The 115,343-nt window shown below is 61.5% G+C and carries 110 protein-coding genes, 1 tRNA gene and 1 other RNA gene (2 of these 112 running past the window's edge); 47 read left to right on the forward strand and 65 right to left on the reverse strand.

Annotation, left to right across the window (positions count from 1 at the left end; genetic code table 11):
- The 3 genes from ET418_RS08030 to ET418_RS08040 all read left to right on the forward strand — a co-directional run.
- On the forward strand, positions 1-702 hold the 3' portion of the coding sequence (locus ET418_RS08030) for an EAL domain-containing response regulator (protein WP_149307080.1). Its footprint begins 1,416 nt before the window's first position; 702 of the gene's 2,118 nt are visible here — the last part of the coding sequence; its start codon lies beyond the left edge, outside the window; it ends in the stop codon at positions 700-702.
- Between the two features lie 3 nt (positions 703-705).
- Positions 706-3,567, forward strand: coding sequence for an excinuclease ABC subunit UvrA (gene uvrA / locus ET418_RS08035; RefSeq protein ID WP_149307081.1), 2,862 nt, complete (start codon positions 706-708; stop codon positions 3,565-3,567).
- Positions 3,568-3,758: 191 nt separating this feature from the next.
- On the forward strand, positions 3,759-4,691 hold the full coding sequence (locus tag ET418_RS08040) for an ROK family protein (protein ID WP_246152987.1): 933 nt from the start codon (positions 3,759-3,761) through the stop codon (positions 4,689-4,691).
- Between the two features lie 77 nt (positions 4,692-4,768).
- Here ET418_RS08040 and ET418_RS08045 read toward each other — a convergent pair whose 3' ends face one another.
- Both ET418_RS08045 and ET418_RS08050 read right to left on the reverse strand, forming a co-directional pair.
- Positions 4,769-5,599 (reverse strand): flagellar motor protein MotB, encoded by an 831-nt coding sequence (locus tag ET418_RS08045; RefSeq protein ID WP_149307082.1) that lies wholly within the window; start codon positions 5,597-5,599, stop codon positions 4,769-4,771.
- A 75-nt stretch (positions 5,600-5,674) separates the two neighbouring features.
- Entirely contained in the window at positions 5,675-6,250 is a 576-nt protein-coding gene (locus ET418_RS08050; protein ID WP_149307083.1) for a TetR/AcrR family transcriptional regulator, read from the reverse strand.
- 220 nt (positions 6,251-6,470) lie between these two features.
- Here ET418_RS08050 and msrA point away from each other — a divergent pair, with 220 nt between their 5' ends.
- The 5 genes from msrA to ET418_RS08075 are packed head-to-tail and all read left to right on the forward strand — an operon-like array spanning position 6,471 to position 10,326.
- A complete protein-coding gene (gene msrA, locus ET418_RS08055) occupies positions 6,471-7,046 on the forward strand; it encodes a peptide-methionine (S)-S-oxide reductase MsrA (RefSeq protein ID WP_246153005.1) in 576 nt (191 codons plus the stop codon).
- Between the two features lie 37 nt (positions 7,047-7,083).
- Positions 7,084-7,632 carry a peptide-methionine (R)-S-oxide reductase MsrB gene (gene msrB, locus ET418_RS08060; RefSeq protein WP_218043381.1) on the forward strand — a complete coding sequence of 183 codons (549 nt, stop codon included), beginning with the start codon at positions 7,084-7,086 and terminating at the stop codon, positions 7,630-7,632.
- Positions 7,629-9,188 (forward strand): mercuric reductase, encoded by a 1,560-nt coding sequence (locus ET418_RS08065; RefSeq protein WP_246152988.1) that lies wholly within the window; start codon positions 7,629-7,631, stop codon positions 9,186-9,188. The genes msrB and ET418_RS08065 overlap by 4 nt, the downstream gene beginning before the upstream one ends.
- Positions 9,185-9,610 (forward strand): thioesterase family protein, encoded by a 426-nt coding sequence (locus tag ET418_RS08070; protein WP_149307086.1) that lies wholly within the window; start codon positions 9,185-9,187, stop codon positions 9,608-9,610. The genes ET418_RS08065 and ET418_RS08070 overlap by 4 nt, the downstream gene beginning before the upstream one ends.
- Before the next feature lie 14 nt (positions 9,611-9,624).
- Positions 9,625-10,326, forward strand: a complete 702-nt coding sequence (locus ET418_RS08075) for a TVP38/TMEM64 family protein (protein ID WP_149307087.1) — start codon at positions 9,625-9,627, stop codon at positions 10,324-10,326.
- Positions 10,327-10,382: 56 nt separating this feature from the next.
- Here the strand turns inward: ET418_RS08075 and ET418_RS08080 are convergent, their stop codons facing one another.
- Positions 10,383-11,111: a hypothetical protein gene (locus tag ET418_RS08080; protein ID WP_149307088.1), complete on the reverse strand. Its 729-nt coding sequence runs from the start codon at positions 11,109-11,111 to the stop codon at positions 10,383-10,385.
- Positions 11,112-11,396: 285 nt separating this feature from the next.
- Here ET418_RS08080 and ET418_RS08085 point away from each other — a divergent pair, with 285 nt between their 5' ends.
- The gene (locus ET418_RS08085) at positions 11,397-11,831 is read left to right on the forward strand and encodes a universal stress protein (protein WP_149307089.1); all 435 of its coding nucleotides are present in this window, start codon (positions 11,397-11,399) and stop codon (positions 11,829-11,831) included.
- A gap of 24 nt (positions 11,832-11,855) precedes the next feature.
- On the opposite strand, the gene ET418_RS08090 is transcribed toward ET418_RS08085, so the two are convergent.
- From ET418_RS08090 to ET418_RS08120, 7 genes are all read right to left on the reverse strand, one after another.
- Complete coding sequence (locus ET418_RS08090; protein ID WP_149307090.1) at positions 11,856-12,194, reverse strand: PilZ domain-containing protein; 339 nt, start codon at positions 12,192-12,194, stop codon at positions 11,856-11,858.
- Positions 12,195-12,460: 266 nt separating this feature from the next.
- Complete coding sequence (locus ET418_RS08095; RefSeq protein WP_149307091.1) at positions 12,461-13,480, reverse strand: alpha/beta fold hydrolase; 1,020 nt, start codon at positions 13,478-13,480, stop codon at positions 12,461-12,463.
- A gap of 99 nt (positions 13,481-13,579) precedes the next feature.
- A complete protein-coding gene (gene pcnB, locus ET418_RS08100) occupies positions 13,580-14,974 on the reverse strand; it encodes a polynucleotide adenylyltransferase PcnB (protein WP_246152989.1) in 1,395 nt (464 codons plus the stop codon).
- Positions 14,975-15,188: 214 nt separating this feature from the next.
- Positions 15,189-16,439 carry a TAXI family TRAP transporter solute-binding subunit gene (locus ET418_RS08105; protein WP_246152990.1) on the reverse strand — a complete coding sequence of 417 codons (1,251 nt, stop codon included), beginning with the start codon at positions 16,437-16,439 and terminating at the stop codon, positions 15,189-15,191.
- 141 nt (positions 16,440-16,580) lie between these two features.
- Entirely contained in the window at positions 16,581-18,410 is a 1,830-nt protein-coding gene (gene glmS, locus ET418_RS08110) for a glutamine--fructose-6-phosphate transaminase (isomerizing) (RefSeq protein WP_149307093.1), read from the reverse strand.
- A gap of 18 nt (positions 18,411-18,428) precedes the next feature.
- Complete coding sequence (locus ET418_RS08115; protein ID WP_149307094.1) at positions 18,429-18,917, reverse strand: response regulator; 489 nt, start codon at positions 18,915-18,917, stop codon at positions 18,429-18,431.
- 1 nt (position 18,918) lies between these two features.
- Positions 18,919-21,141 carry a sensor histidine kinase gene (locus ET418_RS08120; RefSeq protein ID WP_149307095.1) on the reverse strand — a complete coding sequence of 741 codons (2,223 nt, stop codon included), beginning with the start codon at positions 21,139-21,141 and terminating at the stop codon, positions 18,919-18,921.
- A gap of 167 nt (positions 21,142-21,308) precedes the next feature.
- Between ET418_RS08120 and ET418_RS08125 the strand changes: the two genes are divergently transcribed.
- The gene (locus tag ET418_RS08125) at positions 21,309-22,373 is read left to right on the forward strand and encodes a hypothetical protein (protein WP_149307096.1); all 1,065 of its coding nucleotides are present in this window, start codon (positions 21,309-21,311) and stop codon (positions 22,371-22,373) included.
- Positions 22,374-22,433: 60 nt separating this feature from the next.
- Complete coding sequence (locus ET418_RS08130; RefSeq protein WP_149307097.1) at positions 22,434-22,892, forward strand: hypothetical protein; 459 nt, start codon at positions 22,434-22,436, stop codon at positions 22,890-22,892.
- Positions 22,893-23,043: 151 nt separating this feature from the next.
- Here the strand turns inward: ET418_RS08130 and ET418_RS08135 are convergent, their stop codons facing one another.
- Both ET418_RS08135 and ET418_RS08140 read right to left on the reverse strand, forming a co-directional pair.
- The gene (locus ET418_RS08135; protein ID WP_149307098.1) at positions 23,044-23,232 is read right to left on the reverse strand and encodes a GSU3473 family protein; all 189 of its coding nucleotides are present in this window, start codon (positions 23,230-23,232) and stop codon (positions 23,044-23,046) included.
- A 114-nt stretch (positions 23,233-23,346) separates the two neighbouring features.
- Complete coding sequence (locus ET418_RS08140) at positions 23,347-23,859, reverse strand: nitroreductase family protein (protein WP_246153007.1); 513 nt, start codon at positions 23,857-23,859, stop codon at positions 23,347-23,349.
- Here ET418_RS08140 and ET418_RS18435 point away from each other — a divergent pair.
- The gene (locus ET418_RS18435) at positions 23,756-24,007 is read left to right on the forward strand and encodes a hypothetical protein (protein ID WP_246153008.1); all 252 of its coding nucleotides are present in this window, start codon (positions 23,756-23,758) and stop codon (positions 24,005-24,007) included. The genes ET418_RS08140 and ET418_RS18435 overlap by 104 nt on opposite strands.
- Positions 24,008-24,051: 44 nt before the next feature.
- Here the strand turns inward: ET418_RS18435 and ET418_RS08145 are convergent, their stop codons facing one another.
- The 11 genes from ET418_RS08145 to ET418_RS08195 all read right to left on the reverse strand — a co-directional run bounded on the left by ET418_RS08145 (position 24,052) and on the right by ET418_RS08195 (position 33,862).
- Positions 24,052-25,251, reverse strand: a complete 1,200-nt coding sequence (locus ET418_RS08145; protein WP_149307099.1) for a DUF3443 family protein — start codon at positions 25,249-25,251, stop codon at positions 24,052-24,054.
- The gene (locus ET418_RS08150; RefSeq protein ID WP_149307100.1) at positions 25,238-25,711 is read right to left on the reverse strand and encodes a DUF2844 domain-containing protein; all 474 of its coding nucleotides are present in this window, start codon (positions 25,709-25,711) and stop codon (positions 25,238-25,240) included. The genes ET418_RS08145 and ET418_RS08150 overlap by 14 nt, the downstream gene beginning before the upstream one ends.
- 180 nt (positions 25,712-25,891) lie before the next feature.
- Positions 25,892-26,629, reverse strand: coding sequence for a tetratricopeptide repeat protein (locus tag ET418_RS08155; RefSeq protein ID WP_149307101.1), 738 nt, complete (start codon positions 26,627-26,629; stop codon positions 25,892-25,894).
- A gap of 41 nt (positions 26,630-26,670) precedes the next feature.
- Positions 26,671-28,152, reverse strand: coding sequence for a lytic transglycosylase domain-containing protein (locus ET418_RS08160; RefSeq protein WP_275937948.1), 1,482 nt, complete (start codon positions 28,150-28,152; stop codon positions 26,671-26,673).
- A 103-nt stretch (positions 28,153-28,255) separates the two neighbouring features.
- Positions 28,256-29,158: a YihY/virulence factor BrkB family protein gene (locus tag ET418_RS08165; RefSeq protein ID WP_188055421.1), complete on the reverse strand. Its 903-nt coding sequence runs from the start codon at positions 29,156-29,158 to the stop codon at positions 28,256-28,258.
- Between the two features lie 63 nt (positions 29,159-29,221).
- The gene (locus ET418_RS08170; protein WP_149307104.1) at positions 29,222-29,536 is read right to left on the reverse strand and encodes a YtxH domain-containing protein; all 315 of its coding nucleotides are present in this window, start codon (positions 29,534-29,536) and stop codon (positions 29,222-29,224) included.
- A 2-nt stretch (positions 29,537-29,538) separates the two neighbouring features.
- On the reverse strand, positions 29,539-29,934 hold the full coding sequence (locus ET418_RS08175; protein ID WP_149307105.1) for a DUF948 domain-containing protein: 396 nt from the start codon (positions 29,932-29,934) through the stop codon (positions 29,539-29,541).
- A gap of 78 nt (positions 29,935-30,012) precedes the next feature.
- Positions 30,013-30,972, reverse strand: coding sequence for a GSU2086 family protein (locus ET418_RS08180; RefSeq protein WP_149307106.1), 960 nt, complete (start codon positions 30,970-30,972; stop codon positions 30,013-30,015).
- 59 nt (positions 30,973-31,031) lie between these two features.
- Positions 31,032-31,601, reverse strand: coding sequence for a D-sedoheptulose 7-phosphate isomerase (gene gmhA, locus ET418_RS08185; protein WP_149307107.1), 570 nt, complete (start codon positions 31,599-31,601; stop codon positions 31,032-31,034).
- Positions 31,602-31,656: 55 nt separating this feature from the next.
- Positions 31,657-32,691, reverse strand: coding sequence for a glycosyltransferase family 2 protein (locus ET418_RS08190; protein WP_149307108.1), 1,035 nt, complete (start codon positions 32,689-32,691; stop codon positions 31,657-31,659).
- Between the two features lie 127 nt (positions 32,692-32,818).
- Positions 32,819-33,862, reverse strand: a complete 1,044-nt coding sequence (locus ET418_RS08195) for a rod shape-determining protein (protein WP_149307109.1) — start codon at positions 33,860-33,862, stop codon at positions 32,819-32,821.
- Between the two features lie 336 nt (positions 33,863-34,198).
- Between ET418_RS08195 and ileS the strand changes: the two genes are divergently transcribed.
- From ileS to ET418_RS08210, 3 genes are all read left to right on the forward strand, one after another.
- On the forward strand, positions 34,199-36,973 hold the full coding sequence (gene ileS, locus ET418_RS08200) for an isoleucine--tRNA ligase (protein ID WP_149307110.1): 2,775 nt from the start codon (positions 34,199-34,201) through the stop codon (positions 36,971-36,973).
- A gap of 2 nt (positions 36,974-36,975) precedes the next feature.
- A complete protein-coding gene (gene lspA, locus ET418_RS08205) occupies positions 36,976-37,464 on the forward strand; it encodes a signal peptidase II (RefSeq protein WP_149307111.1) in 489 nt (162 codons plus the stop codon).
- 220 nt (positions 37,465-37,684) lie between these two features.
- On the forward strand, positions 37,685-38,482 hold the full coding sequence (locus tag ET418_RS08210; protein ID WP_149307112.1) for a sulfite exporter TauE/SafE family protein: 798 nt from the start codon (positions 37,685-37,687) through the stop codon (positions 38,480-38,482).
- Between the two features lie 177 nt (positions 38,483-38,659).
- Here ET418_RS08210 and ET418_RS08215 read toward each other — a convergent pair whose 3' ends face one another.
- From ET418_RS08215 to ET418_RS08255, 9 genes are all read right to left on the reverse strand, one after another.
- A complete protein-coding gene (locus ET418_RS08215) occupies positions 38,660-39,064 on the reverse strand; it encodes a hypothetical protein (protein ID WP_149307113.1) in 405 nt (134 codons plus the stop codon).
- Positions 39,065-39,260: 196 nt separating this feature from the next.
- A complete protein-coding gene (locus ET418_RS08220; RefSeq protein WP_149307114.1) occupies positions 39,261-40,439 on the reverse strand; it encodes a vWA domain-containing protein in 1,179 nt (392 codons plus the stop codon).
- A 71-nt stretch (positions 40,440-40,510) separates the two neighbouring features.
- The gene (locus ET418_RS08225) at positions 40,511-41,770 is read right to left on the reverse strand and encodes an amidohydrolase family protein (protein WP_149307115.1); all 1,260 of its coding nucleotides are present in this window, start codon (positions 41,768-41,770) and stop codon (positions 40,511-40,513) included.
- 321 nt (positions 41,771-42,091) lie between these two features.
- A complete protein-coding gene (gene panD, locus ET418_RS08230) occupies positions 42,092-42,487 on the reverse strand; it encodes an aspartate 1-decarboxylase (protein WP_149307116.1) in 396 nt (131 codons plus the stop codon).
- A 2-nt stretch (positions 42,488-42,489) separates the two neighbouring features.
- Positions 42,490-43,341 carry a pantoate--beta-alanine ligase gene (gene panC, locus ET418_RS08235; RefSeq protein ID WP_149307117.1) on the reverse strand — a complete coding sequence of 284 codons (852 nt, stop codon included), beginning with the start codon at positions 43,339-43,341 and terminating at the stop codon, positions 42,490-42,492.
- Between the two features lie 52 nt (positions 43,342-43,393).
- The gene (panB, locus tag ET418_RS08240) at positions 43,394-44,194 is read right to left on the reverse strand and encodes a 3-methyl-2-oxobutanoate hydroxymethyltransferase (RefSeq protein ID WP_149307118.1); all 801 of its coding nucleotides are present in this window, start codon (positions 44,192-44,194) and stop codon (positions 43,394-43,396) included.
- Positions 44,195-44,489: 295 nt separating this feature from the next.
- Positions 44,490-46,478, reverse strand: coding sequence for a methyl-accepting chemotaxis protein (locus ET418_RS08245; RefSeq protein ID WP_149307119.1), 1,989 nt, complete (start codon positions 46,476-46,478; stop codon positions 44,490-44,492).
- 12 nt (positions 46,479-46,490) lie between these two features.
- Positions 46,491-46,868, reverse strand: a complete 378-nt coding sequence (locus ET418_RS08250) for a PilZ domain-containing protein (protein ID WP_149307120.1) — start codon at positions 46,866-46,868, stop codon at positions 46,491-46,493.
- A gap of 92 nt (positions 46,869-46,960) precedes the next feature.
- Positions 46,961-48,241 carry a class II fructose-bisphosphate aldolase gene (locus ET418_RS08255; RefSeq protein ID WP_149307121.1) on the reverse strand — a complete coding sequence of 427 codons (1,281 nt, stop codon included), beginning with the start codon at positions 48,239-48,241 and terminating at the stop codon, positions 46,961-46,963.
- A 202-nt stretch (positions 48,242-48,443) separates the two neighbouring features.
- Between ET418_RS08255 and mnmH the strand changes: the two genes are divergently transcribed.
- Positions 48,444-49,475 (forward strand): tRNA 2-selenouridine(34) synthase MnmH, encoded by a 1,032-nt coding sequence (mnmH, locus tag ET418_RS08260; RefSeq protein WP_149307122.1) that lies wholly within the window; start codon positions 48,444-48,446, stop codon positions 49,473-49,475.
- Between the two features lie 173 nt (positions 49,476-49,648).
- On the opposite strand, the gene gluQRS is transcribed toward mnmH, so the two are convergent.
- Entirely contained in the window at positions 49,649-50,590 is a 942-nt protein-coding gene (gene gluQRS / locus ET418_RS08265) for a tRNA glutamyl-Q(34) synthetase GluQRS (protein WP_149307123.1), read from the reverse strand.
- A 299-nt stretch (positions 50,591-50,889) separates the two neighbouring features.
- Between gluQRS and ET418_RS08270 the strand changes: the two genes are divergently transcribed.
- Together ET418_RS08270 and ET418_RS08275 are read left to right on the forward strand one after the other, a co-directional pair.
- Positions 50,890-51,900, forward strand: coding sequence for a GlxA family transcriptional regulator (locus tag ET418_RS08270; RefSeq protein WP_246152991.1), 1,011 nt, complete (start codon positions 50,890-50,892; stop codon positions 51,898-51,900).
- An 18-nt stretch (positions 51,901-51,918) separates the two neighbouring features.
- On the forward strand, positions 51,919-52,719 hold the full coding sequence (locus tag ET418_RS08275; RefSeq protein WP_188055423.1) for a DJ-1/PfpI family protein: 801 nt from the start codon (positions 51,919-51,921) through the stop codon (positions 52,717-52,719).
- Between the two features lie 127 nt (positions 52,720-52,846).
- On the opposite strand, the gene ET418_RS08280 is transcribed toward ET418_RS08275, so the two are convergent.
- The 17 genes from ET418_RS08280 to ET418_RS08360 form a co-directional block, all read right to left on the reverse strand.
- Entirely contained in the window at positions 52,847-53,605 is a 759-nt protein-coding gene (locus ET418_RS08280; RefSeq protein WP_188055426.1) for a substrate-binding domain-containing protein, read from the reverse strand.
- A gap of 47 nt (positions 53,606-53,652) precedes the next feature.
- Positions 53,653-53,952: a c(7)-type cytochrome triheme domain-containing protein gene (locus tag ET418_RS08285; protein WP_149307126.1), complete on the reverse strand. Its 300-nt coding sequence runs from the start codon at positions 53,950-53,952 to the stop codon at positions 53,653-53,655.
- 88 nt (positions 53,953-54,040) lie between these two features.
- Positions 54,041-55,261, reverse strand: coding sequence for an alpha-hydroxy-acid oxidizing protein (locus ET418_RS08290; protein ID WP_149307127.1), 1,221 nt, complete (start codon positions 55,259-55,261; stop codon positions 54,041-54,043).
- A 219-nt stretch (positions 55,262-55,480) separates the two neighbouring features.
- Entirely contained in the window at positions 55,481-56,251 is a 771-nt protein-coding gene (locus ET418_RS08295; protein ID WP_149307128.1) for a LytR/AlgR family response regulator transcription factor, read from the reverse strand.
- A complete protein-coding gene (locus tag ET418_RS08300; protein ID WP_246152993.1) occupies positions 56,248-57,963 on the reverse strand; it encodes a sensor histidine kinase in 1,716 nt (571 codons plus the stop codon). The genes ET418_RS08295 and ET418_RS08300 overlap by 4 nt, the downstream gene beginning before the upstream one ends.
- 231 nt (positions 57,964-58,194) lie before the next feature.
- Positions 58,195-58,824 carry a molybdenum cofactor guanylyltransferase gene (mobA, locus tag ET418_RS08305; RefSeq protein WP_149307129.1) on the reverse strand — a complete coding sequence of 210 codons (630 nt, stop codon included), beginning with the start codon at positions 58,822-58,824 and terminating at the stop codon, positions 58,195-58,197.
- A gap of 229 nt (positions 58,825-59,053) precedes the next feature.
- Positions 59,054-60,736, reverse strand: a complete 1,683-nt coding sequence (locus ET418_RS08310; RefSeq protein ID WP_149307130.1) for an FG-GAP repeat domain-containing protein — start codon at positions 60,734-60,736, stop codon at positions 59,054-59,056.
- A 211-nt stretch (positions 60,737-60,947) separates the two neighbouring features.
- Positions 60,948-62,210: a hypothetical protein gene (locus ET418_RS08315; protein WP_149307131.1), complete on the reverse strand. Its 1,263-nt coding sequence runs from the start codon at positions 62,208-62,210 to the stop codon at positions 60,948-60,950.
- Between the two features lie 79 nt (positions 62,211-62,289).
- On the reverse strand, positions 62,290-62,490 hold the full coding sequence (locus ET418_RS08320; RefSeq protein ID WP_149307132.1) for a cytochrome c3 family protein: 201 nt from the start codon (positions 62,488-62,490) through the stop codon (positions 62,290-62,292).
- A gap of 168 nt (positions 62,491-62,658) precedes the next feature.
- Entirely contained in the window at positions 62,659-63,156 is a 498-nt protein-coding gene (locus ET418_RS08325) for a MogA/MoaB family molybdenum cofactor biosynthesis protein (RefSeq protein ID WP_149307133.1), read from the reverse strand.
- A complete protein-coding gene (gene moaC / locus ET418_RS08330) occupies positions 63,153-63,635 on the reverse strand; it encodes a cyclic pyranopterin monophosphate synthase MoaC (protein ID WP_149307134.1) in 483 nt (160 codons plus the stop codon). Before moaC ends, ET418_RS08325 begins: the two co-directional genes overlap by 4 nt.
- Positions 63,636-63,664: 29 nt before the next feature.
- Positions 63,665-64,294 carry a LysE family translocator gene (locus tag ET418_RS08335; protein ID WP_149307135.1) on the reverse strand — a complete coding sequence of 210 codons (630 nt, stop codon included), beginning with the start codon at positions 64,292-64,294 and terminating at the stop codon, positions 63,665-63,667.
- A gap of 181 nt (positions 64,295-64,475) precedes the next feature.
- Positions 64,476-65,732: a uracil-xanthine permease family protein gene (locus ET418_RS08340; RefSeq protein ID WP_149307136.1), complete on the reverse strand. Its 1,257-nt coding sequence runs from the start codon at positions 65,730-65,732 to the stop codon at positions 64,476-64,478.
- 46 nt (positions 65,733-65,778) lie between these two features.
- Entirely contained in the window at positions 65,779-66,408 is a 630-nt protein-coding gene (gene upp / locus ET418_RS08345; RefSeq protein ID WP_149307137.1) for a uracil phosphoribosyltransferase, read from the reverse strand.
- Between the two features lie 52 nt (positions 66,409-66,460).
- Positions 66,461-66,775 (reverse strand): pyrimidine/purine nucleoside phosphorylase, encoded by a 315-nt coding sequence (ppnP, locus tag ET418_RS08350; protein ID WP_149307138.1) that lies wholly within the window; start codon positions 66,773-66,775, stop codon positions 66,461-66,463.
- Positions 66,776-66,907: 132 nt separating this feature from the next.
- Entirely contained in the window at positions 66,908-67,300 is a 393-nt protein-coding gene (locus tag ET418_RS08355; protein ID WP_149307139.1) for a hypothetical protein, read from the reverse strand.
- A 159-nt stretch (positions 67,301-67,459) separates the two neighbouring features.
- Positions 67,460-70,132: a CBS domain-containing protein gene (locus ET418_RS08360; RefSeq protein ID WP_149307140.1), complete on the reverse strand. Its 2,673-nt coding sequence runs from the start codon at positions 70,130-70,132 to the stop codon at positions 67,460-67,462.
- 266 nt (positions 70,133-70,398) lie between these two features.
- Here ET418_RS08360 and queF point away from each other — a divergent pair, with 266 nt between their 5' ends.
- Both queF and ET418_RS08370 read left to right on the forward strand, forming a co-directional pair.
- Positions 70,399-70,827, forward strand: coding sequence for a preQ(1) synthase (gene queF, locus ET418_RS08365; RefSeq protein ID WP_149307141.1), 429 nt, complete (start codon positions 70,399-70,401; stop codon positions 70,825-70,827).
- A gap of 178 nt (positions 70,828-71,005) precedes the next feature.
- Positions 71,006-71,569, forward strand: a complete 564-nt coding sequence (locus tag ET418_RS08370) for an elongation factor P (protein WP_149307142.1) — start codon at positions 71,006-71,008, stop codon at positions 71,567-71,569.
- Positions 71,570-71,590: 21 nt separating this feature from the next.
- On the opposite strand, the gene ET418_RS08375 is transcribed toward ET418_RS08370, so the two are convergent.
- A complete protein-coding gene (locus ET418_RS08375; protein WP_149307143.1) occupies positions 71,591-72,487 on the reverse strand; it encodes a triphosphoribosyl-dephospho-CoA synthase in 897 nt (298 codons plus the stop codon).
- 329 nt (positions 72,488-72,816) lie between these two features.
- Here ET418_RS08375 and ET418_RS08380 point away from each other — a divergent pair.
- The 23 genes from ET418_RS08380 (at position 72,817) to ET418_RS08490 (ending at position 95,341) form a co-directional block, all read left to right on the forward strand.
- A tRNA-Ile gene (locus ET418_RS08380) sits at positions 72,817-72,893 on the forward strand.
- Between the two features lie 115 nt (positions 72,894-73,008).
- Complete coding sequence (locus ET418_RS08385; RefSeq protein WP_149307144.1) at positions 73,009-74,127, forward strand: Nif3-like dinuclear metal center hexameric protein; 1,119 nt, start codon at positions 73,009-73,011, stop codon at positions 74,125-74,127.
- A 42-nt stretch (positions 74,128-74,169) separates the two neighbouring features.
- Positions 74,170-74,889, forward strand: coding sequence for a zinc ribbon domain-containing protein (locus ET418_RS08390; protein WP_149307145.1), 720 nt, complete (start codon positions 74,170-74,172; stop codon positions 74,887-74,889).
- Between the two features lie 76 nt (positions 74,890-74,965).
- Positions 74,966-75,330: RNase P RNA component class A (gene rnpB / locus ET418_RS08395), an RNA gene on the forward strand.
- Between the two features lie 22 nt (positions 75,331-75,352).
- Entirely contained in the window at positions 75,353-75,898 is a 546-nt protein-coding gene (locus ET418_RS08400; RefSeq protein WP_149307146.1) for a hypothetical protein, read from the forward strand.
- 27 nt (positions 75,899-75,925) lie between these two features.
- The gene (locus ET418_RS08405; RefSeq protein ID WP_149307147.1) at positions 75,926-76,270 is read left to right on the forward strand and encodes a hypothetical protein; all 345 of its coding nucleotides are present in this window, start codon (positions 75,926-75,928) and stop codon (positions 76,268-76,270) included.
- Between the two features lie 156 nt (positions 76,271-76,426).
- Complete coding sequence (gene mraZ, locus ET418_RS08410; RefSeq protein ID WP_149307148.1) at positions 76,427-76,924, forward strand: division/cell wall cluster transcriptional repressor MraZ; 498 nt, start codon at positions 76,427-76,429, stop codon at positions 76,922-76,924.
- Position 76,925: 1 nt separating this feature from the next.
- Positions 76,926-77,879: a 16S rRNA (cytosine(1402)-N(4))-methyltransferase RsmH gene (gene rsmH, locus ET418_RS08415; RefSeq protein ID WP_149307149.1), complete on the forward strand. Its 954-nt coding sequence runs from the start codon at positions 76,926-76,928 to the stop codon at positions 77,877-77,879.
- A 101-nt stretch (positions 77,880-77,980) separates the two neighbouring features.
- Positions 77,981-78,322, forward strand: coding sequence for a cell division protein FtsL (gene ftsL / locus ET418_RS08420; protein WP_149307150.1), 342 nt, complete (start codon positions 77,981-77,983; stop codon positions 78,320-78,322).
- Positions 78,319-80,292 (forward strand): penicillin-binding protein, encoded by a 1,974-nt coding sequence (locus ET418_RS08425; protein ID WP_149307151.1) that lies wholly within the window; start codon positions 78,319-78,321, stop codon positions 80,290-80,292. Before ftsL ends, ET418_RS08425 begins: the two co-directional genes overlap by 4 nt.
- 52 nt (positions 80,293-80,344) lie before the next feature.
- Entirely contained in the window at positions 80,345-81,874 is a 1,530-nt protein-coding gene (locus ET418_RS08430) for a UDP-N-acetylmuramoyl-L-alanyl-D-glutamate--2,6-diaminopimelate ligase (RefSeq protein WP_149307152.1), read from the forward strand.
- Complete coding sequence (locus ET418_RS08435; protein WP_149307153.1) at positions 81,875-83,269, forward strand: UDP-N-acetylmuramoyl-tripeptide--D-alanyl-D-alanine ligase; 1,395 nt, start codon at positions 81,875-81,877, stop codon at positions 83,267-83,269.
- A 3-nt stretch (positions 83,270-83,272) separates the two neighbouring features.
- A complete protein-coding gene (gene mraY, locus ET418_RS08440) occupies positions 83,273-84,349 on the forward strand; it encodes a phospho-N-acetylmuramoyl-pentapeptide-transferase (protein ID WP_149307154.1) in 1,077 nt (358 codons plus the stop codon).
- Positions 84,350-84,425: 76 nt separating this feature from the next.
- Positions 84,426-85,766: a UDP-N-acetylmuramoyl-L-alanine--D-glutamate ligase gene (gene murD, locus ET418_RS08445; protein ID WP_149307155.1), complete on the forward strand. Its 1,341-nt coding sequence runs from the start codon at positions 84,426-84,428 to the stop codon at positions 85,764-85,766.
- Positions 85,767-85,769: 3 nt separating this feature from the next.
- A complete protein-coding gene (ftsW, locus tag ET418_RS08450) occupies positions 85,770-86,894 on the forward strand; it encodes a putative lipid II flippase FtsW (protein WP_149307156.1) in 1,125 nt (374 codons plus the stop codon).
- A complete protein-coding gene (gene murG / locus ET418_RS08455) occupies positions 86,891-88,006 on the forward strand; it encodes an undecaprenyldiphospho-muramoylpentapeptide beta-N-acetylglucosaminyltransferase (RefSeq protein ID WP_149307157.1) in 1,116 nt (371 codons plus the stop codon). Before ftsW ends, murG begins: the two co-directional genes overlap by 4 nt.
- Before the next feature lie 107 nt (positions 88,007-88,113).
- Positions 88,114-89,490 carry a UDP-N-acetylmuramate--L-alanine ligase gene (gene murC / locus ET418_RS08460; RefSeq protein WP_149307158.1) on the forward strand — a complete coding sequence of 459 codons (1,377 nt, stop codon included), beginning with the start codon at positions 88,114-88,116 and terminating at the stop codon, positions 89,488-89,490.
- 1 nt (position 89,491) lies between these two features.
- Positions 89,492-90,382, forward strand: a complete 891-nt coding sequence (gene murB / locus ET418_RS08465) for a UDP-N-acetylmuramate dehydrogenase (protein WP_149307159.1) — start codon at positions 89,492-89,494, stop codon at positions 90,380-90,382.
- A complete protein-coding gene (locus ET418_RS08470; protein ID WP_149307160.1) occupies positions 90,379-91,302 on the forward strand; it encodes a D-alanine--D-alanine ligase in 924 nt (307 codons plus the stop codon). Before murB ends, ET418_RS08470 begins: the two co-directional genes overlap by 4 nt.
- A gap of 2 nt (positions 91,303-91,304) precedes the next feature.
- A complete protein-coding gene (locus ET418_RS08475; protein WP_149307161.1) occupies positions 91,305-92,129 on the forward strand; it encodes a cell division protein FtsQ/DivIB in 825 nt (274 codons plus the stop codon).
- A 33-nt stretch (positions 92,130-92,162) separates the two neighbouring features.
- Positions 92,163-93,401: a cell division protein FtsA gene (ftsA, locus tag ET418_RS08480; protein ID WP_149307162.1), complete on the forward strand. Its 1,239-nt coding sequence runs from the start codon at positions 92,163-92,165 to the stop codon at positions 93,399-93,401.
- Positions 93,402-93,710: 309 nt separating this feature from the next.
- On the forward strand, positions 93,711-94,880 hold the full coding sequence (gene ftsZ / locus ET418_RS08485) for a cell division protein FtsZ (RefSeq protein WP_149307163.1): 1,170 nt from the start codon (positions 93,711-93,713) through the stop codon (positions 94,878-94,880).
- A 131-nt stretch (positions 94,881-95,011) separates the two neighbouring features.
- Positions 95,012-95,341 carry a cytochrome c3 family protein gene (locus ET418_RS08490; RefSeq protein WP_420819516.1) on the forward strand — a complete coding sequence of 110 codons (330 nt, stop codon included), beginning with the start codon at positions 95,012-95,014 and terminating at the stop codon, positions 95,339-95,341.
- 6 nt (positions 95,342-95,347) lie between these two features.
- On the opposite strand, the gene ET418_RS08495 is transcribed toward ET418_RS08490, so the two are convergent.
- The 4 genes from ET418_RS08495 to ET418_RS08510 form a co-directional block, all read right to left on the reverse strand.
- Complete coding sequence (locus tag ET418_RS08495; RefSeq protein ID WP_149307164.1) at positions 95,348-95,527, reverse strand: hypothetical protein; 180 nt, start codon at positions 95,525-95,527, stop codon at positions 95,348-95,350.
- Complete coding sequence (locus tag ET418_RS08500) at positions 95,524-97,218, reverse strand: radical SAM protein (RefSeq protein WP_149307165.1); 1,695 nt, start codon at positions 97,216-97,218, stop codon at positions 95,524-95,526. The genes ET418_RS08495 and ET418_RS08500 overlap by 4 nt, the downstream gene beginning before the upstream one ends.
- A gap of 233 nt (positions 97,219-97,451) precedes the next feature.
- On the reverse strand, positions 97,452-100,049 hold the full coding sequence (locus ET418_RS08505; protein ID WP_149307166.1) for a molybdopterin-dependent oxidoreductase: 2,598 nt from the start codon (positions 100,047-100,049) through the stop codon (positions 97,452-97,454).
- A gap of 181 nt (positions 100,050-100,230) precedes the next feature.
- Positions 100,231-102,252 carry an FAD-dependent oxidoreductase gene (locus ET418_RS08510; protein ID WP_149307167.1) on the reverse strand — a complete coding sequence of 674 codons (2,022 nt, stop codon included), beginning with the start codon at positions 102,250-102,252 and terminating at the stop codon, positions 100,231-100,233.
- Positions 102,253-102,484: 232 nt separating this feature from the next.
- Between ET418_RS08510 and ET418_RS08515 the strand changes: the two genes are divergently transcribed.
- The 3 genes from ET418_RS08515 (at position 102,485) to ET418_RS08525 (ending at position 105,201) form a co-directional block, all read left to right on the forward strand.
- On the forward strand, positions 102,485-103,615 hold the full coding sequence (locus ET418_RS08515) for an aminopeptidase (RefSeq protein WP_149307168.1): 1,131 nt from the start codon (positions 102,485-102,487) through the stop codon (positions 103,613-103,615).
- Between the two features lie 146 nt (positions 103,616-103,761).
- On the forward strand, positions 103,762-104,595 hold the full coding sequence (locus ET418_RS08520; RefSeq protein ID WP_149307169.1) for a 1,4-dihydroxy-6-naphtoate synthase: 834 nt from the start codon (positions 103,762-103,764) through the stop codon (positions 104,593-104,595).
- Positions 104,596-104,670: 75 nt separating this feature from the next.
- Positions 104,671-105,201: a DUF4337 domain-containing protein gene (locus ET418_RS08525; RefSeq protein ID WP_149307170.1), complete on the forward strand. Its 531-nt coding sequence runs from the start codon at positions 104,671-104,673 to the stop codon at positions 105,199-105,201.
- A 60-nt stretch (positions 105,202-105,261) separates the two neighbouring features.
- Here ET418_RS08525 and ET418_RS08530 read toward each other — a convergent pair whose 3' ends face one another.
- The 9 genes from ET418_RS08530 to nuoH all read right to left on the reverse strand — a co-directional run bounded on the left by ET418_RS08530 (position 105,262) and on the right by nuoH (position 114,221).
- Positions 105,262-106,059 (reverse strand): M48 family metallopeptidase, encoded by a 798-nt coding sequence (locus tag ET418_RS08530; protein ID WP_149307171.1) that lies wholly within the window; start codon positions 106,057-106,059, stop codon positions 105,262-105,264.
- A gap of 13 nt (positions 106,060-106,072) precedes the next feature.
- The gene (locus ET418_RS08535; protein WP_149307172.1) at positions 106,073-107,476 is read right to left on the reverse strand and encodes an NADH-quinone oxidoreductase subunit N; all 1,404 of its coding nucleotides are present in this window, start codon (positions 107,474-107,476) and stop codon (positions 106,073-106,075) included.
- The gene (locus ET418_RS08540) at positions 107,473-108,963 is read right to left on the reverse strand and encodes a complex I subunit 4 family protein (RefSeq protein ID WP_149307266.1); all 1,491 of its coding nucleotides are present in this window, start codon (positions 108,961-108,963) and stop codon (positions 107,473-107,475) included. Before ET418_RS08540 ends, ET418_RS08535 begins: the two co-directional genes overlap by 4 nt.
- The gene (nuoL, locus tag ET418_RS08545; RefSeq protein ID WP_149307173.1) at positions 108,963-110,945 is read right to left on the reverse strand and encodes an NADH-quinone oxidoreductase subunit L; all 1,983 of its coding nucleotides are present in this window, start codon (positions 110,943-110,945) and stop codon (positions 108,963-108,965) included. Before nuoL ends, ET418_RS08540 begins: the two co-directional genes overlap by 1 nt.
- A gap of 12 nt (positions 110,946-110,957) precedes the next feature.
- Positions 110,958-111,266: an NADH-quinone oxidoreductase subunit NuoK gene (gene nuoK, locus ET418_RS08550; protein ID WP_149307174.1), complete on the reverse strand. Its 309-nt coding sequence runs from the start codon at positions 111,264-111,266 to the stop codon at positions 110,958-110,960.
- A complete protein-coding gene (locus ET418_RS08555; protein ID WP_149307175.1) occupies positions 111,263-111,820 on the reverse strand; it encodes an NADH-quinone oxidoreductase subunit J family protein in 558 nt (185 codons plus the stop codon). Before ET418_RS08555 ends, nuoK begins: the two co-directional genes overlap by 4 nt.
- A gap of 168 nt (positions 111,821-111,988) precedes the next feature.
- A complete protein-coding gene (nuoI, locus tag ET418_RS08560; RefSeq protein WP_149307176.1) occupies positions 111,989-112,519 on the reverse strand; it encodes an NADH-quinone oxidoreductase subunit NuoI in 531 nt (176 codons plus the stop codon).
- A 213-nt stretch (positions 112,520-112,732) separates the two neighbouring features.
- Positions 112,733-113,155 carry an ankyrin repeat domain-containing protein gene (locus ET418_RS08565; protein WP_149307177.1) on the reverse strand — a complete coding sequence of 141 codons (423 nt, stop codon included), beginning with the start codon at positions 113,153-113,155 and terminating at the stop codon, positions 112,733-112,735.
- Between the two features lie 52 nt (positions 113,156-113,207).
- A complete protein-coding gene (gene nuoH / locus ET418_RS08570) occupies positions 113,208-114,221 on the reverse strand; it encodes an NADH-quinone oxidoreductase subunit NuoH (protein ID WP_149307178.1) in 1,014 nt (337 codons plus the stop codon).
- A gap of 303 nt (positions 114,222-114,524) precedes the next feature.
- Between nuoH and yihA the strand changes: the two genes are divergently transcribed.
- Complete coding sequence (gene yihA, locus ET418_RS08575; RefSeq protein WP_149307179.1) at positions 114,525-115,124, forward strand: ribosome biogenesis GTP-binding protein YihA/YsxC; 600 nt, start codon at positions 114,525-114,527, stop codon at positions 115,122-115,124.
- Here the strand turns inward: yihA and ET418_RS08580 are convergent.
- On the reverse strand, positions 115,114-115,343 hold the 3' portion of the coding sequence (locus tag ET418_RS08580; RefSeq protein ID WP_149307180.1) for an acylphosphatase. Its footprint extends 46 nt past the window's final position; 230 of the gene's 276 nt are visible here — the last part of the coding sequence; the start codon falls outside the window, past its right edge — the gene reads right to left on this strand; its stop codon occupies positions 115,114-115,116. The two genes, yihA and ET418_RS08580, sit on opposite strands and share 11 nt — an antisense overlap.

Consider the following 115,343-nt stretch of genomic DNA (forward strand, 5'->3'; position numbering starts at 1 on the left):
GTGGATACCCGCACCGGGGAGATCACGGGACTGGAGGCGCTCCTGCGCTGGAGGCACCCCGACATGGGGGTGATCGTCCCGGACAAGTTCATCTATCTGGCTGAGGAAACCGGCCTGATCATCCCCATCGGTGAATGGGTCCTGCGAACCGCCTGTTTCCAGGCAAAGGCATGGCAACAGCAGGGCTTCCCGCCGATGCGCATGGCGGTCAACCTGTCGGCCAAGCAGTTCGCCCAGAAGGACCTGAGCGGGACCATCGCCGCCATCCTGTTGGAAAGCGGGCTCGACCCTGACTGGCTGGAACTGGAGATCACCGAAAGCACCATCATGAAGGACCCGGACAGCAACACCCGCATGCTGCAGAAGCTCAAGGACATGGGCATCAGCCTGGCCATCGACGATTTCGGCACCGGCTACTCGTCCCTCTCCTATTTGAAACACTTCCCCATCAACCGGCTCAAGATCGACCGCATGTTCGTGCGGGACATCGCCATCAACCCGGACGACGCCGCCATCGTGGAGATCATCATCTCCATGGCCCACACCCTCAAGCTCAGCGTCACTGCGGAGGGGGTGGAAACACGCCCCCTGATGGAGTTCCTCGCCTCCCGCAACTGCGTCGAGATGCAGGGCTACCTGTTCTCCCGGCCGGTCACGGCCGAAGAAATCACCACTATCCTCGAAAACGGACTGAAATACTGACCCATGGCACACTCCAGCATAATCGTCAAAGGCGCCTGCGAGCACAACCTCAAGTGTATCGATGTTGAAATCCCGCGGGACCAGTTAGTCGTCATCACCGGCATCTCCGGCTCGGGCAAATCCACCCTGGCCTTCGACACCATCTACGCCGAGGGGCAACGCCGCTACGTGGAGTCCCTCTCGGCCTACGCCCGCCAGTTTCTGGAACAGATGGAAAAACCGGACGTGGAGTCCATCGAAGGGCTCTCCCCGGCCATCTCCATCGAGCAGAAGACCACGAGCAAGAACCCCCGCTCCACCGTGGGAACGGTCACGGAGATCTACGACTACCTGCGCCTGCTGTTCGCCCGGGTCGGCCATCCCCATTGCACCTCCTGCGGCAAGGAGATCACCTCCCAGACCGTCTCCCAGATGGTGGACCAGATCATGGCGCTGCCCGCCGGCGCCAAGTTGACCCTGCTGGCCCCCATGATCCGGGGACGCAAGGGGGAGTACAAGAAGGAACTCAACCAGTTGCGCAAGGAGGGCTTCACCCGGGTCGTCATCGACGGGACCCTGCGGGAGTTGGCCGACGAGATCGAACTGGACAAGAAGAAGAAACACGACATCGACATCGTCATCGACCGCATCGTGGTCAAGGAGGGGGTCCAGCGCCGCCTGGCCGACTCCCTGGAGACCGCCCTGCACCATGCCGAAGGGGTGGTGAAGGTGGAGACCGTCCTGCCGGCTACGGATGTACCGGACGAGGACGGCGGCAAAAAGCCTCCCAAGCCGGTCACCCACATCTTCTCCGAAAAGCTGGCCTGCGTGGATTGCGGCATATCCTACCAAGAGGTCACGCCGCGGCTCTTTTCCTTCAACAACCCCCACGGCGCCTGCCCGGACTGCACCGGCCTGGGCACCCGCATGTACTTCGACGCCGAACTGGTGATCCCCAACCCGGAATTGTCCCTGCGGGAAGGGGCCATCGCCCCTTGGGAAAAACGGCTTTCGGGCTGGTTCCACCTGATCCTGGAGGCGCTGGCCAAGGCCTACAAATTCGACATCCGCACCCCCTTCAAGGATCTGCCCGAGCAGGTTCGGGACGTGATCCTGAGCGGTTCCGGGGGCAAGAAGATCGAGTTTTGGTGGGAAGAGGACGGCGGACGGCGCCATACCTACCAGAAGGAGTTCGAGGGGGTGCTGAACAATCTGGAGCGACGCTGGCGCGAGACCGAATCGGACGCATCCCGGGAAGAGATGGAAAAGTACATGAACGTCATGCCGTGCCCCACCTGCCAGGGGGCGCGCCTGCGCCCCGAGGCGCTGCACGTGCTGGTGGGGGGGCGCACCATCCGCGACGTCACCGCCTTCTCCATCCGGGACTGCCTGGCCTTCTTCGAGGGATTGGCGCTCACCGACAAGGAGAAGGAGATCGCCCGGCGCATCCTCAAGGAGATTCGCGAGCGCCTGTCGTTCCTGGTGAACGTAGGGCTGGACTACCTCTCCCTGGACCGCACCTCCGGCACCCTCTCCGGCGGCGAAGGGCAGCGCATCCGCCTGGCCACCCAGATCGGCTCGTCCCTGGTGGGGGTGCTCTACATCCTGGACGAGCCCTCCATCGGCCTGCACCAGCGGGACAACGCACGCCTGCTGGACACCCTCAAGCATCTGCGCGACCTGGGCAACACCGTCCTGGTGGTGGAGCACGATGAAGAGACCATCCTGGAGGCCGACCATCTGATCGACATGGGGCCGGGGGCCGGGGTCCACGGCGGCGAGGTGGTGGCCCAGGGCACACCGGCCGAGGTCATGAAGGACCCGAAATCCCTCACCGGCAGATACCTGTCCGGTGAGTTGTCCATCCCGGTGCCGAAGAAGCGCCGCAAGGGCGCCAAGCACTTAAAGATCATCGGCGCCTCCGAGAACAACCTGAAAAACGTGGATGTGGAGATTCCCCTGGGCATCATGACCTGCGTGACCGGCGTCTCGGGCTCGGGAAAATCGACCCTGGTGATCGACACCCTGTACAAGGTGCTGAGCCAGCGGCTCTACCGCAGCCGGGAGAAGGCCGGCGCCGTGAAGGACATCCGCGGTCTGGAACACCTGGACAAGGTCATCAACATCGACCAGTCGCCCATCGGCCGCACCCCGCGCAGTAACCCGGCCACCTATACCGGCGTGTTCGGCGATATCCGCGACCTGTTCTCCAACCTGCCCGAATCCAAGCTGCGCGGCTACAAGCCGGGGCGCTACTCCTTCAACGTCAAGGGGGGGCGCTGCGAGGCCTGCTCAGGGGACGGCATCATCAAGATCGAGATGCACTTCCTGCCGGACGTGTACGTGGAGTGCGAGGTATGCAAAGGGGCGCGCTACAACCGGGAGACCCTGGAGGTGCTCTACAAGGGCAAATCCATCGCCGAGGTGCTGGACATGACCGTTTCCCAGACCTTGGAGTTCATGGGGGCCATCCCGCGCATCAAGAATAAGCTTAAAACCTTGGAAGAAGTAGGTCTGGGCTACATCAAGCTGGGGCAGTCGGCCACCACCCTCTCGGGGGGCGAGGCCCAGCGGGTCAAGCTGGCCAAGGAGCTTTCCCGCCGCGCCACCGGCCGCACCATCTATATCCTGGACGAGCCGACCACCGGTCTGCACTTCGAGGATATCCGCAAGCTCTTGGAGGTGATCCAACGCCTGGTGGATACCGGCAACACCATCGTCATCATCGAGCACAACCTGGACGTGATCAAGACCGCCGACCACATCATCGACCTGGGCCCCGAGGGAGGCGACCGGGGTGGCGAGATCATCGCCAGCGGCACCCCGGAACAGGTGGCCAAGGTGACCAAGTCCTACACCGGCCAGTACCTGCGCAAGATGCTGTAGCAGGTTGTTGAAAAACAGCCATCTCGCCGCTGTCCTCGAAAGCTCCTTTGTGCGGCGTAGCGCTGCTACGCCTCCGCGGGGCTTTCTGCGGGTGCGACGATCTGACTATTTTTGAACAACCTGAATTTTTCAATGCTAACCGTTGCGGCGTCGCTCACCGTTTATCTTGTACATAGTTGGCGTCAACATCCATGACAAATAACCACACCATGATGACCTCTGCCTCTGAACAGACGCCCTTCCGTATCGGCATCGACCTGGGAGGCACCAAGACCGAGGCGCTGCTCCTTGCCCCCGACGGTACGGTCCTGTTCCGGGAGCGCCGGGCCACGCCCCTTGACCGGGGCTATCCCGCCGTAGTGGCAACCGTGACTACGGCCATCCGGGAAGCCATGGCCTTTGTTCCGGCCGGTGCGCCCTGCACCGTGGGGATCGGCATCCCCGGCTCCAGCGACGAGCGGACCGGGCTGGTGCGCAACGCCAACTCCACCTGTCTCATCGACAGGCCCTTGCAGGGGGACCTGGAACGGCAACTGGACCGGGCCGTGGCCCTGTGCAACGATGCCGACTGTTTCACCCTGGCCGAGTGCCGTCAGGGAGCGGGGCAAGGATACGGGCTGGTATTCGGGGTGATCATGGGGACCGGCTGCGGGGGCGGGATCTGCATCGACGGACAGGTACGCCAGGGGCCGCACCGCATCGCCGGGGAATGGGGGCACCTGTCGGTGGACCCGGCCGGGGCGGCGTGCTACTGCGGCAACCGGGGGTGCGTGGAGACGAAGATCAGCGGCTCGGGGGTCGAGGCGGCCTTTGCACGGGAGTACGGCGAGCGCCTGTCCATGGAGCGGATCGTGGCCGGCGCCCGTGAGGGGGAGCTCCATTGCCGCGCGGCCTTTGACCGTTTCTTGGACGACTTCGGCCGTTGCCTGGGGGGACTGATCTCAATCCTCGACCCGGACGCCGTGGTTCTGGGGGGCGGCCTGTCCAACATCGTCGAACTCTACACCACCGGCATCGAACGGGTGCGACGCTACGCCTTCCACGACGACCTGGCCACCCCGATTCTGAAGAACCGCCTGGGCGACTCGGCCGGCGTCTTCGGTGCAGCCTGGATCGGGGTATAAAGCTTAGCCGGAAAGGTCTTTCGTAATCGCGGATAAATGGGATGAATGTTGTAAAAGACGCGCAAGTTACAAAAGAATCAGATGCCGTTACCTGTAGCCGCCCTGTCCACCTGCGGTTTTCCACTACTTACCGGTTCACCCGCCTCGCCCCCGGACGACAGCATCACGATATCGACTCGCCGGTTTTTGGCCCGGCCTTCCGCAGCCCCATTGTCGGCCACGGAACGGTATTCGCCGTACCCCGCCGCCGACATCGCGGCCGGATCGAAGCCGTAGGAATCGACCAACTTCTGGAGAACATTGGTGGCGCGCATCGTTGAAAGCTCCCAATTGGAACGGAACTGGCCGGTGTGGATCGGTACGTTATCCGTATGTCCCTCGATCCGATAGGGGTTGGCGTAATGGGACAGGGATTGGGCGATCACGCTGAAAAGCTCCTCAGATCCCGCCTTGATCCGGGCGCTGCCCGAATCGAAGAACCCCGCCTCCTTGAGACTTACCACCAGCCCCCGGCGGGTGATATCGATGCTCACCTTTCCCCTATTGCCGCTCTTCGTCAGGTAGGCATCCAGGGATGCCTTGATCGTCCCGAAATCCTTCTCCATCGCATAGGCGCGCTGCTTCCCCTGGGCTTGGCGCTGCTGCACCGGCAAGCTTTGGGGTTTGATGCTCGGAACGATGCTGATATTCCCGGAATCGATCACCACCGGCTTTGCCCCGAGGGACGCTTTGGAGTACCCGAAGGACTCCCGCAGCGACTCCGCCACCTCTTCAACCTTCTTCTTATCGGCCAGGGACATGGCGTACAGGACCACGAAGACCGCTAAGAGCAGCGTCAGCAGATCGCCGTATGAAACCAGCCAGCGTTCATGATTCGGGTGCTTTTCCGGTTCCCGCTTCAATGCCATGACAAAAATTCCTCGCAGCGTGATTAGGAGTGAACGTTCACTCCTAATCACGGTAAAAAAATAAGTACTCTATTACTACTGCCGGATCGCATCCCAACAGGTGGTGACCACCGTTTCGATAAGTTGGTCGTCCAAAGGAACAAAGCCCAGGAGATGCTCCCGTGCAACGGTGAATAACGGCCCGAACAGCAGGGAAAAGAGCATCATCAGGGGAAGATTCTTTACAACCTGCTGTGCCGTTCCGTCCTGAAAGAGGACCATAAAGACATCGCGATACTCTGTACGCTCCAAAAGTCGTTCCCTGCGGAATGCGCCACCGTAGGGCGAGATGTGGAACTGTTCGAAATAATGGAATTCCGCCGGATTGTGTATGAAGTAGGAGAGCACTCCGACTCCGAGATGGAGGAAGCGCTCCCTGACGGGACGTTCGGACCGGTACCCCTCCAGGATATGAGCCATGAGCCGTTCTTCGATCTCCAGGTAAATCTCGTTGATCAGGACATCCTTGTTCGCAAAATAGCGGTAGATGGTCCCGGCCCCCACATTGGCCCTGGCTGCGATCGCGGCTATGGGGGCGTCATGGAAACCAAACTCGGCGATGAGTTCCATCGTCGCACGCACTATCTCGTCACGCTTTTCCGATTTTGCCATGGGCTGCCTTTTTACGGAATGAATGCTCCGTTTTCAGTTAATTACAATTAACCGACACTGTCAAGGCGTTTTTATCTGCCGACAAAATATACCGTGTCCACGAAACAGGATAAAAGAGGTATAATTACACTTAAGAAATCAGCGACCGAATCCGGAGAAAGGATCTGCACAGATGAAACGACCATTACAATTGGCACTGATCGGGCTCGTGCTGGCCTTCATGCTCATCCCGGCCTCTGGTGTGGCGGCAAGTTCAGCCCCGGCCCAGGAGAAGGCCACCTTTGCCGGCGGCTGTTTCTGGTGCATGGAACACCCCTTCGACGAACTGCCCGGGGTGATCTCGGTGACCTCCGGCTATACGGGCGGCCAGACCAGAAACCCGACCTACGCAGAGGTCTCCGCCGGCGGCACCGGCCATGCCGAATCGGTGCAGATCGTCTACGACCCGTCCCGGATCGGCTACGACAGGCTGCTCACGGTCTACTGGCACAATATCGACCCCACCGTGAAGGACCGCCAGTTCTGCGACAGCGGACACCAGTACCGTAGTGCCATCTTCTACCACAACGAGCAGCAGCGCCGGCTGGCCCAACAATCGAAAGAGGCCTTGGCACGGAGCAAGCCCTTCCGGGAGGCGATCGTGACCGAGATCACCCCGGCCGGTCCCTTCTATCCGGCGGAGGGGTACCACCAGCACTACTACAAAAAGAATCCGATCCGTTACAAATTCTATCGCACCAGTTGCGGCCGCGACAAACGGCTCAAAGAGTTGTGGGGCGGCTCGGCGGGACATTGAGTATGCGACCGCTACCCCACAGCACGGGAGGTAATCCATGAAACGGCATCACATCCTTCTGGCCGCCATCGCCATCTTTTCGATGGTCGGCGCATGCAGCAACGGCGGCGGCACGCCGGCGGCCACGACAACCGCGGCCGGGACCTCCCGGGTCCGCCTCTACTCAGTGGCCCAGAAAGGCTATATCATGAGCGACAAGGTCATCAAGAGCGAGGCCGAGTGGCGCAGGCTCCTCACCCCGGAGCAGTACCACGTCACCCGGGAACAGGGGACCGAGCGGGCCTACACCGGCATCACCTGGAACAACCACGAGAAGGGGATTTACCGCTGTATCTGCTGCGGCAACGACCTCTACAGCTCGGACACCAAGTATGAATCCGGCACCGGCTGGCCCAGCTTCTGGGAACCGGTCGCTCCGGAAAACGTGACCCTGCGGCCGGACAACGGCCTCTTCACGAAACGCACCGAGGTGGTATGCAGCCGCTGTGGGGCGCACCTGGGGCATGTCTTCGACGACGGCCCCCAGCCGACCGGGCTGCGCTACTGCATGAACTCGGCAGCCATGCAGTTTGTCAAAACGCCGTGAGCGGGACGCCGGCCATAGCGCCCGACACCCCGGAGAACCGGGAACTGCGGGATAATGTTCACCCCAGCGACTGGATCAACCCCCAGCCGGGGGGATGCTACAACCTGGTGGTGATCGGCGCCGGGACCGCAGGCTTGGTCTGCGCCGCCGGGGCGGCCGGTCTGGGCGCCAGGGTGGCCTTGGTGGAGCGGCACCTCATGGGGGGCGATTGCCTCAACTACGGCTGCGTCCCGTCCAAGGGGCTTATCCGCGCGGCGCGGGCTCTGTTCGACGCGCGCAACGGGGCTCGGTTCGGTGTCAGGGGGGGTGAGGTGGTCGGCTTCGACTTCGGTGCAGCCATGGAGCGGATGCGGCGACTGCGCAGTTCCTTGAGCCGACACGATTCGGCCCGACGGTTCCGCGACGAGTTGGGGGTTGACGTCTTCATGGGCGAGGCCCGCTTCGTCGCCCGCGACCGGGTGGCGGTGGGGGACCAGGAACTGCCCTTCAGGAAAGCCGCCATCTGCACCGGCGGGCGGGCGGCCGCGCCGCCGATCCCGGGGCTGGCCGAGGCCGGGTATCTGACCAACGAAACCGTGTTCTCCCTGACCGAACTGCCGCCGCGCCTGGCGGTGATCGGCGCCGGCCCCATCGGCTGCGAGCTGGCCCAGACCTTCTCCCGCTTCGGCAGCCGGGTGACCTTGATCGAAACGGCCCCCCGGATCATGGGACGCGAGGACCGGGATGCGGCCGAAGTCCTGCAGAACGTCCTGATGCGCGGGGGGATTGACCTGCTGACGGGAACAACGGTCCTGGCCGTGGAACGGCGGGGCAGCGATAAGGTACTGCGCCTGGAACGGGACGGCGCGGAAACCGAGGTTGCGGCGGATGCGATCCTGGTAGGAGTCGGTCGCGCCCCTAACGTGGAGGGGCTGGGGCTGGAGGCGGCTGGCGTGGCCCACGGACCGGGAGGTGTGGTGATCAGCGACACCTTGCAAACCTCCAATCCTCGCATCTATGCCGCCGGCGACTGCTGTTTCCCCTTCAAGTTCACCCACACCGCCGATGCCCTGGCCCGCATCCTGATCGCCAACGCCCTCTTCATGGGGCGACAGAAAACATCCAGCCTGGTCGTCCCGTGGTGCACCTACACCGACCCTGAGATCGCCCACGTGGGGTTGTATGAACGGGACGCGCGGGAGCGAGGCATCCCGGTCTCTACCCTGACCGTGCCCCTGACAGAGGTGGACCGGGCCGTGCTGGACGGCGATACGGAGGGTTTCGCCCGGGTCCACCTGCGCACCGGCACGGACAGGATCATCGGCGCCACCATCGTAGCCCGTCACGCCGGGGAGATGATCAATGAATTTTCCCTGGCCATCACAAGCGGCCTCGGCCTGGGGGCCATCGCCCGGACCATCCATCCCTACCCGACCCAGGCCGAGGCGATCAAAAAGCTGGCCGACGCCCATAACCGCACCCGCCTGACGCCGTTCCTCAAGAGGGTGCTCGGCGCCTGGCTGCGCTGGCAGCGGGGCGGCAGTTGCTACGCTATCAAAAGAGGTGAGAAACCATGAAAACAACACTTACGGCGGGACTGGAACATACCTTCAGCTATCGCGTGCCGCGGGAGAAGACCGTCCCTTTCCTGTACCCCGAGTCGGACCTGTTCCGTGAAATGCCCGAGGTCTTTGCCACCGGCTTCATGGTCGGCTTCATGGAATGGGCCTGCATGGAGGCCCTGCGTCCCTATCTGGACGAAGGAGAGCGGACCCTGGGCACCATGATCAACATCACCCACCAGGCGGCCACTCCTCCCGGCATGGAGGTGACGGCGCGGGTCCGCTGCATCGAGGTGGACGGGAAACGCACGGTGTGGGAGATCGAGGCCCGGGACGAGGCGGATGTCATCGGCACGGGGACCCATGAGCGCGTAACCGTCAATCTGGACAAATTCAGCGCCCGGGTGGCGGCAAAAGGCAAGGCAACAAAGGGCTGAAGGAGTACGCGGCCATGCGGTGGAAAAAGCTCCTGATCGCCCTGGCCGGAGGGCTCGGGGTGGGCCTGTTCCTCTGGTTCGACTTGGGACGCTTCCTGACCCTGGAGGCCCTCAAGGCCAACCGCCAGAGCCTGATGGCATACCATGCCTCCCATAGGGCCCTCATGGTAGCAGGCTTCATGGCGGTCTACATCATCCAGACCGCCCTCTCCCTCCCCGGCGCAGCCGTCCTTTCCCTGGCTGCCGGCGCCATCTTCGGCTCGATCATGGGAACAGTCTACGCAAATAGTGCCGCCACCATAGGCGCCACCCTGGCCTTCCTGGTGACCCGCTATCTGCTGCGCGATGCGATCCAGAACCGGTTCGGCACAAGACTGGAAACCATGAACCGGGAGTTGGAGACCCGCGGCTTCAACTACCTGCTCTTTCTGCGGCTGGTGCCGCTGTTTCCCTTTTTCCTGATCAACCTGGCGGCTGGCCTGACCCGTCTGCCGCTGCGCACCTTTGTGCTCGGCACCATGATCGGCATCATCCCCGGCGGCTTCGTCTATGTCAATGCCGGGGCCAGCCTGGCCGGCATCACCTCGCTCTCCGGCATCGCCTCACCGCGGGTGCTGGGCTCGTTCGCCCTCCTGGGCCTGTTCGCGCTCCTGCCGGTGCTGTACAACCGACTGAAGGCGGGTAGAACCCCTCCGAGTCCTCCCCCTGAAAGCTAACCATGTTATTTTTATTGCGTTTTTATTTCCGGCGTCTTACCAGCGGCGGCACGTCATCACTTCCGGTCGGCATTCTCGATGACCACACCGGAGAACCCCTCAAGAGGCTGCCGGGGGTTCCCAAGAACGGCACTCACCGGCTCCTTGGACGAGTCCTGCTGCCAGCCGGGTACGACCGGGGTTGCCTTCACGGGGGTAACAAACTCCTTGCTGTGAATTTCATTCCCCGCGGCGTCGACAACGACGACACGGTACCGGAGCGCTGTGGCGCCCGGTTCGAGGGCAGGCAGGGATGCACCATAGGTAAACTGGCTTCCCTGCACCTTTGCCATCGGCACCCAGGCGTCGCCACCCTTATCCCCCCCTGCGCGGAAGCGGCACCGAACTGACTGTACCCCGTCTAGGCTGACCACGACCTTAACGGTGGTCCGCTTGCCCGGCACCACGTAGCTGTATGGTTCATGGCTGATATTGACGCTGTCCGCTGTTTCCGGGGCCGTTGCCTCGTTCTGGGCCACAGGCAACGCAGGGATGGGCGGGGCGGGAGTGCCTGCCGGTTCCGACACCTTACGGGGCGCTGTATGGGTTCGCTTCTTTTCCGCGTGTTTCCTGGTTTCCGCTTTCTTCGGTTTCTTCTTCTCCACCTTCTTAAGCTCGCTCAGGGGGATCTCGTAGACGTTGCCCCCGGCAGCGGAAGCTGCCGCCGACAGATCGAGAACCGACTGAACCAGCATGGATGCCACCACGAGGGGGACGGCAATCCGCCACCTTGAAAACATACTCATACGCCACCTCTTTCTGCTTTACTGCAAAACGCTGCCAGAATAGCTCAAACAGCGGTAATTCTAAAAACAAAAAATTCTAAAAAATACCGTCCGCGCCCAAACGGCCATCGGTTCTCCGAACAAACTGCAAACGACGAACGACAGCCGCGGTTGCTCTTGACAATAATTATCACGAGAAGCATGCTGCGTTTTGTTGCCATCCCTGCACCGGCAGCCCCAGGACTCGTTCATGGCGGCGGGCGGGCGCTTCCACCTGCATGGTTCACGCAAGAAAAGGAGACCATCATGCACAAAAAGATCCTGCTCGCTTATGACGGCACCGAGGAGGGCCGGGTGGCGCTCCTCGAATGCGCAGACATTGCCCACCTGCTCCGTGCGGAAACCCACCTGCTGGCGGTCATGCGCATGCCGTCGGGCGTCTTCCTCGCCGAGGGTTTTGTGCCGGAGACGGTTATGGAGCAGGAACAGCGGCACATCCAGAGCACCATCGACGATGGGGTCGCCCTGTTACGCGAGGGAGGGGGTAGCGCTTACGGCCATTTGGCTTACGGGGAGCCGGTTGAAGAGATCTGCCGCCTGGCGGCCGAACTGGAGGTGGACCTGATCGTGCTGGGGCACCGGAAGCAGACATCCTTTGCCTCCCGTTGGTGGAAAGGGTCGGTAGGCATATCGCTTCTGGAACGGGCTCCGTGCAGTATCCTGGTGGCGGTCGGCGACTAGTGTGCCGTATGGTTTGGCGGCGGGCTACTCGTTTTCCGCCAAAAGGGTGCGCAACTGGTCCTGCTGATGGGGGTCGAAGACATACATACCCATGGATATGCTGCCGTCAGGATTGTAGGAGGAATAGATACACCGGCAGCTAACCCGCAGGCGCGAGGCGTGAAAGACAACCTCGACGGTTTCGGTCTTTCGGGGGATTGTCAGGGGGACGGGGGTCGGGGGGATGGCGAGCTTCATACCCTGACAACTGATATCCATCAACTGTGATGTAATCTCGAACCTGTCGGGCAATACGAGCAGGACCGTGGACAAGGAGTCAGGTAACTGGTCGGAGCGGTGGCGGGGGACAAGTCGGCTTTCCATAGTGTATCCGCGGCTTCCCTTACGGCAAGAGTAGCTGCCGGTTCCCATCGGCAGGTGACAATGCAAGCATGGGGCAACAATGGGATGTCGGCTCGCACGATATTTCAAGTGGTTATCGCACAGCCGGGCTCATTCGGCAATACTAAAATGTTCTTCCCGCCCATTATACCCATGAAATAGTCTTATTTTCCCGATCAGATCGGTCAGGGCATCAACCTCAAATCGGATCAGAGCCGAAGCTGCGAACTACCGGCTACCACCGATAATCAGTTGTTTGCTCTCCCGAGCTCATCGAGCAAGGCCTTATGAAACATTGCCGGGGCTTCGATCTGCGGCGCATGCCCGAAACCGGGGAACTCTATTAAACGGCCATGGGGAATCGTCTTGATGACCTCCTTGCCCAGCAGCTTGTAGCGGCCGACCTTTGCCTTAACCTCGGGTGGGGCGATGTCACTGCCGATGGCGGTGGTGTCGGCATCGCCGAGCATCAGGGTGGTAGGCACCTTCAACAGGGGAAACTCATACACCACCGGCTGGGTAAAAATCATGTCGTAGATGAGCGCCGAATTCCAGGCGACCGCTTTGTGCCCCGGCCCCTGGTTGAGCCCCGCCAGCATATCCACCCAGCGATTGTAGTCCGCTTTCCAGCGCCCGCCGTAATAGACCGACTTCTCGTACTGGCGCACCCCCTCGGCCGAAAGTTTCAGCTCCCGCTCATACCACTGGTCCACGGTCCGGCTCGGCACGCCCAATGCTTTCCAGTCTTCCAGCCCGATGGGGTTGACCATGACCAGCTTCTCCACAGCCTCCGGGTACATCAAGGCAAAGCGGGTCGCCAGCATCCCCCCGGTTGAATGCCCAACCAGTATGGAACGAGACACTCCCAACTGCTTCAGCAGGGCCCTGGTGTTGGCGGCAAGCTGCTGGAAGCTGTACTGGTAATACGCCGGCTTGGTCGAGGTGCAGAAGCCGATCTGGTCGGGAGCGACGACCCGGTAACCCGCATCGGCCAGGACAGAGATAGTGACCTCCCATGTCGCGCCGCAAAAATTCTTCCCGTGCATCAACACAACCGTGTGCCCGTTGGGCCTGCTTGTGGGCTTCACATCCATGTACCCCATCTGGAGGTCGCGCCCCTGGGAGGCAAACCGGAAATGCTCGACTGCGTAGGGATAGGGAAAACCTTCAAGCTCAACGCCATATCCAATGGCACTGCCTTCTGCGCAGGCCGTACCGGCAGCGGCGAGCAACAGAGCTGCCAGGGACAGGCAAATTAAATATCGCATGATAACTCCTTTGTAACATTCGTGATGATAACCGGACTGCGGGAAAAGAGCCGAAACAATTGACCTTTTATTGAGGTTTTGGCTTCGACTCCGCCCCAATTATACCCCTTCCGTCCTGCTTTTCACCTGTGGATTCCGCCGGCGGCGTCTTTTTCTCTTCCGTTGCGGCGCCCCGGCCTCTTCGGTGACTCCGGAAGGAAGCGGCACCGGCGCCTGCTGCCGTGCCTGAGCCGCCCACCAGTCGAGCTGTTTGACGACATCCTTGTTGTCGCCGCAGGTCGCCCGGCAATATTCGACGATGTCATTGAAATCGGGACGGGCGATGAAAGACTCCGGTCGGCGGCCGGGAATCTTTTTCAGGCGCATCTGCTGGCTGATGATGTCACGGAGCGCGAGCCCGACGCGGTTCGAGATCATAATGATCGGGCAGGTTTCACCCATGAACTCCGCAACTGCGGCGTTAACGCTCTGCTGCCAGGGCGCACCCTGTTGGCGGAAATGCGCCGTCTTCCCATCAATGTACTCACCGAAAAGAAGTGCCAGGAGGAGCGGCGGGGAGACCTTGTCCCCCTGCTGGATACGGGAATCGACGTAGCTGAGCATTTCCCCGAACCGGGCGTGGGGAAAGCCTTCGCTTTCGGCGCCGAGCCAGCTCGAAAAATCCGGAAAAAGCGCTGCAAAGAGCCCGGTCTGGCGGAGAAGTCCGTAGCACGTTGCCCCCTCTCCCGAGAGGAAAAGCTTGAGCATCTCTTCGTAGAGGCGCGGCGCCGCCGCCCTGACAATGGTATCGGTGGCGGCGACCAGCGCCTTCAGGGTATTTTCCTCGATGGTAAAGGCAAGTTGGGCGGCAAACCGCACCGCCCGCAGCATCCGTACCGGATCTTCCTGGAAGCGGCCGGCGGGATCGCCGATGGTGCGGATGATGCCGGCGTTGAGGTCGGCGAGGCCTCCCGTGTAGTCAATGATCGAGAAATCGGCGATATTGTAGGAAAGCGCGTTAATGGTGAAGTCACGGCGGAGGGCATCCTCTTCGGGGGTGCCGTAGACGTTGTCCCGCAGGATCATGCCATCATCGTCCTTCAGCATCTGCGGGGGCCGTTGCCGGTGGTCCGACCCGCTTGCTTCTTTCGGCTCGGGCTCCGGCTCGTTCGCCGCCAGTGACCGAAAGGTCGCCACCTCGATAATCTCATCCTGGAAGTGGATGTGCGCAAGCCGAAAACGTCGCCCGACAAGACGACAATTGCGGAACATCCGCTTCACCTCGCCAGGGGTGGCGTTGGTTACCACGTCGAAATCCTTCGGTTCCCGGCCGAGCAGGAGGTCGCGCACACAGCCACCTACGAGATAGCCGAGAAAGCCGTTTTCTTTCAGGCGGTAGAGGGTGCGCAAGGCGTTCGGGCTCATGAGTTTGCGGGAGATCCCGTGTTCCTGCCGGGCCATGATCACCGAGCAGCTCTCTTCCTTTTTCATCCTGTTACCATCACACTTCTTCATTTGTCGTCATGCCTTCGAGACGTTTTTAATCGTAGTCTTCAGAAGATTGGCCATGATGTCGTCACACGATTTCTCCGTATAACGGCTTGGGCATGGCCAGCGGCGGTATTATGCCAACTGGTCTAAGCGAGTATTATGCACCCGATGTTTAAGCCTTCTTTGGCTGCTGCTCTTTTCCCCGGAAACTGGTCCAGCTTTTGGGGGGAACGTCAATCTATGCCGTGGCTTTACTATACTGATGACGCACAAAATCAATATGGTCGCGAAGTACGTAAAATTGTTCGGTGTAGGCCAAGGGTATTTTCATCTTGTTGACATTTGCCTCGATAATGTCGAACTTTTTTAACAATTCTTCTCGCTCATCAGGCGAAGGCTGCGCGAGCATGTCGCGTTCGAGATTTATCAAAATGCCGTACCAGCGGTTAATCCGCGACCTGATACGCCAATTGTAAAGTGCCGGCACAAGTTTCAGCCCTGGAATCAGTAACACAACGATCGGCACGACCACCACGAGCAAACGGTCCACGAGGCTTGCGAGCCAGAACGGGAGATAGCGGTAGAAAAAGCTTTTCCCAGAGGTGTAGTAACGTCGTGCGTCAGCGCTTATACGGTATTCGTGCTCTAATGGCGCAGGAAATTCACCCGCGTGCTGTAACAGCTTGGCGCCACCATGGACCTCACGTGCCGTTTCGATCAAGAGGTCGGAGAGTGCCGGATGCAAGCTTTCCCGTGCGACAAGCTCTACGGTGGGGGCGATAAGGGAAACATCCTGCGGCGGAACATTCTTGCCGAAATCAAACGCCCCCATGGGTAAATTGACCTTATAGAGATAGGGATAGCGGCGAGCATAAGCGTCGGCTTGGACAAAATTGAGGAGCCCGATACCGGTAGCCGACAAAAGTTTTCGTATAACCGGTGGAGTGGCAGAATCTCCCATCAGGAATGCGGCGTCGATCTTCCCGCTGATCAGAGCTTGCGCCGCCTCTTCCCCCCCTACATTGATAAGCACCGTCGAGCCGGTAGGCTCGATACCGTTAGCCTTAAGCAAGATCATTGCGAGGGCATGAGTTCCACTCCCCTCAGGCCCGATTGCAATCCGCTTCCCATCAAACTCGGAGAGTAACGTCACCGGTGCATTACTGTGGTAAAAAAGAAAGAGTGGTTCATGGAACAGGCTTCCCAGCGAAACCAGCTTGTCAAGCTCCATCCCGCCGGATAAACCGCCCTGCACAAAACCGACATCAACGGGAATCGTGGGGTCGTTTAGTTTTTTGAGATTATCAAACGACCCTTCTGTCGGTAGAATTTTCAGCGTAACGCCTTTTCGCGCCAGTATCTTTTGATATTTTTCAGCTGTAATTCGGAAAGTGCTACCTTTGGAGCCGCTGGCAATAGTAATGGTTGTGGGAGGTGCTGGACGAATTAACCAATATGCCGCCACGATCGCGATGACCGTGAGCAACATCAGTGGTCCGACAGACACCACAAGATCGCGTAAGGATATCCCTGACAACCGGGAAAGAGGGCGAAAAGATGCAATCTTACTAACATAATTGTGTTTCATACATTATTCATTTCGAACATCTTTCATCAGAATATTCCGCCCCTACTCCACGGTAACGGATTTGGCCAGGTTCCTTGGCTGATCCACGTCGGTCCCCTTCAACACGGCGATGTGATACGCCAAAAGCTGCAACGGCACGGAGAGCAGGAACGGGTCCAGGTCCTCGTCGATGCGGGGGATCTCGATGGTATCCTCGGCGCGTCCTTTGACCTCTTGATCGCCTTCGCTGCACAGGGCGATCACCCGGCCGTTGCGGGCGATGACCTCCTCCATGTTGGACAGGGTCTTTTCGAAGGCGCTGTTCTCCGGGACGAGCATGACCACCGGCATCTCCTCGTCGATCAGGGCGATGGGCCCATGCTTCATCTCGCCGGCCGGATAGCCTTCGGCGTGGATGTAGGAGATCTCCTTGAGCTTGAGCGCCCCCTCCAGGGCGATGGGGAAGTTCTTCCCCCGCCCCAGGTAGAGGAAATCCCGGGCGTTCATGTACTTGCGGGCGATGCGCTCGGTATCGGCGTTGAGCTTGAGGGCTTCTTCCAGCAGGGCCGGGACCTTTTTGAGGGAGGCGATCATACTCTGGCCGGCTGGGACGTCGATGGCGCGGACGGCCCGCCCCAGGCGGATGGTGAACAGGTACAGGGCCGTGAGTTGGGTGACGAAGGCCTTGGTGGAGGCCACCCCGATCTCGGGACCGGCGTGGGTGTAGATCACACCGGCGGCTTCCCGGGCGATGGAGGAATCCAGCACATTGCAGATGGCCATGTTCATGGCGCCGCGGGATTTGGCCTCGCGCAGGGCCGCCAGGGTGTCGGCGGTCTCCCCCGACTGGGAAATGACCATCACCAGGGTAGTCCCGTCGATGACCGGGTTGCGGTACCGGAATTCCGAGGCGATGTCGATCTCCACCGGGATGCGGCAATACCCCTCGATGTAGAATTTGCCCACCAGGGCGGCGTGCCAGGAGGTGCCGCAGGCCACGATAACGATCCGCCTCACGGCCGCCAGCTGTTGGTCGCTGAACTTCAGGTCTTCCAGGTACACATCCCCTTCATTCTCCAAGAGACGGCCGGCGATGGTGTCGCGCACGGCCCGGGGCTGTTCGTGAATCTCCTTGAGCATGAAGTGCCGGTATCCGCCTTTTTCGGCCATGAGCGGCGACCAGTCGATGTGCCGCGCCTTCTTGTCCAGCGGAGCGCCGGCGATGGTGGAGAAGGCGACCGTGCCGGCACGGAACACGACCATTTCCCCATCCTCCATGAAGACCATCTCCCGGGTATGGGCCAGGATGGCGGGGATGTCCGAGGCAACGAAGAATTCCCCCTCGCCCAGGCCGACCACCATGGGGGAGCCCAGCTTGGCGGCGATCAGGGTGCCCGGTTCGCGCTCGTTGAGGATGCACACGGCATAGGCGCCCCGCAGTTCGGCCAGGGCCTGTTGGACCGCCTGCACGAAGTCGGAGGTTCCCTTGAGTTTTTCCTCCACCAGATGGGAGATGACCTCGGTATCGGTCTCGCTCTTGAAGATATGGCCGGACTGCTTGAGCGCTTCCCTGAGCGACAGGTAGTTTTCGATGATGCCGTTGTGCACCACGATGACCGGGCCGGCCTTGTGGGGGTGGGCGTTGATTTCCGAGGGGCGGCCGTGGGTCGCCCAGCGGGTGTGGCCGATGCCGATCACCCCGGAGAGCGGCTGCTCGCGCAGCAGTCTTTCCAGGTTGACCAGTTTGCCTTCGCTACGCCGGATGCCCGATCCGCCGCCCGCCAGGGTGGCGATGCCGGCCGAATCGTAGCCGCGATATTCCAGTTTTTTGAGCCCTTCCAGTATGACCGGCGTTGCCTCTTGCCCACCGATATAGCCAACAATTCCGCACATAGCAGATTCCTCCGAAAATTAAGTTAGTTGTTCTATTCTGCCCTCTACCCCGTCCAGATCCGGCACCTGCACCACCAGCAGGAACAGTCCCAGCCTGTTCAGCATCTCGGCGAACTTCTGGTAATCCACCGGCTTGGTGACGTAGCAACTGCATCCCAGGGCGTAGCAGGTACGGACCTCCCGGGGGTCGTCGGTGGTGGTCAGCATGATTACCGGCATATTCTTCAACTCCGGGTCGGACTTGATCTGCCGGAGCACCTCCACGCCGTCCACCTTGGGCATGCGGATATCCAGGAGCATCATATACGCCAGTCCCTTTTCGCACCGGGGCGCATCGCCGTCGGACGCGCCGTAGAAAAAGTCCAGGGCCTCCTGGCCGTTGCGAAACCGGATGATCGGATTTCTGAGGCCCGCCTCCTGCAGATTGTCCTGAATCAGTTCGGCGTGGCCGTCATCGTCCTCGGCAATCAGGATGGTGACCTCTTTCTTGAACCTGTCATCGATCATCTCATGCTCCTGTGGTCACATGTCCATCAGATTCGGGTGCGCACGGCAGGACGACATAGAAGCGGCTGCCCACATCCGGCTCGGACTCCACCCAGATGGAGCCCCCCAGGCGATCGACGATGCGGCGCGCCATGGTCAGGCCCAATCCCTCCCCCGGGGTTTCCCCCGGATTGAGGCGATGGAAGATCTCCCAGATCTTGTCCTGCTGGTCGCGGGGGATGCCGATACCGTTATCCTCCACGCAGTAGCGCACCCCCTCGGCAAACTTCTCGCTTACGATATTCACCACCAGCGGGCGATTCGCGGCGCGGTATTTTAAGGCGTTATCCAGCAGATTGCTGAATATCTGGGTAACCTGGACGCTGTCCCCGATACAGGGGTGCAGAAGCGGGGCGACCTCGACCCGCGCCCCCGCGGATTCGATCTGGTAGGTTACGGAAGCAATAATATTTGACATCACAAGGTGCATGTCAAGGGTTTCAAAGCAAATCGCCGTCCTCCCCAGGCGGGAGAGCCGCAGCAGGCCGTTCAACAGGCTGTCCATCTTCTCGATGCTGCGGGTGATGAACCCAAGGGATTTGGGGATGGTTTCCCGGAGTAGCGGCTCGATGCGGGCCTGCTGGGCCCCGTCCAGGGCCAGCCCGGCCATGAACTCGTCCAGCTCGGCGCAACTCTTGGCCAGCTTGCGGCTGAATCCCTGCACATTGACCAGAGGCGAGCGCAGATCGTGGGATGCTACATAGACGATCCCCTCCAACTCCTTGTTCTTTTTCTGCAACTCCACCATCAGGTGGTCGCGCTGGCGTTCGGTCGTTTTCCGCTCGGCAATCTCCTTCTGCAACTCCTCGTTGGCCCGGGTCAACTCCCCGGTGCGCTCCGCGACATGGTGCTCCAGGGTCTCGTTGGTATAGGTGATCTCCTGAAAACGCTGGCTGAGGGCGATGGACATGACCTTGAAGTTGCCGATCAACTGGTCGATCTCGCTGACCATGCTCTCCGGCCACGCGCTGATGTTTTCCCGCAGCAGGCGTTTGGGCAGGTCGGTTGTCACCTGGGACAGCCGGTACAGGGGAGCGGCCAGGCGATGGGACAGGGAGAGGGAGGTTACCAGAACGAACATGTTCAGGCCGAGCACGATCAACAGCGACTTGATATGATCATGGAGCAGCGCGCGCTGGTAGGGCGCAAACGGGGATTCGACCGCCATGCTCCAGGTGGTGCCCGCCAGGGGGGCGCGGCGCAGGAAGGTCGCGTCGTGCATCCGCTGCAGGAGCGGCACGGGCCTGTCCGCCGTGGGCATGCAGCGGTAGATGCCGTTCTCCCCGACCTGTTCCAGCGAGCCGCCGCGGCAGGGATCGTACGGTGACACACTCCCCGGAACGCTGTCGGTGCCGGCGATGATTCGGCCGGCACCGTCCACCAGGGTGATGCGCCACGGTTGCCTGCCCCGCGCATCCAAAAGAATGCCATGGAGGGAGACAGCGACTTCAGCGTCCCGGGGCTTGGCCCCATCGGCCTTCGCAGCCAGCTCCCGGAGCTTGAGTCGGGTCTCGTAGCTGGCGACCTTCAGGCTATCGTCGATGCCCGCATACATCTCCTTGAGGTAGCGGTTCTCGGCCCCCTTGCCGTAGATCACCATGACCACGATGGACGGTATCAGCACCACGGCCATCAGGATATTGAAGATCAGATGGTGGATCGGGATGGTGCGGGACATGTCCAGGCCGTAAAGGGGAGCGATGCGGGGGATATAGGTCAGCAGGAGACTGGCGACCAGCGCATTGGTGATGCCCACCACCCAGTAGGTCAGCATGGCGGCCACGGTTCCCAGCACCGAAACATGCATGACATGCTGGAAGAACAGCCACACGAGGGGTACTCCCACCAACGGCCAGTAGCAGGCGTCGTAGAGGAGGATGTTGCGCTTTTTCCCCTTGTGCAGCAGCCAGCCGACAAAGAGCGGTTCGCCGCAGAGCCAGATCACGGCATAGGGGTGCCCGTAGAGCGGGACGGTCCATGCCGAGGCGGCCAGTCCGGCCACAAGGCCCCAGCGGATGCCGAACAGCCGGACCACCAGGAGTACCGCTATGCTCCCGAACAGGAAGTTGAAACCGGTAAAGAGGCGCAGGGAGAAGAAGTTTCCGGCAAAACCGGCAGCGATCAGAGCGACCAGCAACAGCAAGGACTTGCCGCTGTATGTGAGGCGCCGCCCCTGTTCCCCCATGACTGTCCCCCTAGCGCACGGCCGTCTAAATGCTTTTGTCTATATCACACTTTGCCTTTTATGATAAGGCGTTTCCCGGACGAGCCGCAAAAAAACGTCAGCGCACTTGAAGCTCACACCATTTGCGGCTATGATCAGAAAATCCAAACACCCAAGAAGGAAAGCGCGTGAACATTGCCCAACTGAAGCTGGTTCTGAGGGAAATCCTCGCAAAAACCGATTTGACACCGTGTGTCGTCGGGCACCGCGGCGTCGGTAAAACCGCCGGGATCATCCAGGTCTGCCGCGAAGACAATTGGCGCTACGCCTCCCTGCGCCTCGGGCAGATGGAGGTCGGCGACCTGGTCGGCATCCCCTACCGCGAGGGGGACATCATGCACTGGTCGCGCCCGTCCTGGTGGCCGGCCGACGACGACCCGCCCACCGTGGTCCATTGCGACGAGTTGAACCGCGCCCAGCAGGAGGATACCCTCCAGGCCATCTTCCAGTTCGTCGAGCCCCCCATCGAGGGCGAACCGCGCGCCCTGCACACCCACCGGCTGGCCCCCCGCCACAAGGTGGTGGTGACCATCAATCCGCCCGACGGCAGCTATCAGGTGGCCACCCTGGACCGGGCTCTGATCGACCGGATGGTGATGCTCTACGTGGAGAGCGACCACGCCTGCTGGTCGCGCTATGCCGCCGAACGGGGGCTGGATGACGGGGTGCGGCAGTTCCTGTCCGCCAACACCAACCTGCTGGCCAGCCAGGGGGCTCCCATGGACCTCCCGGTGGAGCCGACCGAACGGGCCTGGGAGATGATCAGCGTCCTGCGCCGGAACTGCCGCTTTCCCGGCGACCTGGAGATGGAGGTCTATTCCGGTATCGTCGGCAGGGAGGCGGCCATCATGTTCATGCGCTGGCTGGCCGATGAACGCCATCGTCCCCTGACGGCTGCCGACATCCTGGACAACTGGCCCCAGGTGGCCGAAAAGGCGGCGGCCCAGCGCGACGACATCCAGGCCGCCACCATGACCGACCTGACGGCGCTCCTCCAGGCTTCGCCGCTGCTGGCACCCGAGCAGGAGGAGCATCTGGTGGCCTACATCGCCTGCCTCCCCCGGGACCTGCGCTTCGGCTTCGTCAAGACCCTGCTCAAGATCCCCGCGGTCGCCCAGGCCATCAGCCAGGATAAATACGACACCGTCGTCTTCGACGCCATCCGGGCCATCAGCGAAGAGGCACAGCGTTAGAAAACCACCCTTTCAGGCCTGTCATGGGCCGGAACATTTATTGACAAGGAGAGAACTTCCATGAAAACCATCATCGCCCTGCTCATAACCCTGGCCCTGGCCACAAACGCCCTCGCGGCCGACTCCCTGGGGATCGGCATCCGCGGCGGAGCCGCCACCAACCGCAGCAGCAACTTTACCGAAGCCTTTGCCGACCTCTACCTCAACCGGCTGGTCTCCATCGGCGCTACCGCGGCCTATGTCATGCTCGACAAGGACAACGCCAGGTCCATCAGACGCGACGAGTCCCTGCCCATCACGGCCCTGTTCAAGATTCACGCCCCGATCCCCTTTTTCCAGCCCTACGCCGGCCTCGGCGCGGCACTGGTGTTTCATGACAAGCGGGGCACCAAGGGTACTCCCGTGGCCCTGGCCGGGGGCGACCTGCTCTTTGGACCGTTCTTCGTCAATGTGGAATACCGGCGCCAGTTCGACGACGAGTTGAATTTCCTGGGGGGCGGCGTAGGAGTCAGGTTCTGACCCTCTGTACTCATAACGCGACACCCCGCCGGAAGGTCTCCGGCGGGGTGTCGCATATCGCACAACTATTTTCACTGCCCGGCGAAGAACCGGCGCAACCGGGAGACTGCACGCCCAACGGCCGCTTCTTCACTGACAAGCCGTCACGGGGCTAGGCCGCCCTCCGCTCAACGCCGTGGTAATTCGGGCTTTTTCTCCAGCGAAGGGGGTCTACGCCGACGGTGACCCACCCCGTACTCCGCTTGAACTTTTGAACCTTCTTCACCTCCAGCAACCTGTCGAGCTGGAAGCCTTTGACGTAATCGTATTTATTGTCGTCATAAAGAACGTGGATAAGCATGGCTGCCTCCGTGCGGGCTTTTCCCTCCGTTGTTAAAAAACTTTTATTTACCACTAGTTACACCAATTATTGCTAGACTATACCAATCCCTGGCACAAATGCAAGATGGTCATGTCACTCCATGGCCCGAGGCCCCCAGGCTTCGTAATGCACGATTTCATCCAGGGGTTTCCGCGAGGCTCCACATTCGGGTGTCTCCAGGGAATAGCCAAGGGGGATGAGCCCCACGATACTGATGTAGGCCGGAATACCGAGCAGGCTTCCCACCTGCTTCTCATCAAAGATGCCGACGAAGACGCTCCCCAGCCCCACGGCATGGGCGGCCAGCATCAGGCTTGCCACAGCCATCCCCACATCGGCCATATAATACTGCTGCCCCCGCGTGTCCCCCGACCGGTTGCATTCGGCACAGGCGACGACCACCACCGGCGCCTCGGCAAGGGCCCGCTGGGAAGGGTTGGATTTGTACCCCTTGGCCGTGACGAATGAATCCGCTACCGAATGTTCGCTGAGCCTTCGCTTCATGGCCGGGTCTTGCACCACCACAAATCGCCAGCACTGCATGTTCGCCCACGACGGCGCCATCCGGGCCGCCTCCAAGACGCTCTGCAGCTTCTCCGCCTCCACCGGCCTGTCGGAAAATCTGCGAACGCTCCTCCTGGTTTGTATCGCTTCAAGGGTGTCCATCATCGCCCAATTCCACTCCATGACCGTTTGGTCCGAACCGGTGCGGGGCACACGAAACTACACGCGTTACCTCACGCAATCCATGTGAAAATGATACCCTACCTTGCAGTAAACACGCATCTCACCGGTTGATCAATACGCCCAGTAGGGGCCGGTCCCCAGGCTCGAACTCGCCCCGTCGATCCCCACAAAGACACTTCGCCCCAGGAAAAAGGGAAGCCCCCAATCAAAACTAGTGGCCGCGCCGCCCCCCAGATCGCCGAACACTTGGTTTGACGTATTGAAGTGACTGACGGCATTGCCGATCAGGAACGAAACAATCCCGCTCGGTGAACCGCCGGCCCCCGTATTGGTCGCGGAGAAACTGACCGCGGCCGGCGGGCAGAACCAGGCGGCATTGGGAGAGGGACAGGCAGGAAGCTGGGTCGCCGAGGGGCTCGGGAAGAAGAGCCCGTTCGAACCGGTATCGAGGAAGCTGGCATACCGGAGACCGTTGAAGGTGGTGGTGAATTCGGCGAATTGATTGGCACCATAAGCCGTTACCCCGGAAGGCACATTGTTGGACTGGGTGCCGATGCCGAGTATGAGCGAACCGTTGGCTGAACCCGCCCCGTTCGTGGGCACGCCGGGTAGTTGCACGATCACACCGTTATTGTCCCCGGGAAGGACAGCAACCGGGTTTATGAGTTGGCTGGCATTCGGCACCGCAGTCCCCGCACACGACGATCCGCTCGCCGCCCCGCTACAGGAAAAATACAGTCCGGAATCCTGCGCAAAGAGGCCCACTCCGAGGATTCCATTGTAGTTGGCTTCGGAAGGGCTGGTGTTCGGGGTAGAGTTCGGGCTCGTGCAGAGGTTGGACGGAGTCCCGAAATTCTGGTTGACGACCTGGACAGGAATCTGAACCGCGGGCTCATTTCCCAGAATCACGCTGGCCATCTGAACCGGCCCCCACATGGATGAGCCATCGCCGAAGTTGACGCATTCCGCTAACAACCCGGAACCTGCCGTTACTTGAGTAAGCGGAACCGTGAGCGCCTGATTAAAGATACGGAGCCCACTGCTTCCGGTATCGAGGAGGATGTCGCCGATTGTCTGGCAGTTGGTCGTGCCGGGGGCACAAATCGTGACGCTGACGCACGGTTCGTTGGGATAGGAGGGGTTACCCGAGCAGAGAGAACCGTTCACGGTCACACTCATCACGTTGTTCCCGGCAGCGGGCTGCCCCCCTATCGTGGCGCCCGGCGAACCGGAACCACCCCCGGAGCCGCCGCAGCCGGCAAGCCCCATAAGCATTAGCAGCAAAACTGCGGCCATCTTACTTGATTTCATCGATGGGCACCCCCGAAGGCACCAAGGCCGGGACATAGGCCCGCCCCTGCAGGTTCCGCATATGTCCCCATTTTTCGACAATAACCCGGCTCCCCCTTACCTCACGGCGCCTCTGCCCCATCTGGCGTGGCGTCTTTTGCGCGGCCTGCTGATATTCTCCGACATATGAGCCCAGAAGTATCGTGAGGTCGGGATGCATCAGCCCATTCCAGGCGATTGCAAACACGATTCCGTCTCGCGACACGTATTCCCGCACGCTGGTTGCATCGGACGCGATTTCCTGGACCGTATACCTCGGCCCGACCGTTGTGGTACGCCGCACGGCTGAGAGCGCCATGCGGTCCGTAGTGACAGAATCGGCAGATCCGCCCAAGGCGGCCCCGGCCCTCGGAACTATCGTGAAGACCGTCACCAGCATGAGGCCGAGACAGGCTCCTAAAATGTACGCTTTTTTCTTCATTGCACCCCCCTGCCACTACCCTGCCTCAAAAGAACATCTCTGCCCCATCTGATGGGGCTCAACCGCTTCCGGATATATCGTTTTATGATTATATTCTACTCTTTTTTCGGCAAAAAAAACAAAAAAGCCGTCTCGCGACGGCTTTCAATGGGATGGCATCTGCGGTGGTAACGCAAAGTGCTACCTTCTGGCCACCATGCGCCGCTGCATGCGACCGCCCATGGCCGCCATCTGGTGTTTCTGCAAGGCGCCAAGGCTCTCAAGGTGAAACTGGAACCACATGTCGCCGTAGTTTCTCATCTTCATCTTCTTGCCCTGTTCCAGGCAGGCCAGGTTATCCGCGAGCGTCGCATCGCCGGGCAGCTTCTTCAGCCCCTTGCCCAGAACCTCCTTGGCCTTCGACACATCGCCGCACTCGTTGAGGCAATAGGCATATAACCCCCAGAGCAGCGGTTCCTTGACGTTCCACTGGACCGCCTTGTCGAAGGTGCTGATCATCTTGTCCTTCTTCTGGCGCTTCATGTAGCAGATGGCCAACATGCCCATGGCCGCCCAGTTTTTGAAGAACGATTTTTCGAGATACGGGAAGGCGTTGGAAAAATCACGTTTCATGTAGTAGATCATGCCGATCTGGGAGTTGATCTGCCCTTCCACATAGACCTGCCATTTGCCGTATTGCAGGGCATCCTTCAATTCGCGGACCGCCTTTTCAAAACGCGGCGGCTGCGCCTGGAGATCCTTGCCGGCGGTCTCGATGGAAGCCATGACCTTCTTCATGATAACGCGGGAAATGCCCACAAAGAGAGCGGTGAAAACCACCAGGCCGACCAGGAGCGCCGCCCACCAGGGGAGTTTGACGGCAAAGAGCAGCAGGAACAGGACTGCGCCCGACGCGGCGGAAATGAGGATATTATACATCGGTCTTTCCTTTCATGATAAGGCAGACAGGGCGGAAAACATCAGCTTTTCCGTGCTTCAGGTACCATTTCCCCGTTCTTTTCGATAAACTTGGCGATGATGATACGCCGTCCCGGCTTCAGGGCAACCCTGACCTTCAGGTTGTTCCAGACCGAGAGGAGCTTGGAGGAAACGTTGAACCGCTTGGCGAGAGACGTCAGGGTATCGCCCTTCTTCACGGTATAATACTTCGCATAGCCGCCCTTGGCGGTACCAGCGGTGGCGGCGGAACGTCCCTCATGGCTGAAATCAACCGTCTGCCGCGCCGGAACGACCAGCGTCTTGCCGGCAATACGGCTCTTCTTGGAGAGCCCATTCAATTCGGCCAGCGCATCCGGGGTCGTGCTGTACCGGCGGGCGATCACCTTGAGCGAATCCTTTTTGCGGGCGTGATAGTGGGTGTAGAGCACCTTTTCGGTGTAGCGCTGGTCCTCGGGGACCTTGCCGTAAGCGGCATCGAACTGCAGTTTTGTCCCCTTGGGTACCTTGAGTTCATAGTCGGGGTAATTGGGCGGGGTGGACCAATGGCGCAGATCCGGATTCAGTTCCTTGATCGTCTCGTAGGTCGTGCCGGTCAGTTTGGCCACCAATTCCAGATCGGTGCGCGAGGGGATCTTGACGATATCGAACTCGATCGGCGACAGGTAGGCCACGTCGGAAAAACCGTAGCGGGCGGGGTCCTTGGCGATTATGGCCGCGGCCAGCAGCTTGGGGACATATTCTTTTGTCTCGCGCTTGAGGTAGGAACCGCGGGAAAGTTCCCAAAAGTCGCTGGTGTTGTACATGCTGATGGCGCGCAGGATCTTGTTTTCACCGGCGTTATAGCCGGCGGCCGCCAGGTACCAGTCGCCGTTGAACATGCCGTAAAGTTCTTTCAGGTACAGGGCGGCGGCAACCGTGGCCTTGAGCGGGTCCTTGCGCTCGTCGATCCACTGGTCGATACGCAGGGAATAACGCCGGCCGGTGCCGGAGATAAACTGCCACGGCCCCACGGCATTGGCCACCGAACGGGCCTGTAGATGGAAACCGCTCTCGATCATGGCCACGTAGACCAAGTCTTCCGGCATCCCCTCGCGCTTGAGAATCTCTTTCATCATGGGGATGTAGCGGGACGAGCGAGAGAGCCAGCGGGAGAAGGATTGCTTTCCCCTGGTCTGGAAATAGGTGAGGAAATATTCGACCTTGCTGTTGAGGGCCAGGGGGATGTCCGCCTGGGGCAGATCGACATCGGGCAGCGTCAGTTCGGCAGCGTCGCTTCCTTTATCCTTGAGCTCCTCAAGGGTAAAGAGTTCGCTCGCGTCCTGCTGCTGCGGCTCCTCCTCGTCCGTCAACTCGTCGCGTGGGACGAGCGCCACCTGTTCCAATGCGGGCAACGCCGGAACAGTGGGGCTGGTCAACTCGGTCAACAGAGGCTGGACCGGCTCCGTAGCGCCTGCCGGAAGGGAGCACGCTACAAGGGCTATGGCAATGACGATATGCTTCACACGTTTCCCGATGGCTACTACGCAGTAGTGCCGCGCCGTCATGCTGAGTGCCGACGCAGAGTTTGATAAAGTTATGGAATTATAAAGGAGTTGCCAAGGAAAGTCAATCCCGGGGAAAGCCTTGCGGCATGGGCGTTTGCGAGTTATTGCCCCGAGGGTCGCCCACCACGTCCGCGGTTCGGGCAGGTATGCCCTCCTGAAGATATCTGACAAATTCCATCCCGGCCAGGACGATGATCCAACTGGTGTAAATCCAGACCATGAAGACCGGTAACACGGCCAACGTACCGTAAATGGCGTTATAGCGCGATACGCCGACCTGAAAATGGATATAGGCCCACTGGGCCACCTGCCACACGGTGCCGGCCGCCACCCCGCCCATCACGGCATTGCGCAAGCTCACCCGCACGTTCGGGATGAACTTATAGAGAAACACAAGGGCGATCCAGCTACTCAGGTAGGGGACCAACCGGAACAGCATCAGGATCAGGTAGCCGAATACCGGCAGCCGGAAGAACCACTGCACCACCCCCTGATGCTGGAGACTGCTGGTAATGCTGACGGCCAGGGCGATCAGGAGCGGCACGCTCAGGATCACGATCACATAATCCCGCAATTTGTGGTGGAGCCGCTTGCCCCGTTCGAGGCTCCAGATCTGGTTGAAGGCGTCCTCAACGCTATCCAGAATGGCCATGGCCGCCACCAGCAGGGTCATCAGGCCGGCCGCCCCCAGTGATCCCACATGGGTGTTGGCGATATAATGCAGCATGCGGGTAACCAGCTCGTGCGACCCGGCCGTCACATGGGAAAGGATCATGGGCGCCAGGACCGCATGCATATTGAGCGCCTTGAAGATGGTGAAGAGCAAGGCCAGAAAGGGCACGATGGAGAGCATGCTGGAGAAGGCCAGCGCCGAGGCATAGGTCGTACAGCGGTCGTCCATGAATCGTTGGACCAGAATCCGGCCCGTGGTTATCATCCTGCGCTGACGCTCCGAAAGCGGCATGGATCCCCTCATACAAAAAAGCCCACCGTAGTGGGCTTTTTTCCTTCAATTTCCCGCCAAAGGTCAGGAGGCGGAGGTACGTTCCTTCTCCTTATGCATCGCTTCCCGGCCGGCTTCGATGGCCGACGCGAGGATGGACTTCTTCTCCACGATGGTTTCCTTACCGTCCTCGATGGCCGTCTTGATCTTATCCTGGGCGTCCTTGGCGTATTCCTTGATCTTGTCGACCGCATCTTCGGTCAGATCGGCGATGGTCTCACGCATCTCCTTGCCGCTCTTGGGCGCGTACAGCAACGCCAGCCCGGCGCCGAGAGCCGCTCCGGCCAGAAATGACACCATCACCGTTCCTGCGGAAATTCCTTTTTCGTCGTCAGACATGGTCATTTTCCTCCCCGTTTTTTGAGATAGCGTTCAAGCAGATATTTCCCCGCCACCTTGGCGCCGACCACCCAGGTCGAGGTGGCGTTGAGCACCCCGGCAACCATTCCTACCGATCGGTTTATGGTGTTAAGGTTGTCGCCGGTTTCGCCCAGCGCTGTCATGAAACGCTTGACATCGTCCGCATGCTCGGCCACGTCGCCGCCGACGGCCCGCAACTCGGTCAAAGCCGCGGTCAGTTCCTGGAGGGCCGGTTTCAACTCCGTATGCACCATTTCCGACAGCGCCCCCAGGGAGATCGCCGCCCGCTTCACGGCCAGCAGCGTCGGAATAAAGGCGAGCACCATGATGCAGAGCGCCGCCGAGATGATGATCAGCACAATTCCGGTCAGGGTCATTTTTTTCTCCGGCTCACGTTTTCAGGCCTTCCAAGATACATCACAGTATAAAACAAAATCGGAATAATTCAATCTGTTTCAGTCCCGGCGTGGGCCGATTTTGTCCAGAATCCCCGCCGCCAGGAGTGGAATCATGATTTCGTGGTGACCCGTAATCGCCAGACCGCGGCTATCGCCGGCGGTCGGCCGCTTGACCACGTTTTGCAGCGGGCGGTAATGTTGCTGCATATCGAAGTTGGCGGTGGTGAAATGGTCCACGTGAAAGCCCATGTTCTGCGCGATGGAGAGCGCCTTGAGAAACACCTCCGGCATGATCACGGCACTGCCGATATTGATGAAGACCCCGCCGTCCCCCAGGGTCGCCACCACGGAGGCGAAGAGCCGGAAATCGGTGAACGTGGCCTGCCCCAGCACGGCGCCGTCGGCCTCCGGGTGTTGATGGATGATGTCGGTGCCCATGGCCACATGCACCGTGGCGGGAATACCCTTGGTATGGCAGGCCGCCAGCAGGCTGGCCCCGGCATGGGGGTTGCGGTTTTCGACAATGAAACGCCCGAGGGCCTCGCCGTAACCAAATCCCGCGGCTACCCCGGCTTTGAGCGCCCGGTTGATGTCGCGCCCGGTCTCCTCGGCCATACCGAAGGTGCCGCAATGCAGCACAGCGCCCACATCCTCGCTGGTCTCGCCGATCAGGGAGATCTCGTAATCGTGGATCGAGGCGGAACCATTCATGGCCACCGCCGTCACGACGTCGGCGTCAATGAGGGCCTTCAGCACCGGCTGCAGGCCGCATTTGATCACGTGGCCGCCTATGGCGATCACAACCGGCTTCCCCTTGCGGCGAGCCGCAACGACCGCATTGATGGCCGCATTGAGGTTCTCGGCGCCCAACTGATTGGGCATGGCCGCCAAAAGGTCGGCAACGGTCATTCCGGGGGTCACGGCAGCGGCAAAATCACGTTCGAGCGAGACCTTGTTCCTGCGCTCGGCGATGGGGTAGGTCTTGACGACGGTGAGATCGATGGGCTGGAGTTTCATTTCAGAACCTTCCGTATTGGTCGTGTTCCCCCCTTTGTCAAAGGGGGAAGAATAACAATTTATCCGAACAGCGACCGTTCCACCAGGTCGCAGACGATGTGAATAATGGTGATGTGCCCCTCCTGGATGCGGGGGGTGTCGTCGGAGGGGACCACCAGCGCCACGTCGGAGGCGGCCTTGATGCTCCCCCCGTCGCGCCCCAAGAGGCCGACGGTGCGGCAGCCGCGTTCCCGCGCCACCTGAAAGGCCTTGAGCACATTAGGGGAGTTGCCGCTGGTGGAGATACCGACCACCACGTCGCCCGCCGCCGCAAGGGCCTCGACTTGGCGGCTGAAGATCGCTTCGAAACCGTAATCGTTGCCGATGGCGGTCAGGATGGAGGTGTCGGTGGAGAGCGCCACGGCAGGCAGGGCGCGGCGCTCCAGCTTGAAGCGCCCGACGATCTCGGCCGCGAAATGCTGGGCATCGGCGGCTGACCCTCCGTTGCCCATCACCAGCAGCTTTCCTCCGTTCTTGAGCGTATGAACAAGCAGGTCCGCCGTCTCGGCGATCAACGGGGCCATATCCCGCTCCATTGTTTCGAACAAAGCGCGATGGGCCTGCAACTGCGCCTTCACATCTCCAACCATGAACCACCTCCGCTCCGTGCCAGGCGGCACGGCACTTGGTCCTTCCCGTTATTCGTCATACATCCCTGAGTGCGGCGGCTACGTCGGCGAATGGAATAGACATATCCATGCCGGCGACAGACGCATCATCCTGCCAACGCACCATGATCATCTCAGGGGCGCTCTCCCGGAGCGCTCCGATCTTGCGCACCAGGTCCCGCTGCGGCATGATCATGGACAACCGAACCTGGTCTATGCCGGTATGCAGGCAATTCCAGCCGCAACGGCGAAACTCCCGGGCCTGGCGGTGATGCAGCAACAGGGTGAAGCGATGCCCCCGGCGGGAACCCTCCCGGATGGTTTCCATGGCGTCGGCAAGAGCGGCCACATCCGTATCGGCGCCAAAATAGACGCCGTAATGGCGGCTGATGCCCCACAGTTCCCGATAGTGTTCCCAGCTGATATGAGCCTGGCTCTTCCGCCGCGCGTCCGAGCCGAAAACCGGCTCCTGGCTGCAAATCAGGCGAGAGCGCGACGTAACACCGGTGCGATACCCTTTGCTCCAGGCGCGGCGAATATAATCGATCAGGCACCATTCGCCGCTATCCAGCCCCTCGTCGAAGCAACCGATCTGCACACGCATCTCGCTCTTCAGCAACAGGGCCGAAAACGACACCGAGAAGGTCTCGATGAACGGGCAATCGTGCCTGCTGTTGACAGCAAGGCGTTGCGAAGCCCCGCTGCCGCTGAAAACCGGCGAGACAATACCGACCGAAGCGTCCTGGGCGGCCTCCCTGAGGGCGTCGAGCCATCCAGGAGTGACCAGGACATGCGGCCGGACAATGATGGCAAGATCGCCATCGGAACGCGCCAGTCCCCTATTGATGGCCGGCACCAGCCCGATGTTGCGCTCGGACTTTATGAACAGGCCCTGTTCCCCCAGCGGTTCGGAGAACTCCTCCATCATCAGCTCGGTTTCCCGGCTGCTGCCGTTGTCGACGACGATCATGCGCGCCCCGGGGGAGTGCCTGAGGATCGCGGCCAGGCAGGCGCGGGTTTCGAAGGGACTGTTCCAGACCGGGACGATTATGTCGATGGAGGGATTTGTCATGTCAGCACAGTAAGACGAAAACAGGGATAAACAGGATGAGCAGGAACGACGATTCGCGGCGCATCCTGACTGTCCTGTTCATCCCCGCTCATGGAGAGTTTCTTCACGCCCCTTGGGACCGGCACGGCTACGATGTGACTGCGACCCGGCGGAGGAGGTTCAACTCATCAAGGACCTTGCCGGAACCGAGCACAACGCAGTCCAGAGGATTCTCGGCAATGAGCACCGGCACCTTGGTGACCTCGCGCAGCAACATGTCCAGGTTGCGCAACTGGGCGCCGCCACCGGCCAGGAAGATACCCTTGTCAACGATGTCGGCCGCCAGTTCGGGGGGTGTTTTTTCCAGACAGATGCGCACCGTATCCACAATGGCGTTGACCGCTTCCTTGAGGGCTTCGCGGATCTCGTCCGAATTCACCTCGATAGTCTTGGGGATGCCGGACACCAGGTCGCGCCCCTTGACGCTCATGGACAGGACATCGGGACCGGGATAGGCTTCGCCGATCTCGATCTTGATGCTCTCGGCCATGCGCTCGCCGATCTGCAGGTTGTACTTCTTGCGGATGTACTGGACGATGGCTTCGTCCATCTTGTCGCCCCCCATGCGGGTGGACTGCGCATAGACGATGCCGGCCAGGGAGATGACCGCCACCTCGGTGGTGCCGCCTCCGATATCGACGATCATGTTGCCCGAGGCCTCGGTGATGGGCAGACCGGCTCCGATGGAAGCGGCCATCGGCTCCTCGATCAGGTAGACTTCGCGGGCGCCGGCCGATTCGGCCGATTCTTTGACGGCGCGCTTCTCGACCTGGGTGATGCCGGAAGGAACGCAGATCACGATGCGGGGGCGCACGAGAGTCTTGCGGTTATGCACCTTGTGAATGAAGTAGCGCAGCATTTCCTCGGTGATGTCGAAGTCGGCGATGACCCCGTCCTTCATGGGGCGGATGGCGGTGATGGAGCCGGGGGTACGCCCCAGCATCTGCTTTGCCTCCATACCGACCTTGAGCACCCTCTGCTGGCCGTTGGGCATCTTCTGGACCGCAACCACCGACGGTTCGCGAACCACGATCCCCTTGCCCTTCAGGTAGACCAGGGTATTGGCGGTCCCCAGGTCAATGGCTAAATCATTGGAAAACATACCAAACAGGTAATCGAATATTTTCAACATTATTCTTTCAATCCTTTCGTACAGGGGTCCGGTTTTAGTTCAGGAAAAGGCTAAATATGCTAGCAGAGGGAGGCGGCAAATGCAAGGGGGAATCTGGTTCCCCAGACTTCAGCCCTGAATTCGGCGCCCCCCTCCGCATTGCGGGCCAGAAGGCGACCGCCCATGTTTTGCTCGATGGTGATGCTTGATTTTAACACCGATACCTTGCAATGACAACCGACGCATGGTATTTGCCATCTGCCCGGCAACCACAGGGCATTCCTTGACATTTCTCTGCTATCACGATACTTTTGTAAAATTTGCACAACCAGCAGAAGTCTGTGAGGAGACAGCACCATGGAATATAAAGACACACTCAATCTGCCCCAAACCGACTTTCCCATGAAGGCCAACCTGAACCAACGGGAGCCGGAAATCCTTAACAAGTGGGAAGCCGAGGGGTTGTATGCCCGCATGGAGGAAGACGGCAAGGACAAGCCGCTCTACATCCTGCACGACGGCCCCCCCTACGCCAACGGCCATATTCATATCGGCCACGCCCTGAACAAGATTCTCAAGGACGTGATCCTGAAAAGCAAACGCATGGAGGGCTTCCGCGCCCCCTACGTTCCGGGCTGGGACTGCCACGGCCTGCCGATCGAGCTGCAGGTGGAAAAGAACCTGGGATCGAAAAAACACGAGATCTCCAAGCTGGAGATGCGCCGTGAGTGCCGGAAATATGCGGAGAAATTCATCGCCATCCAGAGGGATGAGTTCAAGCGCCTGGGTGTGCTGGGGGACTGGGACACCCCCTACCTGACCATGAACTACGCATACGAAGGGCAGACCGCACGGGAGTTAGCCAAGTTCGCCAAGAGCGGTGGGTTGTACCGCGGCAAGAAACCGGTCCACTGGTGTTCCTCCTGCGTCACGGCCCTGGCCGAGGCAGAGGTGGAGTATGCCGACCACACCTCGCCGTCGATCTACGTCCGTTTTGCCCTGCGGGACGACGTTTCCGCCGCCGTCCCGGCCCTGGCCGGCAAGCAGGCCTACGTGGTGATCTGGACCACGACTCCTTGGACCATCCCGGCCAACCTGGCCGTGGCCCTGCACCCCGAATTCGACTACGTGGCCCTGGAGACGGAAAAAGGGGTTCTGATCGTGGCGGAAGGGCTCAAGGACAGCTTCCTCAAGGCCGTCGGCCTGACGGGGGAGGTCATCGCCACCTTCAAAGCGGCCGTCCTGGAGCGCAAGCGCTGCAAGCACCCCTTCTACGATCGGGATTCCATCGTCCTTCTGGGCGAGCATGTGACCCTTGAGGCCGGCACCGGCTGCGTTCACACCGCCCCCGGCCACGGCCAGGAGGACTACGAACTGGGCCTCAAGGAAGGGCTTGACATCTACAACCCGGTGGACAACCACGGCAAGTATATCCAGAACGTGGAGTTCTTCGGCGGCCAGTTCGTCTTTGCCGCCAACCCGGCCGTGATCGAGAAGCTGACCGAGGTCGGGGCGCTGCTCGGGCAGGCCGACATTGTCCATTCCTACCCCCACTGCTGGCGCTGCAAAAAGCCGATCATCTTCCGGGCCACCGAACAGTGGTTCATCTCCATGGAGGCCGATGACCTGCGCAAGAAATCGCTGGAGGCCGTCGACCAGGTGCAGTGGATTCCCAAATGGGGCAAGGAGCGCATCCACGGCATGATCGAAAACCGCCCGGACTGGTGCATCTCCCGCCAGCGCACCTGGGGTGTGCCGATCACCGCCTTTTCCTGCAAGGCCTGCGGCGAATACCTGGCCGATGGCGCCGTCATGGACCATGTGGCCGATCATTTCACACAGCACAGCGCCGATGTCTGGTTCGACTGGGAGGCCGCCCAATTGCTGCCTCCGGGGACGAAATGCCCCAAATGCGGGGCAACGGAATTCGAAAAGGAGATGGACATCCTGGACGTGTGGTTCGATTCGGGTGTCTCCCATGCCGCCGTGCTGGAACCCAACCCCAGGCTTGCCTCGCCGGCCGACATGTACCTGGAGGGGAGCGACCAGCACCGCGGCTGGTTCCACTCCTCGCTGCTGGAAAGCGTCGGCACCCGCGGCCGCGCCCCCTACAAGAATGTCCTCACCCACGGTTTCGTGGTGGACGGCTCCGGCCGCAAGATGAGCAAGTCGGTCGGCAACGTCGTGGCCCCGGAGGAGATCATCAAGAAGTACGGCGCCGAAATCCTGCGCCTGTGGGTGGCTGCCCAGGACTACCGCGACGATATCCGCATCTCCCAGGAGATCCTGAGCCGCCTGTCCGAGTCCTACCGCCGTATCCGCAACACCAGCAAGTACATCCTGGGGAACATCAACGACTTCGACCCGGCCCGGGACAGCGTGGCATACGCGAACATGCCGGAGATCGACCGTTGGGCCCTGCACCAGTTGGAACTGCTCAAGGAAAAGGTGCTGACCGCCTACGACGAGTATGAGTTTCACGTCCTCTACCATGCCGTGAACGGCTTCTGCACCGTGGAGATGAGTTCGTTCTACCTGGATATCCTCAAGGACCGGGTCTACACCAGCAAGAAGGACTCCCTGGAACGGCGCAGCGCCCAGACCGTCATGTACCGCATCCTGGATACCCTGCTGCGCCTGATCGCACCGGTACTCTCCTTCACCGCCGACGAGGCCTGGCAGTACCTGCCGGGCGAGCACGAGGGCAGCGTCCACTTGGCCGTATTCCCCACACTCCAGCCCGAGGTGAAGGACGACAAGCTGGTGGAACGCTGGGAGCGGATCATGAAGGTGCGGGCCGAGGTATCCAAGGCCCTGGAACAGGCCCGGGTGGCCAAAACCATCGGCCACTCCCTGGACGCCGGGGTAACCATCAGCGCCGAACCGGAACTGCTGACCTTCCTCCGGGAATACGCCGCAGAACTGGCTGCGATCTTCATCGTCTCCAAGGTCGCCCTGGTTGACACCATGGCTGGCGACAGCTATGCGGCTGAAACCCTCCCCGGCCTGCGGGTGCAGGTATCGGCCGCTCCGGGTGAGAAGTGCGACCGTTGCTGGTGCTACAGCGAGGAACTGGGACAGGATACGTCGCATCCAACCATATGTCCCAAATGCACCAAGGCGGTGGTCTAACGATGCGGCGCTGGACTATTTTCGGCAGTATCGCCATCGTCGGGCTGATCGTCGATCAGATCACCAAACTATACATCGACCGGAGCATGCAGATGTTCCAGTCGATCCCGGTGATCGACGGGCTGTTCAACATCACCTATGTGCGCAACAGGGGGGCCGCTTTCAGTTTTCTCTCCCACGCCTCCTGGCGGCTCCCCTTCTTCATCGCCATCTCGGCCATCGCCGCGGTGGTGATCGTGATCGCCTTCAACCGTCTGCGCAACGACCAGCAATTGGCCCAGGTCTCCCTGGCCATGATCTTCTCGGGCGCCGTGGGCAACCTCATCGACCGGGTCCGCCTGGGCGAGGTCATCGACTTCCTCGATGTGTACTGGAAAGCGCACCACTGGCCGGCCTTCAACGCCGCCGACTCGCTGATCTGCGTCGGCGTGGCCCTGCTGGCGCTGGACATGCTGCGGGAGGAACAACAGCAGAAACGGGTAAAAAACTAGTCCTGAATCCGTAATGCCGGAATACCCCAGTGTCAGGAAGAGTCGGGACCAGCCCGCCGCCCGGCCGCATCAAACAACCCACTTCGTCGGTCCTCCGTCGCCCTGGTGTTTATCTCCTCAAAGGCAAGGGCAGAGGCCTTTCGGATCAACGAAGGCATGGAGGCGTTACAGATTCAGGTTACTGTTATGGGACGTGGCGTCCCCGGTGGCGGGAGAAACAATGATAACATTTTGGCTTTCGTACCTTGCGCTGGGCGGCTTTGCCGGCATCCTGGCGGGGCTTTTGGGTGTGGGGGGCGGCTTGGTGATCGTGCCGATACTCACCTTCCTGTTCACGGCCCAGCAGTTGCCGGCCGCCTATATCCTGCACCTGGCGCTGGGCACGTCGCTGGCCACCATCATGTTCACCTCGGTCTCCAGCATGCGGGCCCATCATGGCCGCAAAGCGGTTGACTGGGGTGTCGTCCGGCGCATAACCCCCGGTATCCTGGCCGGGACCTTCCTCGGTTCCTGGCTGGCGTCACACCTCTCCACCGGCTTTCTCAAGGGTTTCTTCGTGGCGTTCCTGTACTACGTGGCGCTCCAGATGCTGTTGGACATCAAACCCAAGGCCCAGCGGCAACTCCCCGGCGTAGTCGGCACCTCCGGCGTCGGCAGCCTGATCGGCGGCGTCTCCAGCCTGGTCGGCATCGGCGGCGGCACCATGACCGTGCCGTTCCTCCTGTGGTGCAACGTCCCCATGCGCAACGCCATTGGGACCTCCGCCGCAGTCGGTTTTCCCATCGCCCTGGCCGGGGCGGTCGGCTATGCGGTCAACGGTCTGTCGGCCGTAGCACTGCCGAGCTACAGCATCGGCTTTGTCTACCTCCCGGCGCTGGCCGGGGTGGCATGCGCCAGCTTCGCCACGGCGCCCCTGGGCGCCAAGCTGGCCCACAGCCTGCCGATCCCAAAATTGAAGAAATTCTTCGCCCTGCTGCTGATCGCCATGGCCACCAAGATGCTGGTGAGCCTGCTCTGACAAGTTGTTGAAAAGCTCCGGTTGTTCAAAAATAGTCAGATCGTCGCACCCGCAGAATGTCCCGAGGAGGCGTAGCAGGCCTACTCCGCCGAAGCTGCTTTGGCTGCGAAGGCCAGGCGCTACGCCGCACGAAAGGGCGTTCGAGGATGGAGGCCTGATGGCTGTTTTTCAACAACCTCATAGATCCCCGGTCATCTCCTGCAACAGGTAAAGCTTGGGGTTCAGGCCGCTGACGCAGGCGATCACCTCTTTCAGCCGTTCCTCATCCAACCCGCACTCCTCATCGATCCCCTGGAAATAATCAAAGCCTTTCGGCAGACTGGTATAGCTGCCGGCGCGGAGCAGCGACACATCAACCATGTCGTTGATCCTCCCCTGGGCCTCCCAGGGGTCGCGGTAGTTAAACTGGCGCGCCAGCACATGCAGCCCCATGCCGTTGGAAAACGTTGCCTTAACCTCGAAGGAAAACTCCCGCGGGGCGCCATAGCTCTCGCTTCTCCCGGAGCGTACCAGCACCTCGGCCCCCGCCTCTTCCAGCAGGCTCCCGACCGATTCCGCGGTCATCGGTTTGAATTCGTCCATAGAAAATCCCTTCAAAAGAATCTTATTCCAAGTTGCAATCAAGATGGCACTCATATCAACCACCCCCAGCCCCTCCTTATCAAGGAGGGGAGTCTCTCGTCCCCCTCCTGATTCAGGAGGGGTTAGGGGTGGTTAGGTATGAGCTTGGATGCTTTTTAAAATTAATCTCCCCGAGTCTCTGTGCAGGTTGTTTATATTATACATCCAACCGCAGCTCCATCCCCCACGGTACCGGCCGTTCCCCTTCGCGGGTCAGCACCCACAGGGTGGGGAACGGCATCGTCTCAGGGGCAGGGCCGATGCCGTCGGTCAGGTAGATGATCGCGGCCGGCAGGGGGTGCATGCCCCGGGCGTACTCGAAGACCGGTCGCAAGTCGGTGAAGCCGCCACCGTCGTACCGCTGGGCCACGAACGACGAGCCGCTGAACGCCTCTACGCTCTGGATGCGGCTGTTGGCGTACAACACGGTGATGTGGGCGTCCCGTCCCCGGGCGATGTGCACCAACTCGCGGGCAAAGGCCTCGCGCAGCGCCACGATATTGGTGGAGTCGCTGACATCGATGCCCACCAGCAGGTTGAGCCGCCGCCGCTTGCGAATACCGGGAGTCCCCGTGCCGAAACGGCGATGCTCCCGCATCCAGGTGCTCTTCCGCCCCACCCGCCCGGCCGTGGCGACAAACTGCCGCAGCAGTTGGCGCCAGGGGATGGGCGATGGCCGCAACAGCCCCTCCACCACCGCCCGGATATCTCCCGGCGCCTCGCCGTCGCTCCCCCGCAGGCTATCTCGCGTGATGCTCCGCACCATCTCCTCGCCCAGGGGCAAGGGGGTGCTATCGGCGTCGCTCCAGATCTCGTGATCGTCCAGGGTCGCCCCGTCCTGCACAGCGGCCCGCCCCTGCCCGGCAGCCCCCCGGTCATCCTGCTCGCTATCGCCATAGCCGCTGCCGTCCAGGTTTCCGGTGTCGAAGGGGGGGACCAGCAGGGCATAATACTCCTCTGCCGCCAATCCCGCTTCCAGGCCGTACTGTTCCGGTACGAGCGCATCGTCCGGCAGCCCCTTGATGCCGGGGTTGATGGCCAGGTCGCAGGCCATATCCCAATCATGGTTGTTGCGTTGTTTGCGGCGCAGGGGATGGAGATGGAGGAGATGCTTGACCAGATGTTCCAGCAGGGCCTGCTGCCCCTCGCGGGACAGGGCGGCGAACAGCGGGGGATTCAGGGAGAGGGTCGGCACCCCGTCCCGGATGGTCACGCCGGCGGCGTGGTTGGACGAGGGCTGCTCCGCACGGCGCAGATTCAGGATAAAGTGGCCGTAGAACGGTTTATCCCGCAGCAGACGGACGATGGCTGTTTCAAGGGTGTTCATGGTTGGCATGATCGGTAGTGTGCCACAGGGGCTTGGAAAATTCAAAGTATTGCCTCAAGACGGGGCGGCGAGAGACACCCTCAGCCGCCGGAGCCCGCATACCGTTCCCCGCCCGCATAGACCTCCTGAACCGCACCCTCGCCCACAAGCCGTTCCAGCACTTTCTCCGTCTCTGCCCCACCGTTCCCCACGATCTGGAAATCGGCGCGCTTTCCCGGTTCCAGCGAACCGCAGGATGAGGCCATACCGAGGGCAGTAGCCCCCCCGACCGTAACCATGCGGAAGGCTTCGGCCGGGGACAGGTTGTTGCGGAACAGGTCCAGGGCGAAGCGCATCTCCTCCCAGAGGGAGAGAGAGTCGTTGCTGGCCAGGGAATCGGTGCCCAGGGCCAGCGGAATGCCGAGTTTTTTGAACAGATGCAGCGGGGCCTTTCCCACATCGAGGCGTTCGTTGCTGCGCGGGCAGAGCACGATGGAGCAGCCGCGCTCTTTGAGGGTCTCCCCGTCCGATGGGGTGACGTGGACGCAGTGGATGGCCATGGTGGTGGGGGTCAGCAGGCCGAAGCGGTCCAGGAGTTCGGTGGAGCTGCAATGGCGGGGCGGCATCAACAGTTCCTCCCACCCCACGAAGGGATAGAACTGCTCCGCTAGGGGACCGGCGGTGTCGAAGATGAAGTCGGCCTCCTCCCGGGATTCGGAGATGTGGATCGCCAGGGGGAGGAATCGGGATACGGCGGTCTCGCGGATCTGCGCCAGGTTCACCTCGCCGATGGTATAGGGGCTGTGGGGCGACAGACCGGCAGCGAACCGGTCGTTGCTCTCCGCACAGGCGGCAAGCGCCTTGTCCAGCATGCCGCGGAATCGGTCCGGGTCGTGGCCGAGCAGTTCGAAGAAGAGACGCCCCCCAAGGGGAGATGTCTGGTAGCGCGGCGCCAGGGCGGGGTTGGTGACGATCTCCCCCACGGCTGTGGTGCCGGACTCCAGGCACATGCGCACCCCTTCCCGCAACGAGGCGAGGATATCCTCGTCCTTGAGGCCGCGCCTGATCTTGATCAACTGGATGATCCAGTCCACGAAGCGGCGCGGGTTGTACTCCACATGGGTACGCAGCCGCCAGGAGGCGAAATGGGTCAGCTCCAGATGGGTGTGGGCGTTGACGAAGCCCGGGATGATGGTGCTGTCGGGGAATTCCACCACCGGAGCGGCATGGGCGCTCCGCAACTCGGCGAGCGTGCCGACGGCGGCCACCGTGCCATGGCGTACCAGGAGCGCCCCGCCGGCAACGGGGGGGGCGTCGGGATTGATCAGCCATGAGGCGGCGTAGATGGTGGATTCGGACATGTTCAACCCCCAGCGCGGTGTCCGCCGTGAAGACACATGATGCCTTCGGGCGGGAATCCGTCATGAAACGGGACGGCGGTGGTTAATTATACCCACTACCTTTTAAAAAAGAAACAGGCAGAAAACCGAAGTTTCCTGCCTGAATCCCGCTAATCCTATCCGATTACGTTTAACAGGCTATTGAAAAACTCAGGTTGTTCAAAAATAGTCAGATCGTCGCACCCGCTAGACAAGCCCTGAGGAGGCGTAGCAGCGCTACGCCGCACGAAAGGGCTTTTGAGGACGGCGGCGAGATGGCTGTTTTTCAACAACCTCTTAACGTTAGTGCACGCACTTCAGTTTGGACTGCCCCGCATCTTCCTTGCGGGTCGGCAGCATGCGGTTCTGCTCGTCCACGAAGACCAGTTTCGGCTCGTGGGTGATGGCCGCCTCGTTGTCCATGTTGACGAAGCTGGCGATGATGACCAGATCCTTGGGGGCCACCAGACGTGCGGCGGCACCGTTGAGGCAGATGACGCCGGAGCCGCGCTCGCCTTCGATGGCATAGGTCTCCAGGCGGCTGCCGTTGGTCACGTCCCACACCGCAACCTTTTCGTAGGAAACGATATCGGCCGCATCCATCAGGTCGCGGTCGATGGTGACGCTCCCCTCGTAATGGAGGTCGGCTCCGGTGACGGTGGCACGATGGATCTTGCTCTTCAACATGATTCTCTGCATGGTTACTGCTCCTCTCCCACTATGGTGTTATCGATCAGTCGCGTCTGTCCCAGTTTGACCGCCAGCGCCACCAACGTGCCGCTGTCCACGGTCTGCGACGGTTCCAGCGTGGCGCCGTCGCGCACTTCCAGATAGTCTATTGCGGCCAGCGGCTCTTGGGCGATAACGGCCAGGGCCTCGTTTTTCAGGGTCGCTGCGGAGCGCTCCCCGGCGGCGTACCGCTCCCGGACCCGCACCAGAGCGCGGGAGAGACAGAGGGCAGCCTGCCGCTCCACAGGCGACAGGTAGCTGTTCCGCGAGCTCAGGGCCAGGCCGTCCGCCTCCCTGACGATCGGCATGCCGATCACCTGCACCGGCAGGTTCAGGTCGGCCGCCATGCGCCGAATGACGGCCAGTTGCTGGTAATCCTTGCGCCCAAACAGGGCCACGTCCGGCTGGACGATGTTGAACAGCTTGGTCACCACCGTGGCCACGCCGTCGAAATGTCCCGGACGGCTGGCGCCGCACAACGGTTGGGAAAGTTCCCGCACCGCCACCCCGGTCTGAAACCCGGACGGGTACATGCCGGTGCTGTCGGGGGTAAAGACGATGTCCACGCCGCATCCCTCCGCGGTGCGAAAGTCCCGCTCCCGGTCATGGGGATAGCTGTCCAGGTCCTCGTTTTGGCCGAACTGGATCGGGTTGACGAAGATGGAGAGGACCAGGATATCACCCCGTGTGCGCCCCTCCCTGAGCAGCGAGGCATGCCCCTCGTGCAGGTATCCCATGGTGGGAACGAAGGCGATGGTCTTGCCCTGGCGCTTGAGGCCCAGGGCGGTTTGCTGCATTTCCTCTATGGCAGAAATGATCTTCATGGATTTCCTGATTTCCTCGATTTTACTTCCCCCTTTTTAAAGGGGATGGATTTCAATTGAACGAATGCTCGGCGGTCGGGAACTCCCCGGCCCGGACCTCATCCACGTAAGTTTTGACCGCCTCGGTGATGATTGGTGTCAGCTCGGCGTAGCGTTTGACGAATTTGGGGGAATACTTTTCGCACAGCCCCAGGATGTCGTGGATCACCAGCACCTGGCCATCGCAATCCGGCCCCGCGCCGATGCCGATGGTGGGGATGGAGAGTTCGGCCGTGATGCGGGCCGCCAGCGGGGCCGGTATTCCTTCCAGGACCACCGAGAATGCGCCTGCCTCCTGGACCGCCCGGGCATCATCCATGATCCGCTCGGCTTGGTCCTTGCGCCCCTGCACCTTGTAGCCCCCCATGCGGTGGATCGACTGGGGAGTCAGGCCGATGTGGGCCATGACCGGGATGTCGATGGCGGACACCGCCCGGATAACGGAGGCCATATTCACGCCCCCCTCGATCTTCACCGCCTCGGCGCCCCCCTCCTTGATCATCCGGCCGCAGTTGCGGCAGGCATCCTCGATGCCGGCCTGGTACGACATGAACGGCATATCGGCCACCACCAGGGCCCTGGGGTCGGCACGCCGGACCGACTTCGTATGGTACAGCATCTCATCCATAGTGACCGGCAGGGTCGTGTCGTGACCGGCCACCACGACGCCGGCCGAATCCCCCACCAGGATCATATCCACGCCCCCCTGGTCCACGAGGCGGGCAAAGGGGAAATCGTAGGCGGTCAACATGGTGATGCGCCGCCCTTCCTGCTTCATCAGGAAGATGTCCGGTATGGTCATTTTCTTCTGCATAGCATCTCTCCGTCCCCCAGAAACAAAAAACGCGCCGGAAAGGCGCGATATCGTTCAGTGCACAAGCCATGCTTTGCACTGTCGGGTATTCCCTTCCGTCCCGGTTCGTTGCCGAATCCTGGCGGTATATGATCCTGCTCTCCGGTCCCGTGGTTGATCGACCCCCTGCTTGGGTAGCCGTCATGAAAACCGAACATCTATTTATACCAAAAGGCCTATAAAAGGGCTACAAAAAAAATCCCTTGTTTGTCTGGTCGCTGAAAATCCCCAAGGGAGACCGCATCTCACCAGGCTTTCAGGCGTTCTGGCTCCTCATGGACTCCAACTCCTTGATCACCTCTGCGCTCTGGTCGCGGCGGGTTTCCATGTTGTCGAACATCTCCTTCACCATGCCGCCGACCGACTCGACGATCCGGCTGATGCGGAGACCGTCTTCCACCTGATGGGAGGTGGAATCCACCATCTCGTGGGCCATCTCCTTGATGGTTTCGATGGAGCGGGCGATACTCCTGGTGGCCTTGGACTGGTCGGTGGAAGCGGCAAAGATCTGGGTGGTCATGGCACTGATGTCTTCCATGGACTTTGCCACCAGGTGAACGCTCATGGCCTGCTCTTCCGTGGCCTGCTTGATCTGCTGGGTCATGTCCATGGAGCAGACGGAGCGGTCGAAAATGGCCTTGAGGGTTTCACCCGTGGAATTGCCCAGCTCGACGCCGCGCTGCACCAGGCCTTTGGTGGCGGTGATATTGCTGGCGGCGGTCTTGGACTCGGTCATGATCTGTTCGATGATGGAAGTGATCTCGCTGGTGGAATGACCGGTCTGGAGCGAAAGGGTTCGGATCTCCTCGGCCACCACACCGAAGCTCTTACCGTATTCGCCCGCCTGGGCGGCAATGATCGAGGCGTTCAGGGCCAGAAGGTTGGTGCGCTTGGTGATATCGTTAATCACATTAACGATATTCTCGATCCGGTTGCTGTTCTCGGACAGCCGGGTGATGGCCTCGTAGGAGAGCACGACCGAGGTCTGAATCTCGGCCAGGGAATCGATCGTCTCGGCAACCACGGCGCGACTCTCGTCCGCATTGGACTTTACCTGGCTGGAGACCTCGTGGGAGATGGCGGCGCTTTGCTCCACGCTGCTGATGGTGTTGCTGATCTGTTCCATGGCCGATGCGGATTGCAGCACGATGCCGGTCAGGTGATCCAGGTTGCGGGTAACCTGTTCGATGGTTACGGAGATTTCACTGACGGCGGTGCTGGTTTCATCCACCGAGGCCATGACCCCCTCGGCGGCCGAGGCGATAACAGCCGATCCGTCGGCAACCGACTCGACGCTTTCCTCCAGGTTCCTGACGTTCTTGAAATGCTGCTCCCGACTGCTCAGCAGGAAGGCAAAGGAGTTGTCCATCTCCGACGTCAGGGTGTCGATGGAGGCCAGGAGATTGATACGGGTGATGGCCGATGCCACCTGATCGGCGAAGAGCATGATCGTATCCACGTCGGAATCGTTCAAGGAACGGCGGCTGGATTTGTTGTCGATGCCGAAGACGCCGACCGCCTCGCCCTTGACCACGATGGGGCAGAGGATGAAGCTCCGGGAGCGAAGCGGCTCCAGGCTGTTGTAGGGGGCTTGCAGGTGGTACTCTTCGGGATAGCGGGAGATGTCGTCCACCAGGAAGACCTTTCTCTCGGCCAGACACTTGTGGACCACGCCGATCCTCCCGTCGAGGGGCAGCGTCACGCCGGCGGCGTCGAAATCATCCGTGCCGGCGGTCGTGACGAAACGGAGCTCCGTACCATTCTGGACCATGAGGATGTTGACCCGCTCATAGCCCAGTACCTCGTGAAGCCCCGCGGCGCACAGCCGCAGAATTTCATCCAGGTCGAGGGACATCTGCAGCTTGCTGCTGATCTGGTGGAAGTTTTTGATGTTGTTGTCCAGAACCTTGTAACGGTTCTCGAATATCTCCTTCTGGGAGGCGACCTCCCTGTGGAGGGCATCCAACTCCGTGGCCCGCTCGCGCAGTTCGTCGTCGTTCTGGCCGATCAGGTAGCCCAGGCCGGCCAGGACGATGGCGGTCCCGAGTCCCATGTAGTTGTACATGGCAAGGTGTTCGGCCGAGGCGAAGATATCGGCGGAAATCTGCCCCAACAGCGGCTTCCCGCTATCGTAAAAGAAGAGCGTGCGGATGATGATCCAGCCGATAGGGGCGCTGCTGCCGAGCAGGAAACCGGACAGCGCCAATGCCTTGGAGCGCTTTTTCGCGATGAGTTCTTTACGCACGATGGTTGTCTCTCACTTTTCCGTGGCAAACTTTTCGTCGATGGAGTGGTAAATCTCCTCCATTGCCTTTTCGGCATCGTCGCTGTTATAGGCAATGATATTCTTGAGGTGGGTATAGGAATCCAGATCTATCTTCTCGAAGGAGAACGCGATGCCGTTCTCGGCCTCCCGGCTTACCTTGCCGCTGAAGCCGACAAACAGTTCGGGGGACGTTCCCGTCAGGACGATGGTGATCTCCACCGGTTCGCCTTCCGGCAAACGCTCCTCGGTGATGAGCAGCATGCCGCTCATGCTGAGGTTCTCCACATTGCCGTAAAACTGACGATCCGCCGTCTTGACGGTTGCATTAACCCGGAAGGGGACGCGGGAAAACTTTCTCGTACTACTCATGGGAGTGTCTCCTGAATTCGTGCCGGCGCAGCCGGTGCATCCACAGCCACCGACCGCACCCGGCATGTCGTTGCGCCGAACAATTCTTTCGATCAGTCCTCGAAGTTGCCTTCGGGGCCCTTGTCGCCGGCAATGGATTTAGCCCGTTCCACGATCTGTTCCCTGGTCCAGTGGGCCGGGTCCTCGATCTGGCTCCCCTTGGGGCCCAGGTCATACGAACCGGCCTTGAGGATCGCCTCCACGGCCAGTGGCGCCGTATCCCGGCTATTGAACACCTCGGTCATCATCTTGTAGGCGAATTCCTCGACCCGTTTGGCCATGCGCTCCCTGATCGCCTTGGGCTGTGCCAGGAACTTGTTCTCAAAGGTAAGGTTCAGGTTCTTGTAGTCACCCTTCTTCCACCCTTTGGAGTCGGCATAGGCAACCATCTCGGCCCACAGCTCCTCGGTCATCCCCTCGCCCGGCACCTTGATGAAATTGCCGTTCCCGTCCAGTTGGGCGTTGCCGTAGTCGTTCACCTCCAGCCCCCAGGAGATCATCTGCAGGGCGGTGGCCACATTGGCCTTGGTGGTGGCGGTCTTCTGGGCGATCTCCCGCAAGCGCTCGGAGCTGTTGCCCGAGGTGCCGTGCTGGGCGCCGCTGAGCTTGTAGGGGACCAAGGCGTGGTGGATATCGGCGGTCAGGCCGACCTGGATGCCGGCGTCGCTCGCCTCGAGGCCGTGGGTGGTCCCGTTGTTCAGGGCGATCCAGTCGGGGAAGATCTCATGGGCGTTCAGCCCCTGGATCAGGAACTTGGCCTCGGGGACGGTGGAGAGCCCTTCTTTCCCCTTGATCTCGCCCACCTCGGTCTCAAGCCCGGCCCACTTTGGGATGAAGGGGTTGATCTCCAGGTTGGCCAGCAGATTTTGATCGTCGGGGAGGTGGGAGGCGTCGATGGCGATGGAGGTGATCCCCGCCTCGAACATGGTCGGCACCTCCACCTTGGCTGCCGCCAGGTCCTTGTCGTTTTTGATCCCGTAGTGGTCGGCGTGGATGGCGACCGGCACCGTGATCCCCAGTTCGTTGCAGAGGGCATCGACGATACGGGCTATGTTCCAGTAATTGACGGCGCAGTAGGCTTTCTGCCCCCCCTCGGACTTGGCGATCTCGATGATAAGCGGTGCATTGGCGCGCTGGGCGGCAGCAAGTGCTCCGCGGATGACGAAGTAGTTGCGGCCGTTGGCGGCCAGCGCCACCGCCTTGCCCTTGGCGAGCATGGCCCGGTCAATGACCTTGCCGCTGACGATCAGCGCCTTGGAGTTGGGAAAGAGACCACAGATAGTGGGGGGACGCCCCACCTGAAGTGCTTTTTCGAAATCTGCCGCGTAAGCCATACCACCCTCCTTCTATCGATAGTGTCAGTACCTCTGCATTGCATGCCAGTGCTGTATTAATTTGAAATCACGGTGTTTTTCAGCCAGTATACGGCGCTTTATAAATATCATGTAACCGCCCCGGAATCAAGGAGTAAACAGTGCACTTCCCTGTTGCCAGACCGGGATACATCACCTATAATTGGCCATTCGGAGTAAAACCATGCCCCACGTCATATCGTTCACCCCTTCGTTGTTGGACACGCACTGCATCATCGACGTCCGCACCCCCTTGGAATTCGCCGAGGACCATCTGCCCGGCGCCGTCAACGTCCCGATCCTGACCAATGAGGAGCGTGTTGAGATCGGTACGCTCCACAAGCAGGCAGGCCCCCGAAAGGCACGCATGCGCGGCCTGGAGCTGACCTGCGGCCGCTTTGCCGCCATGGTGCATGAGGTGGTTGACTACGCGGCAGGCAGACAGGTCCTGGTCTACTGCTGGCGCGGCGGCCTGCGCAGCCTTTCCATGGCCATACTGCTGGAGATGAGCGGCTACCCGGTGGTACAGCTCAAGGGAGGGTACCGGGCCTTCCGTAATCAGGTCGTCTCCTACTTTGAGGATTTCACCCCTCCGGGACCGCTGGTCGTCATCCACGGCATGACCGGCACCGGCAAAACCACGTTCATCAACGGCCTGGACCGGGAAGCGTGGACCCTGATCGACCTGGAAGGGTTGGCCTGCCATCGCGGCTCCGCCTTCGGCGAGGTCGGCCTCGTCCAGGCGATCAGCCAGAAGCGCTTCGATACCCTCCTGTGGGACGCTTTCCGCACAGCCTCCGATGGCCGCCCGATCATTGTGGAGGGGGAAAGCCAGCGCATCGGCAAGATATCACTCCCCGGAAGGGTCTATGAGGCCATGGGCGGCGGGTGCAAGGTCTGGTGCCACGCCTCCCTGGAAACCCGGGTGCACCGGTTGTCCGCGGAGTATGCGTGTGAGGAGTACCGGGAGGCCATGGCCGTGGCCTTGGAGCGGATCAAAAAGAAACTGGGGGGCGTGCGCTACGCCGAGATCAAGGCGCTCCTGGAGTGTTGGGACGTGGAAGGGGTCGCCCGTGGGCTGATAGAACACTACTACGACCGGCTCTACTACAAAAACCGCCCCTGGACCCCGGACGTGGAGATCGACCTGGAGGATTTCAGCCTGGCCGGACAACGCCTGGCCGGGTTCTGGGGCGAACGGCAGGGCCGCCTGTAGCAGGTTGTTGAAAAACAGCCATCAGGCCTTCGTCCTCGAAAGCCCTCTTGTGCGGCGTAGCGCTGCTACGCCTCCGCGGGGCTTTCTGCGGGTGCGACGATCTGACTATTTTTGAACAACCTGAGTTTTTCAATAACCTCCGCGTCTCTGCGGCTCCGTAGCTATTTCCGGGTTCAACTTCCCGGTGAAACAACCAACTCCCCTCCGGCGACCGGCAGGCGGGTAATGTCGAAACAACCGGCGGCCCACCGGAGGATCTCGTCGCATGGCGCTCCGACCAGGTCACGGGGCGGCTCCTGCCCCAGGAAGCGCAGCACCCCCAGCAGCAGAGTCCCTTCTTTGCCGCGCCAACTCCCCAGATGATGGGAAACCAGATTATCGCGTTTGCTGAGCTTTGCCCCGCCCGGTCCGGTCACCAGAGGGATGTGGCAGTAGGCGGGACTCTCAAGCCCGAGCAGCCCCTGGATGTAGACCTGCCGCGGTGTCGAGGGAAGCAGATCCTCGCCCCGCACCACCTGGGTCACCCCCGTAAGATGGTCGTCCACCACCACCGCCAACTGGTAGGCGATCTCCCCATCCCCGCGCCGCACGGCAAAATCTCCGCACCGCTCCCCCAGATGCTGACAGATCATTCCCTTGTGCAGATCGTGGAAACAGACCTGCTCCGGCGGCACCCGCAGGCGCCAGGAGCGCACCGTCGCCCCCTCCCGCATCCCGTCCCGGCAAGTGCCGGGGTACGGGAGACAATCGTCGTCGGGATGGGGCGCCGAGGCGGCTTGGGCAATCTCCCGGCGCGAGCAGCCGCAGGGGTAGACCAGACCGGTAGCGAGCAGTTCGCTGAAATAATGCTGGTATGCTTCGCGGTTGGAACTTTGCCAGGAAATTTCCCCATCCCAGTAAAGCCCGAAAAGCTCCAGGGTCTCCATGATGTCGTCGGCCATGCCCGGCACCTGGCGCGGCACGTCCAGATCGTCGATGCGCAGCAGCCAGCGCCCTCCCGCACTCCGGGCCATGAGCCAACTGGCCACGGCCGTGGCCAGGGAACCGGTATGCAGAGCGCCGGTGGGTGACGGGGCGAACCGGCCCACGGGCGGTTTAGTGGTTTCATCAGGCATGGGGGTATTCCGTTTTTGAGGTTGTGCCGGGCAGAGCAGGGAAGCGCCCGTTGCCACCCACCCTGCCGGTCAGGCACTATCTTTGTATCATATTTCCCCGCACATGGCGAGATTCGCTGGCTCACCACGACCTTTGTTTTCTCGATCGGCACCGATCCCGCCCCGATGAAGAACGTACTGCCGGAAAGCGGCCTTATGGCGTTTCGGCCACTGCGGGCACAATAAACGCTTCCCCATTTGGCCGAAATTCCGTGTTTATTGTCATTGTGCCAGACAGGTTCCTGGACTAAGGTGGGGTCATGAAACATCAGCCCCGCACATCCACCAACATGGACACGCCGCTGCTCGTGACGATGGCCGCTTACGACGGTGCCGAGATCCTGGACATAACCGGCCCCCTGGATGTTTTTGCCCTTGCCAACGCCGTGCACCGGGAAAATGGCGGCAAGGGACCACTCTATCGGGTCGAAATTGCCGCCGGGGCAAAAGACGCCGTGGTGGCGACGTCGTCCGGAATCAGGCTGTTGGCCGACACGGCCTGGTCTGACTGTTCGGGAACGGATACGCTGCTGGTGGCCGGCGGTCCGGCAGCAGAACAGGCGCCGGAAGAGCTGGTGAACTGCCTGCGCCGGACGGCGCCCCTGGCGCGGCGGCTCGGGTCGATATGCACCGGCAGCTTCATTCTTGCGCGGGCAGGGCTGCTGGAAGGACGACGGGCGGCCACCCATTGGGCCAGCGTCGAACGGCTTCGTCGCCTCTATCCGCACGTCGATGTTCATGAGGATGCCATCCATATCAAAGACGGCTCCGTCTACACCTCGGCCGGGGTAACGGCGGGAATCGACCTGGCGCTGGCGCTGCTGGAGGAGGATTTCGGCCGCGTGCTGGCGCTGGATGTCGCCCGGTTGATGGTGTTGTATTTCAAACGCCCTGGGGGGCAGTCCCAATTCAGCACCGGCCTTTTGGCCCAATTTCACGAAGAAGGCTCCCTCGCTCCGACCATTCAGTGGATACGCGACAATTATCGGAGCCACCTGAGCAATGAAGCGCTGGCCGACCACGCGTCCATGAGCCTGCGCAATTTCGCCCGCATCTTCAAGCGGGAGACCGGCACGACGCCGGCCCATTTTATCGAACGGGTTCGCCTTGAAGCAGCGGTCAAGCGCCTTGAAGAAACGAATCAGGCACTGGAAACCATCGCCCGGGAGTGCGGTTTTCAGTCTGGCGAACACTTCAGGGTGGCTTTTGTACGCTTCTTCAGGATCACCCCCGGCCAGTACCGGGAACGGTTCCGGTCAGGAACCGAATAATCGACAATGGAGGATACGATGAAACAGATGCGCCTTCGGGGTATCGTTATACGCTTGTTGATCATGTCGGCGTTCATTGCCACGGCTTTGCCCGCCGCGGCCCGGACAGACAAACCGCCGACAGCGCAGGAGACGCTGTATGAACGGCAACCTGCACCCGCCGCCCGGCAGATAACCGTCGGGGTGCTCATTTTCCCCGGCTTTGAGATGCTGGATGCCTATGGCCCCATGGAGATGTGGGGCACCCTGAAGCACGCGCCGGCCAAGGTATGGGGCGGCGAGGAGAAAAGGGTCGGCGTGCGCTTGGTCACCATCGCCGCCAAACGCGGCGAAATCCCCTCGAACCAAGGGCCGAAAACCATGGCCGATTTCAGCTACGACAATGCCCCGCCGCTGGATTTTCTGGTGGTGCCGGGTGGCTTGGGGGTATTCCCCCTGCTGAATGACCCGGCAACCATGAACTGGCTACGGGCGCAGGCGGGGAAAGCCGGAATCGTCATGTCGGTCTGCAACGGCGCCTCTCTGCTGGCTGCTGCCGGCATTCTCGATGACCGGCCGGCAACGACCAACAAGATGGCCTTTCACCCTTCGACCGCGCCGGGACCCAAGGTGAAATGGATCAAAAAAGCACGCTGGGTGGACGACGGCACGGTGGTCACTTCTTCCGGCGTCTCGGCAGGGATGGATATGAGCCTGGCGGTCATCTCGCGTCTGTACGGCAAGGATATTGGCGCTTGGCTTGAACGCGTCACCGAGTACGATGCCCACCGCGACCCGTCGTGGGACCCTTTTGCGGCAAAGGCCGGCCTGGTGGAGTAGCCGCCTGCCACGATATGGCTACGGGGCCTGCCCACCCATACGGCGGAGGCAGACCAGTGGCCCAGAAACAGCGAGGCCGTTCCCGGAAGGAACGGCCTCGCTTGCTGCCGCCGATGAATGATACGCCCTAGTTGCCGCTTGCCGTCTTGAAGGCGGCCATAACCTTCTGCATCGGAGTGGACGGCGCGCCGACGGTGATGAAACCCAGCGGCCGTTCGATCTTCTTGGTGGCGACGATGGTCACCTGGGCCGGATCGACGAACCCCAGGCCAAGGCCGCCAATGCCGCTGGCATCCACAGCCACCTTGTCGTTCACCTCTTTCACGAAACCTACCGCCTTGGCGCTGGCCGCATATTCGCCGTTAGCCATGACGACCTGCTTGATCAGCCCGCGGGTGGCGCTGGCCTTGGCATCGGTATAAACGGTAATCGGCAGGTCCTTGCCCCCCACGTCCTTCCAGTTGACGATCTTGCCGGTGTGGATGTCCTTGATCTGCTCCCAGGTGAGGCTCTTCACCGGATTGGAGGGATGCACGACAAAGACCACCTCGGATTTTGCGATGACATGCATCTTCAGATCCGGCACCGCCTTGGTGAGGCCGGCCGACTTGGCAGCCTTCACGGTGGCGTCCAGGGAGGCCGAGGCCATAGCGGCGTCGCACTTCCCGTCGATGAGATCGATCAGCCCCTTGCCGGCATTGCTCTTGTCCACAACCAACGTGTAGCCGGTGGCCTTTTCCACGGCGGCCTGGTGCGGCGCGACCAGGTCGGTGACAACGCTGGCCGCCCCATTCAGCTTGACGTCCTGGGCCAGAGCCGCCTGGGCCAGACAAAAGGTCATGGCCGCGGCCAGGATGCTACTCTGCAACCGGGAAATGTGTTTCATGGATAGTTCTCCTTTTTGAGTTGGATAGCAGTGCACGGGGCTCGGCATCAGAATTTCCGGTGGCACTTCTCGCAATCGTTGAACACCTTCGTGCCGTCATGGCAGGTAAAACATGCCACGGACTTGAAATGGTCATCCATGGTCATCAGGGCTTTCTTTTTCGTATCGAAGATCATACTATGGCAATCCTTGCACACCAGCCCCTTGGAGGCATGGAGCCTTCCGTCAAAGATAACCCTGCCTTGCCCCGCTCCCCCGTACAGCAGCGCCTTGTCGCTGGTGGCGAACACGACGCTGCCCAGGGTGCAGGCGGTCAGGGCGACTACACCTACTAACACGTTTCGCATGTGGTATCTCCGGACAACGGGCCTGGCGGGGGTAGCCACAGGGTGCCTCCCGATGCTCCCCCGCCACGTCCATCTGTGTAATGAGTGATTATGCCAGAATATTCCTGCTCACCTTTTTCACATCGGCGGTGCCGGTGAGGGTCATGGCCACGACCAACTCGTCCTGCAGCTTCTTGAGCATGAGCGCCACCCCCTCGGCGCCGCCTCCTACCGAACCCCGGACCAGCGGCCGGCCGACCAGCACCGCATTGGCGCCCAGGGCCAGCATCTTCAAGACATCGGCGCCGTAACGCACCCCGCCGTCGGCCAGGATGATCATCCGCCCCTTGACCTTGTCCGCAATGGCGGGCAGCACCTGAGCCGTCCCCGGCGTATGGTCCAGGACCCGGCCGCCGTGGTTCGACACGACGATGCCGGCAGCACCGGCCTCAAGGGCCATGAGCGCCTCCTCGGGGGTCATGACCCCTTTGATCAGAAACGGCAGTTTGGTGGATTTGGCGATCTCCCGGAGCTGTTTCAGGGTCTTGGGCTCCACGGTCTTGCCCGGCAGGGCGCGCCCCGCACGGCCGGCGGAATCGATATCGATGGCAAAGAACGGCGCGCCGGTCTGTTCGACCAGACGGATGCGCTCGATGATCTCGGCCTGGGTACGCGGCTTGATCTGGGCCACGGCCTGCCCGCGGTACTTGGCCACGGTCTTCAGCCTGGTCTCGTAGACGGAGAGAGGGTCGCCGATGCCGTCCGCCGCAAAGCCCAGAGTGCCGGCCAGGACACAACCGCCGATGATCCCTTCGGCGTACTCCTCTTCGCCGACCTTGCCCCCCAGCCCCATGTTGTAGGTCACGCCGCCGGTTACGCCGGAGAGGATCGGCATGGACAGCTTGGCGCCGAACAGGGTCAGGGTGGTGTCCGGCTTTTTCACATCATGAAAGGTGCGCATCTTCAAATCATATTTGGCAAGGGCCTGGAGATTGTTCCTGAAGGCCTTGCCCGAATCAATGCCGCCCATGCCCGGCACCTCACCGGAACAGGGAACCCCATCGCACTCGGGACAGACCCGGCAGCGGGGGTACATCTTCTCGCGGGCGACCTTGAGCACGTCGGAAAGTTTCTTGGCGCCACCGCCGGCAGCGGCTGCCGAGGCCGCCTTGGCTTCTTTCTTCGCATCTTCGGCCGCGTGGGCCTCGGTGCGTCCGACGGCCTGCACCGCTAGCACGCTGGCTCCCACCACCGCCGCTGTTTTGATGAAATTGCGGCGGCTCACCCCTGCACTTTCCTGTTCTGCGGACTCGATCAACTCTTCAGACATACCAGCCTCCTTCAATGTGTGGTGACGGAGTCCCGGCCGGTGGCCGTTCCTCCAACAAACCCCTCGTTGCTTGAGACAATAGCCGACTGTAGCGTTGCGGATAAGGTAATTGTAGCGAATGGTACAAATTGATGGCTGAATGGCAGAAATCAAGGTTGAATGGTTCTCCCCCAGGATGGGGGAGCAGGCATCACGTGAGCGCCCGAAGACGACGAGGTGCTATTTGCTTAAAATGAGCCGCTGTTTCAGGTCCTTAGCGTTGTATCGACTGACCAGCACCTCGCTGCCGTTGTTGTCGCTCATTACCAGCTTACAACTGCCGTTGAACCAGGGGATGATCTCGATGATGCAGTTCAGATTGACCAGGGAGTTACGGTGGACCCTGACGAAGGAGTACGGTTCCAGTACCTTTTCCAGAGTGTTGAGGGTGCTCTTCGAGGTAAAGACGCCGTCCGTCGTATGGACCTGGGCCTCGCCTTCCGTGGCCCGTATGAAGGCGATGCTCTCGGGCGGCACGGGAATCATCTTGCCCCCCTTATGCACGATGATCCGCTTGATATCGGGTTTGTCGGGACTGTGGGCCCCCTCCTGGGGAACGAGGGATTTCTGTGCCGTTACCCGGGTGTCGAGGACCTTGCCGGCCTTGTGGATGGACTTGGCCACCCGCTCCAGGGTGAACGGTTTGAGGATGTAGTCGAAGGCCTCCACGTTAAAGGCCTGAACGGCAAACTGCTCGAAGGCGGTGGCGAATACGACCAGCGGCTTGTCGGGCAATTCCCTGATGACCTGGGCCAATTCGATCCCACTCAGGCCGGGCAGTTGAATGTCCAGGAATACCAGTTGGGGCTTGGTCTCCCGAATCCCCTGCAGCCCCAGGGAAGGGTTGGACGCCTCACCGAGAACATCCACATCGCCCACCTGCTCGAGCAGGTAGCGCAACTCCCTGCGGGCCGGAGCCTCATCGTCGATGATGAATACGGTGATCGTCATGCGTTCACCGGTACCCAGAAGTAAACCGTGGTGCCTTCACCCGGCTCGCTCTCGATCTTCAAACCATTTTCCTCGCCGTACAGGGTTGCCAGGCGGCTGTTGACGTTTCGAAGCGCCAGCCCCAGCCCGCCACCCTCATGGGGCGCCGCCGTCTCCGACAGCAGGCTGCGGATACGCTCCCGGGACATGCCCACGCCGTTGTCCCTGATAGAGATGAGCAGACCGTCCGCCCCCTTTCTGGCTCCGATATGGATCACGCCGCCCCCCTCCTTCGGCAGGATGCCGTGGCGCACGCCGTTTTCCACCAAGGGCTGCAGGATCAGCGAGGGGACGTTGCACGACAGGGCCTCGTCGTCGATCTCGTAGACGATGGAGAGCCGTTCCTCGAACCGGGCCTTTTCGATGGCGATATAGGCCTCGCAATGTTCCAGTTCGACCGACAGCGGCACCTTGTTGGCCGTGGGGCTGATATTCTTGCGGAAGAACTCGGCCAGCTTCACCAACAGGCAGGAGGCGGTCTGGGGATCGGTCCGGGTATAACTGATGATGGTGGAGATGGCGTTGAACAGGAAGTGGGGATTGATCTGGGCTTGCAGGGCCTTGATCTCGGCCTCGGCCACCAGCTTGCGCTGGAGTTCGATCTCGCCCAGTTCGAGCTGGTTGGAGAACAGATGGGCAAGGCCGTTGGCCAACTCCACATCCAGCCGGCTGATGGCGTGCTCCTTCTGGCGGTACAACTCCATGACCCCCACGGTCTTGTCCCATTTTTTGAGCGGCACCACGATGGCCGAACCGAGCCGGCCCGCCTGGCCGGCGCAGCCGATGGCGTCTTTCGTGGGTGCGATCACCACCGTGCCCGTTTCAAAGGCGCGGCGCGCGGCAGGCGGCAGGGAATGCCCGCCCGGCGTGTGCTGGTCGCCATCCATCCCTTCATGGGCCAGGATTTCATTCTCGCTGGAGATGGATACCGCATCCAGACCGGTCATCTCCCGGATAATGTGCGACGCCTCCATGGCCGAGTCGCGGTTCAGCCCGTGGCGCAGATGGGGCAGGGTTCTGAAGGCGATATTGAGCGTGGTCTGCGCCTGTTGCGCCATGGCCCGCTCCTGCTCGCGGGCGACGGATGCGAGCACCTCCACGAGCACCGCGATGCCGAAGGCGTTGGAGAGTATACTGGGGAGGCCTATGGCATGCACCACGTTTAGGGCTGCCTCTTGGGGATGGGCCAGGAGCAGGATCAGCCCCATCTTGATCGACTCGGCCACGATACCGATGAAAAAAGCCATCAACGGGTCGAAGGCCCTCCGGTGCAGCCTGCGGTAGAAAAGTCCGGCCACAACCCCCGCCAAGGGCGTCGCAATGGCGCAGGATACGGAGGTTACCCCGCCGATGTCGTAGAAGTAGCGATGCGCTCCTGCTATGATGCCGGCGGACAGACCGACCAGGGGCCCCCCCAGGATGCCGCCGATCACGACCGGAACCGTGCGCAGATTGGCGATCGCCCCGTGCACCGGAAAGCCGTAGTAGGTTGCAAAAATACCGGCTGCCCCAAAATAAACGGCATGGAACAGTTTCTCGCGGCTGCTCGCCGTGGCGACCTTGCCGGTCAGGAGCCGTCGGAACAGTTCGAACCTCATCATGAGGAAGAAGAGAACCGCTAGAATCCCCAATCGTTCGAAGAGATCAAGGGACAGGCCGACCATTTCATCCATAGAACCACCGAAGAGCCCAATGCGGTATTCAGTACAAAATAGATTGACTTATAGCACAAATCCTGGTGCCGCAGCGAGTAAAAAACCTGCCGGGGCAGACCGGCTGTCCCCCCCCCCGACACCCCGCGCATCCTGCGTTTCGCGCCTCCGGGGCACCACCATGGGGGCTCCAGGTTCGCGTACCAGCCTTGTCCGACAATTGACCAGGGAACCGTCAACATGGCCGACGGTTCAGGGCCTTCGCATGCTCACCATTGCAGCATACTCGTCCGGCGTATTCACGTTACAAAACGAGAGTTCTGCGCCGGGGATGGAGGCAAGTTCCTCTGGTGTAACATATCGCGTTCTTACACGATCCAGCAGAATCAGGAGCTGCCGGTCGCCCTGGCGGATGACCTGCTCAACCTCCGCCAGGCAGCGCCGCCCGTACAGGGCGTGCAATGGCTCCTTGCCCCCCTCGCTGATCGGCACCACCGCATCATACCCCGCGGAAACGGCGGACAACATGCGTATCACATCCGGGTTGATGAAGGGCGCGTCGCAAGCCGTAACGAAAATCCATTCCTCGGAACTGGCCGCAAGGCCGGCATGCAGGCCGGCAATGGAGCCAAAGCCGGGATAAATATCCGCCACCGTGCGGCACGGCAGAAAGGCATACACCTCCGGCGTATTGGTAACCAGCACCACATCCCGGAAGAGCCGGATCATGGTGCGATGAATCTTCTCGATCAGCGGCATGCCGTCCACCATCAGCAGGGCCTTGTTTCTGCCCATGCGGCTGGATGCTCCGCCAGCAAGGATCACACCGGTTATGCCATCGAGCGGCCCTCGGGTTTCCTGCATGCGGGGGGATCTATCCATTATGTCTCCTGATCGCCCGGGCACCACAACCGAGGGTTTGGCGCGACACGGGGAATCTGCCTATTTGTTCACCCAAGCCGGTGCATAATAGCCTATTTGGTTCTTCGTTTCTCTCTAAAAATAGGGTGCGCGCTCAACGTCGTTTCGGAAAACAAGGATGTGCCTTTTAAAACGAAAGAACCCGGCAAACTGTACCGGGTTCTTTCGTGCAATGTATATCTGCCAACCGTCAAGGCAGTTTGTATATATGCAGTGCCGCCCTACGGGCTGAAAAGGGGTTGTAATCGGGAAATGCCACAACGGTCACAAGCGACTTGCTTCCCCCGTTGTTCGCATCCGCCAGGCGGAAGTCGGCCAGGTAACTCTTTTCCTGGATCGAGTGCCAGGCATCACGCAGGGCAGAACCATCCCATTTCATGGCCTTTACCTCCGATTTTGCGTACATCCTTACGCGGGAAAGCAGGCTGAAGCCGCTATTGACCGGGACCACGATCTCCCCGTTTTCATTCACCACGATACGGGCCGGGATGTACGCAGGGAGGCTCTCCCCACCACTCTGGACCTCCTCGGTCACCTCCAGGTAGGATTCGCTCCCCCCCATCTTATCCACGCTGCTTCCAACAACCTGACCGCTCGGCGTGACAACATTCAAGTAACCGTCATCTCCCAGACAGACAAACAGTTTCTGGTCTTTGAAGCGGAACGGGGTAAAATCATACAGGTTTGCCTTGGGGGGCACTTCGACCGCCGCTCCTTGGGCAAGCTCGGTGCCCGCCAGCCTGACCCGGAATACCGGCCCAGAAAATTCGCGGCCCTGGCCCCCCATCCTCTGGGCAAGCAGGACGGCCCCCTCGCCAGGCAGCGTGAGGCTGCGCATATGCCAGGGGATATCTTTCCGGGTGATGCGGTACTGCCCGTCCTGTGACTCTATCATGACTCCCGCAGTATTTCCGAAATCAGTGACAGCCGAGACAAAGAGTTGCAGGCGGCCGTTTCCTTTCAGATCGAAGCCATCGAGATGATAGGCCCTCATCGCGCTGCCGAGGGGCAGCGTGGCCAGTTGTTGATAGTTCCCGCCGGCCAGACGATAAATCTCCACCCTGTCGCCAAAAGCCACCGCAATCTCCTGCTTGCCATCCCCGTCGAAATCCCCTGTCTCCACGCCCACCGGAGTCCCTTTCATGGGGGGGCTGGTCCAGTAGGTTTCCGACCCCGAATCTGATGCGCGGGTGATCATGGCGCTGTCGTTCTTCTCAGCTGCCGGGGAGATGGCCGGAGCCGGGCTGATTCGCGCCTGCCGCATGCCGGAGCCCGGATAGGTATGGATTATTTCGAAGTCAGGAGAACGCACATCCAATCCCAGGCTGGTGAGGACGAAGTAGAGGGCGGGAGATTTCCCCGCAGGAAGAGCCGGGGTTGCAGGCCTGTTCTTTTGGGATGCCACATATCCCTGCCATGGGAGATGCGGCAGGGTTGCCTGCAATTCTTTGAAAAGCTGCTCCCCTTGGCCGGTATAGTCCCAGAAATCCACATCGATATTCTGGAACCGGCGAACGACATCCCCGTTACGGATACCAGATACGGCCCCGAGGGCACGGCAATAGGAATAACCCGCCTTGATGCGGGTGACCTGCAAGAGGCCTTTCACGGTGTCCAGGGTTCCGAGTACCTCCTTTGTCACCGGGTGAACGATTTTTTCACCGGGGGTCACCACGCTGAAGATATCGCCGACGGCAATCTGCTGCCGCGCGTCGAGATCGATGATGAATTCGTTCCCGGCCGGTTGGATGACATATCCCGAAACCGGGGCGAAATCACGGATCAGCGCGTCAACGAAGGCCGCGGATGCATTCAGAGCGGGGATGAACAACAGTGCGAGTAGAAAAGAAGTAGCCCGTAGCGTACGTAACATACCTATGCTCCCCTTGGACAACGTAGAAAATAGAGCTTCGTGGTTTCCTATCACATGACGGACCGAGCGTAAAGGGCGAATCAACTCCTGTTCACGCCCCCCTGAACCGGCCCACCAGTGTGCCAAATTCATCCGACAAAGAAGTGAAGGAATTTCTCCCCCCACTACATGAAGGAGGTTCCGGTTGCGAGCCTCGTGAAGCCGATTTTTTCTAGAAGGTCATTTCCCATTTGGCGCCGGCGAACAGCGTTCTCGGCTCTTTGTTGCCAACGGTATTGTACATGTCGTTCAGAAAGCCGATTTCCGGCACGATCTTGAAGTTCCTGCTCACCTGGTACTGCGCGTTGGCGAAGACCGCCAGGCGATCGTCGGAGCGGGTAACCCTGTTGTCGTCCGAGACAAAGGACGCTCCGGCATAGATCTTCAGCTTGGGGCTCACCGTGTAGCCGATCTGCCCCCAACCGCCATAGGTGTAGGCATTGGCGTCGTTGGCTACGTCATAGTAGGCACCGGTGCCGGTGCCGCCAGTAACGTTGCTGATGAAGGTGCCGGGAAGACCGGAATACGCATTATAACCGGTGCTGCCACCGCTGGTGACATAGGCGCTGGCAGCAGAGCTCATCAGATCGCCCAGGTTACGACCGGTAAAAATGTTGTAGGAAAACTCCACGGGGGATAGGTCGACCTTGCCGTGGAAGAATACCAGGTAGGAATGGATGTCTGCTTTTGTGAGCGGAACTGTTGTAGCAGCACCGATGGCTGTGGTTCTTTCAACTTGGTACATGTTGTAGGAAACACCGCCGCCGTAGGTCCAGCTGCCCAATTTGCCTTCGTAGCCGGTTACGATCTTCGGCATGACGGTGTTATAGTTCACGTATGTAGTGGAATAAGCGGTTCCGGTCTGGCCAAACTCGGCAAGCGTATCATTGGGCGCTGTCACGTTGCTGGTGAAGTTTGCCGCCCCACCGGTACGCGGCTGCATGAGGGTGAAGTAGAAGCCGTTGTTCATGGTCAGTTTGATCTGGGCATAACGACCGTCCCACAGGGAGCCATAGGCGTTCATGCCGCCGTCGCTGTCCCATGCCATCTGGGTGCGGTAGACATACGGGCTGGGCGCTTTACCGACGCGAAGCTTGCCGTTGCCGAAATCCCATTCGCCGAACAGCAGGCGCACTTCTGGACCTTTGCTCTCGGCCTTGGGGTTGTAAGCACCTATTTCCGCAACCGCGGAGAAGTCGCCTTCCTTGGCGCGTATGCCCACAAGGCTGTCGCCCATCAGGTCAAGGCTGAAGTCGCTGTCGCTCCTCCTGGCACCAGGCGCTGTCGCAGCTGTCCGAGCGTTGTAATACTGGTTCTGGGTCCAGTACGTGCCGACCCGGACAGCGCCGTAGCCGCTGAAGTCGATGGCCAGCGCCGGTACCGCCAGCGTCACCGCTGCCGCACATGCTACTACCCCAATAATCCCTCTCTTCATTCTCGCCTCCTTATGGTGAATTTACCTATTGGCTCACCCAATCGGTCAAACACAGACAATGTGATGCACAGTCATTTCATCACGGCACGATAAAATCGAATTTATGACACTTCAAAAAGAAGTTCTCGGCCTTTTCATGTCGGTGGTGGCAATTATTGCAGTCGAACATTGTCCCATAGTGGGGCGACTTGTGAGGGTTATGGGGTTCCACGTTGACCGTCTTTTCCGCCAGCTTGCCGGTGTCGCCCGGCACCACCCCGCCGTGCTTTATGAGCCCCAAGGCTTTTCATTAGCCGCGTTTTTGCCGGCAATCCGCCCGAAAACAACACAGGAAAGCATGGAACACGTACCGAGGGCACGGCTCCGTGTACCCCGTCGACAGACTCGCCGGCGGTGGGAGGCGGCTTCCGTTCGCCACCCTACCCCGGCCAGAGTTGCGGAACCGGTATCAGTGCGAAAATTTTCCTCCGCAATCGCTCTCGTCACCGCGGATCTTTTCCACGGCGTGGCCGATAACCGGCCAGACCGCCTCCAGATTTTCCCGAGCTCCCTTGGGGCTGCCCGGCAGATTGATGATCAGCGTCTGGCCGCGGATTCCCGCCAGCGCCCGCGACAGCGATGCCATGGGGGTCTTCTCCAGGCTCCTCAGGCGCATCAATTCGCCGATGCCTGGAATCTGGCGTTCAACAACCTTCATGGTGGCTTCCGGGGTTACATCCCGGGGCGAGACCCCGGTACCTCCCGTGGTCAGGATCAGATCGGCCGTGTCGGCGTCGGCCCATGCAGTCAGCACGGCCACGATCCGGTCACAATCGTCGGGGATGACCTCGGTCTGCACCGTGGCTACGCCCCGCTCCGCCAGCCACGCAGCCAGCGCCGGGCCGCTCTCGTCAATACGCTCCCCCCGTGACCCCTTGTCGCTCAAGGTCAGAATGGCCGCTCTCATTGTCCAACCTCCCGGCGGTACACGCCACTTTTACCACCTTCCTTGTACAGGAGCCGGATATCGCCGATGCTGATGGACTTGTCGCTCCCCTTGCACATGTCGTAGATGGTCAGGGCGGCCACAGCCGCGCCGGTCATGGCCTCCATCTCGACGCCGGTGCGCTCGAAGGCGCGAACGGTGCACTGCACCTCGATCTTGCCTGCAGCGCTGTCCTGCTCAAATTCCACCGCCACGGAATGGAGGGAGAGCGGGTGGGAAAGCGGGATCAGGTCCGGTGTCCGCTTTGCCGCCATAATTCCTGCCAACCGTGCAACGCCCAGCACATCGCCCTTGGCTATCGCACTGTTTTGGATGGCGGCCAGCACCTTGTCGGACATATGCACCTCCGCCGCGGCCGTGGCCGTTCGCAACGTTTCCTGCTTGCCGCTCACATCCACCATGATGGCATTGCCATGATCGTCGAAATGGTTGAAATTCATGGTCCTCACCTGTGCTTGAATTTTAGACATCAAAAACGTCGAGCCGTGGCCAGCTTGATTGCAAGGCCCGCAAAGATGGTACCTGCTATGCGGTTCAGAAGCAGTTGCGCTCGGGTGGACTGTCTGAGTTTGTCTCCCAGCGCCCCGGCCAGGAGGCTGACCGCCCCGAACACCAGAATGGTGGCAACAATGAACAAGCAGCCCAGTAGCAGGAATTGCATAGTCAGAGGTCCCCTGCGCGGATCGACAAACTGGGGGAGAAACGCCAGAAAGAAGATGGATACCTTGGGGTTGGTAACATTCATGATGATGCCGCGCCGGAAGAGCTTGCCCGGGCTCAACCGATCCACCCTGTTTGCCGGCCCGGCCTGGGCGTTGGCCCGGAACGACTGCCAGGCCAGGAAGAGCAGGTATCCGGCGCCGGCAAATTTCAGAATAGTGAAGGCGGTGGCAGATGCCGCAAAAACCGCCGCCAGACCGAAGGTGACCGCGGTGGTATGAACCACCAGCCCGCCGCAGAGCCCGAGCGTAACCAGAAACCCGGCCTTTGCCCCTTGCTGTGCCGCCTGCGCCAGGACAAACAGGTTATCCGGTCCGGGCGACAGTGACAAGAGAAGTGATGTTGTGAAAAAGAGTAACAGCATATTTGCTTCAATCATGGGGCACTCTCTCTTGCCGGCCTTTGTAATAGAGGCCTAGGAGTCTGTCGGACTTTCCAGGTTTTTGAAAAGTGGCTTCCAAGTTTATATTCAGTCCGACAACTCCTCGTTGAGGTTACGGGCGAAATGCGTACCCAAAACCGGTAAAAACGCACGAACAAAAACTTGCTGTTCTACATGATCAAGAGGCATGCTGCTGGTCAAGGTTGTGCTCCTTGTCGCGGGGCAGGAGGAGGTTCAGCAGGATCGCGGCGATACCGCACAGGCTGACCCCGTGCAGGCTAAGACCGCCAAGCTGGAGCGTCAGGCCGCCGATGCCGAATACCAGCACCAGCGAAACGATGATGAGGTTGCGCGGGCGGTGCATATCGACCCGGGCATGGATCAGCGTATTGAGGCCCACGGAGGCGATGCTCCCGAACAGCAGCATCATGATGCCGCCCATGACCGGGGCGGGAATGGATTGCAGGATGGCGTTGAACTTGCCGAAAAAAGCCATCAGGATGGCGAAGCAGGCGGCCCAGGTCATGATGGCCGGGTTATAGTTGCGGGTGATCATTACCGCCCCGGTCACCTCGGCATAGGTGGTCACCGGCGGCCCCCCCATCATTGCGGCGCAGCAGACCGCCAGGCCGTCGCCCAGCATGGTGCGGTGCAGGCCGGGACGCTCCGTGTAGTCGTGCCCCGTAACGGCCCCGATGGCGACGATGTCCCCCACGTGTTCAATGGCGGGGGCCAGGGCGACCGGAATCATGAACAGCACCGCGGACCAGTTCCATTGGGGGGCCACCAGATGGGGAAGGGCGATCCAGGGGGCGGCGGCGATCTTGCTGAAATCCACCAGCCCCAGGGAGACGGAAATGCCATACCCCACCGCCACGCCGGAGAGGATCGGCAGGAGACGGAAGATGCCCTTGGCCTTGGTCGCCACCAGTGCAGTGGTGGCCAGGGAGGCACCCGCGATCAGGAGGGCGGTGGTGTAATCCACCAGCACCGCCTTGCCGTCGCCGGTCTTGCCCATGGCCATGTTCACCGCCACGCTGGCCAACCCCAGGCCGATGATCATGATGATCGGCCCCACCACCACCGGGGGCATGATCTTATGGATGAAACCGACCCCCTTGAGGTAGATGACGGCACTCAAGGCCAGATAGAGCCAGCCGGCGGCAAAGAGCCCGCAGAGCGTCGCGGGGAAGCCCCAGGTCTGGATGCTGTAGATGATCGGGGCGATGAAAGCGAAGGACGAGCCGAGATAAATGGGGACCGTACGCTTGGTACAGGCCTGGAAGATCAGCGTGCCGATGCCGGAGCCCAGCAGGGCCATACTGGGGCTCATCCCGGTAAGGATCGGCACCAGCACCAGGGCGCCGAAGGCGACGAAGAGGATTTGGGCGCCGGCCAGCGCCTGGCGCCAGACCGGCTCGGGGGAATGGGACATACGGCATACTCCTTGTGGCGGGATAGAGAGAATGAACGAGGGTCTGTTACTTCGTGCCGAAGATCTTGTCGCCGGCGTCCCCCAGCCCGGGCAGGATATAACCGCTCTGGTTGAGCCGTTCGTCGATGGCCGCCACATAGACATCCACTTCGGGGTGAGCCGCCGAGATACGGGCGAGCCCTTCCGGCGCCGCCACCAGCGAGAGCACGCGGATTTGCCGGCAGCCATTGTTCTTCAGCATGACGATGGTGGCGTCCAGTGAGCCGCCGGTGGCCAGCATGGGATCGATGATCAGGGCCAAACGCTCATCCAGCCGGCCGACGAACTTTTCATAATAGGTATGGGCCTCCAGGGTTTCCTCATTGCGGGCAAGCCCCACCACGCTGACCTTGGCGTTGGGGATCATGTCCAGCACCCCGTTGAGCATGCCGATTCCGGCCCGCAGGATAGGCACCACGGTGACCTTTTTCCCCTTGATCTGCTGGATCTGCACCGGGTTGCCATCCCACCCTTCGATGGTCCTGCCCTCCAGGGGGAAGTCGCGACAGGCCTCGTAGGAGAGAAGAGAGGCAATTTCCGCCGTCAGCTCGCGAAATTTTTTGGTGCTGATGCCGGCCTCGCGCATCAGGCCGATCTTGTGTTTCACCATGGGGTGATTGACTTCGTGGACGCTCATAGTAGGTGTTCCTCTGAGATGGAGTTCCCCTAAGGGGTGCCGCGATGACCGGCTACGGCAAATAAGAACAGCAATAATCCACAACCGTTTCCATCCTCATCAGGAACGTGGAGTGGGCGGGCACGTTGAATGTCTGGCCAGCCGAAGCCTTTTTCCACTCCTTTTCACCCTTCACCCGCCATTCCAGGTCGCCGGCCAGGATGTCCATCTCTTCGGCCGCTCCGGTGGAGAATTCGTACTCCCCCGGCTGCATGATCCCCAGGGTCTTTTTGCTGCCGTCGGGGAACAGCACCGTTCTGCTGACCACCTTGCCGTTGAAATAGATATTGGCCTTTTTGACTACCGAGACGTTCGAGAACTGCGACATGTACACCCCCTTGATTTTTTGCGTGGTATTTACTCACAACCTGCCGAGGGACGCAAAGAAAAAAAACGCCCGTTGCAATTTTGCAACAGGCGTTGGTTTTCGATTGCCATGTATCATAGTATCAACGGGCCATTACCAGAAGGTTCCCCGCAACAACTCGGCCCGCCAGGTGATGGTTGTCTGGCGCGAGGCCGGCGACTCACTAAGATCGGGAAGGACGGTCGGCAGGGCGAACTTTATACTGCCATTGTCGATCTGTGCCAGGGAACGGGTCGATTTCACCAAACCATAGGCGGAACCGACCAGAACGCCGGAAGCGGCACCATAGGCCATGTAGTCCAGATGATCGGCCGGTTTCTTGGTAAAGGCCATCAGGGCGGCGCCCACCAATGCCCCCGCCGCGCCGCCGTAAAAGGCATCCTCGAACACCTCCCGGAAAGCGTTATCTCCGGCAAGGGCCGAGGTCGCCGTGGCCAGAAGGGCACAGCAGGTGATCAGAGAGATGAGACGCGCCATTGATTTCATGCATTCCCCTCGCTGGGATGGATTTGTCGTCTTGACAGACTGCAAGGATAACGCCAAAGAGTGCACCGCCTCCCCAGACATCTGAAATAGATGCATTTACGGCATGTTATACGTGCAAGAGCGGCATGCCGCAGCAGAGGACCTGGGCGTACCAACAGATCAGTGATGCGTTTTTGCAACACCGGCTCCGCCATCTGACGCGATAAGCAGCAGCGCCAGGGCCCGCTCCTGTTCGTCATTGACGACCTCGCCATCGAGCCGCGCCACCAACAGCCGATCCATGATCGTGCGAAACCGGGGGCTCGGCGCCAATCCCAGGGCCGCCAGCCCGTCCCCATCCAGGGAGCAGCGGACCTGACGCAGACGAGAAACGTACTGGGAGACAAAACGTCTGACCTCCTCGCGGTTGGCGCGCGCGGCCAGATAGAGGAGCATCTCCAGCGGCAGCCCATGAAACCAGTCGTAAATCTCGCTGTTACGAACCTCGGGATTGCGACGCAGACGGCGTTGAATGGCATCCAGGGTTCCCAGCGCCTGCCGACGGTGGCTGAATACCTTTGTCGAGATCCGCCCCGGCACCGCCAACCGGCGGCAGGCGTCATGGAACTCGTCGTTGGTGAGCCGGTCGCCCAAGGCCAGAAAGTAGACCTGCCACTGTTCGCAGGCATCCGGCAGATACAACAGGCGGAACCAGGCCAGGACCCGCCCGGTTTCCTCCACCACCCGCCTGATCTCGGGGAGCAACTTGAGGGAGGGATGGACAAACGGCAGCAGGCCGAAGCCGGCCATGCGGACAATGGCCCCCACCGGCTCCTTTTCCCGCAGGATCTGGATCAATTCGTTCAAAAGACGCAGACCACCGACCCTATTGAGGACGTTCATCCGCACCGCGCTGCGGATCAGGTTCTCGGTGTGGGGCGCGATATGAAAACCGAGGCGCTGTTCGAAACGGATCGCCCGGAAAACCCGGGTCGGGTCCTCCACGAAGGAGAGGTTGTGCAGCACCCTGACCAGCCGCTCCTGAAGGTCCTGCTGGCCGCCGAAGTAATCGGTCAGGCGTCCGAACGACGGGCCGTTGAGGCACACCGCCAGGGTGTTGATGGTGAAATCCCGCCGGTACAGGTCGTGGCGCAGCGAGGAGCGTTCCACGGTTGGCAGCACACCGGGGGACTCGTAGTATTCCAGGCGGGTGCTGGCCACGTCGATCTTGGCCCCGTCCGGGAAGATCACCACCGCCGTGCTGAAGGTCCGATGGCTGCGAACCCGGCAACCGTGGCGGGCCGCAAACTGTTCCGCGAAAAAGATACCGTCCCCTTCCACCGTGACGTCGATGTCCAGGTTTGCCACCCCCAGCAGCAGGTCGCGCACGAATCCGCCAATGGCATACACCGCCAGCCCCAATTCGTCACCGACGGTCCCCAGGTCGTGCAGGAGCTTGCCGGCGTCAGTGGGAAGCCGTTTGCCCAGCAGGCCCGCAATGGAGCGATTTTTGGGGGAAAAGCCGAGGGCCCCCACATCGTAGAGCGCCCCCGGTTCGCCCCGGCGGCCGCCGTACATGTGGCGTAACAGATCGGTGCGCGTCACCGCACCCGCAAGCTCTTCCCCTTTGAATACCGGCACGAAACGGCGGTTACCCTCCACCATGTATTCCTGGATGTCGGCGATGGGGGTGGTGGGAGCGGCCCGCATGAATTCGGTGTGCATGAAGTCGGTGGCCGGGGCGTCCCCCAGATCGTGGTAGAGCGCCTTCTCCACGATCTTGCGGGAGATGATCCCGATCATCCGGCCGGCGGCAATGACCGGCATGGCGTTGCAGTTGTAGCGGGTCAGCAGGTCCCGGGCAGCGGCGATGGTGACATCGCCCGGCATGGTCTTGACCGGCGCGGACATGATATCCCCGGCGCAGAACCGGGGACTGACCTCGACCCGCAGCTGTTCCTCCAGGCGTTGCAGCACCTGGTGCAACGTCTGGTCACGCACCACGGCCGATGCGGCGGTGGCGTGTCCGCCCCCGTGGAAACGGCGCAGGATCTCCCCCACGTTCACCTCCAGGATACGGCTGCGCGCCACCAGGTAAATGCGCCCCTCCATAGCGACCACCACGAAGAGGGTGTCCAGATTTTCCATGTCCCGCATCAGGTGGGCCAGGGCGGCGATGTCGCCCACGTACTGATCGCTCGTGGCGTGGGCGATGGAGATGTTGATGCCGTTGATGGTTGTGGTCTTGAGCGTGGTCAGCAGCCGTTTCAGGAGCCCCATCTGCTGACTGCTCAACTCCTGGGAGAGAGCCTCGGCCACCACGTTCACCCGCGCGCCCCGCTCCATGAGCCAAGCCGCCACGCGATAGTCGTCCCGCGTGGTCGAGACGAACAGCAGCCGGCCGGTATCCTCGTGGATGCCGAGCATGATCAGGGTGGCCTCTTCCGGCGTGAGTTCGACCGCCTGCTCCATCAGAAGCCCGCCCAGGATGGTGGATGACGAGCCGCAGGGGCGGATCAGGCCGCCGGTCGGCCGGATGCTCTGTTCCGTGATCGGGTGGTGGTCATAGATATGAATCTCAAGGCCGGGACGTCCCAGGAGGCCGGCAAAACGGCCGATGCGCTCACTCTGCTGGCAATCGACGACAATCAGGCGGGTGATGGCGTCCAGGTCGATGTCCTTGGCGCGAACCACGCCGGGCAGATACTCGGGCCGGACGGCCAGGAAGTCACGCACCGCCTTTTCCTGGGAACCGGGAAAGGCGATCAGGGCGCCGGGATAGAGCCGGGCCGCGGCGACCATGGCGCCCAGACAGTCGAAATCGGCATTGGTGTGGGTGGTTATGACATCCATTAACGCTCCATCTCCCGAAGACGTCGTGCCGCTTCGGGGGTCGTCGTATCTCGCTAAGTATACACGCTGTTTATCCAGTTAGACATACTGTTTTGCATGTGCGGCCAATCCGCGGCAAATTCGGTGTGGACATGCGCAACACCTGGGAACCGTACAAGTTGAACGCCACCGTGGGACCCGGCGAAGACGCTGCAAAAGGTTGCTTGAAACGCGGCGTAATGGTATTGTATCGCTCGTTTCGGACCGATCGCAAGGGAGATAGAGTTATGGCGCTTCACGAGAATCTGAAATCACTGGGGGCCGGGGCAACGGCCTACCGCTACGACCGGCCCGACGCCGGGCTTCTGGAATCATTCCCCAGCCCCTTTGCCCAACCGGACATGAACCCGGCCAAGGCCGTGGGCACGTTGCACATCGAATGCCCGGAATTCACCTGCCTCTGCCCCATGACCGGGCAGCCGGACTTCGCCAAGATCGTCATCGACTACCAACCGGACCGCCTCTGCGTCGAAAGCAAGAGCCTCAAGCTCTACCTGGGCTCCTTCCGCATGCACGGAGAATTCCACGAGGCCAGCGTCAACCGCATCTGCAACGACCTGGTGGCGCTGCTCGAACCGGTCTGGCTGACGGTACGGGGCGAGTTCACCCCCCGGGGCGGCATCCCCTTCTGGCCCACGGCCGAGTACCGTAGGTAATAGTGTTAAAACCTGCCACAAAGACGCGGAGACACAGAGGTTCACAGAGGAAAACGTAACATCATTGAGCAAGCCAAGATCAGAATCGTTGTCGTTTGTTTGCCTTATTCCTGATTTTCTCCGTGTCTCTGTGGCAGATGTTGATTTTGAAAGACTATTTATTAACAAGGAGAATACCATGTTCACCACATCCGATTTCAAAAAAGGGCTCGTCATCCAGTTGGACGGGGCACCCTGCCTGCTCCTCGACGTCACCTTCCAGTCCCCATCGGCCCGGGGCGCCAACACCATGGTCAAGACCCGCTACCGCAACCTGATCACCTCCCAGGTGCTGGACAAGACCTTCCGTTCCGGCGATAAGGTGGACGAGGCCGACTACGGTCGCAACAAAGGACAGTTCCTGTATGCCGACGGCGCAAAAGGGGTCTTCATGGATCTGGGAACCTATGAACAGTTCGAGGTTGACGAGGAGGCGTTCGAGGCGCTAGCCCCCTTCCTGCTGGAGGGGACCGAGGTGGTGCTGGGGCTCTTCGAGGGGCGGTTGGTCAATGTGGAACTGCCCATGACCGTGGAACTGGTTGTCACGGAAACCGCGCCGGTGCTCAAGAATGCCACCGCCACGGCCCAGACCAAAGAGGCTATCCTGGAGACCGGCCTCAAGCTCCAGGTCCCGCCGTATCTGGCAACCGGGGAGAAGATCAAGGTGGATACCCGGGACGGCAGATTCATATCGCGGGCTTAGCATCGGAAAGATAGCGCCCTGTCAAGCGGCCCCGGAAAATCCCTCAGAAGGATTTCCGTGGCCGTTTTTGCGTTCAAAAGGGGTGTGCCGTTCCGGAAAACCCAAGAGACATCCGCAGGCGAGCAGGTAGCAGTAGGAGAGCCCCAGCATGTCGGCCACCCCCCCCATGGTAAGATTCATCCTGATATACTCCATGTTGAGACTCTGGAGAAACGGCTCGCAATCCTCCCCCATGGCGATGAGCCGCTCGATCTGCCGGCCATCCCTCCTGATGCGGGAGAGCCCCATGCTGCCGCACCGATGGAGCGTGGTGGTGTCGTCGACGGTCTGCATCAGGCGGCCCAGCATGGCAAACGAGGCAATTTTGGGATGCCCGTGGATTTCCAGGGCCGCAAGGTAGGCCGGGACCGCCTCATCGAAGAGCGCCGGCAGGCCGTTCATGGCCTCCCGCACAATCCCTCCCGCACCGTGCAGAGCCCTCTGCTGTTGCCCATGGGTGGCCTGTTCCCCCTGGGCGGCAAAGAATTCCCCGGCCAGGGCGGCGACCTGTTTCCGAAAGCTCTGTTCGTCGGCCGATGGGGCATGCCAGGCCGTAACAAGCAGCAGACCGCTCAGAAAGAGATACCCCTTGTGGGTATTGGTGCCCAGGCTTGCCAGCATGGCCTGTTCGGCCCTCCTGCCGATGGCGGCCTGACGGGCGAACTCCTCGCCGGCAGCCAGGGAGCGGCAGAGTTGGTCGAGATAGTCGGCAATGATATGGATCGAACGTTCCATGGTGGCCAGGGACAGGTCGTGGTGGGAGCCGCAGTCATTCAGGTCCACCAGCCCCGGCTTGGGGGTCAGGTACAGCTCCATGGCAACCCCCTTGACCAGAAACATGGCCAACAGCTCAATATCTGAAGTGCGCGAGGAGTTCATCAGCCCTTTCCATTAATCTCGTGGATGGTATGCAGCCCGAGCGCCGACGGCAACGAGTTCGCATGTTCTCGAACATGCCGGCCGCCCTGATATCCGCGGTGCAGTTCAGTGCCACAACCATACGGTCGCATCATACCTGGGCGATATTCGTGAGCATAGCAGAATTCCCCAGCCTGTCCAGCCGGGTTGCGGTATACATGGGTCTGTTAGGGTATACAAAAAGTGAGAGATCTCCGACCCGGCCTTTGGAAAATAATGCCCCCATGGCGGAAACCGCGATTCAAAAGTTCTTGACACTCCCGGCACACTTCCGTAGTATTAACTCCTCCGGGCCTATAGCTCAGTTGGCTAGAGCCACCGGCTCATAACCGGTTGGTCCCAGGTTCGAGTCCTGGTGGGCCCACCATTTCATTTACAAGGAAAACGCGCCGGATGCCGGCAATACTACGAACGGGACACCCCGTACCATCAATTTCGCAAGAGTGCACACCGAAGGGTTGCACTCTTTTTGTTTGTACCCGATGAAGACGCCAAAACTCTCTGACATACTTGGAATCATTAACAAAATAGCTCCTCCCGGTTTGGCGGAATCATGGGACAACTCGGGATTGCAGGTCGGGAACCCGGATGCAGGGATAGAGCGCATCATGATCGCCCTGGACGCCACCCCGGCCGTCATGGAAGCCGCCCGCAACAGTTCCTGCCACCTGCTCGTCACCCACCACCCCCTGCTGTTCAAACCGCTTAAAACCATTTCAACCGCCACCCCCCAGGGAAAACTCGTACACGACGCCATCAGGTCCGATCTGGCGGTCGTCAGCATCCACACCAGCTACGACGTGGCCGAGGGTGGGCTGAACGACCTGTTGGCCGAACGCCTGGGGGTCTCCGCTTGTCGGCCGCTCCAGGCAACTGCCGGGCAGGAGCTGGCCAAGCTGGCGGTCTTCGTGCCGGGCGACCATCTTGAACGGGTCCGCGGGGCGCTCCTTCCCTGGGCCGAAGCCCTGGGCAACTACCGGGACTGCTCCTTCAGCGCCCCCGGCGAAGGGACCTTCACCCCCCTGGCCGGCGCTACGCCGTTCATCGGTGAGGTTGGAAGCCGGGAACAGGTTCCCGAACAGCGCCTGGAATTGCTCCTGGACCGACGCAATCTGCCGCGAGTCGTCAAGGCGCTCCTGGCGGCGCACCCATACGAAGAGCCGGCCTTCGACATCTACCCCCTGCTCAACGAGGGTAAACAACTCGGACTGGGCCGGGTAGGTTCCCTGGCGGAGCAGACGACCCTGGCGGACTATGCGGCGCGGATCAGGGAAATGCTGCATGCCCCTGGGCTGCGCTATGTGGGCGACCCCGCGACTGTGATCAAAAAAGTGGCTCTGTGCAGCGGCAGCGGGGCATCGCTCTTGCGCGATGCGGTCCGTTGCGGAGCCGACGTCCTGGTGACGGGCGATGTGAAATACCACGATGCCCGGGATGCGCAGGACCTGGGCATCACCCTGATCGATGCCGGGCATTTCCCCAGCGAGATCATCATGGTAGACGATGTGGCCGAACGCCTGGGCCGCATGCTGTCCGAAGCGGGTTACGAAAACTGCCGGATACTACCCTGCCGTATCGAATCCGACCCATTGAGAGTCTAATTACCATACAACACAAATTTTTGTACCGGGAGGAAGCTGATTTTGAAAAAGAGACTTGAGATGTTGGAACAACTTCAGGAGATCGATTACCTGATCGACAACCTGAAAACCACCCAGAGCGGGCTGACGGAAGAGATGAGCGGGATCGAACAGGCCCTGATCGACGCCCGCCAGGAACTTTCCGGGCTGGAAGGCCGCGTGGTGCTGCTTGAGCAGGAAAAGGGAGAGCTGGAAAGCAGCCAGACCGTCGAACAGGAAAATATCCGGCGCTCCGAAACCAACATGAAAGAGATCAAGACCAACAAGGAATACCAGGCCGTTGGCCGGGAGATCGCCGCCGCCCGCAAGCAGGCCGCCGAGATCGACGAGCAGACCTTGCAGAAGGTGAGCCAGATCGAGGAGTTGAACACCGAGATCGCCACACGCAAGGAGACCCTTGCCGAGCTGGAGCAGAACACCTCGCAACGCCGCGACGAAAAGCAGGCCGAGATCAGCAAAATCCAGCAGGATATCGATGCCGACGTCGCCCGGCGCGAAGCCATCACCAAGGAGTTGCCGCCCAACCTGGTCAAGCGCTACAACGCCCTGCGCAAGCAGCGTCGCGGACAGGCGGTCGCCGGCGCCCGGGATGGTTATTGCCTGGGCTGCAATATGAATCTTCCTCCCCAACTCTACAATAGCCTCTATAAAGGCGACGAACTTATCAGTTGCCCGCACTGCCAGCGGGTGTTGATCCTGAAGCTGCAACCGGCGGCCCAGTAACCAAGGTGGCGATGTAGCATCAATAAGGGCTTCGTCCACCGCTCACGCGGACTATGGGCGAGGCTGCAGTTTGGTTGAAGCAGGACAGATGGCCGCTCTTTTTCGAAAGGGAGGAAAGTCCGGGCTCCATAGGGCATGACGCTGGATAACGTCCAGCGGGGGCGACCCCAGGGCAGAGTGCCACAGAGAGAAGTCCGCCTGCCACGGCAGGTAAGGGTGAAAGGGTGAGGTAAGAGCTCACCGGGTCCGACGGCGACGCCGGATGCCAGGTAAACCCCGTCAGGAGCAAGGCCAAATAGGGAGGCGCTAAGGGCTGCCCGCCCATGCCTCCGGGTTGGCTGCTTGAGGCTGCCGGTAACGGCAGTCCCAGATGAATGACCATCGCCCGGTGAGGGGTAACCCGCTCCGGGAACAGAACCCGGCTTATGGACTGCTTCAACCAAAATTTTCACGAGAACCGCCAATGAACGACCAAGAGGCATGGGACCGGGGGGTGCGGCTCATGGAGGAAATCCATGACCGGCTTCCCCACGACCTGCGGCAGCAACTCGAAGCGGTGCTCGCAGGCTACCGGCGGCGCAAGGAAGAGATGCTGGCGTTGACCGTTGCCGGCGGCAGCGCCGGGATCTGCCGCGCATGCGGCGGACAGTGCTGCTTGAACGGAAAATACCGCTTCAGCGGACTTGACCTGCTGGCCGTGCTTGAGCAGAAGACGCCGCTGCCGGCGCCCGATTTTACCCAGAAACCGCTCTGCCCCTATGGCGATGCCGGCGGGTGCCGCATGCCGGCGCGGTTCCGGCCGCTCGACTGCGTACTGTTCATCTGCGAGGCCATAGCAGACCGCCTGGAAGAGCCGGCAACCCACACTTTGACCCGCCTGGAACAGGAGTTGCGCCAGAGTATGGGACTGGCGGAGACCCTGCTGGGGCAGCGGCTCGGCCAACCGCTCCTGCTGTTGGCCGGACATCCCGACGGCACGGACACGCCGCGGCGGAGAGTTACCAATTAAAAAAACAAAGAATCGCGAGGATGCACCATGGTCACCACCCACGATATCGTCCTGATCAACGTTGACAACAAACCGGGCTTCTATGCCCGCATCGAGGAGCTCACCCCCGACGTAAAGCCGGGATGGTGGCAGGTGCGCCTGATGGTGTTCACCTTTCCGCTCCAGATGTTTACCTGGATACTGGACGAATTCCAACTCGACGGCGCCGACTTCACCATGGGGGGCACCCCCATCCGCATGGAGCAGGTCGTCCCGCCGGTTGAGCAGGAGCAACTCCAGGAGGAACAGGGCGAAAAGGAACAACAGGAGCGTGCTGCGCATAATTCCGGCAACCCCAAGGTCATCTCCCTTTCGGACCGCCGGAAGAGATAACGGTTCCGACATGCCTGAGACTCTCGACCTCCCCCGAAAACGGGGGAGGTTTTTTGTTGAAGAAACCCACCGCAACCTCACGTTTTATCTTGACATACCCCTTGACCGCCGCTATAAATTTCCCATAAGGTGGAAAAAAGTGGAAATTGGTGGCAGATGACTGAAGCAATCGACATATTCGGGGGGGAAACCCCGAGCACCATCGACGGCAAAGGACGGACCTGTATCCCGGTCAAATTCAGGGATGCGCTCGTCGGCCCGCCGGAGGATGCGCGCTTCATCATCACCAAGGCCGCCCCCGTGGACCTGGGTGACGGCACCTTTGGCCGCGGCCTTTCCGTGTATCCCCTGGACGCATGGTCCGGGATAAAGAAAAAGATCCTTGCCAACGAGGGGGGGTTCACGTCGGCGCAGTTGAACAGCATCAAGCGCCAGATCATCAACCCGGCGGAGGAGTGCAGCGCCGACAAGCTCGGACGGGTGCTGATCCCCTCTGCACTGCGGCTGCACGCCGAATTGGAACGGGACATCTGGTTCGTCGGCATGGGACAACGCTTCGATATCTGGAGCAAGGGGACGTATAGCCGCATCAACGCACAGGACGAGAAAAACTTCCCGCTGGATTCGGAAGCGCTCGCCGCACTAGGCATTTAAGATGACCTCCTTCCATCACCTGTCGGTCATGCCGGACGAGGTCATCGCCCTGCTGCAACCCCGGCCGGGAGGGATCTACCTGGACGGCACCCTTGGGGGCGGCGGGCACACGGCGCTGATCGCCGAGCTGTGTGGCCCCGGTAACGGGATGGTGATCGGGATCGATCAGGACCAAGAGGCGCTGGAGGCGGCCGGCCGCAGGCTGGCTGAATTCGGCCCCGCGGTCCGCCTGGTTCACGGCAACTTCGCCGAGCTCGACCGGCATCTGGACGCAATGGGCATTGCCGCCCTGGACGGCTTCATCCTCGATCTGGGGGTTTCCTCCCACCAGTTGGACAGCGGGGCGCGCGGCTTCAGTTTCCAGCAGGACGCTCCGTTGGACATGCGCATGGATGCCGGCGGCGCGGAAACCGCCGCCGACTTGGTGAACGAGTTGCCGGAGCAGGAGTTGGAACGGATCATCCGGGACTATGGCGAGGAGCGCTGGGCCAAGAGGATCGCCGCTTTCATCGTCAAGGCCCGTGGCGAGCAGACGATCCTGACCACGCTGCAGTTGACGGATATCATCAAGGGGGCCATCCCCAAGGCCAAGTGGGAGGAACGCATCCACCCCGCCACCCGCACCTTTCAGGCCCTGCGGATCGCCGTCAACCGGGAGCTGGAAAGTCTGGAACAGGGGCTGCGCGCCGCCCTCGACCGTTTGAAGCCGGGTGGACGGGCGGCGGTCATCTCGTTCCACTCCCTGGAAGACCGGATCGTCAAACATATCTTCCGGGAGTACGCCACCGGCTGCACCTGCCCGCGCCAGTTCCCGGTCTGCGTCTGCGGACAAAAGCCACGGGTAAGGGTACTGACCAGCCGTCCGGTCACGGCATCGGAGGCCGAAATCGACCGGAACCCGCGGGCGCGCAGCGCCAAGTTGCGGGGCGCAGAGAAACTGAATTTAAGCGCGTAGTCAGCCCCTTCTTCTTACTAGACGGGGCCGGCGCTTCGAACAGACGCGGATTCAAAGTTCACGATTCACGTCTCACGATTCACGATGTAGGGAGGTACCGCATGGCACAGGCAAGAACCGAATACGGCAAGGTCGTCGCTCCGCGCCCCTTGAGCGGAACCGAACTGGTCACCCAGCGGGTGGACATGTTCAAGTTCCTCATGATCTGCATGGTCCTTTTCACGATCGTTTCGGTTTTCCATGTCTGGTCGCGTTTCAAGCTGATCGACCTGAATCTGCGCATATCCGAGACCAACCGTCAACTGAAGGATGCGGAACAGGAGCAGAAACGGCTCAAACTTGAGGCGGCATCCCTCAAGACACCTGAACGTATCGAGACCATCGCCAAGGGCGACCTGGCCATGGGCCTGCCCACCGAGCAACAGGTGATCGTCGTCAAATGAATACTGACCGGGAAAAATGGGCCAGGGTCCGGATCGTCATGATCGGGACCATATTCGGCCTGTTGTTCCTGAGCGTCACCGGCAGGGCGTTCTATCTCCAGATCCTCCAGCACGAGGAGTTGGTGAAGAAGGCCGAACGGCAGCACCAGCATATCGTCCAGCTCAACCCGGGGCGCGGTGTCATCATGGACCGTAACGGCACGCCGCTGGCCGTGTCCGTGGACATGGATTCATGCTATGCCGAACCGCGCCGCATCAAGGACATGGACGGCACGGCCGGGGTGCTGGCGCCGTTTCTCGGGACATCAAAGCAGGAACTGCTCAAAAAGCTTTCCTGCGACAAGGGATTTGTCTGGATCGAGCGGCGCCTGACCCCCGAGGTAGCAGCCCGTATCAAGAACCTCAAACTGACCGGCATCGGCTTTGTCTCCGAGTCGAAACGTTTCTATCCCAACAGTGAAGTCGCTTCCCACGTGGTCGGGTTTACCGGCGTGGACCCGGTCGGGCTGGAAGGGGTGGAACGCAAATACGATTCCGTCATCCTGGGCAACACCGGCTATATGGTGACCGAGCGCGATGCCTTGGGGCGCGATATAGCCCTCAAGGATACGGTCATCAAAAATTCTTCGCCGGGCAAGAACATCGTTCTCACCCTGGACAAGAACATCGAATACATCGCGGAAAAGGAACTGGCCAAGGCGGTTACGGAGAGCGGCGCCAAGAACGGCATGGCCCTGGTCATGGAATCGGATAGCGGCAGGGTTCTCGCCATGGCCAACTATCCCACCTTCAACCCCAACGCCTATGCCCATTACCCCCAGGCCATGCTGCGCAACCGGGTCGTCGCCGACAGTTTCGAGCCCGGTTCCACCTTCAAGATCTTTCTGGTCTCCGCGGCACTGGAGGAGAGGATCCTCAGGCCCACCGACCTCATCAACTGCGAGAACGGCCGCTATACCGTCGCCGACCGGACCATCCACGATACCCACAGCTACGCCCGGCTGTCCGTGAGCGACATCCTCAAGTATTCGAGCAATATCGGCGCGGCCAAGATCGGCTTCAAGCTCGGCGATGAACGCCTGTTCCGCTATCTGAGAAATTTCGGGTTCGGCGAGCGCACCGGCGTGGACCTCCCGGGGGAGTCCCCGGGCAACCTGCGGGACAAGCACCGCTTGTACGGGGTTGATCTGGCCACCATCTCCTTCGGCCAGGGGGTCTCGGTCTCGGCCATCCAACTGGTGAGCGCGGTTTCCGCCGTTGCCAACGGCGGCACGCTCATGAAGCCTTACATTGTGGAGCGCATCCTGGACGACAGCGGCCGCGAGGTGCAGAAATTCGAGCCCCAGGCGGTGCGCCGCGTGATCTCCACGGATACGGCCAAAAAGGTCACCAGGATGATGGAGAGCGTCACCAGCGAGGGCGGTACCGGCCTCAACGCCGCCATAGACGGGTTTTTGGTGGCCGGCAAGACCGGCACGGCTCAAAAGGCGGACCCGGTGACCCACGGCTACTCCGCCACCCGGAGGACCGGCTCGTTTATCGGTTTCGTCCCGGCCGACAAGCCCAAACTGACGATCCTGGTGGTGATCGACGAACCGAAGACCAGCCCCTACGGCGGCGTGGTGGCGGCCCCGGCCTTCCGCTCCATTGCCGTGAATGCGCTGGCCTATCTGAAAATCATGCCCAAGGGCGAGACCCAAAAGACGCCCAAGGTCGTTGCCGCCCAGACCCCGCCACCCCCGAAAACGGATGCCGCGTCGGAGGGAGACGCCTTGGACGCGACTACCGGGGTTGCCGTCATGCCGGATTTCCGAGGCATGAGCATGCGCCGGGTCATGCAGGTGATGGAAAAGCGCGGTATCAATATCAAGCTGATGGGTAGCGGACGGGCCGTGGAACAGAATCCTCCCCCCGGTCAGACGATCCGAGGGGTAGACGAGGTTTGGATAAAATTCACACCTTCCGCATGAACCGTCACAACCTGCACCCGTCGGCAGGTTGTGTCATTTTTCGGAGAATAGCATGAAACTTGCCCACATCCTTGCCCCGATACCGTACGCCGAACTCCACGGCAGCGAAGCCATCGAGATCACGGCCCTGAGTTGTGACTCGCGCCAGATCAAACCGGGCACGCTCTTCTTCGCCCTGCGCGGCACGGCGGCCGACGGCCACCGCTTCATCCGCCAGGCAGTGCAGGACGGTGCAGCCGCCGTGGTGCTGGAAGATGCCGCCTGTGCCCCCGCCGACTGCACCTGGATCAGAGTGACCGACGGCCGTGCGGCCATGGCCCGCATGGCGGCGGCGTTCTACGGCAATCCGACCGCGGACCGGCCGCTGATCGGCATTACCGGCACCAACGGCAAGACCACCACCACCTACCTGATCGAGGCGATCCTGGCGGCGGCGGGCCTGCCCGCGGCGGTGCTCGGCACCATCAGCTACCGTTTCGGCGCAACAACCATCGAGGCGTCCCGTACCACGCCCGAATCCACCGAATTGCAGGCCGCTTTCCGCCAGTTGGCCGATGCCGGCGCCCAGGCCTTCGTGATGGAGGTGTCGTCCCATGCCCTGGAACAGAAACGGGCCGATGGTTGTCACTTCGATGTGGGCATCTTCAGCAACCTGACCAGGGATCACCTCGACTATCACGGCACCATGGAGGAATACCTGCACGCCAAGCAGCGCCTCTTTGCCGAACTGCTACAGCCCACCGCCGCTAAACCGAGCCGCCGGGCCGCCATCAATATGGACGACAGCTACGGCGCCCGGGTGGCGGACACGGCCGCCTGTCCGGTGATCGGTTACGGCATCGATTACCCCGGCGACGTCCGCCCGGTGGAGGTGGCCATCACCGTCAACGGCATCAGCGGGACCATCAGGACGCCCGCCGGAGAGTTCCGCTTTGCCTCCAAACTATTGGGACGCTTCAACCTCTCCAACATCCTGGCGGCCGTTGCGGCCGGCGTCGCCCTGGACCTGCCGCTCACGGCCATCAAGGCCGGCATCGAAGGGCACGCCACGGTTCCGGGCCGCCTGGAGCGGGTTGGCAACACCTTTGGCATCACCTGCCTGGTGGACTACGCCCACACCGGCGACGCCCTGTACAACGTACTCGCGACCCTGAAGGAGATAGCAACGGGCCGGCTCATCACCGTCTTCGGCTGCGGCGGCGACCGCGATCCGGGCAAACGTCCGATCATGGGGAAGATCGCCGCGGAGATGAGCGACCTGGCCATCGCCACCTCGGATAACCCCCGGACCGAGGACCCGCTCGCCATACTGGCCCAGGTCAAGGAAGGCATCACGCCCCTCGGCATACGGGAATACACGCCCGAGGAGTTGACGGCACGGCCCGCATTGGACGAGAAAGGCTTCGTCATGTTGGAAAACCGCCGTGCAGCCATCCGTTTGGCAACACGCCTGGCCCGTCCGGGCGACATCCTGCTCCTGGCCGGCAAGGGACATGAGGATTACCAGATCATCGGCACGACCAAACACCACTTTGACGACCGCGAGGAGGCCGCCGCGGCATTCGGGGAGAAAACAGCCTAGATGTTTACCGCACCAGAGATAGCCGCCGCCACCGGCGGCCGCATCATAGGCAGCGCCGGGACCGGCGTATCGGCCGTATCCACCGACTCGCGCACTGTTGCGCCCGGAGAGTTGTTCGTGCCGCTCAGGGGCGACCGCTTCGACGGGCACGATTTCATCGCCGAGGTGACCGCCAAGGGCATCACCATGGTACTGGCCGAAGAGAAATGGCTCGTCCATCACGTACTCCCGGCCGGGTGTTCGGGCGTTGCGGTCAAGGACACGTTGCGGGCGCTGGGCGACCTGGCCGCGGCCTACCGGCAACGCTTCGACATCCCGGTTATCGCCGTGACCGGAAGCAACGGCAAGACCACCACCAAGGAGATGCTGGCCACCATCCTGGAACAGCTCGGACCGGGTCTGAAAACCGAGGGGAACCTGAACAACCTCATCGGCATGCCCCAGATGATGTTCCGCCTGCGGCCGGAACATCACTGGGCCGTTCTGGAAATGGGCATGAGCGAGCCGGGCGAGATCGACCGTTTGGCGGAGATTGCCCGGCCCCGGGTCGGCATCGTGCTGAACGCCCTGCCGGCGCACCTCCAGAGCATGGGTACGGTCGAGGCCGTCGCCAGCGCCAAGGGTGAGTTGCTCCACCGGATCAGCGATGGCGGTCTGGCGGTCGTAAACGGCGACGATTCCCGGGTCAGCAGCCTGGGGCAGAACGCTTCGGCGCGGCGTATCAGCTTCGGCATCAGCCGCGGCGAGGTCAGAGCCAAGAACATCGAGCACTTGGGGCTGGAGGGGGAATCATTTCTGGTCGTCACCCCCCGTGGGGAGTTCCAACTCCACCTCAGCGCCTTCGGCCTGCACAACGTATCCAACGCCTTGGCCGCTACTGCTGCCTTGCTTGACAAGGTGCCGCTTGACACCATTGCCGAGGGTCTTGCCGCCTTCAGGCCGTATAAGGGGCGTTTCCAGCTGGAACGGCTCGGGGAAATCACCCTGGTGGACGACAGTTACAACGCCAACCCAGCCTCCATGAAGGCGGCGCTGGAGACCTTGGCCCAGATCGCCCCCGAGGGGCACCGGGTCGCCCTGCTGGGGGACATGCTGGAATTGGGCGGGCACGAGGCCGAGGCCCACGAAGGGGTCGGCACGGTCGCAGGGAGAAACGTGGACCGGCTCTTCCTGCTGGGCAATCTGATGAATCGCCATGCCGCCCAGGCGGCCATCCAGGCCGGTTTGCCTGCCGAGTCGGTTCACTGCTGCCAGAGTCACGACGAACTTGCCGAAGGGGTGAAGCGGTCGCTTCTACCGGGAGACGTGATCCTGGTCAAGGGCTCCCGGGGCATGACCATGGAGCGGTCGGCGGCGATCCTGAGGCAGTCTATGTCACACAACGAAAAGGGATAAACCATGCTTTACCACATTTTCTACCCGCTGGCGGCGAATGTAAAACTATTCAACATATTCAAATACCTGACCTTCAGAACCATCTATGCCATGATCACGGCGCTCCTCGTCTGCTTCGTGCTCGGCCCCTGGATCATCCGCAAACTGGAGAGCCTCCAGGCTCGCCAGGTGATCCGCACCGACGGCCCGGAATCGCACCTGCAAAAACAGGGCACCCCCACCATGGGCGGGGTGATGATCCTGGCCGCCATCGTCATTCCTACACTCCTGTGGGCCGATCTTTCCAACCAGTATGTCTGGACGGCGCTCTTCATCACTATCGGCTATGGCGTGATCGGGTTCGTGGACGATTACAAGAAGGTAACGGAAAAGAACACCAAGGGGCTTTCCGCACGTCAGAAGATGTTCTGGCAGGTTCTTCTGGCCGTGGCCGTGGCGGTGTTCCTGTTCCTCAAGCCCGGCTTCAGCGAGGAGCTTTACTTCCCCTTCTTCAAACGTTTCCACCCCGATCTGTGGATATATTTCATCCCGTTCGTGGCCCTTGTGATCGTGGGCGCCAGCAATGCCGTCAACCTGACCGACGGGCTGGACGGGTTGGCCATCGGCCCGGTGGCCATCAATGCCGCCACCTATATGCTCTTTGCCTATATTGCCGGCCACGCCACCCTGTCGGCCTACCTGCAGGTTCCCCGGGTGCAGGGGGCGGGAGAGTTGGCCGTCATGTGCGGCTCTATGGTGGGGGCCGGGCTGGGGTTTCTCTGGTATAACTCCTACCCGGCCGAGGTTTTCATGGGTGACGTCGGCTCACTTTCCCTGGGCGGCACCTTGGGCGTCATCGCGGTCCTGACCAAGCAGGAGATCCTGCTGGTGATCGTGGGGGGGGTATTCGTGGTCGAGGCGTTGTCGGTCATCTTCCAGGTGGGCTCCTACAAGTACCGGGGCAAGCGCATCTTCCGCATGGCGCCGATCCACCACCACTTCGAGTTGAAGGGGGTGGCGGAACCCAAGATCATCGTACGCTTCTGGATCATCACCATCATCCTGGCGCTGGTGGCGATCTCGACGTTGAAGATGAGGTAGATAAAAACAGCTCCTCCCCCGCTGGGGGAGGGAACCTGTGGCAGATGTAAAGGTTTTGAGGTGTAAAGGCTTTCCTATGGAACTGAACAATAAAAACATCCTCGTCGTGGGCCTGGCCAAAACCGGCGTGGCCTGCGCCCGTTTCCTGGCCGCGCGGGGCGCCCGCGTCACCGTGACCGACATGCGCGATGAATCGGCCCTGGCCTCCCAACTTGCGGAACTGGCGGCTTGTGACATCCGAAAGGTATTGGGCAGCCACGATGAGCGGGACTTCACCGGTGCCGACCTGATCGTGGTCTCCCCCGGCGTGCCCCAGGACCACCCCCTGCTGAAGAAGGCCGCGGCAGCGGGCCGGGAGATCGTCAGCGAGATCGAGCTGGCCTCACGCTTCATTGAAGTGCCGTTGGCGGCCATCACCGGCACCAACGGCAAAACCACCACCACGACCCTGGCCGGCGAAATATTCAAGGGAAACGGTTACCGCACCTTCGTGGGGGGGAACATCGGCAATCCGTTGATCGAACTGGTGGAGTCGGGCGAACCGGTGGACCGGGTGGTTGCGGAGATCAGCTCGTTCCAGTTGGAATGGATCAGCACCTTTCGTCCCCAGGTGGCGGCCCTGTTGAACCTGAGCGAGGACCACCTGGACCGCTATGCCAGCTACCAAGAGTATATCGACGCCAAGCTGCGCATCTTCGAGAACCAGGAAGCCACGGATTTTGCCGTGGTCAACCGGGATGACGCGCTGGTGTGGCGCTACGCCCAGGGGTTGCGGGCGCACCTCTTCCCCTTCAGCCGCAAGCAGGAGTTGGCCGAGGGGATCTTCCACCGGGACGGCGTGATCGTCTATCGCCACAACGGCCGGGAGGAGCGCTTTCCCACCAAGGGCATTCGCCTCCAGGGGGTGCACAACCTGGAGAACATCATGGCCGCCCTGGCCTGCGCACTGCTCCTGGGCTGCCGACCGGACGCCAGCTTCGAGGCCGCCCAAGGGTTTGGAGCGCTGCACCACCGCATGGAGTTCGTGGCCGAGAAGAACGGCGTCCGCTATTACGAGGACAGCAAGGCCACCAATGTGGGGAGCGTGGAAAAGGCGCTGGAAAGCTTCGACGCCATCACCCTGATCGCCGGAGGCAAAGACAAGGGCGGCTCCTACGCCCCCCTGGCGCCCTTGGTGCGGGAACGGGTACGGCACTTGGTCCTGATCGGCGAGGCGGCCGGCCGCATGCAGGCCGAACTGGGCAACCTGACCGACACCCGCCTGGCAGCGACCCTGGAGGAGGCGGTCGCCCTGGCGGCACAAATCACGGAGCCGGGGGGGACCGTCCTCATGTCACCGGCCTGCTCCAGCTTCGACATGTTCAGCGGCTACGAAGAGCGGGCCCAACGATATATTGCAGCGGTAAAGGCTCTCTAACCCATGTTCAAAAAACTCGACGAATACGATCTGGTGATCATGCTGATGGCCATTGCCCTGACCTGCTTCGGGGTGGTGATGGTCTATTCGGCGTCGTCGGTCATGGCCGCCAAACGCTTTCACGACGGTTTTTTCTTCCTCAAGCGCCAGGGGCTGTTCGCCCTTTTGGGCTTTGGCATCATGCTGCTGGTGATGCGGGTCGATTACCATACCTGGAAACGGGTTGCCGTACCGGGGCTGCTGCTCTGCCTGGTGCTGCTCTGCCTGGTTCTGATACCGGGCATCGGCGGCAAGGCCGGCGGCTCGTCCCGCTGGATCAAACTGCCCGGTTTCAACCTGCAGCCGTCGGAGATGGCCAAGCTGGCCCTGATCATGTACATGGCCTATTCCCTGGACAAGAAGCAGGACAAGGTCAAATCCCTGACCGCCGGCTTCATCCCCTACATGATCGTGCTCATGTTCCTGATCAGCCTGCTGGTGCTCCAACCGGACCTGGGGGGGGCGCTGACCCTGGCGTTCGTGGCCATGGTGATGCTCTTCGCGGCCGGCACACGGCTGGTGTACATCTTCTCCATGCTGCTGTTGGCCATGCCGTTTCTGATGTACAAATTGAGCAGGGGCTACCATAAAGGACGCATGGAAGCGTTCCTCAACCCCTGGAGCGACCCTGAGGGAAAAGGTTTCCAAATCATCCAGTCCTGGCTGGCCCTGGGGACCGGGGGTGTTTTCGGCCAAGGCCTGGGTGAGGGAAAACAGAAACTCTTTTACCTGCCCGAGGCCCACACCGACTTCATCCTCTCCGTGGTGGGGGAAGAGCTGGGGTTTCTGGGGGTGGTGATCATCATCGGCATGTTCTTCCTGCTGGTGCAGCGCGCCATGCGCATCGCCGTGGCCGCGCCCGACACCTTCGGACGTTTTTTGGCCCTGGGGATCGCCGTGCTGTTCGGCATCGAGGCCACGGTCAACATGGGGGTCGTGACCGGGCTGCTCCCCACCAAGGGGCTGGCGCTCCCCTTTATCAGCTATGGCGGCAGTTCGCTCTTGATCAGCCTGTTCGCCGTGGGCATCCTGCTCAACATCTCTTCGGGGCTGAAGATTGCACCTATCAGCCTGAAGGAGGAAAAATGAGACTGCTGATTGCCGGCGGCGGCACCGGCGGCCATCTCTTTCCCGGCATCGCCGTGGCCGAGGAGTTCCTTTCCCGCGACCCGGCCAACGAGGTGCTGTTCGTCGGCACCGAACGGGGCATCGAAGCCCGCGCCGTCCCGGCGGCAGGCTACCGGCTCGAACTGATCTCGGCGGCCGGCATCCGCGGCAAGGGGGGGCTGAGCCAGATCAGGGGGGCGGCCATGATGCTCTACGGGTACGCCCAATCCCGCAAGATTCTGAAAGAATGGCGCCCCGACATGGTGATGGGCGTGGGAGGCTACGCCTCGCTCCCCATGGTACTGGCGGCCCGCGGCATGCGGCTCCCCTGTTTCATCCACGAGCAGAACGCCATCCCGGGCCTCACCAACCGCCTGCTGGCGAAATTCGTCGACCGGGTGTTCATCACCCTGGACGAGTCAGCCCACTTTTTCCCCAAGGGGAAGACACTCTTGACCGGCAACCCGCTGCGGCGACAAATCCTGGAGATGGTGGCGGGACAGACTCCCCCCTCCATTGCGGAGATTCACCAACAGCAGTACGGAAACGGGGGGGGCGGCCCCTTTCGCCTCTTCATCTTCGGCGGCAGCCAGGGAGCCCACGCCATCAATATGGCCATGTTGGCGGCGCTGCCCCATCTGGAACGCTACGCAGCCAGGCTGGAGATCACCCACCAGACCGGTGAGAAAGACGCGGCCGAGGTGACCGAAGCCTACCGCAACCACGGCTTCAACGCCAGCGTCATGCCGTTCATCCAGGACATGGCCGCGGTCTACCAGCGGGCCGATCTGGTGATCTGCCGCGCCGGGGCCACCACCATCGCCGAGGTGACGGCCTGCGGCAAGGCCTGCCTGTTCATCCCCTTCCCCTTTGCGGTGGATGACCACCAGCGTAGGAATGCCGAGGCGTTCCTCAAGAAGGGGGCTGGTTTCATGCTTCTGGAACGGGAGTTGTCAGGGGAGCGGTTGGCCGGGATCATCCACGAACTGGCCGAAAGCCCGGAGACGGTGCAACGCACCGGGGCACTGGCCTTCGGACTGGCCCGGCTGGACGCGGCCCGGATCATCGTGGGCGAGATGATGAAGAAGCTATAAAAAAAACATTAAATCTGCCACAGAGACACCGGGGAAAGCATTACGGCAAAAAGCGTTGTTTGGATGGCTGCTATTCTCTCAGTCTCAATGGCAAAGAGGTGTTAACCATGTACGGTAAAATAGAACGAATCCATTTCGTCGGTATCGGCGGCATCGGCATGAGCGGCATCGCCGAGGTGCTCATCAACCTCGGCTACAAGGTGTCCGGCTCCGACCTGCGCAACTCTGACACCACGGACCGCCTCGCCTCCCTGGGGGCCGAGATCGGCATCGGCCACAAGGCTGAAAACCTGAAGAGCTGCGACGTGGTGGTGATCTCCTCTGCCGTGCACGACGACAACCCCGAAGTGATGGAGGCCAAGCGGCTGCACGTGCCGGTCATCCCCCGGGCCGAGATGCTGGCGGAACTGATGCGCATGAAATACGGCATCGCCATCGCCGGCACCCACGGCAAGACCACGACCACCTCCATGGCCGCCTCCATCCTGGGCCATGCCGGCATCGACCCGACCATCGTCATCGGCGGCAAGCTGAACGCCATCGGCACCAACGCCCGGCTCGGGCAGGGGCAGTTCCTGGTGGCCGAGGCGGACGAATCGGACGGTTCCTTCCTGGTGCTCTCCCCCACCATCGCCGTGGTGACCAATATCGACGCCGACCACCTGGACCACTATTCCGGCGGCATCGAGGAGATCAAGGACACCTTTGTGGAGTTCATCAACAAGGTGCCGTTTTACGGCCTGGCCGTGCTCTGCCTGGACGACAAGAACATCCGCGAGATCCTGCCCCGGGTGAAAAAGCGCTATATGACCTATGGCCTCTCCTCCCAGGCCGACATCCGTGCCACCCATGTCAGGCACGACGGTTTCAGCACGTCCTTCGTGGCCCATTACAAGGGGTACCGACTGGGAGAGATTACCTTTCCCATGCCCGGCTCCCACAACGTGCTCAACGCCATGGCCTGCATCGCGGTGGCCCTGGAGCTGGACATCCCCTTTGCAGCCATCCAGGAGGGCTTTGCCGCCTTCGGGGGGGTGGGAAGGCGCTTCACGGTCAAGGGGGAACCCCGCGGGATCATGGTGGTTGACGACTACGGCCACCATCCTGCCGAGATCAAGGCAACCCTGGCAGCGGCGCGCCAGGGATGGCCGGAGCGGCGCATCATCGCGGCCTTCCAGCCCCATCGCTACAGCCGCACGCATGAACTGTTCAACGAGTTCGTCACCGCCTTCTACGACGCCGACGTGCTGATCGTGACCGATGTGTATGCCGCCGGCGAACAGCCGATCGAAGGGGTGAGCGCCGAACGGCTCTCCCAGGAGATTCGGCGCCACGGCCAGAAGGACGTGACCTACCTCGCCGACCGGGAGCTGATCCCCGAACACCTGGCCGGGATCGTCAGGGAAGGCGATATCGTCATCACCCTCGGGGCCGGGAGCATCTGGCAGCAGGGCGAGGCGCTGCTCAAACGGCTGGAGGCATGATCTGAATCTGGAGAACATCAGCATACGGGGCCAACTGCTGTACGACGAGCCCATGAGCAGGCATACCTCCCTCAAGGTGGGTGGGGCGGCCGACCTGTACGCCGAGCCGGAGGACGCGGACGACCTGCTGACTCTGGTGCGCAGCCTGAAGGAGTGTCAGTCCCCCTGGCTGGCCATCGGCCGTGGCTACAACCTGTTGGTGCGGGACGGCGGCATCCGGGGAGCGGTGATCTCCCTGGCGCGCTTCAACCGCATCAGCGAGGCGGGCGAGCGGTTGATCCGGGCCGAGGCCGGGGTAGAAAATCTGGCGCTGGTACGCTTCGCCCAGGAGCGGGGCCTGGGTGGCATCGGCTACATCTCAGGCATCCCCGGCACGGTGGGTGGAGCGGTCAAGATGAATGCCGGAGCCTATGGCTCGGGGGTCCTGGAACGGCTGGAATCCCTGACACTCCTCTCGGGAGACATGGTGGCCGAGTACCGCAGGGAGGAGTTGGATTACGGCTATCGCCGCCTGGCGCTGCCGGTGGGGGCAATCGTGCTGGCCGCCCTGTTCAGGCTCGTGGAATGCGACCCGCATCAGACCGAGGAAGAGATCCGCAAGGATACGGAACTGCGGCGCTCGAAGCACAACGTGGGCTTTCCCAGCGCCGGGTCGTTCTTCAAGAACCCTTCGGGTCAGGCCGCCTGGCGGCTGATCGACCAGGCCAACCTGCGCGGTGTCACGGTGGGCGGAGCCCAGGTGTCGGAGGTACACAGCAATTTTCTGATCAACCGCGGCGGGGCAACGGCGGCCGACTTCCTGGGACTGGCCGAGAAGGTCAAGGAGGCGGTATTCGCGGCAACCGGCGTGCAGCTTGAGGAAGAGGTCAGGATCGTGGGAGAGGAACCATGAAAGACAAAAGAATCGGCGTGCTGATGGGGGGGCTCTCGGCGGAACGGGAGGTGTCGCTGAACAGCGGCGCCGCCGTGCACAAGGCCCTGGTTGCCCAAGGGTACGATGCCGTGGCCATCGACGTGGGCCGCGACCTGGCGGCAGTGCTGGAACGGGAGGGAGTCCAGGCGGCCTTCATCGCCCTGCACGGCCGCTACGGGGAGGACGGCTGCATACAAGGGCTTTTGGAGTTGCTGCAGATCCCCTATACCGGCTCCGGGGTTCTGGCCAGCGCCCTGGCCATGCACAAGCTCTTCAGCAAACAGACCTTCACGGCAAGCGGTATCCTGACGGCCCCCTTCCGCCATTTCCGCCGGGGCGAGGCGGTACGGCTCCCCGAGCTCCCCTTCGGCCTGCCCCTGGTGGTCAAACCGGTACAGGAGGGCTCTTCGGTGGGGATCTCCATCGTCAGGGAGGAGCAACAACTGGCGCCGGCCCTTGAGTTGGCCTTCCGCCACGACAACGAGATCCTGGTGGAACAGTACATCAAGGGACAGGAGGTGCAGGTCGGCATCCTGGAGGACCGCCCCGTCGGCGCCATCGAGATCGTGCCCAAGGGCGAATTCTACGATTACGAAGCCAAGTATACCGACGGCATGGCCGAGCATATCTTTCCGGCTCGCCTGTCAGGGCCTCTGTACGAAAAGGCGTTGCAAACCGGTCTGGCGGCCCACCGTTCCCTGGGGTGCAGCGGTTACAGCCGGGTTGACCTGCTCGTCACCGCAGACGGGGAATGTTACGTCCTGGAGGTCAACACCCTGCCCGGCATGACCGCCCTGTCGCTGTTGCCGGAGATCGCCGCCAAGGGCGCCGGGCTTTCCTTTGAGGCGCTGGTGTCACGCATCATCGACGCGGCAACACTCTCGATCAAGGCAGACTGAAGATGCGCGATTTCGCAGCCTCGCCATACCACCGTAAAAAGGTGGCCGCCAACAAGGTCAAGATCCAGCGCCAACCGCTGGACCTGAAGAAATACCTGCGCCCATTGGGCAAGGTTACCCTTGGCCTGAGCGGCGCGATGTTGCTCTGTGCGTTGTTCTTCGGCGTCTACCGGGCCGTTTCCTCCGCAACCTTCTTCCGCCTCAGGAATGTGGAGGTTTCCAATTCCAAGCGCCTGACCCGGGAGGAGATCCTGGCCATCGCCGGCGCCGAACCGGGCGGGGACCTGCTGCGCATGAATCTTAAGCTCATGGGAGAGCACCTCATGCGGAATCCCTGGGTCGAGTCGGTCCGCATCAGGCGCTACCTCCCGGACGGCCTTTCCATCGCCGTCACCGAGCGCGAGCCGCTCGCCGTGGTCAACATGGGCTTCATCTACTACCTGGATACCAAGGGCACTATCTTCAAGGTGCTCAACCAGGGGGACCGTCTGGATTACCCGGTCATCACCGGTTTCAGCGAAGAGGACCTGAACACCGACCCGGCCGGGACCCGGGAAGCCCTCAAAGCGACCTGCGACCTGCTCACGATTTTGCGCGAAAAAGGCGCATTTATCCTTGCAGATGTATCGGAGATTCATTACGATAAGGGCTACGGATTCACGATGTTTACCTCTTCCGGCGCACTGCCGGTGAAGATCGGCTCCGGCGATTTCGCCGCCAAGGTGGATCGGTTTGCCCGCATCTACCGGGAACTCATGGCCCAGCGAGCCACGCTGCACTACATCGATCTCGATTACAATGACAAGATCGTGGTAAAAAAAGGTTAATAACTCATATTTTCATATCAGGCAGGGGGGCGCATGTCAGCAACCAAAAGAGATAATCTGATTGTCGGTCTCGATATCGGCACCACCAAAATCTGTGCCATTGTGGGCAATGTCACGGAGGACGGCATCGACATCGTCGGCATCGGCACCAGCCCGTCCAGCGGTTTGCGCAAAGGGGTGGTGATCAACATCGAGAGCACGGTTGCCTCCATCCGCAAGGCCATCGACGAGGCCGAACTGATGGCCGGCTGCGAGATCAAGTCGGTGTATGCCGGCATCGCCGGCGGTCACATCAAGGGGATCAACTCCCAGGGGGTGATCGCCATCAAAAATCGCGAGGTGGCCCAGGAAGACGTGCGCCGGGTGATCGACGCCGCCAAGGCCATCGCCATCCCCATGGATCGCGAGGTGATCCACATCCTGCCGCAGGAATTCATCATCGATGAACAGGACGGCATCCGCGAACCGCTCGGCATGAGCGGCGTACGCCTCGAGGCCAAGGTGCACATCGTCACCGGCGCCGTGGCCAGCGCCCAGAACATCGTAAAATCCTGCAACCGGGCCGGCCTGGACGTGGCCGATATCGTGCTGGAGCAGTTGGCCTCCTCCGAGGCCGTTCTGTCGGCCGACGAGAAGGAACTGGGTGTCTGCCTCGTGGATATCGGCGGCGGCACCACCGACATCGCCATCTTTGCCGAAGGGGCCATCAAATACACGTCGGTGCTCTCCCTGGGGGGCAACCACCTGACCAACGACATCGCCGTCGGCCTGCGCACCCCCATGGCCGAGGCGGAAAAGATCAAGCAGAAGTACGGCTGCTGCCTTTCTGCGCTGGTGGGCAAGGACGACAAGATCGAGGTGCCCAGCGTCGGCGGCCGCAAGCCCCGGGAGTTGTCCCGCAACGTGTTGTGCGAGATCCTGGGCCCCCGCGTGGAGGAGATGTTTACCCTGGTGAACCGCGAGATCATCAAGTCCGGCCTGGAGGATTCCATCGCCTCGGGCGTGGTCATCACCGGCGGCTCCAGCATCCTGGAGGGGATGCCCGAACTGGCCGAGCAGATCTTCAATCTGCCGGTGCGCCGCGGCCTGCCCCAACGGATCGGCGGCCTGGTTGACGTGGTCAACTCGCCGGTCTATGCAACCGGTGTTGGTCTCATCGTCTACGGCAGCCGCAACTTCGGCGCCAGGGAATTCCCCACCAGCAAGTCGGAGGACAGCATCTTCAGCAATGCCGTGCGTCGGATGAAAACATGGTTCAGGGAATTTTTCTAAGGCTCTGCCGTTAACGCGGCAAACCAGAATCGCCTTGTTGACCGAGGGGTTACGATGGCCGTTCGTCAACCACTGCAGACCGTAGCTTCCGAGTGCCTTCACTCTCGTCTCCGTCCGATCCCGCGATGCCTTCCGAGATCTGCCCGGCGTGGGCAGCCATCCCTTTCAGAATCCGACAAACCGAATTTGATGATGGCTCATTTTTACGAAGATTTTAATGATTTTTCCTTTGATTCTTGCGACAATTGCGGTTACATTTCAGTGTCAACGGGATAAGAGGTATCTGCCATTTATTAAGGGGGAATCACAATGTTCGAATTTGATGAAACGATTGAACAAAGTGCTATTATCAAAGTGATTGGCGTGGGCGGCGGCGGCGGCAATGCCGTCAACACGATGATTGCCAATAACATACATAAAGTCGATTTTATCGTTGCCAATACCGACGCCCAGGCGTTGCGCCACTCCAAGGCACCGGTCAAGGTGCAGCTGGGCGGGCAGTTGACCAAGGGGCTCGGGGCCGGCGCGAATCCCAACATCGGTCGGGATGCAGCCCTGGAAGACCGGGAAAATATGACCGAGATGCTCAAGGGCGCCGACATGATCTTCATCGCCGCCGGCATGGGTGGCGGCACCGGCACCGGCGCAGCACCGGTCATTGCCGAGGCGGCCAAGGAAGCCGGGGCGCTGACCGTCGGTATCGTCACCAAGCCGTTCTCCCGTGAGGGCAAGCAGCGCATGGCAAAGGCCGAAGAGGGCATTCGCGAGCTGAAAAAGCATGTGGACTCCCTGATCATCATCCCCAATGATCGCCTGCTCAATATCGCCCCCCGCTCCCTCGGCATCCTGGACGCCTTCAAACCGTCCGACGACGTCCTGCGCCAGGCCGTGCAGGGGATTTCCGACCTGATCACCACCTCCGGCTTCATCAACGTTGACTTTGCCGACGTCAAGTCCATCATGAGCGAACGCGGCATGGCCATGATGGGCATCGGTATCGCCAAAGGCGAAAATCGCGCCGTGGAAGCGGCCAAATGCGCCATCTCAAGCCCGCTCTTGGAAGATATCGACGTTTCCGGCGCCAAGGGCGTACTGGTCAACATCACCGGCTCATCCGCCATGACCATGGACGACTTCGACGCGGTCAACAAGACCGTCCACGAGAAAGTCCACGAAGACGCCAATATCATCATCGGCGTCGTCATCGACGAGAGCCTTGAGGATGAGATCAAGGTCACCGCCATCGTCACCGGTTTCGGCGACCGCTTCGACATGGAACGGGGCCGCGAACTGCGCCAAAATGTCACCCCGCTGGGCGAGAAAAGCACGGTCAACAAGAAGTGGCTGGACATCCCCACCCATATCCGCGACCGTCAGCAAACGGAGAACACCACCCGCATCAGACCGGCCGTCTCCTTTATCGAGGACGACGAGGACCAGTACGACATCCCGACCTTCCTGCGGAAATCGGTGGACTAGACAACGCACCAACAACGAGGGGAGGCAGCGATGCCTCCCCTCCTTTTCTACCCGGCTTCTTCGTGTTCCTCCTGAAGATCCGGGTTTTTTTATACATCGCAAAGCCGCACACGGCACGAAGGTTGAGACACATGAACTGGAGCGGAACCGTACAAGACCGGAAGATGATCTACGTTGCCATCGGCAGTGTTGCCGTGGCGCTGCTGGCGGGCACGGCCGGTGCCGCTCCCGAAATCATCCCCATGAAAAACGGGGTCACGTTCCGGCACAAGGCCCACATGCTCGCCACCCACACCTGTAGGCCCTGTCACGAAGCAGGGCCGGGCAAAATCGAGGGTTTCGGCAAGGAGTGGGCGCACAAGAACTGCAAGGGGTGCCACGGGGAACAGAACACGGGGCCCTATCACTGCGCCGGTTGTCATGCGAAGGTATATGATCAGGAAGGGCCTAAAGGGAGATAAACGGTTTTAACTATTATACTCCGGGCAGTACATCATCACCAACCTGGCCCGGTTTTCCAGGCAGAGCGGGCACAGTTCCCCGGCATCCTGCCACACCTCCCCCGCCAGCCATTCTCCCGCCTCGGCATAGTCCGAACGCTCGGCGGTCTCGTCAAACTCCTTCGTGCAGATGCTGCATTGCTTCATGACTTCCTCTCCACTCCCCCCATGGCTCGTTCGTACTCTTTCCTCAACTGCTCCCGGTCCGCCGTGCCGATGACGCTCCAGGGCAGAATCGCGTCCTCGGGAATCTCGCGGCACACATACCCCTCCGTATCGATCCCGCACTGTTTGGCCGCCTTCTTGAGCGAACTCCCCGCCGCCATGGCGGCCACCAGACCCGAGAGCCGCCGGTCCCCCCGGGAGAGCAGGGCCTGGAGGTAGGACTCCCGCAGACTCTCCACCTTGAGGCGCACGTTGGGCATGGCACGCACGGCCGTCTCCAAAAGTTTCACCTTGCGCTCCAGCGAGGCGAGCGGTTCCATGCCGCACCACTGGAAGGGGGTGAACGGTTTGGGGATGAAGGGGTTGACCGACAAGATAATCTCGCCGATCCGCTTGTTGGCCCGCGCCCGCTCCAACACCCGCTCGCGGATGGCCGCCACGAGCCGGAGCAGTTCATCCAGATCAGCCTCCGTCTCCGTCGGCAGACCGATGATGAAGTACAGCTTCAGGTTCAGGATGTCCCGGGAGATCAGCATGTCGCAGGCATCCAGGATCTGCCGTTCGTTCAGGTTCTTGCGGATCAGGTCCCGCAGCCGCTGGGAGCCCCCCTCCGGCGCCAGGGAGATGGTCTTGTGGCCGCTCTGCGTCAGGGCATCCAGCATGGCGCTGTCCAACCGGTCGATGCGCAGGGACGAGACCGAGACCTTGGCCCCCTTTTCCACAATGTAGCTGCACAGGCGGCCGATATCCCGGTAGTCCGACACCGCCGCCCCCACCAGCCCGACCTTGGAGCGGTGCCTGAGTCCCTCGTCCACCGCAGCCGTGAGGTGCTCGAAGGGCTGCTGGCGAAAGGGGCCGTAGATGAAGCCTGCACTACAGAAGCGGCAACCGCGCGGGCAGCCCCGGCTCACCTCCACCAGGAACATGTCGCCGAATTCCGTGTTGTCGGTCAGGATGAGGGACGCCGCCGGCTGGTGCTGTTCCAGTACGGGGCAGGCGCGCACCACCGGCAGCGGGGCGCCCGGAGCGCTGTCAAAACCGGTCAGACGGCCATCGGTATCGTACCGCGGCAGATACAGGCTCGGGACGTAGAAACCGGGCCGGGCGGCCAAGGCGGACAACAACCCTCCCCTCCCCCCCTGTTGGGGCGACATGAGGCACGACACCAGGGCCGGGATGAGTTCCTCCCCCTCGCCGATGCAGACCACGTCCAGAAAGTCGGCCACCGGTTCGGGATTGATGAAAAACGCCGCGCCCCCCGCAATGACCAGGGGATCCCCGCCGGTGCGCTCTGCGGCCGGAACCGGGATACGCGCCAGTTCCAGCATGAGGGGGATATGGAGGTAGTCCGGCTCGAAGGAGGTGGAAAAGGCGATGGCGTCGAAATCAGCCAGGGGACGCTGGCTCTCCAGGGAGAGGAGCGGCGTGCCGCTGCGCCGGTATTCTTCCAAATCCTCCCGGTCGGGCAGAAAGGCCCGTTCGCACAGGATGTCGGCAGATTCCGCCAGGAGCCCGAAGACCGTCTGGAAGCCCAGGCTGCTCATGGCGGTCTGGTAGGAGTTGGGGTAGACGAGGCAGACGGTGAGCTGCCCGCCCCGGCTCCGCATATCGGGGCGCAGACAGGTCTCCGCCTCCAGCAGCGCGCGCAGTTTTTGTCGGATCTTCCAGGTCATGGGGTGAGTATACAGGCGCGGCGCGGGATCAGGCAAACAAAAAGCACCGTTTCCTACGGTGCTTTTTGTTTGCCTGTGAAGGTCTTAACAGTCTGTTGGAAAACGCAGGTTGTTCAAAAATAGTCAGATCGTCGCACCCGCAGAATGCTCTGAGGAGGCGTAGCAGCGCTACGCCGCACGAAGGGGCATCCGAGGACGGCGGCGAGATGGCTGTTTTTCAACAACCTCCTAGATCAGGCCTTTTCCAGCTTGATCCCCACCGTGTTCCCCGCCCCCTGGGTCAGCAGGTTCACCTGGGCCTCCCGGAAATGGGCAGGGACGAACAGCGTGCCCTCCGGGGCCGCATCAAGCACCCTGGCGGTGAGGATGATGCTCCCCCGGGAGGAGGAAACCTTGACCGCGCTTCCGGTGGTGATGCCCGCCTTGCGGGCATCAGCTGGCGCTATCTCCACATACGCCTCGCCGGCAACGGCCATATTGTTGTCCGACCAGGTGGAGAAGGTGCCGTTGTGGTGCAGCACCGGCCCGACGATGAGGCTCAGGGGGTAGGCCCCATCCCGCCGGGCAGGGGGTGCGGGCGTTACCGGCGCAAACGTCGCCGGCTTGTCGCTGAGGGCCGGCCGGTTCTTGGCCCGTCCCATGCGGCACCCCTCGTGGTCGCACTGCTCGCTGTAGAGCCCGGTCAGCCGGGCAATCTCATGGTGCAGCTCTTCCGCCGACGCCGCCGTGATATTCGCTACGGACGACACGAGATCATGAAGCTTTGCCAGGATCTCACCGTCGGTGCGGGCATCGCCGGCCGGGGCCACGGCGCGGGGGAAACACTGCACCCGATTGTCCACGGAGGTGAAGGAGCCGGACTTCTCGGCCCCGCTGGCGGCGGGCAGCACGATGTGGGCCAGACGGGCGGTGTCGGTCAGGAACAGGTCCTGCACCACCAGCAGGTCCAGCTTCTGAAGGGCCTTCAGGACGCGGCTGCGGTCCGGCATGAAATGCAGCGGGTCGCTTCCCATGACGTACAGTGCCCGGATTTCTCCCTTTTCGATCCCTTCGACGATCTGGAAGAGGTCCTTGCCCGGCGTGGTGGAAACAGCGACCTTCCAATCCGCGCCGAAGCGGGCGGCGGCATGGGCGTAGTCGTGATAGCCGGGCAGATACTCGGGGCAGACTCCCATGTCCAGCATCCCCTGGGTGTTGTTCTTCTCGTCCAGCGGATAGATGCCGGCGCCGCCCGTGCCGGCCGCCCCGGTCAGGAGCGCCAGATTGACCACGCCGGTGACGGCATTGGCCGCATCAACGGAGCGCATGATCTCGGCGCCGTAGATGACCGCTACGCGGCCGTTAGCGCCTATAAGGCGGGCCGCCTCGCGCAGCTCCGCCTCGCCGACGCCGCTCGCCTCGGCGATCTGCTCGTAGGTGATCCCGCCGAGGGCCGTGGTGAACGCGGCGAACTCCTTGGTATCGGCGTCGATGAAAGCCTTGTTTTCAAGCCCTTCAGCCAGGATAGCCTTGTTGAGGCCGGCCACCAGCCAGGCCTCGCCGCCGGAACGGTACTGGAGAAACGCGTTGGCGAACGGCGTGATCCAACTGGCGCGGGCACCGGCCACGACCAGTTTGGCGTCGTTCCGGGTGGCGGTCCGGATCACCCGGTAGGCAAAACCGGCTGATTCGGCCTTGAGGTCGCTCCCCAAGACCATGACCGCCGTGGCCTGCTCAATGGCGTCCATGGCAGTGGTTCCGCCGCTGTAGCCCAGCATCCGCCACTGGATGAGCTGGGCCGGAAAATAGCCGAGACGCGCCTCGGAGTCGATGTTGTTGGTGCCCACGGCGCCACGCAGGAACTTCTGGAAGAGATAACTCTCCTCGTTGGTCACCCGGGGTGAACCGATACCGGCCACACTGGTCCCGCCGCTTGCGGAAACGATATCCTTCAAACGGGCCGCAACCGTGCTCAGGGCCTGATCCCAGCCGACCTCCTGCTGTTTGCCGGCGGCGTCCTTGAGGAGCGGTTCGGTCAGTCTGCCGGAAGAGTTGAAGGCGGCATAACCGAAACGGCCGTTGATACACAGGTTGCCGCGGTTGAAGCCGTCATCGGAACTGGTGACCCGCTCCACGCGGCCGTCGCGGGAATGGTAGTCGATCTGGCAGCCGGACGAGCAGAAGGCGCAGACGCTTCTGGTCACGTCGAAGGTCCAGGGGCGGCCACGGAACTTGAACGGTTTGCTGATCAGGGTGCCGGTGGGGCAGGCGTTGATGCAGTTGCCGCAGAAATCGCAATTGAGCGGCTTGCCGTCCACGGTGCCGATCAGGGAGCGGTCGCCGCAGTTCTTGACCTCGATGGCATCGGCCCCCACGATCTCGTGGCAGACCTTGACGCACTTCTCGCACAGGATGCAGCGGGTAGAGCAGTTCTCGATCAGGGGCCAGTCGTAGATGATCGGCAGAGGCTCCCGCTCGGCGGCATACTCGTTCCGGTCCACCTTGAGGGCAAAGCAGGTATCCTGCAGGTCGCATTCGCCCCCGGCGTCGCACACCGGGCAATCCAGCGGGTGGTTAACCAGCATCAACTCCAGCGTCTTTTTGCGGGCCTTTTCCAACTGCGGCGACATGGTGGTGACAACGATGCCGTCCTTGACCGGGGTGTTGCAAGCGGTCATGAACCGGTCAACCCCCTCGATCGCCACCACACAAATACGACAGGCCCCGGTGGTGGAAACCTTTTTCAGCCAGCAAAGCGTGGGGATCTTGATCCCCAGCCCGGCGGCCGCATCCAGGATGGTCGTCCCTGCCGGGACCTGTATCTGTCTGCCGTCAATCGTCAGCGTAACCATGTGCAACTCCAGACTTTAAGTGCTATTTTTTTCTTAGCAGGCTATTCAAAAATTCATAGGTTGTTCAAAAATAGCCAGATCGTCGCCCCCGGAGAGAGCCCTTTCGTGCGGCGTAGCAGCGCTACGCCGCACGAAAGGGCTTTCGAGGAGGCGGCGAGATGGCTGTTTTTCAACAACCTCCCTACACGACCGCCATGGCCATGCGGTAGCAGCGCAGGCACCGGTCGGCCTCGGCCTGGGCCGTGCTGTCGCTGAAGCCCAGTTCGACCTCATTGTAGTTCTTGAGGCTGGCCCGGTCTCTGCCATGGACCTCTTTCTGGTTGGCGCGCCCAGCGGCATCGAGCCAGGCCACCTTCTCACCCTTGTCGTATACCCCCAGGTAGGTTAAGAGGTCATCGAAGATATCGTCTTCGGTGAGATAAGCCTTGCCCTCCTCCAACCAGCGCTGGATTACCCGGGCGGCGCGGTGGGCGTTACCGACGCAGGCCACCACGGTCAGGGGGCCGATTTCGGCGTCGCCGCCGGCAAAGACCCCGTCGCAGTCGGTCATGAGGAAGCGGGAGAGCGGGTTGCCCATGCCGTCCTTGAGATCCTTTCCCGCCGCATCCTTGAGGGGCAGGTGCTTGGTGACCACCGTGTTCCACTTGCTGATGTCGATGCCCATGTCGGAGGGGATGAATCCCAGGTCAGCGTCCTGGCCGATGGCCGGGATGACCGTGTCGCACTCGATGATGAACTCGCTGCCCGCCATCGGTTCGGGACGGCGGCGGCCGGAGGCGTCGGGCTCTCCCAACTCCATGCGGACGCATTCCACGCCGACCACCTCGTGCTGGTCGTTGGCGATGATCCGGGTGGGGAGCACCTGGAACTCGAACGTGACCCCCTCCTCGTCGGCGCCGTCCACCTCCCACACATCGGCCGGCATCTCCTTGCGGGAGCGGCGGTAGACCAGATAGGAGTCCTGGGCACCTTCGCGCAGGGCGACCCGGACGCAGTCGATGGCGGTATTGCCCCCACCGACCACCACGACCTTCTTGCCCATGCCGGTCGGTTTGCCCATGTAGGCCTCACGCAGGAAGTCGATCCCCCCCTTGAGGAAGCCCTTGTACCCCTTATCCTCCCCTTCCACACCCATGGGCTTGGAGCGGTGGGCGCCGGGGGCGATGAACACCGAGTCGTGCTTTTTCTTCAGGTCGGCCAGGGAGATGTCCGTGCCGACGCGGCAGTTATAGATGATCTCGACCCCCAGGGACTGGATGATGTCGATGTCGCGTTGCAGGATCGCGCGCGGCATGCGGTAGGCCGGGATACCGACCGCGATCATGCCGCCGCCGTACCCTTCCGGCAGCGCCTCGTAGATGGTACAGGGGTACCCTTCCAGGGCCAGGTAATAGGCGGCGGCCAGACCGGCAGGACCGGCGCCCACGATGCCGACGGTCTTGCTCTTCCGCGGCTTGGGCTGCATGGGAGGGGCAAGTTTGTGCACTCGCTCGTAATCCGAGGCGGATCGTTTGAGTACCATGATATTGATGGAATCATCCACGTTCTTGCGGCGGCAGGCGCTCTCGCAGGGATGCGGACAGACCCGCCCGCAGACGGCCGGGAGCGGCATGTTCTCGCGGATGGTGGCCAGGGAATCGGAAAAACGGAGGTTTTTGATATCCTCGATGTAGCGGGGGATGTCGATGTGGGACGGGCATCTGTCCATGCAGGGGGCGGTGATCTTGTGGAGGTACCCGTCGGCGCTGTTGACCGCCCGCCGTTCATGCAGGCGGGTGACGAATTCGGCGCGGTAGTGTTGTACCGCATCGAAGACCGGCACCGTGGCGCTCTGGCAGAGGGTGCACTTGCAATTCCTGAGCAGTTCCGCCAGATCCCCGACCATGTCCAGGTCGGTTTCTTTGGCCGTACCGTCCAACACCCCCTTGAGCAGGTCCATCAACACCTTGGTGCCCTTCTTGCCCGGCGTGCACTTGCCGCAGCAGTACAGGGTCTGGACGCGCTTCATGTACTCGGCCGTCATGGCCGGCACATCAACCGTCTTGTCGAAGAGAATGATGCCATCCCACCCCATGAACGCGCGCAACGGACGTTCGCCGTCAAAGGCCGCCGGCAGCTTGAAGGCGACCGCCTGCGGTTCACCGGAAACATTCCTGTTGTCAACGACGTTTCTGCCCCACGTGGAAAAGAGTACTGAAGACACTCGAACCTCCGAAAACCGGCCCCCGGGAATCAAGGGGTTAAACTCTTGCAATTATTGTTAAATTTTGCATAAGCAAAGTGTATACAGTATGCATGAGTAGCACAATAATGTTCCAGAAATCAAGGGAAAAAAAATCTTTGCATACCGTTGCCTTTCAAGCGGTTTCACCTTTGCGCCATTCTGTGCTATAGAGAGGTGACAGGAGCACCCCACGCAATGGAAGGATACGGTCATGACCCCTCTCGACGGAGCATTTCGTTCACTCTTTGAAACCAACATGGGCATCCGTGCCAATGAACGGGTCCTGGTGTTCAGCGACACGATCCGGGCCGACGAAACGGTCTCCGCAAGCGACCGGGACCGGCGCGTACGCCTGAATGCCACCGCCCGCATGGCGGCGGCATTCGCCGCGAGGACGTATGGCAGCGGCGGCTTCGTGGAGTTCCCCGCCACCCCTGCCTCGGGAGCCGAGCCGCCCCGGGAGCTCTGGCTGGCGACCTTCGGCGCAGACGCCATCGGCGAACTGGAACAGACGGGGCTCTTGGCAAAACTCCTGGCGAAGCAGGCCGCACCCGACGAGATCGCCACCGCCCGGGAGATCATCCTGGCCCACCGGCACGCCGTGGCCGACGTCATCATCGCCCTGTCCAACAACTCCACCAGCCATACCCGCTACCGCGCCCTGGCCTGCGCCACCGGCACGCGCTTCGCCAGCCTGCCCCACTTCGACCCGGACATGTTCCACAGCTCCATGACCGTGGACTGGCAGGCCCTGGCAGACCGCACCGCCCGGCTGGTGGCGGCGGTCAACCGGGCGGAGTGGATACGGGTCACCTGCCCCAACGGCACCGACATGATGATCTGCAAACAGGGGCGCCACGCAGGAGGAGACGACGGCCTGCTGACCGCGCCCGGCTGCTTCGGCAACCTCCCGGCCGGCGAGGGGTATCTTGCGCCGCTGGAGGGCAAAAGTCACGGCATCATGGTGATCGAGTGGGCGCCGACCCGCAAGCTGGACGAGCCGCTGCGTCTCTTCGTGGAGAACGGCACCGTGGCGCGGATCGAGGGAGCGGACCAGCATCGCGCCAAACTTGAGGCAAAATTCGCCGAAGACGCCAACTGCCGGAACATCGCCGAACTGGGCATCGGTACCAACGACAAGGCCAGCCGGCCGGACAATGTGCTGGAGGCAGAGAAGATCCTCGGCACCATCCACATCGCCCTGGGCGACAACTCCGGCTTCGGCGGCCGGGTCAGCGCCCCGTTCCATGAGGATTACGTCTTCTACCACCCGACCGTGACGGCCATCATGGCCGACGGGAGTGAGCGGGTCATTATCGATGACGGGAAGATGCTGGTTTAACCGCCAGAGAATGCGATCCGGGCAAACGGGTGGAGTTCCGTGTGCCCCCGCACAAACCAAACGACGTCGCAGAGGGTTCGGATGCCGGGCGCACAGGGCGCGACGCGGCAGACGGACCCGATCCCGAGTTATAGAACGGAGTTGCCATGAGTAATCCACTCACCCTAGGTTTTTCCCCCTGTCCCAACGATACCTTCATGTTCTACCCCCTCGTCCACGATCTGGTGGACACCCGCGGCATATCCTACCGGGAGCGGCTGGAGGATGTGGAGACCCTCAACCAGTTGGCCCTCAAGGGTGAGCTGGACGTCACCAAGGTTTCCTACCATGCCTTGGGGCATATCCGCGACGAATACGCCCTGCTCCGCTCCGGCAGCGCCTTGGGACGGGGCTGCGGGCCGCTCTTGGTGGCAAAGGATCCCATCGATCCCAACGATCTGCGCGACAAGACCATCGCGATCCCAGGACGCTTTACCACGGCGCTGCTCTTGCTGCGCATGTTCGATCCCACCCTGAAAAATTTCCTGGTCATGCCCTTCAACGAGATCATGGATGCCGTCCTGAACGGCAACGTGGATGCCGGCGTGATCATCCACGAATCCCGCTTTACCTACCAGGGCTTCGGCCTGCACAAGATGCTCGACCTGGGGGAGTGGTGGGAGCGGGAGAGCGGCCTGCCGATCCCCCTGGGGGGGATCGTCGCCAAGCGTTCCCTGGGGGCAGACACCATCGCCGCCATCGAGGGCGCCCTGCGGGACGGGGTGGCCTACTCCCGGGCCAACCCCGCCTCTGCGGCCCATTATATCCGTGAGCACGCCCAGGAGATGAACGCAGAGGTCTGCTCGGCCCACATCGGCCTGTATGTCAACGACTTCTCGAACGATCTGGGGGACGAGGGGGTCAGGGCCATTCACTGCCTGCTGGAACGGGCCGAGAAGGCGGGCATCATCCCGGCCTCCGCGGCGCCGCTCTTTATCTGATACTGCCCCCTTTACAAAACGCACGGGGATGCTTATCTTGCCTTCTCAAATTTTCATTGTGCCGGAGGAATCCACATGTCGGAAGAAAAGGAAAAATGGCAGGGCGGGCTGGCCCTCTCCATGGCCATCGTGGCGGTCCTGGCCGCCCTGACCACCCTCTATATGGGGAAGTTCTCGTCCCGCGCCATCATGGCCCAGGGGCAGGAGAGCGATCAGTGGGCCTTTTATCAAGCCAAGAGCATCAAGCAGCATAATTTTGAGATGAACAGGAAGGCGCTGGAGTTGCAGTACCATGCCCAGAAGGGGCTGCCGCCCGAAGTGGCCGCCGACTATGAGAAGACCCTCGCCAAATACGGCGAGGAGATCAAGCGCTACGATGGGGATAAAAAAGAGATCAAGGATAAGGCGGAAGGGATCGCCAAGACAAAGCTCAAGGCCCAGGAGATGGGAGGCGACTTCGCCTACGCCCTCATCTTCCTCCAGATAGCCATCATGCTCTCGTCCCTGGCCAGCCTGACCAAGCGCCACTACCTCTGGTACATCGCCATGGCGTGCAACCTGGGGTGGCTGTTCTTCTTTCTGGATGCCTGGATGCTCTTTTACTGAAAGTCTCCCACAGCTGACGCCAAAAAGGCCGCCCGATCCCAGGGCGGCCTTTTCTCATGCTCATTTCCGGTAGTATGACATGGCCTCCGGTATCAGGCGTTCTATCTCCGTGATCCGGGTGGCATCGGACGGATGGGTGCTGAGGAACTCCGGGGGCGCCTGCCCCCCTTTCTGTGCGGCCATGCGTTGCCAGAAGACAACCGCCTCGTGGGGATCGTAACCGGCCATGGCCATGAAGATCAACCCCAGGTGGTCGGCCTCGCTCTCCTGCAATCTGCTGTAGGGGAGGATGGCCCCGTATTGGGCCCCGACGCCGTACACCGACATCCAGAGCTGCTGCGTGGCGGCCGACTTTGTGGCAAGCGCCGTGGAGAGCGCCACCCCGCCCATTTGCGTGATCAGCCCCTGACTCATGCGCTCGTTGCCGTGCTCTGCGATGGCATGGGCGATCTCATGCCCCATCACCACGGCCAGACCCGCTTCCCCCTGGGCGACCGGCAGGATACCGGTATAGACGACCACCTTCCCGCCCGGCATGCACCAGGCATTGACCTGCTTGTCTTCCACCAGATTGAACTCCCACTTGTAGTTGGCCAGATGCCCGCTCAGGCCGCTGGCGGCAAAGTAGCGTTCAACCGCATCCTGGACCCGCGCCCCCACCCGCTTGACCACCCGGGTCTGCTCCATGTTGGTGCTGACCTTGTGCTCCTTCAGGAACTGGTCGTACTGCTGCAAGCTCATGGAGATCATGGACGAGCCGGGGATCAGGTTGAGCTGCGAGCGCCCGGTGATGGGAACGGTGCTGCACGCGGCCAGGGCAAAGGCCAGGCAGAGTATTGGTGCAATTCGTCCAGACATCAGGACCACCTCCTCACGGCAATCTCAGAAGATGGGCCACCACATCCAGCAGCGGGGAAGGATAGAGCCCAAGGAAAAGGATGGCGGCGGTGGGGATGGCCAGGGCGATGCCCTCGGAGATGGAGAGGGAGCGCACCGCCGCTTCCCTCCCGTCGGCAGGCCGCATGTAGAGCGCAACAACTACCCGCAAGTAGAAGAAGACCGCCACCAGGGCCGAAAGAACGCCGACCACGGCCAGGGCGGTTTCACCGGCCCGTAGCGCGGCGCTGAAGACCGCGAACTTGGCCATGAAACCGGCAGCCGGGGGTATCCCAGCCAGGGAGAACAGCGCCACCGCCAGGGCCGCACCGGCCAGGGGATTACGGTAGCCCAGGCCGCGGTACTGTTCGATGGCATCCCGGTCCGTACCATCCGACAGGACCGCTACCGCCCCGAAGGAGGCCAGCCCGGCCGCAGCATAGGCCACGATGTAGAAGAGCGCGGCCCGTGCCCCACCGGCCGGCAGGGCCACAAAGGCCAGGGCCACATACCCCATCTGGGCCACGGATGACCAGGCCAAAAGCCGCTTGATGCTGCTCTGCACCAGGGCCGCCAGGTTGCCGCAGACCAGGGTGGCGAGCGCCAGGCCCCAGAGGATGTCGTGACCGCCGCACCATACGGCCGCCAGAGGCAGCACGAGAAGTAGGGCAGCCACCGAGGCCCCCTTGGAGGCGGTGGAGAGGAGCGCAGTCACCGGCGCCGGCGCCCCCTGGTACACGTCCGGGGTCCAGAGATGGGCCGGAACCCAGGAAAGTTTGAAGGCCAGTCCCACGAGGACCATGCAGACCCCAGCCAGGAACAACGGCTCGGGCGGGGCCGCTTGCAGGGCCAGTTCGGCCAGTTTGAGCGTACCGCGGCTGCAATAGACCAGCGCGATCCCCATGGCCAGGATGGCCGCAGACAGGGTGCCGTTGAGCAGGTATTTCAGCCCCGCCTCGCCTCCCCGGACCGAATCCCGTTCAACGGCCACCAGGATGTAAAAGGCAAAGGTAAAGGCTTCCAGGCCGAGGAAGAGCATCAGCAAATCGCTGGCGGCACAGGCCGCCCCCATGCCGGTCAGGGCGAAGAGCAGGGTAGCCGGGTACTCCTCCCCCACGATGCCGCGCCGTTTATTGTAGCCGGAGGCCAGCAGCAGGGCAACCAGACCGGTGCCGTCGAGGAAGACGGCGAAGAATCGGGAGAAGGGGGTGACGGCAAGGCCCGGCATGGCTGCTGTTGCCGGGATGGCAATCGTCCACACCAGGGCGGCGACGACAAAAGCGAGCGCCAACTCATACAGCCATCCCCCCGGTCGTACCGCCCCCGCCAGTAAGACCACGACGCTGCCGCCGGACAGGATAATCAGAGGCATGAATGCCATCAGGTCGGCATTTGTCACGGTGCCCCCCCAACCAGAATCTGCACCGGCCCGTGGATCAGATCCAGGAGCGGCGCCGGGTGCACGCCCATCCAGACCACCAGCAGGGCCAGCAGGGCCAGCAGGCAGATCTCCCGGCGATCCAGGTCCGCCAGCGGCAAGGGCTTGCGTTCCGTCTGAAAGACCACTTCCTGCACCAGCCGCACCGTGTACACCAGGGTCAGGACGATGCCGGTGAAGGCCAGCCCCGCCGCCAGGGGGGACTTGGTGAAGGTGCCGGACAATACCAGAAACTCGCCCACGAAGTTGTTCAGCCCCGGCAGGCCGACCGAGGCCATGGAGAAGAGCAGGAAGAAGAACGACCAGAGCGGAATCTTGCCCCACAGCCCGCCGAAGGCGCCGATCTCCCGGGTGTGCGCCCGCTCGTCCAGCATGCCCACCATGGCGAACAGGGCGCCGGTGGTCACGCCGTGGTTGGCCATCTGGATGATGGAGCCGGACAGGGCCACCGGTTGCCAGGCAGCGATGCCGATGGCCACGTACCCCATGTGGCCGATGCTGGAATAGGCGATCAGGCGCTTCATGTCCTCCTGGGCAAAGGCCACCAGCGAGGCGTAGATGATGCCGGTGATGGCCAGGGTGTAGAACAACGGCGTCAGGGTCTGGGCCGCCTGGGGGAAGAGCGGGTAGCCGAAGCGGAGCAGGCCGTAGCTGCCGGTCTTGAGCAGGAGCCCGGCCAGGATCACGCTCCCCGCGGTTGGGGCGTCGGTATGGGCGTCCGGCAGCCAAGTGTGCAGGGGAAAGAGCGGGAACTTGATGGCGAATGCCAGGAAAAAGGCGCCGAACAGCCAGAGTTGGGTACCGGCCGGCAAACGGGTTGCAATCAGTTGGTGCAGCCCGAAGGTGGCCACGCCGCTCTGTTGGGCATGGAGCAGGTGCAGGGCGATGATCGCCAGAAGCATGAGGAGCGAACCGAACATGGTGAAGAGGAAGAACTTGACCGTGGAATAGATGCGCCGGCCATGCCCCCAGATACCGATCAGGAAGAACATGGGGATCAGCATCACCTCCCAGAACAGGTAGAACAGGGCCAGGTCCAGGGCCAGGAAAACCCCCATGATGCCGGTCTCCATGGCCAGGAGCAGCGCCAGGAAGAGGCCGACCTTCTCGCCGACGGCCCGCCACGACACCGCCAGGGCCACACAGAAACTGAAGGCGGTCAGCATGACCATGAGGAGCGAGATGCCGTCCAGCCCCAGGGTATAGCGGATGCCGAAGGCCCCGATCCACGGGGCGTCCTCCGCCAGCAGGTAGCCGGGCAGGGGCGATTTCAAGGCCGCCAGCCCGTGCCACGAGGCGTACAGCCAGAGCGCCAGCAACAACTCTCCGGTCATCACCCCCAGGGCCAGGGGGCGCGCGGCCGCAGGGCGCTTCCAGACCGGCAGCATCAGCAGGCAGCCCGCCAGGGGGAAGAAGACCAGTATGGTCAGTAGATGCGGATCGGCCATCATGACAGCGTCACCCAAACGAGGTAAACCAGTATAATGGCCACTCCCGATGCCAGCCCGAACAAGGAGGTGGCCACCCGGCCGGTGCTCCAGGCGGCGGGCAAGCCGCCCAGGCGGGCGGTGAGGCGGGCCAATCCATCCAGGGTGCCGTCGATGCCCGCCTCGTCCCACCGTTTCCAGAGAAAACGCGCCAGATGGTTAAACGGGTTGATGACCAGCGCCCAGTAGAGGTTGTCCAGATACCAGCCATTCAGGAGGAACCGGGCACCCGGCTGGCCTGCCTCCTCGCGGGCCAGGGCTTCGGCCCGGCGGCTGCCGGTATAACGGGACCACGCCAGGCCCAGCCCAGCCAGGCTGAGGGTGGCGGCGACGATCTGCAGGGCGATCTCGTCGGCGTGGGATGCCTGCTCGACGCCCCCAAAACCGGGGATCGAGCCGAGAAAACCGTCCAGCCCCCCCTCATACCCCAGATAGGCGGGCAGATTGAGCAGGCCGCCGCATAAGCCCAACAGGGCCAGCGGGATGAGGGTAAGGGTCATTGTCTTCGGGAGGGCGGAATGCCCCCCCTCCCTCGACGGGAGGGGGTTGGGGGGTGGGTGAAGTATATTATGGGCTGAGTTGTTGCTTCCCCCCCTCCCTGACCCTCCCCCGCCAAGGGGAAGGGAATTTTCTTCCCCGCCATGAAAGACCACGAAGACCATGCGGAAGGTGTAGAAGGAGGTCAACAGCGCCGTAAAGAGGCCAAGGAGGAGCAGACCGCCGTACAGGGCGCCCCCCTGGGCGGCCACCCCGCCCAGGATGGCGTCCTTGCTGAAAAAACCGCCGGTCAGGGGGAATCCGGCCAGGCAGAGTGCCCCGGCCAGAAACGGCCAGTAGACCGCAGCCAGCTTCGTCCTGAGCCCTCCCATGCGGAAGATGTCCTGCTGGTGGTGCAGGGCGGTGATGACGCACCCCGCCCCCAGGAACAGGAGCGCCTTGAAGAAGGCGTGGGTCAGCAGGTGAAAGGTGGCGCCGGTCAGAGCCCCGGCTCCCACGCCGAGCACCATGTAGCCGATCTGGCTGATGGTGGAGTAGGCCAGGATGCGTTTCAGGTCGCGTTGGGTACAGGCGCAGGTGGCGGCGTAGAAGGCGGTGATGCCGCCGGTCAGGGCGATGGCGGCCCGCACCGTCTCCGAGGAGCCGATCAGGGGGAACATGCGCGCCAGCAGGTAGACCCCGGCCGTGACCATGGTGGCGGCATGGATCTGGGCCGACACCGGCGTGGGACCGGCCATGGCGTCCGGCAGCCAGACCGACAGGGGCAACTGGGCCGATTTCCCGGCGGCGCCGGCCAGGAGCAGCAGACCGAGGGTCGTCACGACGGCGGCGGGGATGAGCGCGCCCATGGAGTTCAGGTGGGTGATGGAGACGGAGCCGGAGAGCTGGTACATCCAGACGATGGCGATGCCGAAGGCGGTATCGCCGATGCGGGTGGTGATGAAGGCCTTGCGTCCGGCCGTGGCGTTCTTCTCCTCCGTGTACCAGAAGCCGATCAGGGCGTAGGAGCAGAAGCCGACCCCCTCCCACCCCAGGTAGAGGAGCGGCAGATTCTCGGCCAGCACCAAGGTCAGCATGGCGAAAACGAAGATGTTCAGCAGGGCGAAATAACGGGCCCAGGCCGGGTCGTCCTGCATGTAGCCCACGGAATAGAGGTGGATCAGGCCGCAGACGAAGGTGATCATCAACGTCAGGCTAAGGGAGAGTTGGTCCAGGTACAGGGCAATGGGGGCCTGGAAAGTGAAGGCGGCCAGCCAGGAACCCAACTCCACCCGCACCGGGCCGGTGAAGCCCGCAAAGGCCAGCACGGCGCAGGCGAACGCCCCCCAGATCACCCCGCAGGCAACAACCACGCCCACGCGGCGCGGTAACAGCCGGCCCAGCAGGGCGTTGCAGAGGCCTCCCAGGAGCGGCAGCAGGAGTATGAGGGCGAGGTAGAGGTTCATCGGTTCTTTCGTTTACCCTTTCATCTCGCTGAACAGGTCCGTATCCACGGTCTTGCGCCGCCGGTGCAGGTAGACCACCATGGCCAGGGCCAAGGAGACCTCGGCCGAGGTGAGGGCCATGATGAAGATGGCGAACAGTTGGCCATCCGCACTCCCCCAGCGGGCCGAGCCCCCCACGAAGACCAGCATGACGGCGTTCAGCATGACCTCGATGCAGACCAGCATCATGATCAGGTTGGCGCGCCAGGCCAGAAGCCCCCCCATGCCCAGGAAGAAGAGCAGGCCGGCCAGGATAAGGATATGTTCCAGCGGGACGATCATGACGGATTCCCCTCATCTCCAACCCCTCTCCCCGGGGGAGAGGGTGGCCGAAGGCCGGGTGAGGGGGAATCTTGCCGCCCCAAATACAAGGCCCCCACTAAAGCAAACAGAAGCTGTAACGAAACCAGTTCCACCGCCAAGCCGTGATCCTGAAACAGATGCCGCGCCACCTCGCGGATCGGCAGGGCCGGGGCCGGGGCTGCGGCTGCGGCACCATGACGGGAGACGATGACGGCCGCCAGGGAGGCGATGCTTACCCCGGCCAGGGCCAGGGCCGGCAGCCACTGGCGCCACCGGGGCGCTATCCCCTTTTCCGGGTGCCCCAGGTCGAGCATCATGATCACGAACAGGAACAGGACCATGATGGCCCCGGCGTAGAGAATCACCTCAAAGGCCGCCACCAGGGGCGCCATGAGCAGGTAAAAGATCACCGCGATGGAGAACAGGGAGGTGACCAGGTACAGGATGGCATGCACCGGGTGTTTCTCGGTAATGGCCAGGATCGTGCCGATGACGGCCACTCCGGCGAGTATGTAGAAAATAGTCTGTTCCATAGTTCAATTCATTTTGCCACGGGGCCACAAAGACTCAGAGTAAATTCAACGGCAAAAAACGTAAATACGTTTTGGAATACCACACAAAAAACGCTCCATTTTTCGCTTTGTATTCTGCTTTGCTTTCCCCGTGTCTCTGTGGCTCCGTGGCAGATTCGTTTTCCGCCGTTACGGCATCAACGACCTGGCATCCACCGGCGGCTTTTCCTCCACCCCCTCGCCCCGGGGCTGGGTCACGGCTATGCCTGCGTGGCGGTAGAAGTTGTAGGAATCGTCCTTGCCGCAGCCGTCGATCAGCAGGTCTTCCTTCTCATAGACCAGGTCCATGATATCCCGCTTGCAGATTTCGTAATCGGGCGTCATCTGGATGGCCAGGGTCGGGCAGGCCTCGGCGCACAGGCCGCAGAAGATGCAACGGGAGAAATTGATCCGGAACCATGCGGCATAACGGCGGCCGTCTTCCCGCTCGGCCGCCTGCATGGAGATGCAGTCCACCGGGCAGGCGGCGGAACAGAGGTAGCAGGCCACGCAGCGCTCGCCGCCGTCCGGGTCGCGGGTCAGCACGATCCGCGCCCGGCAACGCGGGTACGGGGTGCGTTTTTCCTCGGGATACTGGATGGTTACCGGCCGGCGCAGCATGTGCGCCAGGGTGATGCGAAAACCGTCCAGGATGGCCTTTATGTCGGAGAATATCGGCATGGTTTTATCCAGGTCCCTTGACAGGTTTTTGAACAACTCAGGTTGTTCAAAAATAGTCAGATCGTCGCACCCGCAGAAAGCCTTGCGGAGGCGTAGCAGCGCTACGCCGCACAAAAGGGCTTTCGAGGACGGCGGCGAGATGGCTGTTTTTCAACAACCTCTTAAACGGGAGACGCCCCGGCGGGGCGTCTCTGCTCGGGAGTTGCGGGTTGGTTATGCGTTACCGTGTTTGGCCCGCTCGGCCTTCTTGAGCAGCGCCGAGGCCAGGGGGTGACTGTTGTTGTCCGCATAGCGGCTGGCGGTATTGCCAGTGGGCGTCTTGAGTCCCGCATCGGCGCCGCCGTCCAGCAGGGCCTGCACCGTCAGGTTGCAGCCGTAGATGGCGGCCAGCATCAGGGGAGTATGCCCCTCATGGTCGCGCACGTCAACGTCGGCGCCCTTGTCGACCAGCATCTTGACGATTTCGGTGTGGCCGTTGGCGGCGGCGTAGTGGAGGGCCGTTTTGCCTTTGTCGCTGCTGGCGGTCAAGTCGGCGCCCCGGTGCAGCAGGTCTTGAACAAAGTCCTTCTGCCCCTCTTTCGCGGCATTGATCAGAGGGGTGTGGCCGTGACGGTCTTTGGCGTTCACACTTTCCATGTTCGACTCCTCCCGTGGTTGATTTATATGCCGGACGGCGATGTCCGTAGTTTCATCGTGATAAAGGTATCATGTCCCCCCGCAACGCCAGCCACCAACCGGTGACCAGGATATTGGCCAGGGCCAGGGGCGTCAGCACCTTCCACCCCAGGTGCATGAGCTGATCGTAGCGCAGACGGGGCAGGGTCCCGCGCATCCAGATGAAGAAGAAGGCAAAGGCCAGGGTCTTGAGGGAAAACCAGATCACCGGCGCCAGAAAGGGACCGTGCCATCCCCCCAGGAAGAAGGTCGTCGCCAGCCCGCCCAGCACGATGATATTGATGTATTCCCCCACAAAGAACAGGCCGAAGCGCATGCCGGAGTATTCGGTGTGGAAGCCGGCCACCAACTCCCCCTCGGCCTCGGGGATATCGAAGGGGATGCGCTTGCACTCCGCCGTGATGCTGATAAGAAAGATGAGAAAGGCCATGGGCTGGTAGACGATGAACGGGATAGGGGCCTGGGCGGCGACGATGTCCGCCAGGCTGAAGGAACGGGCCAGCATGACCACCGGCACCAGGGACAGCCCCATGGACAGTTCGTAGGAGATCAACTGGGCCAGGCCGCGGATGCCCCCCAGCAGGGAGTACTTGGAGTTGGAGGCCCAGCCGCCGATGGCAACGCCGTACACGGCGATGGAGGAGAGCGCCAGGAAAAACAGCAGCCCGACGTTCAGATCGGCCACCAGCATCGGCACCCGGCGGCCGGCAATGGTCACCGGCGCACCGAACGGGATGACGGCAAAGGTCAGAATGGCCGGGATGGCAGCCATGGCCGGGGCAAGGTAGAATAGCCATTTGTCGGCGGCTACCGGGCAAAAATCTTCTTTGGTGAGGAGCTTGATCAGATCTGCGAGGGGTTGGAGAAGTCCAAAGGGGCCGACGCGATTGGGTCCCTTGCGATCCTGGATCCAGGCCAGGACCTTCCGTTCGGCGAATACCAAGTAGGCGGCCAAGGTAAGGATCACGAAGAAGATCATCCCCAGCTTTGCCGCAAACAGCGCTATGTCCACAGTGGATGCCGTCATCGGTACCTGGTCAGGAGCATGTAAGAGGACACCAACGGAATGGTATTCATATATCACAAAAACGTGTCGAACGCCACCGACTAATTCCAGGGTGTGGATGGCATCGCGGGAGGGGCGTTACACGAAGAACTGCGGCCGAACGCCGGCGTTTCAAGGGGTTGCGCCTGAAACCCCGACGAGGATATTCCGTAAAGTGGGGGGCGCTGGTGCGAATAAATTCCAAATTGTCGGCGCCAGAGAAATAAGCGCTTGAACAGCCATGACGCGGCGCACTATAATACGGTGGCCAAGGAGAGTGTTGACATGGATGTACACCAGGCGGAATTCATCAAGAGTGCGGTAAAACCGAAGGACTACCCGGAGACGGCCCTGCCCGAGGTGGCCTTTGTGGGCCGCTCCAACGTGGGCAAGTCGTCGTTGATCAATGTGCTGGTCAACCGCAAAAGCCTGGTTCGGACCAGCTCCACTCCCGGCAGAACCCAGTTGATCAATTTTTTCGACGTTAACGGCCGCTTGGTCCTGGTGGACCTGCCCGGCTATGGCTACGCCAAGGCGCCGCCCGAGTTGCGCAAACAGTGGCAACCGATGATCGAGACGTATCTGGCCAAACGCGAGAACCTGCGGGCGGTGGTCCTGATCCTGGATATCCGCCGCATCCCCGCGGACGGGGATCTGGACATGCTGCGCTGGCTGGAGACCTATGGTATCCCGCCGATCATCGTGTTGACGAAATGCGACAAACTCTCGAAGAACGAGCAGGCCCGCCAGGCGGGAGTGATCGCTGCGGCCATCGGCCGCAGGCGTGAGGATCTGCTCCCCTTCTCGGCCCTATCGAAAGCCGGGCGCGAGGGGATCTGGCGGGTGATCACGGAACTGGCCGGGCTGGAGAGCGTCACGACCTGATGGAGAACCCCGTGAATTCGCCGGTGCAGGTCTCACGGTGCAGGTCGAGCCGTTCCACCCAGGCGGCGGGCGGCCCCTGACGGCACCAGTCGACCAGGGCATTCACCCCACTCTCATCGCCCTCGAACACGCCGGCGACCGAGCCGTCCGGCAGATTCCCGACCCAGCCGTTGACGCCCAACTCCGCGGCGCGGCGGCTGGTGTAGTGACGAAACGCGA

This window comes from Oryzomonas rubra (genome assembly GCF_008369015.1).
Lineage (GTDB): Bacteria > Desulfobacterota > Desulfuromonadia > Geobacterales > Pseudopelobacteraceae > Oryzomonas > Oryzomonas japonica.

Coding starts and splice junctions, on each gene's coding strand:
- ET418_RS08375 (WP_149307143.1), bottom strand. CDS start 72,487: ATGAACTCCTCGCGCACTTCAGATATTGAGCTGTTGGCCATGTTTCTG.
- msrB (WP_218043381.1), top strand. CDS start 7,084: ATGAAACGGCATCACATCCTTCTGGCCGCCATCGCCATCTTTTCGATG.
- ET418_RS18435 (WP_246153008.1), top strand. CDS start 23,756: ATGGCCGGGTCTTGCACCACCACAAATCGCCAGCACTGCATGTTCGCC.
- mraY (WP_149307154.1), top strand. CDS start 83,273: ATGCTTTACCACATTTTCTACCCGCTGGCGGCGAATGTAAAACTATTC.
- ET418_RS08370 (WP_149307142.1), top strand. CDS start 71,006: ATGTTCACCACATCCGATTTCAAAAAAGGGCTCGTCATCCAGTTGGAC.
- mobA (WP_149307129.1), bottom strand. CDS start 58,824: ATGGATAGATCCCCCCGCATGCAGGAAACCCGAGGGCCGCTCGATGGC.
- ET418_RS08400 (WP_149307146.1), top strand. CDS start 75,353: ATGAACGACCAAGAGGCATGGGACCGGGGGGTGCGGCTCATGGAGGAA.
- ET418_RS08520 (WP_149307169.1), top strand. CDS start 103,762: ATGAGTAATCCACTCACCCTAGGTTTTTCCCCCTGTCCCAACGATACC.
- ET418_RS08090 (WP_149307090.1), bottom strand. CDS start 12,194: ATGGAAAGCCGACTTGTCCCCCGCCACCGCTCCGACCAGTTACCTGAC.
- ET418_RS08105 (WP_246152990.1), bottom strand. CDS start 16,439: ATGTTGCTCACGGTCATCGCGATCGTGGCGGCATATTGGTTAATTCGT.
- ileS (WP_149307110.1), top strand. CDS start 34,199: ATGGAATATAAAGACACACTCAATCTGCCCCAAACCGACTTTCCCATG.
- ET418_RS08290 (WP_149307127.1), bottom strand. CDS start 55,261: ATGTCTGAAGAGTTGATCGAGTCCGCAGAACAGGAAAGTGCAGGGGTG.
- ET418_RS08435 (WP_149307153.1), top strand. CDS start 81,875: ATGTTTACCGCACCAGAGATAGCCGCCGCCACCGGCGGCCGCATCATA.
- ET418_RS08405 (WP_149307147.1), top strand. CDS start 75,926: ATGGTCACCACCCACGATATCGTCCTGATCAACGTTGACAACAAACCG.
- mnmH (WP_149307122.1), top strand. CDS start 48,444: ATGCCCCACGTCATATCGTTCACCCCTTCGTTGTTGGACACGCACTGC.
- ET418_RS08385 (WP_149307144.1), top strand. CDS start 73,009: ATGAAGACGCCAAAACTCTCTGACATACTTGGAATCATTAACAAAATA.
- nuoK (WP_149307174.1), bottom strand. CDS start 111,266: ATGATCGTCCCGCTGGAACATATCCTTATCCTGGCCGGCCTGCTCTTC.
- gluQRS (WP_149307123.1), bottom strand. CDS start 50,590: ATGCCTGATGAAACCACTAAACCGCCCGTGGGCCGGTTCGCCCCGTCA.
- panD (WP_149307116.1), bottom strand. CDS start 42,487: ATGCAGAGAATCATGTTGAAGAGCAAGATCCATCGTGCCACCGTCACC.
- ET418_RS08300 (WP_246152993.1), bottom strand. CDS start 57,963: ATGGATGAAATGGTCGGCCTGTCCCTTGATCTCTTCGAACGATTGGGG.
- ET418_RS08500 (WP_149307165.1), bottom strand. CDS start 97,218: ATGACCTGGAAGATCCGACAAAAACTGCGCGCGCTGCTGGAGGCGGAG.
- ET418_RS08275 (WP_188055423.1), top strand. CDS start 51,919: ATGAAACAGATGCGCCTTCGGGGTATCGTTATACGCTTGTTGATCATG.
- ET418_RS08285 (WP_149307126.1), bottom strand. CDS start 53,952: ATGCGAAACGTGTTAGTAGGTGTAGTCGCCCTGACCGCCTGCACCCTG.
- murD (WP_149307155.1), top strand. CDS start 84,426: ATGGAACTGAACAATAAAAACATCCTCGTCGTGGGCCTGGCCAAAACC.
- ftsZ (WP_149307163.1), top strand. CDS start 93,711: ATGTTCGAATTTGATGAAACGATTGAACAAAGTGCTATTATCAAAGTG.
- ftsW (WP_149307156.1), top strand. CDS start 85,770: ATGTTCAAAAAACTCGACGAATACGATCTGGTGATCATGCTGATGGCC.
- ET418_RS08250 (WP_149307120.1), bottom strand. CDS start 46,868: ATGAGTAGTACGAGAAAGTTTTCCCGCGTCCCCTTCCGGGTTAATGCA.
- gmhA (WP_149307107.1), bottom strand. CDS start 31,601: ATGGTTGGAGATGTGAAGGCGCAGTTGCAGGCCCATCGCGCTTTGTTC.
- ET418_RS08155 (WP_149307101.1), bottom strand. CDS start 26,629: ATGTATAATATCCTCATTTCCGCCGCGTCGGGCGCAGTCCTGTTCCTG.
- ET418_RS08075 (WP_149307087.1), top strand. CDS start 9,625: ATGCGGTGGAAAAAGCTCCTGATCGCCCTGGCCGGAGGGCTCGGGGTG.
- ET418_RS08170 (WP_149307104.1), bottom strand. CDS start 29,536: ATGTCTGACGACGAAAAAGGAATTTCCGCAGGAACGGTGATGGTGTCA.
- upp (WP_149307137.1), bottom strand. CDS start 66,408: ATGAGCGTCCACGAAGTCAATCACCCCATGGTGAAACACAAGATCGGC.
- panC (WP_149307117.1), bottom strand. CDS start 43,341: ATGAAGATCATTTCTGCCATAGAGGAAATGCAGCAAACCGCCCTGGGC.
- murG (WP_149307157.1), top strand. CDS start 86,891: ATGAGACTGCTGATTGCCGGCGGCGGCACCGGCGGCCATCTCTTTCCC.
- ET418_RS08270 (WP_246152991.1), top strand. CDS start 50,890: ATGAAACATCAGCCCCGCACATCCACCAACATGGACACGCCGCTGCTC.
- ET418_RS08210 (WP_149307112.1), top strand. CDS start 37,685: ATGATAACATTTTGGCTTTCGTACCTTGCGCTGGGCGGCTTTGCCGGC.
- ET418_RS08470 (WP_149307160.1), top strand. CDS start 90,379: ATGAAAGACAAAAGAATCGGCGTGCTGATGGGGGGGCTCTCGGCGGAA.
- moaC (WP_149307134.1), bottom strand. CDS start 63,635: ATGAATTTCAACCATTTCGACGATCATGGCAATGCCATCATGGTGGAT.
- nuoL (WP_149307173.1), bottom strand. CDS start 110,945: ATGAACCTCTACCTCGCCCTCATACTCCTGCTGCCGCTCCTGGGAGGC.
- ET418_RS08315 (WP_149307131.1), bottom strand. CDS start 62,210: ATGAAGAGAGGGATTATTGGGGTAGTAGCATGTGCGGCAGCGGTGACG.
- ET418_RS08070 (WP_149307086.1), top strand. CDS start 9,185: ATGAAAACAACACTTACGGCGGGACTGGAACATACCTTCAGCTATCGC.
- ET418_RS08530 (WP_149307171.1), bottom strand. CDS start 106,059: ATGTCTGGACGAATTGCACCAATACTCTGCCTGGCCTTTGCCCTGGCC.
- ET418_RS08555 (WP_149307175.1), bottom strand. CDS start 111,820: ATGGAACAGACTATTTTCTACATACTCGCCGGAGTGGCCGTCATCGGC.
- nuoH (WP_149307178.1), bottom strand. CDS start 114,221: ATGACGGCATCCACTGTGGACATAGCGCTGTTTGCGGCAAAGCTGGGG.
- ET418_RS08190 (WP_149307108.1), bottom strand. CDS start 32,691: ATGACAAATCCCTCCATCGACATAATCGTCCCGGTCTGGAACAGTCCC.
- msrA (WP_246153005.1), top strand. CDS start 6,471: ATGCTCATCCCGGCCTCTGGTGTGGCGGCAAGTTCAGCCCCGGCCCAG.
- panB (WP_149307118.1), bottom strand. CDS start 44,194: ATGCAGAAGAAAATGACCATACCGGACATCTTCCTGATGAAGCAGGAA.
- pcnB (WP_246152989.1), bottom strand. CDS start 14,974: ATGAAGAAGTGTGATGGTAACAGGATGAAAAAGGAAGAGAGCTGCTCG.
- ET418_RS08295 (WP_149307128.1), bottom strand. CDS start 56,251: ATGACGATCACCGTATTCATCATCGACGATGAGGCTCCGGCCCGCAGG.
- ET418_RS08255 (WP_149307121.1), bottom strand. CDS start 48,241: ATGGCTTACGCGGCAGATTTCGAAAAAGCACTTCAGGTGGGGCGTCCC.
- ET418_RS08425 (WP_149307151.1), top strand. CDS start 78,319: ATGAATACTGACCGGGAAAAATGGGCCAGGGTCCGGATCGTCATGATC.
- ET418_RS08095 (WP_149307091.1), bottom strand. CDS start 13,480: ATGCGATATTTAATTTGCCTGTCCCTGGCAGCTCTGTTGCTCGCCGCT.
- ET418_RS08360 (WP_149307140.1), bottom strand. CDS start 70,132: ATGGATGTCATAACCACCCACACCAATGCCGATTTCGACTGTCTGGGC.
- ET418_RS08175 (WP_149307105.1), bottom strand. CDS start 29,934: ATGACCCTGACCGGAATTGTGCTGATCATCATCTCGGCGGCGCTCTGC.
- ET418_RS08475 (WP_149307161.1), top strand. CDS start 91,305: ATGCGCGATTTCGCAGCCTCGCCATACCACCGTAAAAAGGTGGCCGCC.
- ET418_RS08045 (WP_149307082.1), bottom strand. CDS start 5,599: ATGGCATTGAAGCGGGAACCGGAAAAGCACCCGAATCATGAACGCTGG.
- ET418_RS08495 (WP_149307164.1), bottom strand. CDS start 95,527: ATGAAGCAATGCAGCATCTGCACGAAGGAGTTTGACGAGACCGCCGAG.
- ET418_RS08150 (WP_149307100.1), bottom strand. CDS start 25,711: ATGAAGAAAAAAGCGTACATTTTAGGAGCCTGTCTCGGCCTCATGCTG.
- ET418_RS08195 (WP_149307109.1), bottom strand. CDS start 33,862: ATGTTGAAAATATTCGATTACCTGTTTGGTATGTTTTCCAATGATTTA.
- ET418_RS08490 (WP_420819516.1), top strand. CDS start 95,012: ATGAACTGGAGCGGAACCGTACAAGACCGGAAGATGATCTACGTTGCC.
- ftsL (WP_149307150.1), top strand. CDS start 77,981: ATGGCACAGGCAAGAACCGAATACGGCAAGGTCGTCGCTCCGCGCCCC.
- ppnP (WP_149307138.1), bottom strand. CDS start 66,775: ATGTCGCAGTTCTCGAACGTCTCGGTAGTCAAAAAGGCCAATATCTAT.
- ET418_RS08505 (WP_149307166.1), bottom strand. CDS start 100,049: ATGGTTACGCTGACGATTGACGGCAGACAGATACAGGTCCCGGCAGGG.
- ftsA (WP_149307162.1), top strand. CDS start 92,163: ATGTCAGCAACCAAAAGAGATAATCTGATTGTCGGTCTCGATATCGGC.
- ET418_RS08040 (WP_246152987.1), top strand. CDS start 3,759: ATGACAAATAACCACACCATGATGACCTCTGCCTCTGAACAGACGCCC.
- ET418_RS08515 (WP_149307168.1), top strand. CDS start 102,485: ATGACCCCTCTCGACGGAGCATTTCGTTCACTCTTTGAAACCAACATG.
- ET418_RS08310 (WP_149307130.1), bottom strand. CDS start 60,736: ATGTTACGTACGCTACGGGCTACTTCTTTTCTACTCGCACTGTTGTTC.
- ET418_RS08135 (WP_149307098.1), bottom strand. CDS start 23,232: ATGCTTATCCACGTTCTTTATGACGACAATAAATACGATTACGTCAAA.
- uvrA (WP_149307081.1), top strand. CDS start 706: ATGGCACACTCCAGCATAATCGTCAAAGGCGCCTGCGAGCACAACCTC.
- ET418_RS08565 (WP_149307177.1), bottom strand. CDS start 113,155: ATGGAAAGTGTGAACGCCAAAGACCGTCACGGCCACACCCCTCTGATC.
- ET418_RS08220 (WP_149307114.1), bottom strand. CDS start 40,439: ATGCCAACCATGAACACCCTTGAAACAGCCATCGTCCGTCTGCTGCGG.
- ET418_RS08145 (WP_149307099.1), bottom strand. CDS start 25,251: ATGAAATCAAGTAAGATGGCCGCAGTTTTGCTGCTAATGCTTATGGGG.
- ET418_RS08085 (WP_149307089.1), top strand. CDS start 11,397: ATGCACAAAAAGATCCTGCTCGCTTATGACGGCACCGAGGAGGGCCGG.
- nuoI (WP_149307176.1), bottom strand. CDS start 112,519: ATGCCGATATTCTCCGACATAAAGGCCATCCTGGACGGTTTTCGCATC.
- ET418_RS08540 (WP_149307266.1), bottom strand. CDS start 108,963: ATGGCCGATCCGCATCTACTGACCATACTGGTCTTCTTCCCCCTGGCG.
- ET418_RS08430 (WP_149307152.1), top strand. CDS start 80,345: ATGAAACTTGCCCACATCCTTGCCCCGATACCGTACGCCGAACTCCAC.
- mraZ (WP_149307148.1), top strand. CDS start 76,427: ATGACTGAAGCAATCGACATATTCGGGGGGGAAACCCCGAGCACCATC.
- ET418_RS08130 (WP_149307097.1), top strand. CDS start 22,434: ATGAAAACCATCATCGCCCTGCTCATAACCCTGGCCCTGGCCACAAAC.
- ET418_RS08050 (WP_149307083.1), bottom strand. CDS start 6,250: ATGGCAAAATCGGAAAAGCGTGACGAGATAGTGCGTGCGACGATGGAA.
- ET418_RS08165 (WP_188055421.1), bottom strand. CDS start 29,158: ATGCCGCTTTCGGAGCGTCAGCGCAGGATGATAACCACGGGCCGGATT.
- ET418_RS08180 (WP_149307106.1), bottom strand. CDS start 30,972: ATGAAACTCCAGCCCATCGATCTCACCGTCGTCAAGACCTACCCCATC.
- rsmH (WP_149307149.1), top strand. CDS start 76,926: ATGACCTCCTTCCATCACCTGTCGGTCATGCCGGACGAGGTCATCGCC.
- ET418_RS08225 (WP_149307115.1), bottom strand. CDS start 41,770: ATGTCCGAATCCACCATCTACGCCGCCTCATGGCTGATCAATCCCGAC.
- ET418_RS08120 (WP_149307095.1), bottom strand. CDS start 21,141: ATGGGGGAACAGGGGCGGCGCCTCACATACAGCGGCAAGTCCTTGCTG.
- queF (WP_149307141.1), top strand. CDS start 70,399: ATGGCGCTTCACGAGAATCTGAAATCACTGGGGGCCGGGGCAACGGCC.
- ET418_RS08355 (WP_149307139.1), bottom strand. CDS start 67,300: ATGAAATCAATGGCGCGTCTCATCTCTCTGATCACCTGCTGTGCCCTT.
- ET418_RS08335 (WP_149307135.1), bottom strand. CDS start 64,294: ATGATTGAAGCAAATATGCTGTTACTCTTTTTCACAACATCACTTCTC.
- ET418_RS08080 (WP_149307088.1), bottom strand. CDS start 11,111: ATGAGTATGTTTTCAAGGTGGCGGATTGCCGTCCCCCTCGTGGTGGCA.
- ET418_RS08215 (WP_149307113.1), bottom strand. CDS start 39,064: ATGGACGAATTCAAACCGATGACCGCGGAATCGGTCGGGAGCCTGCTG.
- ET418_RS08340 (WP_149307136.1), bottom strand. CDS start 65,732: ATGTCCCATTCCCCCGAGCCGGTCTGGCGCCAGGCGCTGGCCGGCGCC.
- ET418_RS08525 (WP_149307170.1), top strand. CDS start 104,671: ATGTCGGAAGAAAAGGAAAAATGGCAGGGCGGGCTGGCCCTCTCCATG.
- glmS (WP_149307093.1), bottom strand. CDS start 18,410: ATGTGCGGAATTGTTGGCTATATCGGTGGGCAAGAGGCAACGCCGGTC.
- ET418_RS08115 (WP_149307094.1), bottom strand. CDS start 18,917: ATGATCGATGACAGGTTCAAGAAAGAGGTCACCATCCTGATTGCCGAG.
- murC (WP_149307158.1), top strand. CDS start 88,114: ATGTACGGTAAAATAGAACGAATCCATTTCGTCGGTATCGGCGGCATC.
- ET418_RS08325 (WP_149307133.1), bottom strand. CDS start 63,156: ATGAGAGCGGCCATTCTGACCTTGAGCGACAAGGGGTCACGGGGGGAG.
- yihA (WP_149307179.1), top strand. CDS start 114,525: ATGGATGTACACCAGGCGGAATTCATCAAGAGTGCGGTAAAACCGAAG.
- lspA (WP_149307111.1), top strand. CDS start 36,976: ATGCGGCGCTGGACTATTTTCGGCAGTATCGCCATCGTCGGGCTGATC.
- ET418_RS08280 (WP_188055426.1), bottom strand. CDS start 53,605: ATGAAACACATTTCCCGGTTGCAGAGTAGCATCCTGGCCGCGGCCATG.